At 73.9% G+C, this 95,190-nt stretch carries 85 protein-coding genes, 1 pseudogene and 2 riboswitches (1 of these 88 only partly in view); of the genes and pseudogenes, 47 read left to right on the top strand and 39 right to left on the bottom strand.

From position 1 onward, the window contains the following. Positions 1 to 102: 102 nt before the first annotated feature. Positions 103 to 1,227, top strand: coding sequence for a galactokinase (gene galK / locus AB0C76_RS12940; RefSeq protein WP_359963802.1), 1,125 nt, complete (start codon positions 103 to 105; stop codon positions 1,225 to 1,227). A gap of 68 nt (positions 1,228 to 1,295) precedes the next feature. Here the strand turns inward: galK and AB0C76_RS12935 are convergent, their stop codons facing one another. After that, positions 1,296 to 2,030, bottom strand: coding sequence for an NAD(P)-binding domain-containing protein (locus AB0C76_RS12935; protein WP_359963800.1), 735 nt, complete (start codon positions 2,028 to 2,030; stop codon positions 1,296 to 1,298). Between the two features lie 457 nt (positions 2,031 to 2,487). Here AB0C76_RS12935 and AB0C76_RS12930 point away from each other — a divergent pair, with 457 nt between their 5' ends. The 3 genes from AB0C76_RS12930 to AB0C76_RS12920 all read left to right on the top strand — a co-directional run bounded on the left by AB0C76_RS12930 (position 2,488) and on the right by AB0C76_RS12920 (position 7,084). Beyond that, entirely contained in the window at positions 2,488 to 2,877 is a 390-nt protein-coding gene (locus tag AB0C76_RS12930; RefSeq protein ID WP_359963798.1) for a hypothetical protein, read from the top strand. Continuing rightward, positions 2,843 to 5,647, top strand: a complete 2,805-nt coding sequence (locus tag AB0C76_RS12925) for a transporter substrate-binding domain-containing protein (RefSeq protein WP_359963796.1) — start codon at positions 2,843 to 2,845, stop codon at positions 5,645 to 5,647. Before AB0C76_RS12930 ends, AB0C76_RS12925 begins: the two co-directional genes overlap by 35 nt. Before the next feature lie 66 nt (positions 5,648 to 5,713). Beyond that, positions 5,714 to 7,084, top strand: a complete 1,371-nt coding sequence (locus tag AB0C76_RS12920) for a cytochrome P450 (protein WP_359963794.1) — start codon at positions 5,714 to 5,716, stop codon at positions 7,082 to 7,084. Here AB0C76_RS12920 and AB0C76_RS12915 read toward each other — a convergent pair. Further along, positions 7,047 to 7,460 (bottom strand): Fur family transcriptional regulator, encoded by a 414-nt coding sequence (locus tag AB0C76_RS12915; RefSeq protein WP_359963792.1) that lies wholly within the window; start codon positions 7,458 to 7,460, stop codon positions 7,047 to 7,049. The genes AB0C76_RS12920 and AB0C76_RS12915 overlap by 38 nt on opposite strands. 204 nt (positions 7,461 to 7,664) lie before the next feature. Between AB0C76_RS12915 and katG the strand changes: the two genes are divergently transcribed. Next, complete coding sequence (gene katG, locus AB0C76_RS12910) at positions 7,665 to 9,896, top strand: catalase/peroxidase HPI (RefSeq protein WP_359963790.1); 2,232 nt, start codon at positions 7,665 to 7,667, stop codon at positions 9,894 to 9,896. Positions 9,897 to 9,942: 46 nt separating this feature from the next. Here katG and AB0C76_RS12905 read toward each other — a convergent pair whose 3' ends face one another. The 3 genes from AB0C76_RS12905 to AB0C76_RS12895 form a co-directional block, all read right to left on the bottom strand. Further along, positions 9,943 to 10,626 (bottom strand): response regulator transcription factor, encoded by a 684-nt coding sequence (locus tag AB0C76_RS12905; RefSeq protein WP_359963788.1) that lies wholly within the window; start codon positions 10,624 to 10,626, stop codon positions 9,943 to 9,945. Next, on the bottom strand, positions 10,623 to 11,843 hold the full coding sequence (locus AB0C76_RS12900; protein WP_359963786.1) for a histidine kinase: 1,221 nt from the start codon (positions 11,841 to 11,843) through the stop codon (positions 10,623 to 10,625). Before AB0C76_RS12900 ends, AB0C76_RS12905 begins: the two co-directional genes overlap by 4 nt. A 176-nt stretch (positions 11,844 to 12,019) precedes the next feature. Then, positions 12,020 to 12,520, bottom strand: a complete 501-nt coding sequence (locus AB0C76_RS12895; RefSeq protein WP_359963784.1) for a hypothetical protein — start codon at positions 12,518 to 12,520, stop codon at positions 12,020 to 12,022. A 381-nt stretch (positions 12,521 to 12,901) separates the two neighbouring features. Here AB0C76_RS12895 and AB0C76_RS12890 point away from each other — a divergent pair, with 381 nt between their 5' ends. Continuing rightward, positions 12,902 to 13,081 (top strand): hypothetical protein, encoded by a 180-nt coding sequence (locus tag AB0C76_RS12890; RefSeq protein WP_359963782.1) that lies wholly within the window; start codon positions 12,902 to 12,904, stop codon positions 13,079 to 13,081. A 409-nt stretch (positions 13,082 to 13,490) separates the two neighbouring features. After that, the gene (locus AB0C76_RS12885; protein ID WP_359963780.1) at positions 13,491 to 16,673 is read left to right on the top strand and encodes a type 2 lanthipeptide synthetase LanM family protein; all 3,183 of its coding nucleotides are present in this window, start codon (positions 13,491 to 13,493) and stop codon (positions 16,671 to 16,673) included. Between the two features lie 38 nt (positions 16,674 to 16,711). Here AB0C76_RS12885 and AB0C76_RS12880 read toward each other — a convergent pair whose 3' ends face one another. Further along, positions 16,712 to 17,917: a serine hydrolase domain-containing protein gene (locus tag AB0C76_RS12880; protein ID WP_359963778.1), complete on the bottom strand. Its 1,206-nt coding sequence runs from the start codon at positions 17,915 to 17,917 to the stop codon at positions 16,712 to 16,714. A 221-nt stretch (positions 17,918 to 18,138) separates the two neighbouring features. On the opposite strand from AB0C76_RS12880, the gene AB0C76_RS12875 reads away from it, so the two are divergent. The 3 genes from AB0C76_RS12875 to AB0C76_RS12865 all read left to right on the top strand — a co-directional run bounded on the left by AB0C76_RS12875 (position 18,139) and on the right by AB0C76_RS12865 (position 20,250). Then, positions 18,139 to 18,849, top strand: a complete 711-nt coding sequence (locus AB0C76_RS12875; protein WP_359963776.1) for a helix-turn-helix domain-containing protein — start codon at positions 18,139 to 18,141, stop codon at positions 18,847 to 18,849. Between the two features lie 14 nt (positions 18,850 to 18,863). Then, the gene (locus tag AB0C76_RS12870; RefSeq protein WP_359963774.1) at positions 18,864 to 19,310 is read left to right on the top strand and encodes a DUF5990 family protein; all 447 of its coding nucleotides are present in this window, start codon (positions 18,864 to 18,866) and stop codon (positions 19,308 to 19,310) included. 337 nt (positions 19,311 to 19,647) lie between these two features. Continuing rightward, positions 19,648 to 20,250 (top strand): superoxide dismutase, encoded by a 603-nt coding sequence (locus tag AB0C76_RS12865; protein ID WP_359963772.1) that lies wholly within the window; start codon positions 19,648 to 19,650, stop codon positions 20,248 to 20,250. A 155-nt stretch (positions 20,251 to 20,405) separates the two neighbouring features. Here the strand turns inward: AB0C76_RS12865 and meaB are convergent, their stop codons facing one another. The 3 genes from meaB to AB0C76_RS12850 are packed head-to-tail and all read right to left on the bottom strand — an operon-like array spanning position 20,406 to position 25,509. Beyond that, a complete protein-coding gene (gene meaB / locus AB0C76_RS12860) occupies positions 20,406 to 21,398 on the bottom strand; it encodes a methylmalonyl Co-A mutase-associated GTPase MeaB (RefSeq protein ID WP_359963770.1) in 993 nt (330 codons plus the stop codon). Between the two features lie 14 nt (positions 21,399 to 21,412). Then, entirely contained in the window at positions 21,413 to 23,617 is a 2,205-nt protein-coding gene (gene scpA / locus AB0C76_RS12855; protein ID WP_359963768.1) for a methylmalonyl-CoA mutase, read from the bottom strand. Then, the gene (locus tag AB0C76_RS12850) at positions 23,617 to 25,509 is read right to left on the bottom strand and encodes a methylmalonyl-CoA mutase subunit beta (protein ID WP_359963766.1); all 1,893 of its coding nucleotides are present in this window, start codon (positions 25,507 to 25,509) and stop codon (positions 23,617 to 23,619) included. Before AB0C76_RS12850 ends, scpA begins: the two co-directional genes overlap by 1 nt. A gap of 343 nt (positions 25,510 to 25,852) precedes the next feature. On the opposite strand from AB0C76_RS12850, the gene AB0C76_RS12845 reads away from it, so the two are divergent. Beyond that, positions 25,853 to 26,950 carry an NlpC/P60 family protein gene (locus tag AB0C76_RS12845; RefSeq protein ID WP_359963764.1) on the top strand — a complete coding sequence of 366 codons (1,098 nt, stop codon included), beginning with the start codon at positions 25,853 to 25,855 and terminating at the stop codon, positions 26,948 to 26,950. A 114-nt stretch (positions 26,951 to 27,064) separates the two neighbouring features. Here the strand turns inward: AB0C76_RS12845 and AB0C76_RS12840 are convergent, their stop codons facing one another. The 3 genes from AB0C76_RS12840 to AB0C76_RS12830 form a co-directional block, all read right to left on the bottom strand. After that, positions 27,065 to 28,174 carry a hypothetical protein gene (locus AB0C76_RS12840; protein WP_359963762.1) on the bottom strand — a complete coding sequence of 370 codons (1,110 nt, stop codon included), beginning with the start codon at positions 28,172 to 28,174 and terminating at the stop codon, positions 27,065 to 27,067. Between the two features lie 111 nt (positions 28,175 to 28,285). Continuing rightward, complete coding sequence (locus AB0C76_RS12835) at positions 28,286 to 29,173, bottom strand: M56 family metallopeptidase (RefSeq protein ID WP_359963760.1); 888 nt, start codon at positions 29,171 to 29,173, stop codon at positions 28,286 to 28,288. Continuing rightward, on the bottom strand, positions 29,170 to 29,541 hold the full coding sequence (locus AB0C76_RS12830) for a BlaI/MecI/CopY family transcriptional regulator (protein ID WP_359963824.1): 372 nt from the start codon (positions 29,539 to 29,541) through the stop codon (positions 29,170 to 29,172). Before AB0C76_RS12830 ends, AB0C76_RS12835 begins: the two co-directional genes overlap by 4 nt. 174 nt (positions 29,542 to 29,715) lie before the next feature. Continuing rightward, a riboswitch (M-box (ykoK) riboswitch) is annotated at positions 29,716 to 29,902 on the top strand. A gap of 374 nt (positions 29,903 to 30,276) precedes the next feature. Between AB0C76_RS12830 and AB0C76_RS12825 the strand changes: the two genes are divergently transcribed. The 3 genes from AB0C76_RS12825 (at position 30,277) to AB0C76_RS12815 (ending at position 33,487) form a co-directional block, all read left to right on the top strand. Further along, complete coding sequence (locus AB0C76_RS12825; RefSeq protein ID WP_359963759.1) at positions 30,277 to 31,923, top strand: NRAMP family divalent metal transporter; 1,647 nt, start codon at positions 30,277 to 30,279, stop codon at positions 31,921 to 31,923. 109 nt (positions 31,924 to 32,032) lie between these two features. Next, positions 32,033 to 32,767: an MgtC/SapB family protein gene (locus AB0C76_RS12820; protein ID WP_359963757.1), complete on the top strand. Its 735-nt coding sequence runs from the start codon at positions 32,033 to 32,035 to the stop codon at positions 32,765 to 32,767. Between the two features lie 48 nt (positions 32,768 to 32,815). Continuing rightward, positions 32,816 to 33,487 carry a YoaK family protein gene (locus AB0C76_RS12815; RefSeq protein ID WP_359963755.1) on the top strand — a complete coding sequence of 224 codons (672 nt, stop codon included), beginning with the start codon at positions 32,816 to 32,818 and terminating at the stop codon, positions 33,485 to 33,487. Positions 33,488 to 33,499: 12 nt separating this feature from the next. Here AB0C76_RS12815 and AB0C76_RS12810 read toward each other — a convergent pair whose 3' ends face one another. Both AB0C76_RS12810 and AB0C76_RS12805 read right to left on the bottom strand, forming a co-directional pair. Further along, complete coding sequence (locus tag AB0C76_RS12810) at positions 33,500 to 34,045, bottom strand: hypothetical protein (protein ID WP_359963753.1); 546 nt, start codon at positions 34,043 to 34,045, stop codon at positions 33,500 to 33,502. A 59-nt stretch (positions 34,046 to 34,104) separates the two neighbouring features. Continuing rightward, positions 34,105 to 34,761: a hypothetical protein gene (locus AB0C76_RS12805; RefSeq protein ID WP_359963751.1), complete on the bottom strand. Its 657-nt coding sequence runs from the start codon at positions 34,759 to 34,761 to the stop codon at positions 34,105 to 34,107. A 429-nt stretch (positions 34,762 to 35,190) separates the two neighbouring features. Here AB0C76_RS12805 and AB0C76_RS12800 point away from each other — a divergent pair, with 429 nt between their 5' ends. The 3 genes from AB0C76_RS12800 to AB0C76_RS12790 are packed head-to-tail and all read left to right on the top strand — an operon-like array spanning position 35,191 to position 38,671. After that, positions 35,191 to 35,715: a PadR family transcriptional regulator gene (locus AB0C76_RS12800; protein WP_359963749.1), complete on the top strand. Its 525-nt coding sequence runs from the start codon at positions 35,191 to 35,193 to the stop codon at positions 35,713 to 35,715. Next, positions 35,712 to 36,434: an ABC transporter ATP-binding protein gene (locus AB0C76_RS12795; protein ID WP_359963747.1), complete on the top strand. Its 723-nt coding sequence runs from the start codon at positions 35,712 to 35,714 to the stop codon at positions 36,432 to 36,434. The genes AB0C76_RS12800 and AB0C76_RS12795 overlap by 4 nt, the downstream gene beginning before the upstream one ends. Then, a complete protein-coding gene (locus tag AB0C76_RS12790; protein ID WP_359963745.1) occupies positions 36,431 to 38,671 on the top strand; it encodes an FtsX-like permease family protein in 2,241 nt (746 codons plus the stop codon). Before AB0C76_RS12795 ends, AB0C76_RS12790 begins: the two co-directional genes overlap by 4 nt. 65 nt (positions 38,672 to 38,736) lie before the next feature. On the opposite strand, the gene AB0C76_RS12785 is transcribed toward AB0C76_RS12790, so the two are convergent. After that, complete coding sequence (locus AB0C76_RS12785; protein ID WP_359963744.1) at positions 38,737 to 39,225, bottom strand: NUDIX domain-containing protein; 489 nt, start codon at positions 39,223 to 39,225, stop codon at positions 38,737 to 38,739. A gap of 20 nt (positions 39,226 to 39,245) precedes the next feature. Beyond that, complete coding sequence (locus AB0C76_RS12780; RefSeq protein WP_359963823.1) at positions 39,246 to 40,730, bottom strand: SDR family NAD(P)-dependent oxidoreductase; 1,485 nt, start codon at positions 40,728 to 40,730, stop codon at positions 39,246 to 39,248. Between the two features lie 329 nt (positions 40,731 to 41,059). Here AB0C76_RS12780 and AB0C76_RS12775 point away from each other — a divergent pair, with 329 nt between their 5' ends. Beyond that, the gene (locus tag AB0C76_RS12775; RefSeq protein WP_359963742.1) at positions 41,060 to 42,499 is read left to right on the top strand and encodes a GuaB1 family IMP dehydrogenase-related protein; all 1,440 of its coding nucleotides are present in this window, start codon (positions 41,060 to 41,062) and stop codon (positions 42,497 to 42,499) included. On the opposite strand, the gene AB0C76_RS12770 is transcribed toward AB0C76_RS12775, so the two are convergent. The 3 genes from AB0C76_RS12770 to AB0C76_RS12760 form a co-directional block, all read right to left on the bottom strand. Then, a complete protein-coding gene (locus tag AB0C76_RS12770; protein WP_359963740.1) occupies positions 42,460 to 43,269 on the bottom strand; it encodes a DUF5995 family protein in 810 nt (269 codons plus the stop codon). The two genes, AB0C76_RS12775 and AB0C76_RS12770, sit on opposite strands and share 40 nt — an antisense overlap. Positions 43,270 to 43,500: 231 nt before the next feature. Beyond that, the gene (locus AB0C76_RS12765; protein ID WP_359963738.1) at positions 43,501 to 43,890 is read right to left on the bottom strand and encodes a DUF3224 domain-containing protein; all 390 of its coding nucleotides are present in this window, start codon (positions 43,888 to 43,890) and stop codon (positions 43,501 to 43,503) included. A 106-nt stretch (positions 43,891 to 43,996) separates the two neighbouring features. Then, positions 43,997 to 45,037 (bottom strand): PP2C family protein-serine/threonine phosphatase, encoded by a 1,041-nt coding sequence (locus AB0C76_RS12760; protein WP_359963736.1) that lies wholly within the window; start codon positions 45,035 to 45,037, stop codon positions 43,997 to 43,999. Positions 45,038 to 45,233: 196 nt separating this feature from the next. Here AB0C76_RS12760 and AB0C76_RS12755 point away from each other — a divergent pair, with 196 nt between their 5' ends. From AB0C76_RS12755 to AB0C76_RS12745, 3 genes are all read left to right on the top strand, one after another. Then, positions 45,234 to 46,190 carry an RluA family pseudouridine synthase gene (locus AB0C76_RS12755; protein WP_359963734.1) on the top strand — a complete coding sequence of 319 codons (957 nt, stop codon included), beginning with the start codon at positions 45,234 to 45,236 and terminating at the stop codon, positions 46,188 to 46,190. Between the two features lie 94 nt (positions 46,191 to 46,284). Next, positions 46,285 to 47,073 (top strand): SDR family NAD(P)-dependent oxidoreductase, encoded by a 789-nt coding sequence (locus AB0C76_RS12750; RefSeq protein ID WP_359963732.1) that lies wholly within the window; start codon positions 46,285 to 46,287, stop codon positions 47,071 to 47,073. Further along, on the top strand, positions 47,070 to 48,137 hold the full coding sequence (locus tag AB0C76_RS12745; protein WP_359963730.1) for an S-adenosylmethionine:tRNA ribosyltransferase-isomerase: 1,068 nt from the start codon (positions 47,070 to 47,072) through the stop codon (positions 48,135 to 48,137). The genes AB0C76_RS12750 and AB0C76_RS12745 overlap by 4 nt, the downstream gene beginning before the upstream one ends. Positions 48,138 to 48,170: 33 nt before the next feature. On the opposite strand, the gene AB0C76_RS12740 is transcribed toward AB0C76_RS12745, so the two are convergent. Both AB0C76_RS12740 and AB0C76_RS12735 read right to left on the bottom strand, forming a co-directional pair. Then, positions 48,171 to 48,578: a nuclear transport factor 2 family protein gene (locus AB0C76_RS12740; RefSeq protein WP_359963728.1), complete on the bottom strand. Its 408-nt coding sequence runs from the start codon at positions 48,576 to 48,578 to the stop codon at positions 48,171 to 48,173. 132 nt (positions 48,579 to 48,710) lie between these two features. Continuing rightward, a complete protein-coding gene (locus tag AB0C76_RS12735; RefSeq protein WP_359963726.1) occupies positions 48,711 to 52,394 on the bottom strand; it encodes a SpoIIE family protein phosphatase in 3,684 nt (1,227 codons plus the stop codon). 271 nt (positions 52,395 to 52,665) lie between these two features. Here AB0C76_RS12735 and AB0C76_RS12730 point away from each other — a divergent pair, with 271 nt between their 5' ends. Next, positions 52,666 to 53,196 (top strand): hypothetical protein, encoded by a 531-nt coding sequence (locus AB0C76_RS12730; RefSeq protein ID WP_359963724.1) that lies wholly within the window; start codon positions 52,666 to 52,668, stop codon positions 53,194 to 53,196. Between the two features lie 79 nt (positions 53,197 to 53,275). Then, positions 53,276 to 53,896: pseudogene (locus AB0C76_RS12725) on the top strand (IS5 family transposase); the annotation flags it as partial. 657 nt (positions 53,897 to 54,553) lie between these two features. On the opposite strand, the gene AB0C76_RS12720 reads toward AB0C76_RS12725, so the two are convergent. Next, complete coding sequence (locus AB0C76_RS12720; RefSeq protein WP_359963723.1) at positions 54,554 to 56,014, bottom strand: MFS transporter; 1,461 nt, start codon at positions 56,012 to 56,014, stop codon at positions 54,554 to 54,556. A gap of 125 nt (positions 56,015 to 56,139) precedes the next feature. Between AB0C76_RS12720 and AB0C76_RS12715 the strand changes: the two genes are divergently transcribed. Together AB0C76_RS12715 and AB0C76_RS12710 are read left to right on the top strand one after the other, a co-directional pair. Next, positions 56,140 to 56,691, top strand: a complete 552-nt coding sequence (locus tag AB0C76_RS12715; protein ID WP_359963721.1) for a helix-turn-helix domain-containing protein — start codon at positions 56,140 to 56,142, stop codon at positions 56,689 to 56,691. A gap of 233 nt (positions 56,692 to 56,924) precedes the next feature. Continuing rightward, positions 56,925 to 57,524 carry a MepB family protein gene (locus AB0C76_RS12710; RefSeq protein ID WP_359963719.1) on the top strand — a complete coding sequence of 200 codons (600 nt, stop codon included), beginning with the start codon at positions 56,925 to 56,927 and terminating at the stop codon, positions 57,522 to 57,524. Between the two features lie 168 nt (positions 57,525 to 57,692). Here AB0C76_RS12710 and AB0C76_RS12705 read toward each other — a convergent pair whose 3' ends face one another. The 6 genes from AB0C76_RS12705 to AB0C76_RS12680 form a co-directional block, all read right to left on the bottom strand. After that, positions 57,693 to 58,907, bottom strand: coding sequence for an alpha/beta hydrolase (locus AB0C76_RS12705; protein WP_359963718.1), 1,215 nt, complete (start codon positions 58,905 to 58,907; stop codon positions 57,693 to 57,695). A gap of 128 nt (positions 58,908 to 59,035) precedes the next feature. Then, a complete protein-coding gene (locus AB0C76_RS12700; RefSeq protein ID WP_359963716.1) occupies positions 59,036 to 60,220 on the bottom strand; it encodes a thiolase family protein in 1,185 nt (394 codons plus the stop codon). Between the two features lie 208 nt (positions 60,221 to 60,428). Further along, positions 60,429 to 61,481, bottom strand: a complete 1,053-nt coding sequence (locus AB0C76_RS12695) for a serine hydrolase domain-containing protein (RefSeq protein WP_359963714.1) — start codon at positions 61,479 to 61,481, stop codon at positions 60,429 to 60,431. Between the two features lie 227 nt (positions 61,482 to 61,708). Continuing rightward, on the bottom strand, positions 61,709 to 62,578 hold the full coding sequence (locus AB0C76_RS12690; RefSeq protein WP_359963822.1) for a glycoside hydrolase family 19 protein: 870 nt from the start codon (positions 62,576 to 62,578) through the stop codon (positions 61,709 to 61,711). A gap of 158 nt (positions 62,579 to 62,736) precedes the next feature. Then, positions 62,737 to 63,150, bottom strand: a complete 414-nt coding sequence (locus AB0C76_RS12685) for an HIT family protein (RefSeq protein WP_359963712.1) — start codon at positions 63,148 to 63,150, stop codon at positions 62,737 to 62,739. Positions 63,151 to 63,259: 109 nt separating this feature from the next. Then, entirely contained in the window at positions 63,260 to 63,955 is a 696-nt protein-coding gene (locus AB0C76_RS12680; RefSeq protein WP_359963710.1) for an MSMEG_1061 family FMN-dependent PPOX-type flavoprotein, read from the bottom strand. 128 nt (positions 63,956 to 64,083) lie between these two features. Here AB0C76_RS12680 and AB0C76_RS12675 point away from each other — a divergent pair, with 128 nt between their 5' ends. Then, entirely contained in the window at positions 64,084 to 64,398 is a 315-nt protein-coding gene (locus tag AB0C76_RS12675) for an antibiotic biosynthesis monooxygenase family protein (RefSeq protein ID WP_359963708.1), read from the top strand. Between the two features lie 109 nt (positions 64,399 to 64,507). Here the strand turns inward: AB0C76_RS12675 and AB0C76_RS12670 are convergent, their stop codons facing one another. Beyond that, entirely contained in the window at positions 64,508 to 64,753 is a 246-nt protein-coding gene (locus AB0C76_RS12670; RefSeq protein WP_359963706.1) for an SCO4226 family nickel-binding protein, read from the bottom strand. 239 nt (positions 64,754 to 64,992) lie between these two features. After that, positions 64,993 to 65,120: riboswitch (FMN riboswitch) on the top strand. Between the two features lie 210 nt (positions 65,121 to 65,330). On the opposite strand from AB0C76_RS12670, the gene AB0C76_RS12665 reads away from it, so the two are divergent. The 10 genes from AB0C76_RS12665 (at position 65,331) to AB0C76_RS12620 (ending at position 74,215) form a co-directional block, all read left to right on the top strand. Further along, on the top strand, positions 65,331 to 66,062 hold the full coding sequence (locus AB0C76_RS12665; RefSeq protein WP_359963704.1) for a riboflavin synthase: 732 nt from the start codon (positions 65,331 to 65,333) through the stop codon (positions 66,060 to 66,062). A gap of 56 nt (positions 66,063 to 66,118) precedes the next feature. After that, positions 66,119 to 66,706: a nicotinamide mononucleotide transporter family protein gene (locus AB0C76_RS12660; protein ID WP_359963820.1), complete on the top strand. Its 588-nt coding sequence runs from the start codon at positions 66,119 to 66,121 to the stop codon at positions 66,704 to 66,706. After that, positions 66,703 to 67,986: a bifunctional 3,4-dihydroxy-2-butanone-4-phosphate synthase/GTP cyclohydrolase II gene (locus AB0C76_RS12655; protein ID WP_359963702.1), complete on the top strand. Its 1,284-nt coding sequence runs from the start codon at positions 66,703 to 66,705 to the stop codon at positions 67,984 to 67,986. The genes AB0C76_RS12660 and AB0C76_RS12655 overlap by 4 nt, the downstream gene beginning before the upstream one ends. Positions 67,987 to 68,066: 80 nt before the next feature. Next, positions 68,067 to 68,540 carry a 6,7-dimethyl-8-ribityllumazine synthase gene (gene ribH, locus AB0C76_RS12650; RefSeq protein WP_359963700.1) on the top strand — a complete coding sequence of 158 codons (474 nt, stop codon included), beginning with the start codon at positions 68,067 to 68,069 and terminating at the stop codon, positions 68,538 to 68,540. 136 nt (positions 68,541 to 68,676) lie between these two features. Further along, positions 68,677 to 68,949 (top strand): phosphoribosyl-ATP diphosphatase, encoded by a 273-nt coding sequence (locus AB0C76_RS12645; RefSeq protein ID WP_097238956.1) that lies wholly within the window; start codon positions 68,677 to 68,679, stop codon positions 68,947 to 68,949. 50 nt (positions 68,950 to 68,999) lie between these two features. Beyond that, positions 69,000 to 69,848, top strand: a complete 849-nt coding sequence (hisG, locus tag AB0C76_RS12640; RefSeq protein ID WP_359963698.1) for an ATP phosphoribosyltransferase — start codon at positions 69,000 to 69,002, stop codon at positions 69,846 to 69,848. Positions 69,849 to 70,024: 176 nt separating this feature from the next. Further along, complete coding sequence (locus AB0C76_RS12635; RefSeq protein WP_359963696.1) at positions 70,025 to 70,465, top strand: PH domain-containing protein; 441 nt, start codon at positions 70,025 to 70,027, stop codon at positions 70,463 to 70,465. 202 nt (positions 70,466 to 70,667) lie between these two features. Further along, positions 70,668 to 72,008, top strand: a complete 1,341-nt coding sequence (locus tag AB0C76_RS12630; RefSeq protein ID WP_359963694.1) for a hemolysin family protein — start codon at positions 70,668 to 70,670, stop codon at positions 72,006 to 72,008. Continuing rightward, positions 72,005 to 73,051 (top strand): hemolysin family protein, encoded by a 1,047-nt coding sequence (locus AB0C76_RS12625; protein ID WP_359963692.1) that lies wholly within the window; start codon positions 72,005 to 72,007, stop codon positions 73,049 to 73,051. The genes AB0C76_RS12630 and AB0C76_RS12625 overlap by 4 nt, the downstream gene beginning before the upstream one ends. 141 nt (positions 73,052 to 73,192) lie before the next feature. Continuing rightward, a complete protein-coding gene (locus AB0C76_RS12620; protein ID WP_359963690.1) occupies positions 73,193 to 74,215 on the top strand; it encodes an NAD-dependent epimerase/dehydratase family protein in 1,023 nt (340 codons plus the stop codon). Between the two features lie 3 nt (positions 74,216 to 74,218). On the opposite strand, the gene AB0C76_RS12615 is transcribed toward AB0C76_RS12620, so the two are convergent. Both AB0C76_RS12615 and AB0C76_RS12610 read right to left on the bottom strand, forming a co-directional pair. Continuing rightward, positions 74,219 to 76,234, bottom strand: a complete 2,016-nt coding sequence (locus tag AB0C76_RS12615) for an AAA family ATPase (protein ID WP_359963818.1) — start codon at positions 76,232 to 76,234, stop codon at positions 74,219 to 74,221. Positions 76,235 to 76,633: 399 nt separating this feature from the next. Continuing rightward, positions 76,634 to 77,245, bottom strand: a complete 612-nt coding sequence (locus AB0C76_RS12610; RefSeq protein ID WP_359963816.1) for a hypothetical protein — start codon at positions 77,243 to 77,245, stop codon at positions 76,634 to 76,636. Between the two features lie 249 nt (positions 77,246 to 77,494). Between AB0C76_RS12610 and AB0C76_RS12605 the strand changes: the two genes are divergently transcribed. After that, a complete protein-coding gene (locus AB0C76_RS12605) occupies positions 77,495 to 78,658 on the top strand; it encodes an acyl-CoA dehydrogenase family protein (RefSeq protein ID WP_359963688.1) in 1,164 nt (387 codons plus the stop codon). A gap of 146 nt (positions 78,659 to 78,804) precedes the next feature. Here AB0C76_RS12605 and AB0C76_RS12600 read toward each other — a convergent pair whose 3' ends face one another. Next, positions 78,805 to 79,260: a hypothetical protein gene (locus AB0C76_RS12600; RefSeq protein ID WP_359963686.1), complete on the bottom strand. Its 456-nt coding sequence runs from the start codon at positions 79,258 to 79,260 to the stop codon at positions 78,805 to 78,807. A 229-nt stretch (positions 79,261 to 79,489) separates the two neighbouring features. On the opposite strand from AB0C76_RS12600, the gene AB0C76_RS12595 reads away from it, so the two are divergent. The 4 genes from AB0C76_RS12595 to fxsA all read left to right on the top strand — a co-directional run bounded on the left by AB0C76_RS12595 (position 79,490) and on the right by fxsA (position 84,085). Further along, the gene (locus AB0C76_RS12595) at positions 79,490 to 79,930 is read left to right on the top strand and encodes an Lrp/AsnC family transcriptional regulator (protein WP_329929553.1); all 441 of its coding nucleotides are present in this window, start codon (positions 79,490 to 79,492) and stop codon (positions 79,928 to 79,930) included. A 63-nt stretch (positions 79,931 to 79,993) separates the two neighbouring features. Then, a complete protein-coding gene (locus AB0C76_RS12590; RefSeq protein WP_359963684.1) occupies positions 79,994 to 81,607 on the top strand; it encodes an amidohydrolase in 1,614 nt (537 codons plus the stop codon). A 202-nt stretch (positions 81,608 to 81,809) separates the two neighbouring features. Beyond that, a complete protein-coding gene (gene lnt, locus AB0C76_RS12585; protein WP_359963814.1) occupies positions 81,810 to 83,450 on the top strand; it encodes an apolipoprotein N-acyltransferase in 1,641 nt (546 codons plus the stop codon). Positions 83,451 to 83,506: 56 nt separating this feature from the next. Further along, positions 83,507 to 84,085 (top strand): FxsA family membrane protein, encoded by a 579-nt coding sequence (gene fxsA, locus AB0C76_RS12580; protein WP_359963682.1) that lies wholly within the window; start codon positions 83,507 to 83,509, stop codon positions 84,083 to 84,085. 158 nt (positions 84,086 to 84,243) lie between these two features. Here fxsA and AB0C76_RS12575 read toward each other — a convergent pair whose 3' ends face one another. The 3 genes from AB0C76_RS12575 to AB0C76_RS12565 all read right to left on the bottom strand — a co-directional run bounded on the left by AB0C76_RS12575 (position 84,244) and on the right by AB0C76_RS12565 (position 86,822). Continuing rightward, entirely contained in the window at positions 84,244 to 84,618 is a 375-nt protein-coding gene (locus AB0C76_RS12575; RefSeq protein ID WP_329929550.1) for an RNA polymerase-binding protein RbpA, read from the bottom strand. A gap of 276 nt (positions 84,619 to 84,894) precedes the next feature. After that, a complete protein-coding gene (locus tag AB0C76_RS12570) occupies positions 84,895 to 86,511 on the bottom strand; it encodes a hypothetical protein (RefSeq protein ID WP_359963680.1) in 1,617 nt (538 codons plus the stop codon). 116 nt (positions 86,512 to 86,627) lie between these two features. After that, the gene (locus AB0C76_RS12565) at positions 86,628 to 86,822 is read right to left on the bottom strand and encodes a hypothetical protein (protein ID WP_359963678.1); all 195 of its coding nucleotides are present in this window, start codon (positions 86,820 to 86,822) and stop codon (positions 86,628 to 86,630) included. Between the two features lie 411 nt (positions 86,823 to 87,233). Between AB0C76_RS12565 and AB0C76_RS12560 the strand changes: the two genes are divergently transcribed. The 4 genes from AB0C76_RS12560 (at position 87,234) to AB0C76_RS12545 (ending at position 89,950) form a co-directional block, all read left to right on the top strand. Continuing rightward, complete coding sequence (locus AB0C76_RS12560) at positions 87,234 to 87,650, top strand: ankyrin repeat domain-containing protein (RefSeq protein ID WP_359963676.1); 417 nt, start codon at positions 87,234 to 87,236, stop codon at positions 87,648 to 87,650. A 24-nt stretch (positions 87,651 to 87,674) separates the two neighbouring features. Then, positions 87,675 to 88,193: a GNAT family N-acetyltransferase gene (locus AB0C76_RS12555; protein WP_359963674.1), complete on the top strand. Its 519-nt coding sequence runs from the start codon at positions 87,675 to 87,677 to the stop codon at positions 88,191 to 88,193. Between the two features lie 60 nt (positions 88,194 to 88,253). Continuing rightward, positions 88,254 to 89,327, top strand: coding sequence for a serine hydrolase domain-containing protein (locus AB0C76_RS12550; RefSeq protein WP_359963672.1), 1,074 nt, complete (start codon positions 88,254 to 88,256; stop codon positions 89,325 to 89,327). A gap of 119 nt (positions 89,328 to 89,446) precedes the next feature. After that, on the top strand, positions 89,447 to 89,950 hold the full coding sequence (locus AB0C76_RS12545) for an NUDIX hydrolase (protein WP_359963670.1): 504 nt from the start codon (positions 89,447 to 89,449) through the stop codon (positions 89,948 to 89,950). An 18-nt stretch (positions 89,951 to 89,968) separates the two neighbouring features. Here AB0C76_RS12545 and AB0C76_RS12540 read toward each other — a convergent pair whose 3' ends face one another. From AB0C76_RS12540 to AB0C76_RS12530, 3 genes are all read right to left on the bottom strand, one after another. Next, the gene (locus AB0C76_RS12540; protein WP_359963668.1) at positions 89,969 to 90,622 is read right to left on the bottom strand and encodes a vitamin K epoxide reductase family protein; all 654 of its coding nucleotides are present in this window, start codon (positions 90,620 to 90,622) and stop codon (positions 89,969 to 89,971) included. Positions 90,623 to 90,689: 67 nt separating this feature from the next. Continuing rightward, a complete protein-coding gene (locus tag AB0C76_RS12535) occupies positions 90,690 to 91,499 on the bottom strand; it encodes a thioredoxin domain-containing protein (protein WP_359963666.1) in 810 nt (269 codons plus the stop codon). A 181-nt stretch (positions 91,500 to 91,680) separates the two neighbouring features. Next, entirely contained in the window at positions 91,681 to 92,352 is a 672-nt protein-coding gene (locus tag AB0C76_RS12530; protein WP_359963664.1) for a hypothetical protein, read from the bottom strand. Between the two features lie 236 nt (positions 92,353 to 92,588). On the opposite strand from AB0C76_RS12530, the gene AB0C76_RS12525 reads away from it, so the two are divergent. Then, complete coding sequence (locus AB0C76_RS12525) at positions 92,589 to 93,476, top strand: CHAD domain-containing protein (RefSeq protein ID WP_359963662.1); 888 nt, start codon at positions 92,589 to 92,591, stop codon at positions 93,474 to 93,476. Positions 93,477 to 93,507: 31 nt separating this feature from the next. Here AB0C76_RS12525 and AB0C76_RS12520 read toward each other — a convergent pair whose 3' ends face one another. Next, entirely contained in the window at positions 93,508 to 94,248 is a 741-nt protein-coding gene (locus tag AB0C76_RS12520; RefSeq protein WP_359963812.1) for a uracil-DNA glycosylase, read from the bottom strand. A 227-nt stretch (positions 94,249 to 94,475) separates the two neighbouring features. Between AB0C76_RS12520 and AB0C76_RS12515 the strand changes: the two genes are divergently transcribed. Then, a protein-coding gene (locus tag AB0C76_RS12515) for a slipin family protein (RefSeq protein WP_359963660.1) crosses the window boundary here: on the top strand, positions 94,476 to 95,190 show its 5' portion. Its footprint extends 254 nt past the window's final position; 715 of the gene's 969 nt are visible here — the first part of the coding sequence; it begins with the start codon at positions 94,476 to 94,478; its stop codon lies off the right edge, out of view.

Raw genomic sequence — 95,190 nt, 5'->3', positions numbered from 1 at the left:
CGACAAGCTCAAGTACCTGGCCGGCGTCGAATCCGGCATGGACGCCTTCGTCAACGACGTCAGCCCCGAACACGCGGCCCACCGGCTGCGGGAGGTCGCCCGATGAACACCTTCTCCGAGCTCTACGGACACGCGCCCGAGGGGGAGTGGGCCGCCCCCGGGCGGGTCAACCTGATCGGCGAGCACACCGACTACAACCTCGGCTTCGTCCTGCCGATCGCCCTGCCGCAGACCGTCCGCGCCCAGGCCCGGCGGCGCGACGACGGGCTGCTGCGCCTGCACTCCACCAAGGGCGGCGGTGCCGAGGTGGCGGTCGCGGACCTCACCCCCGGCAGCGTCACCGGGTGGGCGGGCTACCCGGCGGCGGTGGTGTGGGCGCTGCGCGAGGCCGGGCACGACGTCGGCGGGGCGGAGCTGTCCCTGGGCAGCGACGTGCCGACGGGCGCCGGGCTGTCGTCCTCGGCGGCGCTGGAGTGCGCGGTGGCCATCGCCTACAACGACCTGTACGGACTGGGCCTTTCGGCGCCCGAGCTCGCGTTGGTCGCGCAGCGGGCGGAGAACGCCTACGTCGGCGTGCCGTGCGGGATCATGGACCAGATGGCCTCGATGTGCTGCCGCGCGGGCGCGGCCCTGCACCTGGACAGCCGGGACCTCGCGATGCGCCAGGTGCCGGTGGACCTGGCCGGTGCGGGCCTCGCGCTGCTCGTCCTCGACACGAGGGTCAAGCACGACCTCGGGGACGGCGCGTACGCCGGCCTGCGGGCCGGCTGCGAGCGCGCGGCGCGGCTGCTCGACCTGCCCGCCCTGCGCGAGCTCGGGCCCGCAGACCTGGCGTCCGCGCTGCCCCGGCTCCCGGAGGAACTGCGGCCGCTGGTGCGGCACGTGGTCACCGAGAACGAGCGCGTGGTCGAGGCCGTCGCGCACCTGGAGGCGGGCGCGCTCGCGGCGCTGGGCCCGGTGCTCACTGCCGGGCACGCCTCGCTGCGGGACGACTACCGGGTCTCCTGCCCCGAGACCGACCTCGCCGTCGACACGGCCGTCGCGGCCGGGGCCCACGGCGCGCGGATGACGGGCGGCGGCTTCGGCGGCTCCGTGATCGCCCTCGTGGATGCGGAGGCGGCCGAGGCCGTGGCGGCCGATGTCACCGCCGCGTTCCTGGCCAAGGGCTTCACCGCCCCGCGCACCCTGACCGCGACCCCGGCCGAGGGCGCCCGCCGTACCGCCTGACCGTGCCACCCGGCTGCCGGCGGGGCACCCATCCGGAGCGTCCCGCCGGCAGCCTCCCGTCGTACGCCTCAGGCCCTGTGCGCCTCCGGACGCTCCGGCGAGGCCTCGGCGAGCGCCTGCGTCACGGCCTCGACGCCCGCGCGCAGGCCGTAGACCGGGGTGCCGGGCTGCTGGCGCCAGGACTCGTCGAGGCCGCCGGCGTCCACCGTGTCGAAGCCGATCTCGTCGATGAGCGCCCGGACCTTGCGCTTGGCGTCCTCGTCGTCCGAGGCGACCGGCACGGCGAGGCGCTCCGGATCCCCCTGGGGGCGGGGCCGCTCGACCAGGTCCTGGGCGTAGGTGCCGTTGAACGCCTTGACGACCGGGTGGCCGAGGTGCCGCTCCGTCCAGCGGCTCTCGGTCAGGCCGCCCTCGATCTCGGCGATCAGGCCGTCGCGCTCCTTCGGGTAGTAGTTGCCGGTGTCGATGACGGCGAAGCCCTCGGCGGCCCCGTCGAGCAGGCCGGCGGGCAGGTCCGGCACGTTCTTCAGCGGCACCGTGACCACGACGACGTCGGCGCCGCGCGCCGCCTCGGCGGCCGGCACCGCCCGCGCCCCCGTCTCCGCGACCAGGTCGGCCAGCGACTCGGGCCCGCGCGAGTTGGCGACGGAGACGTCGTGGCCGAGAGCGGTGAAGCGCCTCGTCAGGTTGCCGCCGATGTTCCCCGCGCCGATGATGCCGATCTTCATGGTGGGACCCCTTCGCAAGAGTTTCCGTACGCTCGACATGGCCCAACCACCCCGCGGCGCCGCCGATTCCCACACTCCAGGGTGATCTCGCAGGATCAGGGTTGACGTATGCCGGGTGACGGAGCGTCGGACACCCGCGGGGTGGGCGCGCGGACGGCACGGGCGCGGGCACGGTGACAGGCGCACGACCGGGATCGCGCCCCGCCGACCGGACCCGTCCTGATCGCCGGCGGCAGTCAGACGGCGGCAGTGGCAGCGGTGGTGGCAGAGGTGGCACGAGCGGCATCGGCGGCGACCGGTCACGCTGGGCGTTCGTCACTCCGCGTGGCGGTCGCGCTGGGTGTCCACCGGGCGAATGCCGCTACCGGAGAGCCCCGATTTCGGCCCGGTACCGGTCGCGCTGAGTATCCGTCGCCTTGAGTGCTGCTCACCCTACGAATCGATCGTGCAAAAACGGTGACGGTGGGCCCGTTCCGGAAGATGATGGTGGGGAGGCAACCGGCCACAGGTCCTCGGGGAAGGAGCGTGCGCCATGACGACCTTCGACGGGCCCGCCGGGCTCCTGCTCCACGTCCGGCCGGACACCGGCCTCGATCCGGACGAGCTGACGGAGCTCACCGCCCGGCTCCGCACCGAACTGCTCGACGACCTCGACCTCACCGACGCCGAACCGGTCGAGGAGGAGTCCGCGCCCGAGGACGCCAAGGGCCTCGGGAGCCTGGCCGGCGTGCTGCTCGTGCACTTCGTGGACCTCGACATGCTGCGGGCCGTGGTGACCTCCGTCCGGAACTGGGTCGGACGGACCGGACACGTCGTCGAACTGAGCTACGGCGGCGACACGCTCAAGGTCACCGGGGCGACCGCCAAGCAGCAGGAGACGATGATCGATGACTGGCTCGCACGTCACGCGGCCGTCACCTGAGCTGCCCGACGAACTCCGCTTCGCGCTGGTGGTGGCCACCGCCCGGTACACCGACCCGGCGCTGCGCCAGCTCCGTGCCCCGGCCCGCGACGCCGACCAGCTGAGCGAGGTGCTCGCCGACCCGCGGATCGGCGGCTTCGCGGTGACCCGGGTGGTCGACCGGACCGCCCAGGAGATCCGCCTGGCCGCGGAGGAGTTCCTCACCGGCCGCGACCCGGAGGACCTGCTGCTCGTCTACCTCTCCTGCCACGGCCTCGTGGACGTCCGCCGCAAGCTGTACTTCGCCGCCACCGACACCGTGAAGACCCGGCTCGCCGCCACCGGGGTGGAGTCGCAGTGGCTGCTCGACCTGATGGAGGACTGCCGGGCCAGACGGCTGGTGGTGATCCTCGACTGCTGCTTCAGCGGCGCGTTCTCGCACGGGCTCAAGGGCGACGAGGACCTGGCGCTGGGCGAGCGCCTGCGCGGCCAGGGCCGCGGGCGGGTGGTGCTGACCGCCTCGCGCGGCAGCGAGTACTCCTGGGAGGGCGAGCCGCTGTCCGGGACGGAACCGCCCGGTTCGGTGTTCACCACCGCGATCGTCGACGGCATCCGCAGCGGCGCGGCCGACGAGGACCACGACGGCTACGTGTCGGTCGACGACGCCTACGCGTTCGCCTTCGACCGGATCCGGTCCGGTGGCGGTCAGCAGACCCCGCAACGGTGGCTCTACGGCGCCGAGGGGAAGATCCTGATCGCCCGCAGCCCGGCCGGCGTGGCCGTCGCCGCCGCGCCGCTGCCGGAGGCCCTGCGCAGCGGCCTGGACAGCCCGCACCCGGCCATCCGGCTCGGCGCGGTGACCGCGCTCGGCGAGTGGCTCGCCGGGCCCGACCCGGCGCGCGAGTTGACGGCCCGGCGGACGCTGAAGGAGGTCGCGGACGCCGACGTCCCTCTCGTGGCCTCGGCCGCGCGCGCACTGCTGGAGCAAGCCGGACCGAAGGCCGGGGAGCGGCCGACGCAGCCGTCGAAGGCAGGGGCCGGCGGGCCGGAGGTGCCGCCTTCCAGGGCCGGGTCCTCGAAGGCCAGGCCGGACGGGCCCGGGAGGCCGGCTTCCAGGCCCGAGCCCGGGGCGCCGACGTCGAAGGCGAAGCCCGGCGGGGCCCGGCCGTCGTCCCCGACGGTCGAGCGCACGCCCGGCGGGGCCCGGCTGTCGCCCCCGGGACTCCGGTGCGAGCCCGGGGGACGTCCGGAGCGGCCGTCGAGGGCCGAGCCCGCCGAGGTCCGGCCCGCCGTCCGGCCCGCCGAAGACCGCCCGTCGCGCCCGAAGCCGTCGGTCGGCCCCGTCGCATCCCCACAGGGCGCACCAGGAACGGAGCCCGTGCGGCCGGAATCCCGCCCCGAGCCGGCCGGGCGGCCCGCGGTGCAACCCGCCGTGCAGCCGGCCGCACGGGCTCGCCCGCCGGCGGCCCCGGCGGTCCCGGCCGCGCCCCGCCCGGATGTGCCCGCCCGTCGGACGGCGCCCCGGCCTCCCCCGGCCCTTGCGGTCCCGTCGCCGGAGGCATCCGCCCGTCGGACGGCCCCCCGGCCTCCCCCGGCCCTCGCGGTCCCGTCGCCGGAGGTGCGCGCGCGGGCCGTCCCGCCTCCGCCGCCGGTCCGGAACGTGGAGGAGTTCGGCTCGCTGGCGCAGGACCTCGTGTCCCCGCCGGCCGGTTCGTCCTCGCCGCCGTGGTCGTCACGGCCCCCCGGCTCGTCCTCGCCTCCCGGGCCACCTCCACCGAGCGGACCCGGAGCCCCGGGCGGACCCGGGGGCCCGCCAGGAGACGCCCCGCCCGGCCCCCGGATCCGTCTGTTCCCGCGCGGCCGCAAGGTCCGCGCCCTCCTCCTGGGAGCGCTCCTCCTGGTGCTGGCCGCCGTCGCCACTGTCGTGGTCACCTCGCGCCCCGGGCCGCCGGCCGCGCGGACGGCCGCGGGTGCGGCCCCGAACGCGGGGGCCGTCCCCGCCGTCTCGACGGATCCGGCGCTGGCCGCCCTGGTCCCGGCCGCCGTGCGGTCGAGCGGCAGGCTGGTCGTGGCCACCGACCCCGTCCACGCGCCCAACGAGTTCAAGGACGACCACGGCGTGATCGTCGGGATGGACGCCGACCTGGCGAAGGCGGTCGCCCGCAAGCTCGGACTGACCGCGGACCTCGAAGCGGTGAACTTCGACGGGATCGCCCACGGCGTCATGTCGGGCGCCTACCAGCTGGGCATGAGCTCCATCGACGACCGCAGGAAGCGCGAGGGGTACGTCGACATGGTCGACTACTTCACCGTCGGCACGGCCGTCGCGGTGCGGGCCGGGAACCCGGACCGGATCGACCCGAACGACCTCTGCGGCCGGTCGGTCGCGGTCAGGACCGGCAGCCCCCAGACCGGTGAGATCACCGGCACCCGCGATCCCGCCTGCGCCACCGCGGGCAAGCCGGGCATCCGCAACGGCGGCGACACGTACGGCGCGCAGAAGGACGCGACGGCCGCCGTGGTCTCCGGCCGGGACCAGGCCCTGCTGGGCCCGTCCGACGTCGTCGACTACGCGGTCAGCACGGGCGGCGGCCGGTTGACGAAGGTCGGCGCCGCCTACGACTCCGTTCCCTACGGCATCGCCGTCGGCCGGGGCAGCACGCTCACCCAGGCGGTCCGGGGCGCCGTTCAGGAGCTCATCGACGACGGCAACTACGGCCGAATCCTCACCAGTTGGGGTGTCCAGGCCGGAGCCGTGGGCAAGGCATCGGTCGACGGGGCCACCAGCTGACCCGATTCCTCCGCGGAGAGCCGGCCCCCTGGTGCGCGGCGGGCGACTGCCCTACCGTCGGTCGCCGTGACCCTCGACCAGGACCGCGCGAACCGGATCTTCCCGCCCGCCACCTACGCGGACGGCGTCCCGTACGACCTCTACCGCGAACTGCGGGCGGCCGGGCCGGTCCACCGGATCGAGGAGCCGCCCGTCGGCGACTGGCCCGCGGGGCCGGGCTACTGGGCGGTGCTGCGGCACGCGGACGTCAAGCACGTGCTCCGCAGCCCGGGGGACTTCTCCTCCCACCTCGGCGGCACCCAGATCCGCGACCCCGACACGCCCGCCGACCTCGCCTTCGCGCGCACGATGATGCTCAACCAGGACCCGCCGGACCACGCGCGCCTGCGCCGCATCGTCGCCGCCGCCTTCACCCCGCGCGCCCTGGCCGACCTGGCCACCGCCATCGAGGGGCGGGTGCTCGAACTCGTCGACGCCGTCCGGCCGGTGGGCGCCACCGACTTCGTCGGCCTGGCCGCCGACCTGCCGCTGTGGACGCTCGCCCGCGTGATGGGCGTCCCCGACCGGGACCGCCCTCTCCTGCTGGACTGGGCGAACCGGGTGATCGGCTACCAGGACACCGACTACGCCGCGTCCGCCACCGCCGACCCGGCCGGCCTGACCGCCCTCGGTCGCGCCGCCCTCGCCCACCGCCCGACCGCCGTCCCCGGCGGCCGTCCGCTCAACCCGCGCTCCCGCGCCGGCCTCGCCGATCTCTACGCCTACGCCCACGCCCTCGCCCGACGACCGGACGCGGACGGCCTGCTGGCCCGCACCCGGGAGGCGGGGCTGACGGTCGACGAGTTCGAGACGATGTTCTTCCTCTTCGCCGTGGCCGGCAACGAGACCGTCCGCAACGCCCTGCCCGGCGGGCTCCACGCCCTGCTCAGCCACCCCGACCAGTACCGACTGCTGTGCGAGAAGCCGGAGCTGACCGCGTCCGCGGTGGAGGAGATGCTGCGGTACTGGCCTCCCGTCGTGGAGTTCCGCCGCACCGCCACCCGGGACCTCGTCCTGGCGGGCCGACCCGTTCGGCGCGGCGACAAGGTCGTCGTCTACCACGCCTCCGCGAACCGCGACGAACGTGTCTTCCCCGACCCCGACCGCTTCGACATCACCCGCACCCCGAACGACCACGTGAGCTTCGGATACGGCCCCCACTTCTGTCTCGGTGCCCAACTCGCGCGCCTGCAGATGACGGTGATGGTCCGTCATGTCGTCACCACGCTCCCCGGCCTGGAGCTCGCGGCCCCCGACCGCGCGCCGCAGCGCCTCGTCTCCAACTTCCAGAACGGGCTCAAGTCCCTCCCGGTCAGGTGGCGCGCGGGCGGCGGCTCACGCCGGGTGAGCGGGGCGCGCGTCAGCGTGCGCACTCCGGGCAGAGCCCCCGGTAGGTGATCTCGGCGCCCGACACGGTGAAGCCGAAGCGCTGTTCGGACGGGAGGTCGGCGAGCGGGTCGCCGGCCGGGTGGACGTCGCGGATGGTGCCGCAGCCGGTGCAGACGAGGTGTTGGTGGGGGCGGTGGGCGTTGGGGTCGTAGCGCTTGGCGCGGCCGTCGGTGGCGACCTCGACCACCTCGCCGAGCGTGACGAGCTCGCCGAGGGTGTTGTAGACGGTGGCCCGGGAGATCTCCGGGAGCCGCTCCGCGGCGCGGGCGTGCACCTCGTCGGCGGTGAGGTGCACGTGGTCGCCGTCGAGGACCTCCGCCACGACGCGCCGCTGGGAGGTGAGGCGCCAGCCGCGCTCGCGCAGCCGTTCCAGGAGGTCGCTCATGTCGGTTCACCTATTCAGGTCAATGGGGAAACCCGGAGTTTATCAGCGGATATCAGGGTTATCTGGTATTGGACCCGATACTTCCCTGGTGTCCTTCTTGACTTGGATTGCGTCCATCGTAGGATCGGCTCCGGTATTAGCCTAGGCAGCAGCACACTAGGTAGCACAAGACACCGTGATCCGCCTTGTCAGGGAAGGATTCCCATGTCTGAGAACCACGATGCAACCGGAGTCGGAGCACAGGCGGAGGGCACGGGCGGCTGCCCGGTCGTCCACGGGCGCGCGGCGCACCCCACCCAGGGCGGCGGCAACCGCCAGTGGTGGCCCGACCGGCTGAACCTCAAGATCCTCGCCAAGAACCCCGCGGTGGCGAACCCGTTCGGCGCGGAGTTCGACTACGCGGCGGCCTTCGAATCCCTCGACCTCCCGGCCGTCAAGCGCGACATCGCGACGGTCCTCACCACGTCGCACGACTGGTGGCCCGCCGACTACGGCAACTACGGCCCGTTCATGATCCGCATGGCCTGGCACAGTGCGGGCACCTACCGCATCCGTGACGGACGCGGCGGCGCCGGCGGCGGCCAGCAGCGCTTCGCCCCGCTCAACAGCTGGCCGGACAACGCGAGCCTCGACAAGGCCCGCCGCCTGCTGTGGCCGGTGAAGAAGAAGTACGGCCGCAGCCTGTCCTGGGCCGACCTGATGGTCCTCGCCGGCAACGTCGCCCTGGAGACGATGGGCTTCGAGACCTTCGGCTTCGGCGGCGGCCGGGTCGACGAGTGGGAGCCGGACGAGGACGTCTACTGGGGCCCGGAGACCACCTGGCTCGGCGACGAGCGCTACACCGGCGACCGCGAGCTGGAGAACCCGCTCGCCGCGGTCCAGATGGGCCTGATCTACGTCAACCCCGAAGGCCCCAACGGCAATCCGGACCCGATCGCGGCCGCGCGCGACATCCGCGAGACCTTCTACCGGATGGCGATGAACGACGAGGAGACCGTCGCCCTCATCGCCGGCGGCCACACCTTCGGCAAGACCCACGGCGCCGGCCCGGCGGACAACGTCGGCCCCGACCCCGAGGCCGCCCCGATGGAGCAGCAGGGCCTCGGCTGGAAGAGCTCCTTCCGCACCGGCGTGGGCGGCGACGCGATCACCAGCGGCCTGGAGGGCGCCTGGACGCACACCCCCACCACCTGGGACAACTCCTTCTTCGAGACCCTCTTCGGCTACGAGTGGGAGCTCACCAAGAGCCCGGCCGGCGCCCACCAGTGGATCCCGAAGGACGGCGCCGGCGCCGACACCGTCCCCGACGCGCACGACCCGTCGAAGCGGCACGCCCCGGTCATGCTCACCACCGACCTGTCGCTGCGCATGGACCCGGTGTACGGGCCCATCTCCCGGCGCTTCAAGGACAACCCGGCGGAGTTCGCCGACGCGTTCGCCCGCGCCTGGTTCAAGCTCACCCACCGCGACATGGGCCCGGTCGTCCGCTACCTCGGCCCCGAGGTCCCGAGCGAGGAGCTGATCTGGCAGGACCCGCTGCCGGCGGCCACCGGCGAGCGGATCGACGCCGCCGACGTCGCCGCACTCAAGGAGCGCGTCCTCGCCACCGGCCTGTCCGTCTCCCAGCTGGTCTCCGCCGCGTGGGCCGCCGCGTCGTCCTTCCGCGGCAGCGACAAGCGCGGCGGCGCCAACGGCGGCCGGATCCGCCTCCAGCCGCAGGCCGGCTGGGAGGTCAACGACCCGGACGAGCTCGCGATCGTGCTGCGCGCCCTCGAAGGCGTCCAGCGGGACTTCAACGCCCAGGCCGGCGCCAAGCACGTCTCGCTGGCCGACCTGGTCGTGCTGGCCGGCGGCGCGGCCGTCGAGAAGGCGGCGAAGGACGCGGGCGTCGCGGTCGAGGTGCCGTTCGCGGCCGGGCGCGTGGACGCCTCGCAGGAGCAGACCGACGTCGAGTCGTTCGCGGCGCTGGAGCCCTCGGCCGACGGCTTCCGCAACTACGCGGGCAAGGGCCAGCGGCTGGCCGCCGAGTACCTGCTGCTCGACCGGGCCAACCTGCTGACGCTGAGCGCCCCCGAGATGACCGTCCTCGTCGGCGGCCTGCGCGTGCTCGGGGCGAACCACGGCAAGTCCTCGCACGGTGTGTTCACCGACACGCCGGGCGTGTTGACGAACGACTTCTTCGTCAACCTGCTCGACCTCGACACCACGTGGAAGGCCGTCTCCGAGGACGAGACCACGTTCGAGGGCCGCGACTCCTCCGGCGCCGTCAAGTGGACCGGCACCCGCGCCGACCTCGTGTTCGGCGCGAACTCCGAGCTGCGCGCCGTCGCGGAGGTCTACGCGAGCGACGACGCCAAGGAGAAGTTCGTCCGGGACTTCGTCGCGGCCTGGGTCAAGGTCATGAACCTCGACCGGTTCGACCTCGCCAAGGCGTGACCCCCCGGCTCGGGGCCGGACCCGGGGCCCGTCCGTGCGGACGGGCCTACGCCGGGCCCGGCCCCGAGCCGACGCTGACCAGCCCCGTCTCGTACGCGGCCACCACCACCTGGGCCCGGTCCCGCAGGCCGAGCTTGCCGAGGATCCGGGCCACGTGCGTCTTGACCGTCGCCTCGGACAGGCCGAACTGCGCGGCGAGTTCGGCGTTGCTGAGCCCCCGCGCGAGCAGGGTCATGACCTGCAGTTCGCGCGGGGTGAGCGCGGCCAGCTCGCGGTGCGGCGCGGCGGGGGCATCCGGGCGCGCGAAGCGCTCGACGAGCCGGCGGGTGATCGCCGGGGCGAGCAGGGCGTCGCCGGAGCGCACCAGCCGGACGGCGGCGGCCAGGTGCTCGGGGGTGACGTCCTTGAGCAGGAAGCCGCTCGCGCCGGCGGCCATCGCGGCGTAGACGTACTGGTCGAGGTCGAAGGTGGTCAGCATGATCACCCGCGGCGCCTCCTGCGCCGTGTCGGCGACGATCCGCCGGGTGGCCTCCAGGCCGTCCAGGACGGGCATCCGGATGTCCATCAGCACGACGTCCGGTCTGGTCCGGCGCACCGCGGCCACCGCCTGCTCGCCGTCGTCGGCCTCGGCCACCACCTCGATCCCCTCGGACTCCAGGATCAGCCGGAAGCCGGTGCGCACCAGCGCCTGGTCGTCGGCGACCACCACGCGCAGCGGGTCGGTGCTCATGAACTCTCCAAGGGGATCAGGGCCTTGACGCGGTAGCCGCCGCGCGGCCGGGTGCCGGTGTGCAGGGTGCCGCCGTAGACGGCGAGGCGCTCGCGCAGGCCGATCAGGCCGCGGCCGTTGCCGGTGGCGGCGGCGCCGGTGGGGCGGCCGCCGGTGTCGGTGACCTCGACGGCCAGGTGGTCGGGGGCGTACTCGACGGTGACCTCGGCGGCGGCGCCGCCCGCGTGCTTGACGGTGTTGGTGAGCGCCTCCTGGACGACCCGGTAGGCGGCCAGTTCGACCCCGGGCGGTACGGCGCGGCGCTCGCCGGAGACGGTCAGCCCGACCGTCAGCCCGGCCTGCCGGACGCCCTCGACCAACGCGTCCAGTCGACCCAGGCCGGGCTGCGGGCTGAGGTCGGCGGTGGCGGCCGGGTCGTCGCCGGTGCCCGCGTCGATCGTCAGCAGACCCATGACGTGCCGCAGTTCGGTCATCGCCGCGCGCCCGCCGGTCTCCACGGCGGCCATCGCCTCGCGGGCCTTGTCCGGCGCGGTGTCGAGGATCTTGCGGGCGGCGCCGGCCTGGATCGTCATCATGCTCACGTTGTGCGTCACGACGTCGTGCAACTCCCGTGCGATGCGGGCCCGTTCGTGCTCGACCGCGCGCTGGAGCGCGGCCAGCTGCTCGCGTTCGAGGGCGGAGAGCCGCTGGTGTCCCTCGGCCGTCCGGCGGCGCCACATGCGCAGTTCGTAGGCGACCGCGAACACCGGCACGAGGAGCAGCACGGCGACCACGCCGTTGGGGAAGTGCGGTAGCTTGGCCTCGGCGAAGAGGACCACGAGCGCGGTGGTGGCGGCGGGGAGGCTCGCCAGGACGGCGGCCCGGCGGCGCCCGTAGGCGGCCGCGCTGTAGGCGGCGATGACGACGGCGACGCCCGCCGAGTAGGCGATGTCCTCGGACTGGTGACGGACGAGCAGGGCGAGCGCCAGCACCGTCCACAGCACGGCCAGCGGGTACCGGCGGCGCAGCGCGAGCGGCAGCGGCACGACCGGCACCATCAGGAGCAGCGCCGAGCGCGGCTCCTGGACGATGAGGACGTAGTGCGTGCCGAGGAAGGCCAGGAACAGGGCCAGTGCGACGTCGAACGCCCGGCCGCGCCGGGACGGCAGGGGTGGCGGCGGTCCGGCGCTCGCGCGGACGGCCGTGCGCAGCCGGTCCGGGGTCAGGGCTTCGATCACCGGCACATTGTGGCGGCCGGGCGCCCGGCTGGACAGCCCCGCGTCCGGCGGAGTGCCCTACCCCCGTCGACTACGTCGCAAGGATGACGACGCGCGTCGTACCTCCGCGGGCGTCACCAAGGCACTCGGCGTGACCCCGGCGCGGACCGGGAGTCCGGCGCGGACCGGGAGCCCGGTCAGTCCCGGCCGGGCCCCTCGGCCTTCCGCTCGGCCGCCCTGACCTGCTCCTCGAACGCGTGGGCGTCGATCCGCTCCACCGCGGCGCCGTGCTTCGCGGCCAACTCGTCCGCCGGGCCGGGCGACGCCTCCCGCACGTCCACCACGAGCATCGCACCGCCGTCCGGCACCCGCGGCGACAGCACGATCAGCCCGGCGCCGCCCTCCGTCGCCTGGTGCTCCTCGGCTGCGTTGCCGAGCGCCGCGCCCGCCGCGAAGCCCAGCAGTACCCCGATCGGCCCGCCGAGCAGGCCCACCAGCCCGCCCAGCACGCCGGAGCCGACGGTCGCCACGCCCGCGCCGCGCACGTAGCCGTCCCGCACCTCCAGCAGGCCGTCGGCGCTGCGCTCCAGCGCGGCCACCTGCCGCAGGCCGGGCAGGTGCTGCGCCTCGTCGTAGGCGGCCCGCCAGTCGGTGGCGTCCGGGAAGGTCAGCAGGACGACGTTGTGTTGCTCGCTCATGGTGCTCCGATCGGTCCACGGGTCCCGGGCTCCATCGTCACCCTGGGTGCTCGGCCCTGCCACAGCAGCGACGGCCCGCCGGGCTCCCCGGGGGCGGCGGCCCCGAAACGCGGGGTCCGGTTTGTGTGGCCTTCGCCGTCCCGGTTTTGGCCAGGTGTGGGGCGGCCGTCGGGCCGGGCGGGGGAGCGGTGGGCGCGGCGGCCGGCGGAGGGACCGGGCGTGGCCTGGGGGTACGGGGGCGGGGCGCGGGGCCTGACCTTATTTCGATCGTGGCCGGAATTGCGTCGGGTGGGGCGCACGCCCCTGGTGTGGCGGGTGAGGCGCTGTCAGGATCCGGACCCGGCACGCCCGTGCCAGACCCCATCGCTTGGAGGAGGCAACATGCTGCCCACGGCTGAGCAGGTTCGCGCGCTCAAGGACGAGGACTTCCGGCTCACCCTCGGCCAGGGCCACCAGGTCCACCCGGCCGGCGAGCTCACGGACGAGCTGTACGTGACCGCCGCGGTGCAGAACAGCACCTGCGGCGGCTGGTCGAGCTGCGGCCGCGTCTGCAGCTTCTGAGTCCTCCGGGGGCCGTGAGGCCCCCGGAGCCGGCGGCCCCCGGATCCCACGGCTCTCCCGAGCCCACGGCTCCCGGGGTCGCGGCCGGCGCGGATCCCGGCCGCACCGCCGGGATCCGCGCCGCGTCCGCGCCGCCGACCGGCGGTACGACCGTGGCCGGCCCACGGCACCGGGCACCCCACGGCCCTGGTGCTCCCCGGCCCGCGGGCGGGAGGTACGGCTGCACTGCGACTCACCACCCCTGAGCGCGTCGAGTTGCCCAAGCAGGCGCAGCCGGTGACCGGTCCGCCGGGTGGCGCCCCGACCCCACGCCGGGGCGCCACCACCGCTCGGGCCCGAGGGGCCGGTGCGGCGGGACAGCGATAGACGGCAAGAGACAGCAAGAGACAGCGAAAGGCGACCCCGACCCGTGGTTGACGCGACCGAACTCCTGCGGGCCGCCGCCCGCGCCGTCCCGCTGAACGCCCGCGGTCCGGTGCCCGGCACCGCGAGGGCCGCGGGCACCGAGACGGCGGGGCTCGCCGAACGGACCGAACGCGCCACGCGGAAGCTGGACCGCTGGCGTGCCCAGGCGCCGTTCGACCGGGACGGCTGGTTCGAGCGCCGCCTCGCCGCCGACGGCCTCGACCCGGACGCCCTGCACGCCCTGCTCGCCGAGCACCCGGACGCCCTCGCGGACCGCCTCGGACACCTCCCGTGGGCCGAGCGCCTCGCCGCCGCCTTCGCGACGCCCGCCACCCTCGACGTCCCCGAGGACCACGCCTTCGCCCGGCTCGTCACGCCCCTGCTGGCCGACGCCCGCGACCGCCTGTGCACCGGCCTCGCCGACCTGGACGCCCCCGCCCTCGGCACCCCCGAGGAGCTGACCGCCCTCGCCCTCCCCGCGCTCACCGCCGCCGTCCACGGCATGGCCGTCCGCACCGTCATCACCGAGCTCCACGTCGCCCGCCTCACGGGCGAGTTGACCGGTGCCACCCCGGAGGAGCGCTACCGCGACTTCCTCGACCGGCTCACCCGGCCCGGGCGCGCCCTGCGCCTGCTCGCCGAACACCCCGTCCTGGCCCACCGGTTGACGATGGCCGCCGAGCAGTGGACCGCCACCGGCCGCACGCTGTTGCGCCGCCTCGCCGCCGACCTGCCCGCGATCTCCGCCACCTTCGCCGAGGGCCGCCCGCTCGGCCGCCTCACCGAACTCGCCACCGGCCTCGGCGATCCGCACCGCGGCGGCGCCACCGTGAGCTCCCTGCGCTTCGAGCACGGCACCCGGATCGTCTACAAGCCCCGCCCGCTCGGCGCCGAGAGCCACTTCCAGCAGGTCCTGCGGTGGCTCAACCCCCGGCTCCGGCTGCCCCTGCACGACCTCGCCCACCTGGCCCGCGACGGCTACGGCTGGGTCGCCCATGTCACGGCCGAACCGGTGCGCGACAACACCGAGTTGAGCGCCTTCTACCATCGCGCCGGCACGCTCGCCGCCCTCATGTACGTCCTCGACGCCGTCGACTGCCACGCGCAGAACCTGCTGGCCGTCCGCGACCAGCCCGTGCTCATCGACCTGGAGGCCCTGCTCCACCCCGACCTGCACGAGCCGGCCAAGGACCTCTCCGAGTCCGAGCGACTCGCCCGCCACCACGCCCGCCACTCGGTGCTGCGCTCGGGCCTGCTGCCCGAACGCATGTGGGACGAGGGCAACGGCGGCACCGACCTCTCGGCCCTCGGCTGGGACCCCTCGACCCTCCCGCCCCGTGCGGCACCCGTCCTCGTCGGCGAGGGCACGGACGAACTGCGACTCGAATACCGGCGGTTGCCGATCGAAGCCCCCGGTAGCCGGCCCGTCCCGGCCGACCGGCCACTGCGACTCGCCGACCACCTCGGCGAACTGGAGGCCGGCTTCACCGAGGCCTACCGGATCCTCGCCGCCGAAAAGAAACAACTCCGCAAGCTGATAGGCGCGTTCGCCGGCGACGAGACCCGCATGCTGCGCCGCGACACCTTCGAGTACCGCAGCCTCCTCAACACCGCCTGCCACCCCGACCTCCTGCGCGACGCCCTCGACCAGGACCGCCACCTCGACCGGCTCTGGGCCCTCGCCGCCTGGGAGGAGCACGCGCTCGCCTTCGTCGAGCACGAGCGAGCGGACCTGTGGCGCGGCGACGTGCCCGTGTTCACCATCCGCCCGGACGGCGTCGACGCCCGCTCCTCGACCGGCGCGGTGCTCCGGGGGGTCGCTGACCGGCCCGCGCTCGACCTCGCCCTCGCGAAGGCGGACGGGCTCGGCGAGGAGGACCTCGAGCGCCAACTCCAGCTCCTCCGGCTGTCCGTGACGACGGCCGACGGTGCCCGCGAACCGCGCCGAACGACGACGACCGCACCCCTCGCCGCAGCGGCCGGGACGAACGGCGACCTCACCGCCCGTGCCCTCGCCAAGGCCGTCGAAGCCGGCGAGCAGTTGCTCCGCGAGGCCCACCGGGGCAGCGCCGACCTCGCCTGGACCGGCCCCAACTGGACCCCGCCCGGCCGCTGGGCGCCCGCCGAGCTCGGCCCCGACCTCTACAGCGGCACGGCCGGCATCGCCCTCTTCCTCCACCAGCTCGCCACCGTCACCGGGGACCGCTCCCACCGCGAGGCGGCCCGGGCGGCCGAACGCACGCTCCGCCGCCAGGTCCGCCGCCGCGCCGACCGCCTCGGCGGCGGCCTCGCCGGTACCGGCGGCGTGCTGTACGCCCTCGCGCACCTCGCCGCCGACCACCCGGACGACGAACTCGACACCCTGGCCGGGCAGGTGACCGGCCGCATCGTGGCCACCGCTGCCGGGGACGTCCAGCACGACCTCCTGGCGGGCAACGCCGGCACCATCGGCGGCCTCCTGGCCTGGGGCTCCGTCCGCCCAGGCCCGGCCGTGACCGCCGCCCTCGCCGCCTGTGCCGCACGCCTCGCGGAGACCGCGTCCCCGCACCCGGAGGGCGGCGTCGGCTGGCTCCCCGCCTCCCTCGCGGGCGCGGCCGCCCGTCCGCTCGCGGGGTTCGCCCACGGCGCGTCCGGCATCGCGTGGGCACTGGCGAAGGCGGGCCACCGATTGGGCGACGACCGGCTGTCCCGACTCGCCCTCGCCGCAGTGGACTACGAGCGCACCCTGTTCGACCCGGCCGCCGCCAACTGGCGCGACGTCCGCGAGGACGGCGGTCCCGATGCCCCGTCCTTCCCGGTCCTCTGGTGCCACGGCGCCTCCGGCATCGCCCTCGCCCGGATCGAGCTCGCCGAACTCCTGCCGGAGGGAGCCGAGTTGCTGGCGAAGGAGCGCGACACGGCCCTCGACACCGTGCTGCGCGAGGGCTTCGGCCTCAACGCGTCCCTGTGCCACGGGGACCTCGGCAACGTGGAGCCCCTCCACTTGGCGGGACGCCCCTGGCACGGCGCGGCCCGTGCCGCCCTGGACGCCCTCGACGCCCGGGGCTGGACCTGCGGCCTGCCGCACGGCATCCACAGCCCGTCCCTCATGGTCGGCCTGGCCGGCATCGGCCACGGCCTCCTGCGCCTGGCCGCACCCGCCCGAGTACCGTCCCTGCCGGCCCTCCAGCCGCCGACGGCGCGCTGACCCCACCCCCCCGCAACCGCCCGCGCGTGGCGGCCGGTTCAGGTCGCCGAGCCGCCGGGGCAGAACTCCGCCTCCAGCTCGTCGGTGAACACGCCGATCGGCCAGGCGCCGCTCTTCCAGGCCCCGTCCGTCCAGTCGCCGTTGACGTTGGTGGAGAGCAGGTGGCGGCCGTCCCGGCTGCCGTAGGTGTAGGTCCACGAGCCGTTGATGGCGCCGCCCATGCCCCACACCGTGGTGCAGGACAGCTCGATCGAGCTCACGCCCAGGCCGTACGTCGTGTTCTCGATCCACGCCTTCGGCGGCGTCGGGATCATCGTGAACATCTCGCGCTGTTGGGCGGCCGGCAGCAGGCGGCCGCCCAGCAGCGCGGCGAAGAAGGTGTCGAGGTCGCCGACGGTGGAGATCATGTCGCCGGAGGCCCAGCCCCAGGACGGGCTCAGCTCGGTGACGTCGTGGACGGGGGCGTCGGGATGGGGGTCGCCCAGGCGCGTGTAGCCGCGCCCGTGCGGCCCGTGGACGGTGATGTCGGACGGGTCGGGCGTGTAGGTGCTCCCGAGGCCGAGCGGTGCGCTGATCCGCCGCTCGATCTGTTCGGCGAGCGAGGTGCCGGTGGCGCGTTCGACGATCAGCCCGGCGAGGACGTAGTTGGTGTCCGAGTACGTCCAGCCGGCGCCGGGGGCGAAGTCGGGCCGGTGGCGCATGGCGATCCCGACGAGCTGTGCGGGGGTGTAGTCGTCGAAGCGGTGCTGGAGGAAGGCGGGGCCGCCCGCCTTCCGCCGGACGTCCTCGTCCATCACGTAGTTGAAGACGCCGCTGGTGTGGTCGAGCAGCTGGCGCACGGTGATCCGGTCGGGCTGGTAGCCGGGCCCGTCGACGAGGCCGGGGAGCCAGCGGCCGACGCTGTCGTCGAGGCTCAGCCGGCCCTCGGCGGCGAGCTGGAGGACGACGGTGGCGACGAAGGTCTTGGTGGTGCTGCCGATCCGGAACCGGTCCTGCGGGTGGCGCGCCCGTCCGGTGGCGGTGTCGGCGACGCCCGCGTCGCCGTACCAGCGGCGGCGGCCGTCCCTGACCTCGGCGACCGCGCCGGGCAGGCCGCCCTCGGCCACGGCCCGGTCCAGCACCCTCTGCACGCCGTCGTGGCCGCCCGCCACGGCGGGCTCGGCGAGGGCCGGCGTGGCGGCGGTGGCCGAGAGCAGGACTCCGGCGAGCGCTGCGCCGACGGTGGTGCGGATGGTGGTCCTCATGGTGCGTTCCCCCTGGCAGTGGTTGCGGTTGCGAGGAAGAAACTACGGCGTGCTTTCCATATGAATCAATGTCAACTCCTGTTGCTATATGAATCATTGCAGCTCATAGCGGCGATATCCTTGCAATGACCCTGTCAGTGATTGCAAGAGCCTGTGGTCTCATTGCAACAAGCCCGGCGCCCCGCGCATACTGGTCGCGCCATGCGAGGAGACGAGGACGGATGCCCGGAGCTCGACTGACCCAGCAGGACCGCCGCCGGATCGCCACCGGCCTGGCCGAGGGGCTCGGCTACGGCGAGATCGCCCGCGACCTCGGCCGCCCGACGTCCACCGTGACCCGCGAGATCGCCCGCAACGGCGGCCCCTGCGGCTACCGTGCCGAGCGCGCCCACCGGGCCACCGTCCAGCGCTCCCGCCGCACCCGCCCGGCTCCGCCGCCGGGTACCCGCTCGGCCGTCGTCGTCCGGCAGGCGGCCGGGCGCGACCCGGTCGCCGTGCGCGAGTTCGCCGAGCGGATGGCCGAGTTGCTGGTGCACGTCGGCATGCCCCGGATGGTGGCCCGGGTGCTCACCTGCCTCTACGTCACCGACGACGGCAGCCTCACCGCGGGCGACCTCGCCGACCGGCTCCGGGTCAGCCCGGCCTCCGTCTCCAAGGCGACCGCCTACCTGGAGGGCCAGGCGCTGGTCCGCCGCGAGCGCGACGAGCACCGGCGCCGCACGCGGTACGTCATCGACGGCGACATCTGGTACCGCGCGCTGCTGGCCAGCGCCGAGCGCAACGCGATGCTCGCCGGGGTCGCCCGCGAGGGCGCCGAACTGCTCGGCCCCGCCACCCCGGCCGGCGCCCGAATGGACGGCGCCGCCGCGCTCCTCGACCGGATCGGCCAGGACATCGTGCGGGCCGTCCGGCAGTGGCGGGAGGCACCGTGACGGAGGGCGGGCGCATGCAGCTGAGGATCGAGGCCACCGACCTGCCCGGCCGCGCGTGCGGCGCAGCCCCCGGTTTCCCGGGCTACCGCGACATCCACGTCGCCGTCCAGCGCCGCGCCGATCCGGGCGGGTTGCTGGACCCGCAGCCCGGCGACGCACCGCGCGCGGAGTGGACGCTGGGGTGCGTGGCGAGGCCGACCCCCGCCGGTACGGACATCACCGGCCGGTACGTCCAGGGCGGCCCGGGCGGGCGCTTCGTCTACCTCAACTGGCTGAGCGGCCCGGAGTCCACGATGTTCCGCCGCGCGAAGATCTTCCTGGACGCGATTGCCCCGGAGGTCGTCGAAGCCGCCGTCGGCACCGGCCTGTTGGTGGCCCGTCTGGGCCTCACGGACGCCAAGGGCCACCCGCTGTGCGCCGCCGTGCGCCCACCGCTGGTCACCTGGACGGCAGGGGGCTGAGCGCGGCGTACCCCAGCGGTGCCGAGGGGTCGATCGACACGTCGGCAGGAGCCCGGAGGGTGCCGGAGAGGCCGGGTCCGGTGGTGACCGCGACGGCGCCACCGCCTGCCCGAGCAGCAGGCCGTCACGGACCGGCCCGGCGCCCGTCTCGTCGCACGATGACTCGATCCCGAGCGCGATCGTCACAGTCCCCCACCTGCCTGACCCATGACACGTGCCGGGCCCATTGTGTCCGACGTAATGTCGGGAATAAGCAGGAGCCCATTGGTCGCTCCTGCAACTGATACGCAATAGTGTTGTCCCGGCACGATCGCCGACTTCGTGAAAGAAGGACCCGTTGGGCACCTACTCGCTTCCCGACCTGCCGTACGACTACTCCGCGCTGGAGCGGGCCATGTCGGCCGAGATCCTGGAGCTGCACCACTCCAAGCACCACGCCGCGTACGTGAAGGGCGCGAACGACACCCTGGAGCAGCTGGCCGAGGCGCGCGACAAGGAGCAGTTCGGCGGCCTGGTCGGCCTGCAGAAGACCTTCGCCTTCCACCTGTCCGGCCACGTCCTGCACTCGCTGTTCTGGCAGAACCTGTCCCCGGAGGGCGGCGACCGCCCCGAGGGCGAGCTGGCCGACGCGATCACCGAGCACTTCGGCGGCTTCGAGGCCTTCAAGAAGCAGCTGACGAACGCCACCACGGGCGTGCAGGGCTCGGGTTGGGGCATCCTCTCGTGGGAGCCGCTGGGCAAGCGCCTGATCGTCGAGCAGGTCTACGACCACCACGGCAACGTCGGCCAGGGCACCACCCCGCTGCTGGCCTTCGACGCCTGGGAGCACGCCTACTACCTGCAGTACCGCAACGTGCGCCCCGACTACGTGACCCGCCTGTGGGACGTCGTCAACTGGCAGGACGTCTCGACCCGCTTCGCCGCCGTCAAGTCCGCCTGACGGAGCTCCACCCGGCGGCCCCGGGCCCGCTCGCGCGGCCCGGGGCCGTCCCCTGGTCGGCCGGTCTGCACCCCGTCCCGAGGGCGACGACGCCTGTACCGACCTCCTCGTCCAGGCCGAGTACGAGCGCCGGCCGCCCTGACCACGCCCGGAATCTAGGCCGGGCCGAAGAAGGCTTCCAGGATCCGCTGCGCCGCCAGGCCCGCCGGCAGCGAGCCGGCGCGGACCTGGGACTCCAAGTCCCCTGCGACGCGCCGCACTTCTTCGTGCTCGTGCAGCCGGGCGTAGAGCTGGTCGTGGACCATCGTCCAGGTCCACTCGACCTGCTGGTCGCGGCGCTTCGCGGCCAGCGCGCCGGTCGCGTCCAGCACCTTGCGGTGCTGCTGCAGGCGCTCCCACAGCACGTCGAGGCCCAGGCCCTCCCGGCCGCTGCACGTCAGTACCGGCGGCGTCCACGCCGCCTCCGGTGCCTGCAACAGCCGCAGGGCGCCCGCGAGTTCGCGGGCCGCACCCTTGGCGTCCGTCTCGTGGGGGCCGTCCGCCTTGTTGACGGCGATGACGTCCGCCAGTTCCAGGACGCCCTTCTTGATGCCCTGGAGCTGGTCACCGGTGCGGGCCAGGCTGAGCAGCAGGAAGGTGTCGACCATCCCGGCCACCGCCGTCTCGGACTGACCGACGCCCACCGTCTCCACGAGCACGACGTCGTACCCGGCCGCCTCCATGACCACCATCGACTCCCGGGTGGCCTTGGCGACGCCGCCGAGCGTCCCCGAGGTGGGGGAGGGGCGGACGAAGGCGGCGGGATCCACCGCCAGGCGCTCCATCCTGGTCTTGTCGCCCAGGATGGAGCCGCCAGTCCGGCTGGACGTCGGGTCGACGGCGAGCACCGCGACCCGGTGGCCCGCCGCCGTCAGCATCGTGCCGAACGAGTCGATGAAGGTCGACTTGCCGACACCGGGCACGCCGGTGATGCCGACCCGGACCGCGCCGCCCGCGTGCGGGAGCAGCCGCTGGAGCAGCTGCTGGGCGAGCGCGCGGTGGTCGGGCCGGGTCGATTCGACGAGCGTGACGGCCCGCGCGATCCACGCGCGCGAGCCGTCGAGGACGCCCGTGACGTAGCTGTCGAGGTCGATCGTCCGCGGAGGCATGGAGGGTCAGCGGCTCACAGCTCGTGGCCGAGGTCGGCCGCCAGGGACTTCAGGAGGTCGTACGCCGCGTCCGGGATGACGGTGCCGGGCGGGAAGACCGCCGCCGCGCCGGCCTCGTACAGGGCGTCGAAGTCCTGCGGCGGGATGACGCCGCCGACGACGATGGTGATGTCCTCCCGCCCGGCCTCGGCGAGTTCGGCGCGCAGCGCGGGCACCAGGGTGAGGTGTCCGGCGGCGAGCGACGACACGCCGACGATGTGGACATCGGCCTCGACGGCCTGGCGGGCGACCTCGGCCGGGGTCTGGAACAGCGGGCCGACGTCGACGGTGAAGCCGAGGTCGGCGAAGGCGGTGGCGATGACCTTCTGGCCGCGGTCGTGGCCGTCCTGGCCCATCTTGGCGACGAGGATGCGCGGGCGGCGGCCCTCGGCCTCCTCGAAGCGCTCGACGAGGTCCCGGGCGCGCTGGAGGGGGGCCGACGGGCCCGCTTCGTCTCGGTACACACCGGAGATGGTACGGATCTGGCCGGAGTGGCGGCCGTACACCTTCTCCAGGGCGTCGGAGATCTCGCCGACGGTGGCCTTGGCGCGGGCCGCGTTGACGGCGAGGTGCAGCAGGTTGCCGTCGAGGGAGCCGCCGCGCTGGGGGCCGGCCTCGGCGGCGCGGGTCAGCGCGTGCAGCGCGTCGCGGCAGGCGGTCTCGTCGCGCTCCTCGCGCAGGCGGCGCAGCTTCTCGATCTGGCGGGCGCGGACCGAGGAGTTGTCGACCTTGAGCACCTCGATCTGCTCGTCGCTCTCCACCCGGTACTTGTTGACGCCGATGACCGGCTGGCGGCCGGAGTCGATGCGCGCCTGGGTACGGGCGGCGGCCTCCTCGACGCGCAGCTTGGGGATGCCCGCGTCGATGGCCTTGGCCATGCCGCCGGCGGCCTCGACCTCCTGGATGTGCTGCCAGGCGCGGACGGCGAGGTCGTGGGTGAGCTTCTCGACGTAGGCGGAGCCGCCCCAGGGGTCGATGACGCGGCAGGTGCCGGACTCCTGCTGGAGCAGCAGCTGGGTGTTGCGGGCGATGCGGGCCGAGAAGTCGGTGGGCAGCGCGAGCGCCTCGTCGAGGGCGTTGGTGTGCAGCGACTGGGTGTGGCCCTGGGTGGCGGCCATCGCCTCGACGCACGTGCGGGTGACGTTGTTGAACACGTCCTGCGCGGTGAGGGACCAGCCGGAGGTCTGCGAATGGGTGCGCAGCGACAGCGACTTGGCGTTCTTCGGGTCGAACTGCTTGACCAGCTTGGCCCACAGGAGGCGGGCCGCGCGCAGCTTGGCGACCTCCATGAAGAAGTTCATGCCGATCGCCCAGAAGAAGGACAGCCGCGGTGCGAAGGCGTCGACGTCCAGGCCCACGTCGAGACCCGCGCGCAGGTACTCGACGCCGTCGGCGAGGGTGTAGGCGAGCTCCAGGTCGGCGGTGGCCCCGGCCTCCTGGATGTGGTAGCCGGAGATGGAGATCGAGTTGTACCTGGGCATCTTCTGCGAGGTGTACGCGAAGATGTCCGAGATGATCCGCATCGAGGGCTGCGGCGGGTAGATGTAGGTGTTGCGGACCATGAACTCCTTGAGGATGTCGTTCTGGATGGTCCCCGCCAGCTTCTCCGGCGGCACCCCCTGCTCCTCGGCCGCGACGATGTAGAGCGCGAGCACCGGCAGCACGGCGCCGTTCATGGTCATCGACACCGACATCTTGTCCAGCGGGATGCCGTCGAACAGCTGGCGCATGTCGTAGATGGAGTCGATGGCGACGCCCGCCATGCCGACGTCGCCGGTGACGCGCGGGTGGTCGCTGTCGTAGCCGCGGTGGGTCGGCAGGTCGAAGGCGACCGAGAGGCCCTTCTGGCCGGCCGCGAGGTTGCGGCGGTAGAAGGCGTTGGACTCCTCGGCGGTGGAGAAGCCCGCGTACTGGCGGACGGTCCACGGCTGGTTGACGTACATGGTCGGGTAGGGCCCGCGCAGGTACGGGGCGATGCCCGGGTAGGTGTCGAGGAAGTCCAGCCCGGCGAGGTCGTCGGCGGTGTACAGCGGCTTGACGCCGATGCCCTCGGGGGTGTCCCAGACGAGCTCGTCGACGTCCTTGCCGGTGGTCCGCCGCCAGGCGGAGCGCCACTGCTCGGGGGTGACGTCGCGGGCGGCGTCGCCGTCCAGCCCGATTCCGGTGAAGTCGGGGATCATCACGCCACCTTGTCCTCGTCGGCGCTGCCCGCACCGGTGATCTGGTCCAGCAGGGAGGTGAGGACGGCGACCGCGTCCCCGCCCGCGTGGATGAACGCGTCCACCCCGGCGGGTGCTTCGGCGAGCCGTCCGGCGAGCAGCACGCGCCGGGCGCCGGCCTCCTTGAGGGCGCCGGCGACGGCCGCGGCGTGCTCGCCGTACAGGGCGTCGCTGGAGCAGAGGCAGGCGACGGTGGCACCGGAGGCCCGGAAGGCCTCGGCGAACGCGGCCGGGTCGGCGGACTCCAGGGAGACGGTCGCGATCCCGCCCGCCTGGAACAGGTTGGCGGCGAAGGTGGTGCGCGCGGTGTGCGCGGCGGCGGTGCCGATCGACGCCAGGAACAGCTTCGGCCGCTCGCCGGTGGCCGCGCGGAAGGCGTCCGAGCGGTCCCGCAGGGCCTCGTACGCCTCGGCGCGCCGTACCTGCGGCAGCCCGCCGCCGGGCGCGGCCGGGGCCGGCTCGCGGACCAGCGGCTGTTCCTCCAGGTGCGGGAACTCGCTGACGCCGGTGACGGGTTCGCGCCGCTTGGCGAGCTTCGCGGAGCGCTCGGCCCAGGTCGCGGCGATCCGCTCGCCGACCAGGCCGGACTCCAGTGCGGCCCGCTGGCCGCCGGTCCGCTCGATCTCCTGGAACCAGGCCCAGGCGGCGTGCGCGAGCTCCTCGCTCAGCTGCTCGACGTACCAGGAGCCGCCGGCCGGGTCGATCACCCGGGCCAGGTGGGACTCCTCCAGCAGGATCGACTGGGTGTTGCGGGCGATCCGGCGGGCGAACGCGTCGGGCAGGCCGAGCGCGGTGTCGAAGGGCAGCACGGTGACGGCGTCGGCGCCGCCCACCCCGGCGGCGAGGCAGGCGACGGTGGTGCGCAGCATGTTCACCCACGGGTCGCGCGCGGTCATCATGACCCGGGACGTGACGGCGTGCTGGCGCTGCGCGGAGGCCTCGGCGGACGCGCCGGACACCTCGGCGACGCGGGCCCAGAGGCGGCGCGCGGCACGGAACTTGGCGATCGTCAGGAACTGGTCGCCGTCGGCCGCGTAGCGGAACTCCAGCTGGCCGAGCGCGGCGTCCACCGGGAGCCCGGCGGTGGTGAGGGCGCGCAGGTAGGCGACGCCGGTGGCGAGCGAGCAGCCCAGCTCCTGCGCGGGAGAGGCGCCGGCCTCGTGGTAGGGCAGGGCGTCGACGGTGAGGGCGCGGACGCGGGGGTAGTCGGCGGCGCAGCGGGCGGCGAGCGCGGCGGCGTCGGCGAGCAGGGCGTCGGTGCGGGTGGTGTCGCCGGTTCTGGCCTGGAGGCCGAGCGGGTCGGCGCCGAGGTTGCCGGCGGCGGCAGCGGGGGAGACCTCGCGCTCTTCGTACAGCTTGAACAACTGCTCGGCGGCGTCGGCGAATTCGGCGCCGGCGTCGAGGGCGACGGCGGCCAGGTCCAGGTAGACGCCGGTCAGCGCCTCGGGCAGCGCGGCGATCGGCAGGCCGTCCCCGCCGAGCTCCAGCCAGAGCGAGCCGACGCCGTTCTCCAGGTCCGCGAGGACCGCCTCGTTGGTCCGGCGCCGGTCCGGGTCGGCGTGCCGCTGGCGGACGTCCCACCCGGCGACGGCCGAACCCTGCGGGCGGCCGCCGCGCACGAACGGCGCGAAGCCGGGGTAACCGGCCTCGGCACCGGTGTTCTCGGCGGTGTACAGGGGGCGGGCGCTCAGGCCGTCCTGGAGGGTGGTGGCGAGCGCCTGTTCGGCGGCGGGGCCGTCCCCGGGCTGCGCTCCGGACTTGCGCAGCACGCCCTCGACGAGCCGCTGCCACTGCTCACGGTGCGCTGCCGGGAACTCGGCGGCGAGGGGGAGCCCTTCGGGCGGGACCTTCATGACCGCAGGTTAGCGCCCGTTCGCGTGAGCACAGGAGGGCCGGTCGGTGTGACCTTTCCCTCGATTTGGCGAGACTTCAGCACTCCGGGTGACGGCGGGTGCCAGCCCGGGCGTCGAGGGGTCGGGCGGTCGGGCGGACGGCTGAACGAAAGCGGCGGCCCCGGTCGTTCCAAGGAAGAGAAGTGGCAACGGGATTGTGGAACCTCGGCTCCCATCTATTAAGTTACTTCGAAGAAGGCGGGTGAGACTGACATCCCCCGTGCGATCTCACCCGCCTTCGCTCCGCCGTGCCCTGTTCCCCCTCGCTCCGCCCTGCCTCCGTACCCCGAAGGAGCCCACCGCCATGGGAAAGCGCCGCAAGCCCAGCCCCCCGAGCCGGGCCCGCCTCGCCGTCCTCACCACGGCCGTGGCCGGCGGCGCGGTGCTCGCCGCCGGGACCGCCCACGCCGAGCCGACGCCCACGCTCGCCTCCGTCAAGGAGCAGGTGGACAAGCTCAACGACGAGGCCGAGCAGTCCATCGAGCGCTACAACGGCTTCCAGGCCAAGCAGCAGTCGCTCCAGGCGGACGCGACCCGGATCCAGGACAAGGTCGCCCGCGGCCAGGAGGCGATGAACGAGCTGCGCACCCGGCTCGGCGCGGTGGCGGGGGAGCAGTACCGCACCAACGGCATCGACCCGGGCATCCAGCTGATGCTCGACTCCGACCCGGCCGGCTACCTGGAGCGCGCCGCCGCGCAGAACCAGGTCGTCGAGGGCCAGACCGCGCTGCTCAAGCAGGCCCGCGACGAGCAGCGCCGGCTCGACCAGGACCGCGCCGAGGCCGCCGCCATGCTCACCCAGCTCGACAGCGTGGGCGCGTCGCTGGGCGAGGAGAAGAAGCAGGTCCAGAGCCGGCTCGCGCAGGCCCAGGCGCTGCTCAACAAGCTGAGCGCCGCCGACCGGGCGAGGATCAACGCCCAGGAGTCCGCGGAGAAGGCGAAGGCCGCCGCCCAGCAGGCCGCCGCGGCCGACCGGGCCTCCCGCTCGGCCGACCGTCCCGCCGCCGGGCCCGGCGCGGACGCCACCCTGCCGAGCCCGAGCCCGAGCGGGAGCGGCCGCGTCGCCGACATCATCAAATTCGCCACCGCCCAGCTCGGCAAGCCCTACGAATGGGGCTCCACCGGACCGAACACCTGGGACTGCTCCGGCCTGACCGGCGCCGCCTACCGCGCGGCCGGCGTCAAGCTCCCCCGGATGTCGCAGGACCAGTGGAACGCCGGCACGCGCATCGCCCGCGGCGACCTCCAGCCCGGCGACCTCGTCTTCTTCTACGGCGACATCCACCACGTCGGCATCTACATAGGCGACGGCAAGATGATCCACTCCCCGCGCACCGGCAAGAACGTGGAGGTCCTCCCGATCTCCGTCATGCCGTACATGGGCGCCGTCCGCCCGGCCTGACGGGCGCCGCCCCGGACCTGGCGGCGGGGGCGGGCCGAGCCGGCCGGCGGCAGGTCGGCCGCCGGAGCCGGGCCCGGCCGTTCCCGACGGAACGACCGGGCCCGCCCCTTCGGGTCAGTTGGCGATGATCTGGAGCGTCCCGTCGCTCCCGATGCTGCCGGTCACGTAGAGGGTGTGGCCGTCGGGGCCGACCGCGAGGCCGTCGAGCTGGTCCTCGTCGGGGGAGATGGTCTCGGCCGCGACCGCGCTGCCGGAGGCGGTGTCGACGGAGAGCACCGACGGGCCGGCGCTGTAGTCGTTCTTCTCCACGTAGAGGCGGGTGCCGTCCGGGCTGACCTGCGGGGCGCGCAGGTCGGCGAAACCGCTGACCAGGGTGAGGTGCCGGGTGACGGTGTCGCCGGCCGGGTCGATCACGTCGGCCTGGCCGCCCTTGTAGCCGGAGGCCACCGCGAACAGGCGGGTGCCGTCCGGGCTGAAGACGGGGTAGTAGTCGAGCGCCCCGGCGGTGCCGCTGACGGTCCCGACCAGGGTGGGCGTGGCGCCCGCCGTGCCGACGTGGAAGACGCCGGCGTCGCCGCCGACGTACAGGTCGTGCCCGCCCGGCCGGAACGCGGCGGTGCCGGTGAAGCCGGTGGGCACCTGCACGGAACCGGTGAAGGCATGCTGGGCGGTGGAGAACGCGACCACCCGGCCCTGACCGTACTGGCGGTAGGCGGTGGGCCCGTTCTGGACGACGTAGGCGGTGGCGCCGTCGGGGCTCACGGTGAGGCCGGTGAGCGTGCCCGGGTTCCAGCCGGCCTGGCGCGGCTGGTCGGGCAGCGCGGTGGTGGTGAGCACGGTCAGCGTGGCGGTGTCGAGCACTGTGAGCTGCTGCCCGTTCGCGACGTACAGGCGGGTGCCGTCCGGGGAGAGCCCGGCGACCAGGCCGAGCTGGGTGGCGCCGAGGGTGGCCTGCCGGGTGACGGCGTCGCTCCGGGTGTCGACCGCCTTGACCTGGACGGCGTTGCCCGTCCCGGTCACCACGACGTACGCCGTGGTGCCGTCGGGGCTGACGAGCGGCTGGGCCTGGTTGTGGCCGACGGTGATGATGCCCTCGGTGCCGGAGACCGGGGCGGCGGCCTGGGCGGCGGTGCCGGTGAGTGCCAGGACGGCGGCGGCAGCAGCGGCCACGGCGGTCGTGCGGGTGTACCTGCTGATCGAACTCTTCGAAGTCTTCGCGGTCATCTCGGTTGTCGATCCCCCTTTGGCGCACCGCACGGTGCGGTGCCGGGGCAGGTTAACCGATCTTCCTGGGAGTCTGATGGACGGTCAGTGGACGGAGGGCGACGCCCGGGCTCACGGATGCGGCGCACAGGCCAACAGGTAGGGGAGCAGCGGGACCGCCACCACCCCGGCCCACCACGCCGCTCGGCGCGGGCGCCGGCCGCCCCCGGGGCGCGCCAGCCGCCGCACCCGGGTGAGCACCCCGGTGGCCGCGACCCCGAGGGAGCCGCCCGGCGGCGCCGGGGAGGTGGCCAGGGCGCAGAGCGCGGAGGCGAGTTCGGTGCGCGACACCCGGGCGAGCGCCGCGTCGTCGGCCGCCATCTCCAGCAGCAGCGCCACCTCCGCCCGTCCCAGGCGGGCCAGCGGCAGGCGGCCGAGGAGGAGCGCGAAGGCGTCGGCCGGCAGCCGGAGCAGGTGGTGCCGCCCGCGGATGTGCTCGCGTTCGTGCGCGACGGCGGCGGCGAGCTGGCGCTCGTCGAGGAGTTCCAGGGCGCCGCGCGAGACCACGACCCGGCTGCGGCGGCCGGGCAGGCAGTAGACGGCCGGGTGGGCGTGCTCCAGCACCAGCGCGTTCCAGCGCCGGTCGCGCACCGCGACGAGGTCCAGCACCTTCCGGTGCCGCCGGCGAGCCCGTCCGGCCCGCGCGCCGACGGCGGCCACCACCGCGGCGAGCCCTGCGGCCCCGGCGGCGAGCAGCCACCAGTCGTGGGTGTGCGGGGCCAGCGGCGGGGCCGGTTCGGCGTGCGGGAGGAGCCCGAGCAGTCCGGCGGGCTCGTGGGCGAAGGGTTCGACGGCGTGGTGGGCGGCGAGCAGCAGCGCGACTGCGAACGAGGCCATCAGTGCCAGCCACAGGGCGGTGCCCGCCACCGGGTGCGCCTGGAGCCGGGCCGAGCCGGCCAGCCGGCGCGGCAGTGCGAGACCGGTCGCGGCCAGGTAGAGGCCGAGCAGCGCGAGGGTCACCGCTCGTCGTCCCGGGCCTTCACCTGCTCCAGTGCGGCCAGCAGCGCGGAGGCCTCGTCGCCGGTCATGGCGTCGACGAAGTGCAGCAGCGCGCCGGTGCGGTCGTGGGTGGTCTCCAGCGCCTGGTGCATGAGCCGGGCGGTGTACGCCTCGCGCGTGCAGGTCGGCTCGTACACCCAGGCGCGGCCGACCTTGTCCCGGCGCAGCCAGCCCTTGGTGTGGAGGATGTCGGCCACCGTGGTCACGGTGGTGTAGGCGACCGGCCGCTGCTGCTGGAGGTCGTCGACCACCTCGCGCACCGTGGCCGGCCGGCCCCAGGACCAGAGCCGGTCCATGATCTCGGCCTCAAGGTCGCCGAACCCGCGCAGCACCGCCCGTTTCCCCTTCCTCGCCGCCGCCGTCTGGAACGGCGCCCATGGTACGGCGTTCGACGTCGCCGACGTCCTGCGTCCTCCTGCGTCAAAGTTCTACAAAGGTGTCGAAGGAAACCGGAAAAGTGGCCCACGGCGATCCGCACGGGGGTATGCTCTTCGAGGTTTGAAGAGGCACCTCGTTCGGTGAGGCGTCTTCACGGACACAGGCCACTGACCCGACGACGTCGAGAGACGCCCAGGTTCAGGACAGATCTTCCCGAGTTAAGGGTTGATCCCAAGTGGCTTCCCCGCAGCGCCCGTTGCGGCCGGGGATTACGCCGTGAAGTGCCAAAGCTCTGACGAGTTGGGGTGTACCGGTCGACGGGACCGGTCCGCTCCTTGCCGTGTCGCGATGCGGCGCACAGTCGGTGCGCCCCCCGGCCGGGAGGAGGCGAGAAACATGGACTGCAGTAGTCCGGGCCACAGTCGCCCCTGCCCCCGCATGCTCTCGTACACCTCCGGCACGCGGTAACAACCTTTCCTGCGAACGCTCCGTCAGGCGCTCCGTGGTGCGCTCAACCATGCCCTGACGCAAGCGACTTGACGCACCGTCATGTCAGCGCGACGCCCGAGACCGGCCTTGTCCCGGCTCGCGCCGCCGTGCGGCCCGGTGTCGCGCGTCCGCAGGGGGGATTACTGCTGCGTGCCCCCTGACGGCCCCCTCAAGGCAGGGGGCGGGGAGGACCCACCATGGCGAACGCCATGCTCGACCCGAAGGTTCCCGCCGCTCGCAGCGCGGTGCTGGACGACGCGCACATCGGTGACATCAAGGGTGCCCTCGGCACCATCAGGCTGGACGACGACGCGCCCCGCCGGGGCCTCTCGGTGCGGCTGAAGACGCTGCTGGCGATCATCGGCCCGGGCCTGATCGTCATGGTCGGCGACAACGACGCCGGCGCCTTCTCCACCTACGGCCAGGCCGGCCAGAACTACGGCACCCAGCTGCTGTGGACCCTGCTGATGCTGGTCCCCGTGCTGTACGTCAACCAGGAGATGGTGCTGCGCCTCGGCGCCGTCACCGGCGTCGGCCACGCGCGGCTGATCCTGGAGCGCTTCGGCAGGTTCTGGGGCGCGTTCAGCGTCATCGACCTCTTCCTGCTCAACGCCCTGACCCTGGTGACCGAGTTCATCGGCGTCACCCTCGCGGCCGGCTACCTCGGCCTGCCGAAGGCCGCCTCGGTGGTCCTGGCCGCCGCGATCATCATCGCCTCGGCGTTCACCGGCTCCTTCCAGCGCTTCGAGCGGGTCGCCGTCACGCTGTGCGCCGGCTCGCTGCTGCTGGTGCCGATCTACTTCATGGTCCACCCGAAGACCTCGCAGATGGCCCACGACTTCGTGGTGCCGAGCATGCCGGGCGGTTCGGGCCGGCTCGCGGCGGTCATGCTGGTGATCATCTCCATCGTCGGCACCACCGTCGCCCCCTGGCAGCTGTTCTTCCAGCAGTCGTACGTCATCGACAAGCGCATCACCCCGCGTTTCATGAGGTACGAGAAGGTCGACCTGTGGATCGGGATCGCCGTGGTCATCGTCGGCGCCGCCGCGATGATGGGCCTCACCGCCGCCGCGTTCGCGGGTACCGACGGCTTCGGCCAGTTCTCCGACGCGGCCGCCGTCGCCAGGGGCATCGAGGACAAGGCCGGCCGCCTGGCCGGTGTGCTGTTCGCCGTCGCCCTGCTGGACGCCTCGATCATCGGCGCCTTCGCGGTCTCGCTCTCCACCGCCTACGCCGTCGGCGACGTCTTCGGCATCAAGCACTCGCTGCACCGCGGCGTGAAGGGTGCCAAGGGCTTCTACGGGATCTACGCCGGCCTGGTCGTGGTCGCCGCGGCGATCACGCTGCTGTCCACCGAGTACACCCAGGGCCTGATGACGCAGTTCGTCCAGGTGCTCGCCGGCGTGCTGCTGCCCTCCGCGACCGTCTTCCTGCTGCTGCTCTGCAACGACAAGGCCGTCCTCGGCCCGTGGGTCAACGGCCCGAAGACGAACGCCTTCACCTCGGCCGTGGTCGGCGTGCTGGTCATGCTGTCGCTCATCCTGACCGCCGCCGTCGTCTGGCCGGACATCAGCTCGGACGCGATCCTGTGGATCATGGCCGGCTGCGGCGTGGCGGGCGTGCTGGTCGCCGGGTACTTCTTCACCTTCGGCCGCAGCGGCACCAAGGAGGACCCGATCGACCGCACCGGGCGCGGGAACTGGCGGATGCCCCCGCTGGAGTCCCTGGAGAAGCCGGTCATGTCCACCGCCCGCAAGGTCGGCATGGGCGCCCTGCGTGCCTACCTGCTGATCGCGATGATCATGGTCATCATCAAGGTCGTCCAGACCGCCCTGGGGCACTGAGCCGCCGGAAGCCCACCGAACGGACGGGGGCGGGCTGAGGTCCCGCCACCCGTCCGTTCCGTTCCTCCCCCTCCCGTCCGCCCGCAGTCTCTCCGTAGGAGGTGCCGCCGTGCACACCCTGACCACCGCCGAGTTCCTGGTCCGGCTGGCCACCGGCGTCGCCTGCGGCGCCCTGATCGGCGTCGAACGCCAGTGGCGCGCCCGGATGGCCGGCCTGCGCACCAACGCCCTGGTCGCCGCCGGCGCCACCCTGTTCGTCCTCTACAGCGAGGCCGTCGGCGACACGGGCAGCCCCACCCGGGTCGCCTCGTACGTCGTCTCCGGCATCGGCTTCCTCGGCGGTGGCGTCATCCTGCGCGACGGCGCCGGCGTCCGCGGCCTCAACACCGCCGCCACGCTGTGGTGTTCGGCCGCCGTCGGGGTGCTCGCCGCGTCCGGCAAGCTCCGACTCGCCGTCCTCGGCACCCTCGCCGTGCTCGCCGTGCACCTGGTGCTGCGCCCGGCCGGGCGGCTGCTCGACCGCGCCCCGCAGGCCGGCAGCGACCCGGACTCCACCAACCGCGCGACCGTCCACCTGGAGTGCGACCGCAAGTCCGAGGCGCACATCCGGGCCCTGCTGCTCCAGTCCCTCGCCGCCTCCGGGCTCACCCCGACCGGCCTGCGCGCCCGCCGCGCCGACACCGGCGAGGCCACCAGCCTGCGCGCGACCGTCGCCGTCCCCGGCCAGGTCGCCCCCGCGCTGGAGCAGGTCGTCACCCGGCTCTCCCTCGAACCGGGCGTTCGCGACCTCCACTGGCGCGTCGAGGACGAATCGGACGACCCCGGCGCCCCGGCGCTCGCGTGAGGGAGTAGAACGGAAGGACCGTCAGACCGCCCACCACCAGGAGGCCCGATGCTCACGCCCGACCCCAGGCACGGGCCGCTCGTGCCGCTGCTGCTGGTGCTCACCGTCGTCACCGGCGTGGTAGACGCGGTCAGCTACCTCGCGCTCGGGCACGTCTTCGTCGCCAACATGACCGGCAACGTGGTGTTCCTCGGCTTCGCCCTGGCGGGCGCGGCCAACCTCTCCGCGACCGCCTCGCTGGCCGCCCTCGCGGCCTTCCTCGCCGGCGCCCTGGCCGGCGGGCACCTCGCCGGACGCCTGCCCGAGCACCGGGGACGGCTGCTACGGGCGGCGGTCGTGGCCCAGGCGGCGCTCGTCGTCGCGAGCACCGTCCTGGCGGTGGCGGCCGGGCACACCGCCGGCCCGGTCCGCTACGCGCTGATCGGGCTGCTCGCCCTGGCGATGGGCGGCCAGAACGCGGTGGTGCGCTCGCTGAAGGTGCCCGACCTGACGACGACGGTGCTGACCATGACGATCACCGCCCTCGCCGCCGACCGCTCCGGCCCCCGCCGGCTGGCCTCCGCGGTCTGGATGCTCGCCGGGGCCCTGCTGGGCGCCCTGCTCGTCCTCCACGCGAACGTCCCGACGGCGCTGGCCCTGGCCTCGGCCCTCCTGATCGCCGTCGCGGCCGTCCTCCACCGCCCCTCCCGCACCACCCCGCCCTGGGCGGCGCGGCCCTGACCGGGGCGTGTCTCAGGGGTGGTAGATCTCCTTCATCGCCGTGATCTTCCCCTGCTCGTTGCGGTGGACCGCGAAGTAGGGCGTGCTGGCCAGCTTGTACGTGGCCAGCTCGGCCGGCGTGATGGTGCGCTCCTTCGTGCCCTTGCCGGTGAACTCGACCACCTGCACCACCGCGTTCCTCGTCAGCTGATAGCCCGTGGCGTCGCCGGTGGGCGTGTACTCGACGAGCTCCTCGTTCTCCGCCTGGTAGCCGCAGCTCACCGGTGTCAGGTTCACCTTGGTCACCCCGCCCGTGGTGGTCGCGGAGTCGAACTTGACGAAGTCCGGCCGGGCCGGGTCGGGGTGACAGGGCTTGAGCGCGGCCGAGGCGGTCGGTGCGGGCGTGGCGGGTGCCGCGCTCGCCGTGGGGGCGGGTGCGGGTGCTCCGGAGGCGGCCGTGGTGGGCGCCGGCGGGGCGGCCGCGGGCGCGGGGTCCGGGTCGTCCGGCCCGCAGCCGGTGACGAGTGCGGCCAGGCCGAGCGCGAGCGCGGCGGCCAGAGCGGTGCGACGGTTGTTCATGTGCGGTCCCCCGGGTGCGGTTGGCTGACGGGGGAGACGCGGATCGGCCCCGGTCGGTTTCAGTCGTCCTGCCGGTGGCCCGCGCGGCCGCTCCAGAGGGGTTCGAGCCGGGCCCAGGAGCGCGTCCAGGACTCGTCGGACCGCCGTTCGAGGGCACGGAGCCGGAGCCGGAGCCCGACGACGACGAGCGCCACGAGGGCGAGCAGGGTGCCGGCGCCGATGCAGGCGGCGGAGACGGCGACGGCGGCACGGTCGAGCGGGGGAGCGGCGACGGCGCCGCCGGGGTCGACCCAGATGCGGACGGTGCTGCCGACGGCCGCCGTCCGGGGCGCCTGGACGGTGCCGGTGTGCGGCTGCCCGTCGGGGTACGTCCAGCCGGCCTCGGCCTCGACGCGGCTGTCGTACCCGCCGCCGGCGAACCGGCCGCCGGAGGAGCCGTGTTGGGGCGGCCCGAGCACGACGGCGTCGACCTGGTGGAACCGGCCGTGGTCGGCGGAGGCCTGGGATGCGGCGGAGCGGTAGCTGGCGAGGGCGCCGGCGGTGGCGAGGGCGAGGGAGAGCAGCAGTCCCAGGGCGGCGACGGTCCAGGCGCGGGCGCGGGAGCGGTCCACGGACCGGGCGAGCGGTTCGCGCCGTCCGCCGAGGGCCCGTCGCAGCTGGCGGCCGATCCGCCGCGGGAGCGACGCGGGCCGGGCCGGGCGGGGGCTGCTGGACACGATGACGGCTCCTCAGAAGCGGTGGGGCTGTGTGGTGGTGAGCGGCGTTCCGTTACCCAATGTCCACCCCGTGCCCGCCCGGGCACAAGTGCCGTGCGGGTTCGCACGAACGCGGCGCGTGACGGCCGGGCACCGGTGGCGGTGGAGGTGGCGGCGGCCGCGACGGCCGGAACCGGGTGACCGGAACGGGACGTTCGGCCCTCGGCAGGGCGGTGCGGGCGGGGCAGGCTTGGTTCCGGTCGCGCCTCCCGTGCCTGGGCGCGGCCGGCCCGGTTCGCGTGGGGGCGTCGGGCCGTGGTGTGCGGCAGGGGGCGGGTGTGGGGCCCGCCCCCTGCCCGCCGTGTCCGGGGTTCTGACGTCGCGCCAGGTCACCGGCTTGTTCTCGCCGGATATACACTCAGAGTATACGCGTGGGGTATGGTCCTCCCCATGAGTGTTCCCTTGACCCTGCTCGGGCTCCTGGAACGGGAGCCGAGCCACGGCTACGACCTCAAGCGCGACTACGACGCCCTGTTCGGCCGCGGCAAGCCCCTCCCGTACGGCCAGGTCTACGCGACGCTCGGCCGCCTCGCCCGCGACGGCAAGGTGGTCGCCGGCGAGGCGGAGCCCGGTGACGGACCCGAGCGCAAGCGCTACGTGATCACCGAGACCGGCGCTACGGAGTTCGAGACCTGGCTGACCGAACCCGTCGCGCCCGAACCCAACCTGCAGAGCACCCTGTTCACCAAGGTCGTGCTCGCCCTGATGCTCGGCCGCGACGCCCAGGACTACCTGGACACCCAGCGCGCCGCCCACCTGCGCCGGATGCGCGAGCTCACCGACCTGCGCCGCACCGGCCCCCTGGTGGACGCCCTGCTCGCCGACCACGGCCTGTTCCACCTGGAGGCGGACCTGCGCTGGATCGACCTCACCGCCGCCCGCCTGGGCGCCCTCGCCGCGGAGGTGCGGCGATGACCGCCGTGATCGAGGCCCGCGACATAGCCCTGTCCTTCGGGGAGACGCCCGCGCTGCGCGGGGCCAGTCTCTCGGTCGAGGCCGGCGAGGTGCTGGCCGTCATGGGCCCGAGCGGTTCGGGCAAGTCGACGTTATTGCACTGCCTGGCCGGCATCCTGGTGCCCGACGCCGGAGAGGTGCACTTCGACGGACAGCGGATCGACACCATGGCCGAGGCCCAGCGCAGCGCGCTGCGCCGGGACCGCTTCGGCTTCGTGTTCCAGTTCGGCCAGCTGGTGCCGGAGTTGACGGCCGAGGAGAACGTCGCCCTGCCGCTGCTGCTGAACGGCGTGCGCCGCGCCGCCGCGCTGGCCGACGCCCGGCCGTGGTTCGCCCGGCTCGGCCTGGACGGCCTGGAGAAGCGCCGCTCCGGTGAGCTGTCGGGCGGTCAGGCGCAGCGCGTCGCCCTGGCCCGCGGTCTGGTGGCCCGCCCGCAGGTGCTGTTCGCCGACGAGCCGACCGGCGCCCTGGACTCGCTGACCGGCGAGCAGGTGATGGACCTGATGGTCGTCTCGGCCCGCGAGCAGGGCACGACCGTCGTCCTGGTCACCCACGAGCCCCGTGTCGCCGCCTACGCCGACCGCGAGGCGATCGTGCGCGACGGCTCGGCCCGGGTGCTCCCGGCGGGACCGTCGGCGGGGCAGGCGGCCCGGCCGTCGACGGGACCGGTGGCGCCGTGATCGCCTTCTCGCTCCGCCTGGCCGTCAGCGGCGGCCGGGAGGCGCTGGCCCGGCTGGCGATGATCGCGGCGGCCGTCGCGATCGGCGTCGGCCTGCTGCTCTCCACGCTCGCGAGCGTCAACGCGATCGGCCGGGCCAACGAGCGCCAGCTGTGGATGAATTCGGGCACCAGGAGCCGTGCCGAGGCGCCGGCCGCCGTCGACCCGCTCTGGTGGTACGCGCACGGCGACTTCTACGACGGCAAGGAGGTCTTCGAGGTCGAGGTCGCCCCGACCGGGCCCGCCTCGCCCGTCCCGCCGGGTCTGACCGGACTCCCGGCCCCCGGCGAGTACTTCGCCTCGCCCGCGCTGGAGAAGCTGCTGCGCGACGTCCCGGCCGTCCAGCTGGGCGACCGCTTCCCCGGCCGGCTGGCCGGCACCCTGGGCGACGCGGCGCTGCCCTCCCCGGACAGCCTGACGGTCGTCATCGGCCGCACGGCGGACCAGGTCAAGGCGGGGCCGCGGGCCCGGCAGATCACGACGATCGCCACCACCCTGCCCGCCGACTGCGACAACGACTGCTTCGGCCACGGCGTGCGCGGCGACGCGATGACGCTCATCCTCACCGTGGTGGCCGGCGCGCTGATCTTCCCGGTGCTGATCTTCATCGGCACCGCGACCCGGCTGTCCGCCGCCACCCGCGAGCAGCGCTTCGCCGCGATGCGGCTGGTGGGCGCGACTCCCCGGCAGGTCTCGGTGATCTCGGCGGTCGAGTCCACGGTCGCGTCGGTGGCCGGGACGGCGCTCGGCTTCGCGCTCTACGCGGCGCTGCGCCCGCTGGTGGCCGACGTCCCGTTCACCGGGAGCCGGTTCTTCACCTCCGACCTGACCCTGACCGCCCCGCAGGTGCTCGGTGCCGTGGTGGGCGTGCCCGTGGCGGCGGCGCTCGCCGCCCGGTTCGCGCTGCGGCGGGTCACGATCTCGCCGCTGGGCGTCTCCCGCCGGGTGACGCCGAAGCCGCCGCGCGCCTGGCGGGTGGTCCCGCTGCTGGCCGGGCTCGGCGAGCTCGGCTACTTCGTCGACCACCGCCCGCCGACCACCAACGGTCAGTCGGCGGCGTACCTGACCGGCTTCCTGCTGGTGATGCTCGGCCTCGTGGTCGCCGGTCCGTGGCTGACGATGGTCGGTGCCCGGGCGGTGGCCCGGCGGACCAGCCGGCCGGCCTCGCTCATCGCGGTGCGCCGCCTCGCGGACGATCCGAAGGCCGGGTTCCGCGCGGTGGCGGGCCTGGTGCTGGCGCTGTTCGTGGTCACCTCGACGGTGAGCGTCATCGGCACGATCAACGCCAACCGCGGTGCGCTGAGCGGCGATCCCGAGGTCCGCAAGGCCGTCGTCCACGCCCCGTCGTTCGACCTGTTCCGCTCGGACGTGATGGGCGCCGTGCCCGACTCCCTGCTCGCCGCCGCGCGCGCCGTGCCGGGCTTCCGCGGCCTGGCGCTGGCCCACGACAACCCGGCCGGGTTCGGCCGGGAGTACCACGGCTCCCAGCCCGTGCCCGCGCCCGCGCTGGTGCTCTGCTCGGAGCTGGCGCAGGTCCCGGTGATCGGTCACTGCGCGCCGGGCGCGGCCGTCGCCCTCGTCCCGCTCTGGCAGTTCGTCGATCTGCGGGAGGCGAGCTCCCAGGAGTGGCCCGCGGCTCCGGTCTCCGCGCAGGACGCCGCCGCGCTGCCGGTGCGCATGGTCTACACGACCACCGACGGCTCGTCGGCGGCCATGGAACAGCTGCGGACGCTCTTCACCAGGGCCTACCCGACGTACGAGGCGCGGATGGCCGTCGACTGGGGCACCGTGTCGCAGAAGCAGCTCCAGGGCTGGCGCCAGCTCGCGAACGTCGTCCTGCTGACCACCCTGCCGATCGCCGGGTGCAGCCTCGCGGTGAGCGTGGTCGCCGGACTCTCCGACCGCAGGCGGCCGTTCGCCATCCTGCGGCTGACCGGGGCGCCGCTGCGGTTGCTGCAACGGGTGATCGGGCTGGAGAGCGCGCTGCCGCTGCTGGTGGTCGCGGCGGTCTCGATCGGGACGGGCTTCGCGGCGGCGGCGATGTTCCTCAAGTCGCAGATGGAGTACGACCTGGTGTCGCCGGGCGCGCTCTACTGCGGGCTCACGGGCTTCGGCCTGCTCGCCTCGCTCGGCATCATCGCCTCGACGCTGCCGCTGCTGAGGCGGATCACCGGGCCGGAGGCGGCGCGCAACGGCTGACCGGCGGCCGGTTGTTCGGTGTCCCGGGGCGGCAGGGGAGCCCCGGGACACCGGCGCGTTCGGGCTCAGCCGATCCGGTAGCCGTGCGTGCCGGGGCGGCGCACCCCGTCCATGCCCGGCAGCCACGCGCCGAGGACGAGGGCGGACGGGTAGAACATGGGCTCCGGCAGGGCGTCCACCGGGAAGCGCTCCCAGCCCGCGCACGCGTGCGGCTCGGTGACCAGCGCCTCGGCGAGGCTCGGCGGTGCCAGCACGGCGGCGGTCAGCCGGGGCCGGCCGAGCTCGTGATCGAGCAGCACGGCCAGCACCCGCATCCCGTCGGCCGGCAGCACGATGCCGGTCTCCTCGGCGAGTTCGCGCGCCGCCGCCTGCTCGAAGGACTCGCCCGGGGCCTCCACCTTCCCGCCCGGCAGGCTCCAGGTGGGCGGCTCCCCGGCGGTCGTGCGGCGCCCGAGCAGCACCCGGCCGTCCCCGGTGGGCACGATCACGCCGGCGCCGAGCATCGGCGCGACCGCCGGGGCGGGCACCGTCGGTGCGGTTGCTGAGGAGGTCAACTCGCGGTCTCCTTCGGGGGTTACCAGTTGGCGCGCTCGTAGTCCTTGAGGAAGCAGCCGTACAGGTCCTCGCCCTGCTCGCCGCGCACGATCGGGTCGTAGACCCGGGCCGCGCCGTCGACCAGGTCGAGCGGGGCGTGGAAGCCCTCGTCCGCCAGGCGCATCTTGTCCGGGTGCGGGCGCTCGTCGGTGATCCAGCCGGTGTCGACGGCGGTCATCAGGATGCCGTCGCTCTGGAACATCTCCTGCGCGCTCGTGCGGGTCAGCATGTTGAGCGCGGCCTTCGCCATGTTGGTGTGCGGGTGGCCGGCGCCCTTGTAACCGCGGGAGAAGACGCCCTCCATCGCGGACACGTTCACCACGTACTTGCGGCGCGACGCGGACGCGGCCATCGCCGGGCGTAGCCGGCTGATCAGGATGAACGGCGCGGTGGAGTTGCAGAGCTGCACCTCCAGCAGCTCCATCGGGCCGACCTCCGAGACGGTCTGCACCCAGCTGTTGGTGTCCGCGAGGTCGGGCACCAGGCCGCCGGCGTCGATCGCGGTGCCGGCCTCGATCCGGGCGGGCGTCGCCGAGCCGGTGACGAGCGCGAGCGAGGTGACGTCCTCGGCGGCCAGCCGCTGTTCGGCACCGCTCCCCTGGTGGGGGAGCGCGGGCAGGTCGACGCTGCCGCTGCCGAAGCGGCCGATCGTGGTCGCCTGGGGGAGCTCGCCGGCCGGCAGCGGCGCGGACTCGGCGGCGACCAGCTCGCGGTAGGACTCCGGCGGGCGGCGCACGGTCTGCGCGGCGTTGTTGATCAGGATGTCCAGCGGGCCGTCGGCGGCGACCTCGTCGGCCAGCGCCATGACCTGGGCCGGGTCGCGCAGGTCGATCCCGACGATCTTGAGGCGGTGGATCCACTGGTCGCTGTCGGGCATCGCCTTGAAGCGGCGGATCGCGTCGTTGGGGAAGCGGGTGGTGATCGTGGTGTGGGCGCCGTCGCGCAGCAGCATCAGCGCGATGTACATGCCGATCTTGGCCCGGCCGCCGGTGAGCAGCGCGCGCTTGCCGGTGAGATCGGCGCGGGCGTCCCGACGGGCCCGGTTGAGCGTCGCGCAGGGCTGGCACAGGTTGTGGTAGAAGGCGTCGACCTCGACGTACCGCTTCTTGCAGGTGTAGCAGGAGCGGGGCCGCTCCAGGATGCCCGCGATCTCGGTCGTGGTGACGGTGGTGAGGCCGAACGCGCCGGCCGTCTCGTCGTCGATCCGGGTGGGCGCGCCGGTGGCGGTGCGGGCGGTGACCGCGCGGTCGTTGGCGGTCTTGCGGGCCCGGGTCTCCTGGCGGCGGCGCTGCTTGAGCGTGCGGAATATGCCGCCGACGGCCTGGCGGACGGTGATCGCGTCCGGGTGGTCGACGTGCAGCTCGTCCAGCTCCGCGATCACCTCGAGACAGAGCCTCAGGCGTTCGGGGTCGAGGCCGGGACCGTAGTCGGTCTCCTCTCCGGTCTCCTCCCCGGTGTCCTTCACCAGGCCCTCTTCGAGGTGCTGTGCCGCTACTTGCTGATCGATGCCCACGCCCGCTGCCGTTTCCCGTTTCGCCTCGCCGTTACCGCGTGAATGCTACGGGAGTCGCCCCGGCCGGGGCGAAAAGTCGATCGTTTGGATGATCATCCAAGTCTACGCGCGAAGCTTTGATCTTGGTTTGTGCACAGCGCCAGCAATCGTCCCCGAACTGGCTTTTGTCCCGACCCTCCCGGAGAATCGAATGTTGGGTGCCGGGCGCCCGAGTGCGCCCCGGCGGCACCGCCGCAACCGCACCCGAGGTGTACCTTCTCCCAGCCAGAGAGCCCCATTTCATGCGCTTCCTGAACGACCTCAAGCCCTCGTACGACCTGACGTACGACGACGTCTTCATGGTCCCCAGCCGTTCCGCCGTGGGCTCCCGGCAGGCAGTCGACCTCTCCTCGAACGACGGGACCGGCACCACCATCCCGCTGGTCGTCGCCAACATGACCGCCATCGCGGGCCGCCGGATGGCCGAGACCGTCGCCCGCCGCGGCGGCCTGGTCGCCATCCCCCAGGACATCCCCACCGAGGTCATCGCCGAGGTCATCGCCTGGGTCAAGCGCCGCCACCTGGTGTTCGACACCCCGATCACCCTCGCCCCCGGCGCCACCGTCGCCGAGGCCCTGTCGCTGCTGCCCAAGCGCGCGCACGGCGCCCTCGTGGTCGTCGAGGACGGCAAGCCCGTGGGTGTCGTCACCGACTCCGACTGCCAGGGCGTCGACCGCTTCACCAGCCTCGCCGACATCATGTCCCGCGACCTGCTGCTCCTCGACGAGGACGTCGACCCGCGCGCCGCCTTCGAGAAGCTCTCCGAGGCCCACCGCAAGCTCGCCCCGGTCGTCGACGCCGAGGGCCGCCTCGTCGGCATCCTCACCCGCAAGGGCGCGCTGCGCGCCACCCTGTACACCCCGGCCGTCGACGCCGCCGGCAAGCTGCGGATCGCCGCCACCGTCGGCATCAACGGTGACGTGGCCGGCAAGGCCAAGGCCCTCATCGAGGCCGGCGCCGACGTGCTGGTCGTCGACACCGCACACGGCCACCAGGAGAGCATGATCAGCGCCCTGCGCGCCGTGCGCGGCCTGGACCCGCAGATCCCGATCGTGGCCGGCAACGTCGTCTCCGCCGCGGGCGTGCGCGACCTCGTCGAGGCGGGCGCCGACATCCTCAAGGTCGGTGTCGGCCCGGGCGCCATGTGCACCACCCGCATGATGACCGGCGTCGGCCGCCCGCAGTTCTCCGCCGTCCTGGAGTGCGCCGCCGAGGCGCGCCGGCACGGCAAGCACGTGTGGGCCGACGGCGGCGTCCGCCACCCGCGCGACGTCGCCATGGCGCTGGCCGCCGGCGCCTCCAACGTGATGATCGGCTCCTGGTTCGCCGGTACCTACGAGTCCCCGGGCGACCTCCAGACCTCCGCCGACGGCCGCCAGTACAAGGAGAGCTTCGGCATGGCCTCGGCCCGCGCCGTGAGCAACCGCACCGCCCAGGACTCCACCTACGACCGTGCCCGCAAGGCGCTGTTCGAGGAGGGCATCTCGCACTCCCGGATGTTCATCGACCCGGCCCGCCCGGGCGTCGAGGACCTGATCGACTCGATCGTGGCCGGCGTGCGCAGCTCCTGCACCTACGCGGGTGCCAACACGCTGGAGGAGTTCCACGAGAAGGCGATCGTCGGCGTCCAGAGCGCGGCCGGCTACGCCGAGGGCAAGCCGCTGCACTCCAGCTGGGCCTGATCCGCACGGGCGGAGCGCCCGCCCGCCCCGGTGCTGTCGGCGGTGCTTGCGTCGACGTGTCCGACCACCGGCCGGTTCCGCGCTTCGGGGAGCCGGCCGGCGGCCGTTCCGGTGGCCGGGTCGTCGTCCAGGCCGTCGTCGAGGCCTTCGTCGAGGCCTTCGTGCAGGCCGTGGTGGAGCCCGAGCGGCAGCAGGAGCGCGCGGCCGAGCAGCCCGACCGAGCCGTCCAGCGCGGCGGCGAAGGCGTGCGCGGCGCACGGCACCCGGCGCAGCTCCCACAACGCCCGCACCGCCGACCAGGCCGCCTCGCGGGCGGCGTCCACCGACCAGGCGCCCAGCAGGTGCGCGAGCGGTGCGGCCGGCTCCGGCAGCCCGTGCGCGCCCAGCAGCTGCTCCCGGACGGCGGCCTCCACCTCGGCGAGCACCCCGTTGACCCGGTGGTAGTCGTCCTCGACGTCCTCCGGTCCGCAACCGAGCCGCCCGCACGTGTCCAGGACGGCCAGCGGGAGGTCGTGCTGGATGTGGGCGTTCATCCCGGCCAGGGCGAACTGCAGCGGGTGCACTCCGGCGTGGGCGCGCAGCTCGAACAGTGGCCGCCAGCAGGCGGGCGGCTCCCGCCCGGCGGCGTCGGCCGCCACCGCGAGCAGGTATCGCCCCGCGAACACCACGTCCAGCTCGGCCACAGCCGCCGGATCGGCGAAGTACGGACCGCCGAGCCGCTCCCGGACGGCCTCCGTGACGGTGAGGTAGGCCCGGTTGAACACCGCCACCCCGTCCTCCGGCGGCAGCCCCCGCCCCGAGCGCTCGCAGACGGGCGACCACCCCGTCGACGGTGCCGTCCGTCGCTCCGCCGCCCGCCGCCGTGCCGTTCGCTCCTGTGCTCGCCGCCGCACCGGGCATGCGCCACCCTCCGATGTCGATCGTGCACTGATCGCATCATCGTGGCAGTGCTCCCGGCCGCCCGGAGCGCGCGGCGCGCAGCCGACCGGGGGACAGCGGCGTCAGCCCAGCTCGTACTCCAGGACGTAGGTGTGCGCGCCGTCCTCGCCGACGGTCAGGTGGAACTCCCCGGTGAGCCCGGCCAACTCGCCCGAGCCGGAGCCCGGGACGACGCGTATCGTCACACCGGTGGTGTCCCAGGCGGCGTGCTGGAGCACGAACGAGCCCTTCCGCCCGTCCAGTTCACCCGTCACGTGCTCCACCGCGACGTACGAGGCCGGCGCGCCCGCGGCGTCCCCCACGGACGTCATCCGCACCTCGCTCGTGCCGGTGATCCCGCCCGTGAACGTCTTGGCGATCCGGATCCGGCCGAACGCCGCACCCGCCCGCTCCTCCGTCTCGACCGGCTCGAAGGCGGTCAGCTCGAACGCCCCGCTCGCCCTGTGCCCCATGGCCCGCTCCCCTCGACGAACGTCTCCGCGACCGACACCCCGCCGACCGCGATCAGAGCCTTGCACACGGCACTGACAATCGCGCCCCGCGCGATGAATTCCCTGGTCAGCGCTCCGCGCGCTGCTCCCAGCGGACAGCGAGCAGCGCCGCGTCGTCCGCGAGCCCGGCCGGTCCCACCCAGTCGTCGACGTCCGCCAGCACGCCGTCCAGCAGGTCCGCCGGCTGCCCCGCGTGCACGCCGGGCACCCGTTCCGCCAGCGGGTAGAACACTCCGTCGGCATTCCGGGCCTCCGAGACCCCGTCGGTGTACAGGAGCAGCAGATCGCCCGGTCGCGGCGCGAAGCGCCCCACCGGGTACCGGCCGCCGGTCAGCCCGAGCAGTCCCAGCGGCGGCGCCGCCTCCTCCGGCTCCAGCTCGCTCACCACGCCCGCGCGGCGCAGCAGGGGGTGCGGATGGCCGCAGTTCACGACAGTCACCGGCTCCCGGCCGGTCGGCACGCTCAGCAGCAGCGCGGTCGCGAACCGTCCGTCGCCCGGCCGCGCGGCGAGCGCCGCGTCCAGGCGCTCCGCGAGCCGCCCGAGGTCGGGCTCGGTCCGCGCGCCCTCCCGGAACACCCCCAGCACGTCCGCCGCCGTCTCCACCGACGGCAGCCCGTGCCCCTGGACGTCCCCGAGCAGGATCCGCACCCCGAACCTGGTGTCGAGGACGGCGTACAGGTCCCCGCCGATCCGCGCCTCGGCCGCCGCCGCCACGTACCGCACGGCCAGCCGCAGCCGGCCGATCCGCTCCGGCGGCGGCCGCAGCAGAGCCCGCTGCGCCGCCTCGGCCACCGTGCGGACCTGGAACAGCTCCCGCTCGCGCGCCGCCACGAGCAGCACGTTGGCGGCGCTGGCCAGCGTCGCGGCGAGGACGGTCACCAGCACGCTGATCCGGACGGCCGTCGGCAGCCGCTCGTTGGCGGTCTCCAGCGCGCCCACCGCCAGCAGTGCCGCCGCACCGACCAGGAGCGGCACCCGCGCCTTCCTGGTGGTGGCCCCGGCCAGCACCGGAGCGACCGCGAGCAGTGGCGAGAGCGTCGTGCCGGGCCCGCTCACCAGGTCGGCCACGATGGTCCCGGCCAGCAGCAGGAACGCGCCGTACAGCAACCCCCGTGTCCGCCGCGGCAAGTGCAACGGCGGCAAGTCCCCCGGCTCGTCCTCCTCCTCGATCACCCCTCCACTTTCCCCGCGCCCCCGAAACCCGGCACCTCGACCCGCCGTGCGCCACCCGCGCGGACAGGGGACTCCGGCTGCGCCCCCGTCGGCCGGGCCGTCAGCCGCCCGACTAGGCTGGGGGACCGAGATGAGACGCAAGAGCCGCCGCCCGGCCTCCCCCCTCCCGCAGCGCAACGGTGTGGACCCCGTGCACCTGCGGCTGCCGATCGAGGGGCCCTGGGAGACCGTCCGGGCGTACCTCGTCGAGCGGCTCGCCGCCGTCGGCGCGGCGCGCGTCGACGCCGCGCTGCACGGACGGGAGATCGTGGGCGAGGACGGGCCGGTCGCGCCGGACGAGCCGTTCCGGCCCGGTGGACACCTGTGGTTCTACCGGGACCTCCCCGACGAGGTCCGGGTGCCGTTCGAGCTCGCCGTCGTGCACCGCGACGAGCACCTGGTCGTCGTCGACAAGCCGCACTTCCTGGCCACCACCCCGCGTGGCAAGCACGTCGTCGAGACGGCCCTGTCGCGGCTGCGGCACGGCCTCGACCTGCCCGCGCTCAGCCCCGCGCACCGGCTCGACCGCCTCACCGCCGGGCTCGCCCTGTTCGTCGTGCGGCCCGAGGAGCGCGGCGCGTACCAGACGCTCTTCCGCGACCGGCTGGTCCGCAAGGAGTACGAGGCCGTCGCGCATTTCGACCCCGGGCTGGACCTGCCGCGTACCGTCCGCAGCCACATCGTGAAGGAGCGCGGGGTGATCGCGGCCCGGGAGCTCGACGCCCCGCCGAACAGCGAGAGCCGGATCGACCTGCTGGAGCGGCGCGACGGGCTCGGCCGCTACCGGCTCCGGCCGCTCAGCGGGCGCACGCACCAGCTGCGGCTGCACATGTCCGGCCTCGGCGTGCCGATCCTGGGCGACCCGGTGTACCCGGTGGTGCTGCCCGAACCGGCCGCGGACGACTTCCGTCGGCCGCTCCAACTGCTCGCCTCCGTCGTGGAGTTCACCGATCCCGTGACCGGTCGCGAGCACCGCTTCGAGAGCCGGCGCACCCTGGCCGCCTGGACCGACCCGGAGAGCTGGGCGGCCGGGGCCGAGGGCTCCTGACGGTCTAACCCCAGCGCCCTAGGACCATCGGACGACCGGGTCCCGGTCCCGGTGGCCGATCCGGGGCCCGGACGCCCGGGGCGATCGTGGGGGCATGAACGCAGCACAGCGCACCGCGCCCACCACTCCCACCACTCCCGCCCGCGTCGCCGTCGTCACCGGGGCCTCCCGGGGGCTCGGCCTGGCCCTCGCCGAGGCGCTCGCCGCCGACGGGTGGCAGCTGGTGATCACCGCCCGCGGCGCCGCAGGGCTCGCCGCCGCCGAGGCCCGGCTGGGCGCCGTCACCAGGGTCGTCGCGCTGCCCGGCACGCTCGTGGACGACGACCACCGCACCCGCCTCGCCGAGGCCGCCGCCGGGCTCGGCGGCGCGAGCCTCCTGGTCAACAACGCCGGGACCCTCAACGGCACGGACGACGTCCGCGCCGAACCGCTGCCCCGGCTCGCCGACGCGCCGCTGCCCGAACTCCTGGAGACGTTCGAGGTCAACGCCCTCGCCCCGATCGCGCTCACCCAGCTCGTCCTGCCGCAGCTGCGCGCCCACGGCGGCGCGGTGCTGAACATCAGCTCCGACGCGGCCGTCGTGCCGTACGTCGGCTGGGGCGGCTACGGTGCGAGCAAGGCGGCGCTCGACCTCGCCACCGCCGTACTCGCCCGGGAGGAGCCGGAGTTGCGCGTCTGGGCGGTCGATCCCGGCAGCATGCGGACCTCGATGCTGCAGGCCGCGAGCCCCGGCGAGGACATCTCCGGCGAGCCGCTGCCGGAGGAGGTCGCCCCCGTCCTGCTCGGCCTGCTCAGGGACGGCGCGCCGTCCGGCCGGTACCGGGCGGCGGACCTCGCGGCGGACCGGGCGGCGGACCTCGCAGCGGTCCGAGGTGGGCGATGACCGTCCTCACGGAGCTCGGCCCCGGCTTCACCGTCCCGCCGGAACTCTCCGCCCCCGCACCGGCGGAGGCCCGCGGCCGGGCGCGCGACGGCGTCCGGATGCTGGTCGGCCGGCGCGAGCGCGACACCGCGGAGCACCACCGCTTCACCGACCTGCCCGAAGTGCTGCGCCCCGGCGACCTGCTGGTGGTCAACAACTCCGCGACGATCCCGGCGGCGCTGCCCGGCCGGCTGCCCGACGGAACGCCGGTCGCGCTGCACCTGTCCTCGGCCCAGCCGGACCGACGCGGGGCGTTCCTGGTGGAGTTGCGCCGCGTCGTGCCCGGGAGGGCCGCGGAGTACTACCCGCCCGAGGGCAGTCCGGCCCGCCCGGGGCTGCGGGTCGGCCTGCCGGCCGGCGGTGCCGCCGAGTTGACCACGCCGTTCACCGCCCGCCTCTGGTACGCCGAACTCGACCTCCCCGCAGCGCTGTTGCCGTACCTGTCGCGCCACGGCCGGGCGATCCGGTACGGCTACGTGGACCGCGACTGGCCGATGGAGGCCTACCGGACGGCGTTCGCCACCATCCCCGGCAGCAGTGAAATGCCCAGCGCCGCACGCCCGTTCACGGCGGAGGTGGTCGCCCGTCTGGCCGGCCGCGGGGTGCTGCTCGCGCCGATCACCCTGCACACCGGCGTCGCGTCCCCGGAGGCGCACGAGGCGCCGTACGCGGAGCGGTTCCACGTTCCGGCGGCGACCGCCCGCCTGGTGGGCCACGTCCGGGCGGGCGGCGGCCGGGTGATCGCCGTCGGCACCACCGCGGTGCGGGCGCTGGAGTCCGCCGCCGGCTCGGACGGGGCGGTCCACGAGGCCGACGGCTGGACGGAGTTGGTGATCACCCCGGAGCGCGGGGTCCGTGCGGTCGACGGCCTCCTGACCGGCTGGCACGAGCCGCGAGCCTCCCACCTCAACCTGCTGGCCGCCGTCGCCGGCCTTCCGCTCCTGGCCCGCTGCTACCGCGAGGCCGTCCGGAACCGGTACCTCTGGCACGAGTTCGGTGACGTCAACCTCCTCCTGCCGGACTGAGAGTCGCTCCGTTCCGGCGATCCTGACGAACGGTCAGGCGAAGAGCGTCCGCGCGACGTGGTCGGTGTCGAGGTACTCGCGGACGGCGGTGATCAGTCCGTTCTCGACGGTGAACACGGCCGCGCAGTGGTTCTCGTACGCGCTGCCGTTCGCGGCCGTCCCCTTGGCGGTCCACTCGGCGACGGCCTTCGGGCCGTCCGCGAGGACCTGGGTGAGCGTCACCTCCAGTGGGGCGTCGGGGGCGAACAGGGTGCGCACTCCGCCGAGGAAGTCGCCGAGGATGGCGTCCTTGCCGCGCCAGACCCGCGACAGGGGCAGGGTGCCCGGGTACTCCCAGGTGGCGTCGTCGGCGAAGCAGGCGACGGCGGTGTCGAGGTCGCCCCCGGCGATCGCGGTGACGTAGGCGGTGACGACGGTGCGGGCGTCGAGCTGCTGGTTCACGGTGGCTCCTCTGCTGTCCTCCGGTGGGGCTGTCCCGCCGTGCCACCAGACAACCGCGCCGGCATCGCGCCGGGCCAACAACCGCGGTGCGGGGCCGACAACCGACCATTGTCGTCGCAGGCCGCACGCGGTTCAGGAGGTGCTCGTCGTGCCGGGCGGCAGCTCCAGCTCGAACCAGACCACCTTGCCGTCCCTGGTCCGCCGGGTGCCCCAGCGGTGGGCGAGTTCGTTGACGAGGTGCATGCCGCGCCCGCCCTCGTCTTCGGACCTGGCGTGCCGCATGCGCGGGGCCTCGCCCTCCCGGTCGGCGACCTCGACGGTGAGCATCCGGTTGCAGAACAGCCGCAGCTGGGTGGGGGATCCGGCGTGGATGAGGGCGTTGGTGATGAGTTCGCTGGTGAGCAGCTCGGCCCAGTCGGCGAGGGCGTCGAGCCCCCAGCCGGCGAGCGTCGTGCGGGTGAAGCGGCGGGAGTGCGCGACCATCGCGCGGTCGCCGGTGAGCGGCAGGGTCGCGATCCGGTCCGCGCCGACCGGGCGGACCTGGGCCATGATGACGGCGATGTCGTCCTCGGCGGTGCGGCCGGTGAGTTCGGCGAGGACGGCGTCGCAGGTCCGCTCCAGGGAGCGGCGCCGGTCGGCGATCGTGTGGCAGAGCAGTTGGATGCCCTCGTCGATGTCGTGGCCGCGGCGCTCGACGAGTCCGTCGGTGTAGAGCGCGAGGATGGCCTCCTCGGGGAGGGTGAACTCGACGTTCTCGAACGGGACTCCGCCGACGCCGAGCGGTGCGCCGGGCGGCAGGTCGACCGTCCGGGCCCGCCCGCCGCGGTCGGCGACGACCGGTGGCAGGTGCCCGGCACAGGCGGCGGTGCAGTGGCGGTCGACGGGGTCGTAGACGACGCACACGCAGGTCGCGAACTGCCCGTCCCCGAGCGCGGTGGTGGCCTCGTCGAGCCGGTGCAGGACGCGTGCCGGGTCGAGGTCCAGGGTGATCAACGTGCGTGCGACGGTGCGTAGTTGGCCCATGGTGGCGGCGGCCCGGATGCCGTGCCCCATGACGTCGCCGACGATCAGCGCGACCCGCCCGGAGGGCAGCGGCACGACGTCGAACCAGTCGCCGCCGACCTCGCTGACGACGCTGCTCGGCAGGTAGCGGTAGGCGATGTCCAGGCCGAGGGTGCGGTGGATCTCCTGGGGCAGCAGGCTGCGCTGGAGGGTGAGCGCGGTGTCCCGCTCGCGCCGGTAGAGCCGTCCGTTGTCGATCGCGAGGGCGGTCCGGGCGGCGAGCTCCTCGGCGAGCGACTGGTCGGCCGACCCGAACGGCACCGGGTTGGCGGTGCGGATGAACTCCGCTCCGCCGAGCACGAGTCCGCGCGCCACCAGCGGCACCATCAGGTACGAGTGAACCCCCGCCGCCAGCCCGGGCTCCACCCGGTCGGGCGAGGCGACGATCCGGCGCAGATCGTCCTCGGCGACCTCGGAGACGAGGATCGAGCGCCCGCTGCGCAGGCTCTCGGCGTACAGCGCGGCGGACTGCGACGTCTCGCCGATGGAGTCGGCCGCGCCGGTCATGGTCCCGGACGGGGCGGCCTCGCCGACCGCGACCGCCCGCATCAGCACCGATCCGTCCGTGGGGACGGGCCCGGGCTCCTCGCCGCTGAGCACCGCGTCGCGCAGGTCGACGGTGACGAAGTCGGCGAAGCGCGGGATCACGACCTCCACCAACTCCCGTGCGGTGCGGTGCAGGTCGAGCGTGGTGCCGATCCGGGTGCTGGCCTCGTTGAGCAGCGACAGCCGTTGCTGCGCGGCCCACGCCTCGTCGAGCGCGCGCTGGCGGGCCGCGGCGGCGTCGCGCTCGCGGGTGAACAGCAGCGCGTTGTCGATGGACACGGCCGCCCGCACCGCCAACTCCCCGGCCAGCGCCAGGTCGTCGTCCTCGTAGGGGCGCTCGACGAGGGTGCGGTAGAAACCCGCGACGCCGACCGGAGTGCCGCGCGCGATCAGCGGGACGACCATGAACGAACGGACGTTCTGCTCGCGCACCGCCGCCGTGCGCACCGGGTCGTCGGCGAACCAGGCCAGCCCCTCCGCGTCCATCCGCGGCACCAGCACGGGCTTGCGGTTCGCCAGCGACCAGGCGTACGGCGAGCTGGGCCGGAAACGCTGCACGCCGCCGGTCCGGTCGATCGGGCGCAGGGTGGAGCCGTGCACGGAGTGGAAGGCCATCCGGCGCAGGAGTGCGGAGCCGTCCGGGGAGGGGCGGGCCTCGCGCTCGCCGCGGACGAGGTCGTCCAGCACCTCGACGACCACCGTGTCGGCCAGCCTGGGTGTCGCTACTTCGGCCAACTCCTGTGCGGTGCGGTCGATTTCGAGCGTGGTGCCGATCCGGGCGGACGCCACGTTGACCAGCGCCAGACGCTCCTGCGCGGCCTTCGCCTCCCGCAGTGCCTGCTGGCGGGCGAGGACGGTCTGGTGCTGGCGCAGGTACAGCCGGGCGTTGTCGATCGCGACGGCGGCGCGCGAGGCCAGCTCGTCACCCAGCGTGATGTCCGCCTCGGCGAAGGACTCCCGGGCGCCGCGCCGCGAGTACACGATCATGCCGAGCGTCGTGCCGCGCGCCACGAGCGGGGTGATCCGCACCGAGCGCGGGCGTTCGCCGAGCGCGGCCTGGCGGCGGCTCTCGGTGATGCCCTCGCTGAGCAGCGGCAGCTCCCAGGAGGGCACGACGACCGTCCGGCCGGTGGCGAGCGCCCGCGCGTACGGGGAGTCGGGCGGGAGCTCGTACACCGTGTCGACGGGCAGCGCCTCCGCCGGGTACAGCGGATCGGTGGACGCGAGGGCCAGGCGGCGCACCAGCAGCGGGACGAGCCGGTCGGTCGGCTCGACGTTGCGTCCGGCGACCAGTGCCTCCAGGGCGAACACGCCGCTGATGTCGGCCACCCTCGGAACCATCGCGTCGGCCAGCTCGCGGGCGGTCTGCCGCAGGTCGAGCGTGGTGCCGATGGAGGCCGTCGCGTCGACGAGCAGGGCCAGCCGCTCCTGCGCGCGGGCCGCGCGGGCGTCGGCGTGGAACTGCTTGCTGATGTCGATGACCGTCGAACTGACCCCGAGCACCCGCCCGCCCGGCTCCTCCAGCCGGAAGTACGACGCGGACCAGGCGTGGTCGTGCTGCGGATCGCCCGGGGTGCGGCCGTGCGAGCGCGTGTCCACGACCGGCGTGCCCGTCTCCAGCACCCGGCGCATCAGCGCCTCCGCCTCGGCGCCGTTGATCCCGGGCAACAGCTCGGTCAGCCGGCGGCCGACGTGCGCCCCGACGGGCAGACCGTTGACCCTGGCCAGCGCCTCGTTGAGGCGGACGAACCGCAGATCGGCGTCGAAGACGCCCATGCCGACCGGGGACTGCGAGAAGAACCCGTCCAGGACCGCCAGGTCCGCCTGGATCCGGCGCAGCGTCGTGACGTCGGAGGCGACGGCCAGCACCAGCGGGCGCCCGCCGGGGCCGGCGATGGGATGGGTGCGGAACTCCAGGTTCACGGGATGCCCGTCCCGGTGCCGCACCGGGAACACCCCGGACCACGGCCGCCCGTCCAGGATCTGCTGGAACAGCTCCAGCACCTCGGGCCGCTTCTCGTCCGAGGTCAGCAACTGCGCGGCCTTCGCACCGACCGCCTCGGCGGCGGTGTAACCGAGCAGTGCCTCGGCGTCGCTGCTCCAGTGCAGGATCCGCCCGTCGGCCTCGATCAGCGCCGTCGCGATCGGGACCATCAGCAGGGCGTCCTGCCGCGGCTCCCCCGTGCGCGGCTCGTTCTCGTTCACCATGGCCAGAGAACCGTCCGGAGATCGCTTCCACCAGCCCTGCCATCTTCGCACGCGGCCCCCGGGGCCCGCTCACCGTGAGATCGGCAGCCGAGGTACCCCACCAGAACCCCGGCCTCCGGACCACGGCTCACCCGATGGGCCGGACCCACCCGCACCCCGGTCGTGATCCGGGCACAGGAAGTCGGTGCGACCGACTTCCCACGCGGCCGGCCCAGCCACCGAACGTCGATCCCGCGGACTCCTCACAACTCTCCGCGCACAGGAGTTCCACGTGACCGACTTCCTGTGCTGGCGCCGGCTGCTTCCTGCCGCAGGGTGCTGGTCATCGCTCGGCGGACCTGGCGTGCGGGCCGCGCCCGGCTTGGGCGGTGGCCCCGGCCGACGTCCCGCGTGGCTTGCCCGGCCACGGGAGGTCGATCCCGCCGACCTCCTGCGCGCCCGCTGCGCGGAAGTCGCCCTGGCCGGCTTCCTGCGTGACCTGCTCGTGCACGGGATCCGATCTCGCGGACTTGCGCTCTGGGTTTTCACGACTCCGCGCACACGAGAGCAGGTCGGTGTCGCGGGCTTGCTGTTCCGGCCCCCGACTTCTCCCGCCCACCAGCGACGGGAAGTCGACCGCGTCGACTTTCGACGCTGGCGGCTGCTCGCGTCTTTCGGTGCCGCTTGGCCGCGGGCCGCAGGCCTGCCCGACGCCGAGGCACTGGAAGTCGGGCAGGTCGACCTTTTCGGTCCGTTCTTCCCGATGCGATTCGGGTGCGGAAGGCCGCCCCGCTCGGTTTCGTGCTCCGGTTTGGGCGGGTGAGGGCGCCAGAAGTCGGGTGGGCCGACTTTCGGCGCGGGCGCGGGATGGGGGAGCCTGGCGCGATGTCCCGGCCGAGACCGTGGGCTTCTCCGGAGTGACGGCCGGCCTGGCTCCGGCTGCGGGACTGGACCGAGGCCGGCGTCTGGCCCCGTCTGCACGCCGCCTTGCTGGCCGAACTACGCCGCGCTGACCTGCTGGACCTGGACGACTGCGCGGTGGACGGGTCGCATGTCCGGGCCCTGAAAGGGGGGGATCACGTTGGCCCCTCGCCCGTCGACCGCGCCCGCCCTGGCTCCAAACACCATCTGATCGTCGACCGCCACGGCACCCCGCTCGCCGCCACGCTCACCGGCGGGAACCGACAGGACCTCACCCAGTTGCTGCCGCTGCTGGACGCAGTCCCAGCGATTTGCGGCCTGCGAGGACGCCCCCGCCGCAGCCTCGGCGCCTGTACGCCGATCGGGGCCACGACTTCGACGAGTACCGCCGCCTGCTGTGGAAGCGCGGCATCAAGCCGATGATCGCCCGGCGCGGCGTCGCACACGGGTCCGGACCGGGCAAGGTCCGCTGGGTCGTCGAGCGCGCCTTCGCCTGGCTCCACCGGTTCAAACGCCTCCGCATCCGCTACGAACGCCGAGCCGACCTCCACCAAGGGCTGCTCGAACTCGCCTGCAGCATCATCTGCTTGCGTCGACTCCGCAAAGGTCTCCCTGAAGCGATCAGCCCGGCCGTACCGAACTCGCGAGGAGCCCCAGAACAGAGAACTCGGCGGCCAGGAACTCAGCCTCGGCCGGCGTGACCCGCAGGCCCGGGCCAAGTAGGTCGCGCAGCATTCCGGCGGTCTCGGCGACCGTCCCACCGTAGGTCCGGCGGAGGATACGAAGGACATGGACCCGGGCGGGTTGCTCGGCGACAACCCTCAGCACAGCACCTCCCGTGGCCTGCAGGACAGCATCCCGCAGCCATGCCGGCCCTATTCCCTCAGAGTCCTCGTCCGGGCACTCGGAGCAAACCCGGCTGTCACTCCAGTAGAACCGCCCGTCCCGGACGACCTGCTCGGGCACGCTCGCGGAGGGGCGTCCGCAGTACCGGCAACAGCCTGGATCGACCCTACTCATGCCGGGTACCCGTAGGCGTGACGGCGCAGGGCCTGGGGAGAGTCGGGTCCAACGTCACGACTGTCGCGTCAAGACCTGGGTTTACGGTCACCGCCGCAGTCTGACGGACCAGCCCAGGCAGTCGCCACCCGTTTGCCGAGGCTGCCGATCAGCTCGACATTCTGAAACGATCAGTTATTGCTCCGGTTGGGGGCCGGCGGGAGCGCTGGGAGTCGGGTGGGGCGACTTTCCGGGTGCCCTCAACCGGTCGAGACTCGCTCCCGTGTCGGGGCCACCGCCTCCTCCGCGGCCCCCGTCCTGCGGGATTCGGCGGCGCGGGAGGCGAGGGCCAGCAAGGCTCCGGCGAAGCACAGTGCGGCCGCCACCACGACGGCTCGGTCGGTGCCCGCCGCCAGGGCGCGGGCTGCCGCCTCGTGGCCCGGGGCGGTCGGGTGGGCGGAGGCGGCCACGGCCACCGTGACCGCCACGCCCAGGGCCGAACCCACGTACCGGGATGTGTTGTTGGCGCCGGAGCCCATGGCCGCCCGGTGGGCCGGGACGCTGCTCACCGCGAGCCGGGCGAGGGCGGCGTTCAGCACGCCGCTGCCGACGCCCGCGACCGCGAGCCCGGGTGCCAGCCGCACCCAGGTGGAGTCCGGGCCCAGCCCGTACAGGCCGGCCTCGCCGATGCCGCAGATCAGCAGCCCGACCGCGACCTGCGTGGTCGCCGCGAGGTGGGCCGCGAGCCGTCGGGCCTGGAGGGCGGCGAGGACCGAGAGGCCCGACCAGATGGCCAGCACCCCGCCGACCGCCAGTCCGGAGAGCCCGAGGACGCCCTGGAGCAGGGTGGGCAGGTAGCTCATGAAGCCGACCATCGACAGCCCGGTGAACATCGCTCCGCCGGTGGCCGCGATGAAGCCGGGGCTGCGGAACAGTGAGAGGTCCAGCATCGGCTCCCGGACCTTGGCCTCCACCAGGGAGAACAGTGCGAGCAGCAGCACCCCGAGCGCGAGCAGCACCAGGACCGTGGGTCGACCCCAGCCCGTGCGGCCCTCGGCCAGTCCGGCGATCAGGAAGGTCGTTCCGGCGGCGAGCGTGAGGACGCCCCAGGGGTCGAGCGGGCGGGGCCGGTCGGCCCGTGACTCGGTGAGGACGGCCGAGGCGAGGGACGCGAGCGCCCCGGACACGACGGCGAGCCCGCCGCCGACCGCCCGCCACCCGGCCCACTGCGCGACCAGCGCGCCGTAGACCGGGCCGATCGCGATGCCCAGGCCGACCGCCGCGCCCCACACGCCGAGCGCCCTGATCCGGGCCGGTCCGGCCGGGAACGCGTGGCTGATCAGCCCGAGCGCGGGCGCCAGGATCGCCGCCGAACCGGCGCCGAGCAGCACCCGGGCGGTGAGGTAGGTGGCGCCGCCGGGAGCGAGGGCGGCGAGTGCCTCGGAGGCGGCGAACAGCAGCACGCCGAAGGTGAAGACGCGCTTGCGGCCGTGGTCGTCGGCCGCGCTGCCGGCGGTGAGCAGGAGGGCCGAGATGCCGACCAGGGTGCCGGTGAGGATCCAGGTGCGGCCGGTGGCCCCGAGGTGGGCCGCCTCGGCGGTGGCGGCGAGCGAGGCGGTGGGCGCGGTGTAGGCGACGGTGACCAACGCGGTGGCGACCGCGGTGGTGAACAGGGTGGCGCCGGGCCGGGCGGGCACGGAGCCGGTCGGTGCGGGGGACATCGGTGTTCCCTCCGGGAGCGGCAGTGGTCCGGTGAGTCTGATGAATGAACCTGCTTTCGGGCGGCACGCTACCACCAAGAGTCTGTTGATTGAACCCACTGGGCGCCTGGACTACGCTGACCGCCATGGCGCTCGGAACCGACTACGAACTGCAGGACTGCGCACTCGCCCGCGCTCTGGAGGTGGTCGGCGAGCGCTGGAGCCTCCTGATCGTGCGCGACGCCTTCTACGGCGTGCAGCGCTTCAACGACTTCCTCACCCACCTCGGCATCCCGCGGGCCGTCCTCACCGCCCGCCTCAACGCGCTGGTCGCCGCCGGCGTCCTGCGCAAGGAGCCGTACCAGTACGCGCCGCTGCGCCACGGTTACCTGCTCACCGAGGCCGGACTCGAACTGTGGGCGCCGCTCTACCTGTTGAGCCGCTGGGGCGGCCGGCACGCCACCCCGGACGGTCCGCGCCACCTCTTCGCGCACGCCGCCTGCGGCACGGACCTCGACCGCGCGGGCGCGTGCCCGCGGTGCGGTCGGTTCGTCCCGCCCGGCGAGGTCGTGATCCGGCCCAACCCCGGTCGCGGGGGCGCCCCGCGCACCGACCCGGTCTCGCTCGCGCTGGCCGGACCGCACCGGCTGCTCGAACCGCTCGCCTCGGCCGCCCCCTCGACGAGTCACTCCGCATGATCACTGGTCGTGGGCGGTCGGGGACCGTGGTCCGTGTCCGTCGCCAGTAGCCGGAGCACCTGCGTGACCAGCAGCAGTGCGGCCCTCGGCCGCCTCCAGGTTGCTCGTCGCACAACGATCTCGGGTGCCCTGCCCGCGTTCCCGGACATGCCGTCAGCGTTCCGGTCACTTCGACGAGAGCGATGCCCCCGGCCAAGCCGACGGCGTCAAACCACCCGTGACAGAGTGGGCACATGACCACGGACCGCGAGAACTCAGCCGATCTCCGCCCGGAACCCTGGCTGGGCACCGCCCCGGCTCATGGAGATCTCGTCGCGGCGAAGGCGCTCGTCTACGACCGCTGCGGATTCGCCTGCTCGCAGCCAGTCCCCGAAGCCGAGAGTGCCGAGTACGCTGCCTGCGAGTTCACCCTCGACGGCCTCGTCGTCCGGTTTCGCGCCGCCAAGACGACCCCCACCAAGGCCGGCCAGTTCGTCACTGTCTGGAAGAGGTCCCCGGCCGGGCCCATCCAGCCCTTCGATGCCGCGGACCCCGTCGACCTCTTCGTCATCAGCACCCGCGACGATCGGAACTTCGGCCAGTTCGTCTTTCCCGTCGAGGCGCTCCGCCGGCACGGCGTCGTGTCGACAAACGGTTCAGGTGGGAAACGAGCCTTTCGCATCTACCCGCCCTGGGTGAACCCCGGCAATCGCCAGGCCGGCACTACGCAGGCGTGGCAGGCGGGCTTCTTCCTGCACCTGCACCGGGACGGGCCCGTCGACCTGGCCCGCGCCCAAGAGCTCTACCACCCGCAGGACAGTGCTGGCATCGGCCGGCCGTCACGCCACCACTGACGCCTACGGCCACCGATCATTCGCAAGGGACTCGTCCGGCTCGCCGGCCGTTCCCGGGCCCGGCCGCCTCCTGGCCCGCCCGCCTCCTGGCCCGACCGCCCGGGCGCGGGAACGCCGACGAGGCCGCCGGCGCCATGCCGACGGCCTCGCGACGCTCGCGGCCAACACCTACGGGTGGAAGCCGACTTCAGGGTTCTCCGCCGTGGGCCCGTCGAGGATCGGCTGGTCGACGCCCTTCAGCTGCAGGTCGAAGAAGGCTGCCACGTACTCGCGCGTGAGCGAGAGCGCGCGCTGGGCGGGGATCGTCCGGCCGGCGTCGGGGAGGCCGAGTGCGTCGAGGAACAGCGGGAAGTCGGTGAACGAGGGGTGGTTGGTGCCCGCGACGGTCAGCCAGCGCTTCCAGCCGTCGAGGTTGGGCCAGCTCTCGGTCCAGCTGGTGTCCTCCTCGCCGTCCGGCAGGGGGTGGCCGATCATCATGAACGGCTTGCCGCCGATGCCGGAGGCGGGCACGGTGACGTCCATGCTGCCGTCCAGGTCCACGCCGGCCTGGATCCGGTCGTCGGTGAGCAGGGCCGGGACGGTCGCCGCACCACCGGCGGAGTGGCCGGCCATGCCGATGTGGTCGGGGTCGATCATGCGTGAGTAGCGCCAGGCCGGGTGGGGGTGGGCGGTCAGCTGGTCGAGGACGAAGGAGGTGTCCTTGGCCCGGCTGCGGTCCAGGCCCGCCCAGGCGTCCGGGGTCCTCAGCCGGCCGCACATGATGCAGGGGAGCGTCTGCCCGTCGGGGAAGGTCGTCCCGGTGTTCTCGTAGGTGTGGTCGATCAGGGCGACGACGTAGCCGCGGCTGGACAGGTCCTCGGCGAGGCTGGTCAGCGAGGTGCGCGGCATGGTGAAGCCGGGCGAGAGGAGGACCAGCGGGTACCGGCCGGGCGCTGGGCGGGCGTCGGACTCGGCCCAGGTCCGGGTGGCGGTGATCGCCTCGGTCGGGATGGTGTTGCCCGGCAGCTTCGCGTCCAGCAGCATCCGCGCGGCCTCCGGCGTCATGTACGGGGCCGGGCCGCCGGCGCCCGCCTTGGCGGGGTAGTACATCGACACCATCAGCTGGCGCGGACCCGACGACGGCACCCACGGGTCGGGCCGGTTCTGGTCGACGAGGTGCAGGATCTCCCGCCCGACCGCGTAGGGCCCGGTCGGGCGCGGGAGTTCGACGTGGACCGCGGCCGGCGCGGTGGCCTGGGTGCCCGGGGTGCCCGGGGTGCCGGGAGAGGCGGCCGCGGCGGCCGGGGGCGGGGCAGCGGCCAGCGCGGGTGCGGCGACGACGACGGACAGCGGCAGGGCGAGCAGCAGGGCCGCCGCCGCGGCAGTGCGACGAATTCCGGTCATGCGAGGACCGTATGTGCCACACACCGGAGTTGACGTCGCCTCAGCGATGTAGGGATTCCGCCGGAGGGTACGACGACCGTCGACACACGGCCCCTACGGGCACCCCTAGGGGTGCACCGGCCCCGCCGTCAGGCGACCGACTCCAGGATCGTCGCGTTCGCCAGGCCGCCCGCCTCGCACATCGTCTGCAGCGCGTACCGTGCGCCGCGCCGGCGCATCTCGTGGACAAGCGTGGTCATCAGGCGGGTGCCGCTCGCGCCCAGTGGGTGGCCGAGGGCGATCGCGCCGCCGTTGACGTTGAGCCGGGCCGGGTCGGCGCCGGTCTCCCGGAGCCAGGCCAGGACGACGCTCGCGAAGGCCTCGTTCACCTCGAACAGGTCGATGTCGGCGAGCGAGAGCCCGGAGCGGCGCAGCACCTTGTCGGTGGCGGGCAGCACGCCGGTGAGCATCAGCAGCGGGTCCGAGCCGGTGACCGCGAAGGAGTGCAGCCGAGCCAGCGGGCGCAGGCCGAGCCGGGCGGCGGTCTCGCTGCTCGTGATCAGGACCGCGGAGGCGCCGTCGTTGATCGGGCTGCTGTTACCCGCTGTCACCGACCACGAGATCTGCGGGAAGCGCTCTGCGTAGCCCGGGTCCTCGAAGGCCGGGCGGAGTCCGGCGAGCACCTCGGGCGTGGTGCCCGGCCGCACCGACTCGTCCTTGGTCACGAGCCCGTTCGGCGTGGGGACCGGCGCGAGTTCGGCCGCGAACAGGCCGTCCGCGTGGGCCCGTGCCGCCTTCGCGTGCGAGCCGGCGGCGAAGGCGTCCATCTCCTCGCGCGAGATCGACCACTTCGCGGCGATCAGCTCGGCGCTGACGCCCTGCGGGACCAGCCCGCCCGGGTAGCGGGCGGCGACGGACGCGCCGAACGGATCGGCGCCGGGCGGCACGTTGGACCACATCGGCACGCGGCTCATCGACTCGATCCCGCAGGCGACCACGATGTCGTAGGAGCCCGCGATCACGCCCTGCGCGGCGAAGTGCACCGCCTGCTGGGAGGAACCGCACTGCCGGTCGACCGTGGTCGCCGGGACGGAGTCCGGGAACCCGGCCGCGAGCCACGCGTAGCGGGTGGTGTTCATCGCCTGCTCGGCGACCTGGTCGACGCAGCCGCCGATCACGTCGTCCACCAGGGCGGGGTCGATGCCGCTGCGCCCGATCAGGGCCTGGAGCGTGTGCGCGAGCAGCTCGACCGGGTGGACGCCGGCCAGCGAGCCTCCCGGCTTGCCCTTGCCGACGGGGGTGCGGACGGCTTCGACGATCACGGCGTCAGGCATGACGGCCGCCCTTCTTGGGTGATGTGGCGCCAGAGGATGGTTGGAAAAGCGAACTCACTATAGGTCGAGTGAGTTCGATAATCCAACCCTCTGGGCGCGTCTCGTCGGCCAGGGGCTGCCTCCGTCCTTGTCGCACCTCCTCGATGAACTCCGCCGCCATCCGGGCCGGCCGCACCACCGCCGCTCCGCTTCCGGCTCCCCGCGCCGACTACGCCGCCGCCCCGAACTCGTTCTGCAGCCGCCGCAGCAGCGCCGTCCCCGCCGAATCGGCCGACCGCCCGCTGTTGACCAGGACGACCACCCCCACCTGCTTCTCCGGATCGAAGGCGACGAAGGAGCGGAACCCACCCGTGCCGCCGTTGTGCCAGATCTGGAGGTGGCCGCCCTGCTGGGTGTGCAGGCGGTGGCCGAGCCACCCCAGGTGCATCCAGGCGAACGGGTTGACGCGGTGCCGCACCTCCCTGGTGAGCGTGATCGCGGGCGCCAGCGGCCCGTCCGGCTCACGGCCGGCGGCCAGCTGGGCCCGCAGGAGTATCGAGAGGTCGGCGGCGGTCGAGCGGAGCGCCCCCATGCCTCCCAGATCGGCGAGGTCCCAGTACGGCACCGGCCGTGCGGCCGCCGAGTGCCCCCGGGCGAGCCGGTCGGACCGCTCCTCGCCGGGCGTCACGACGGTGTCCCCGAGCCCGAGCGGCGCGCAGACCTCCCGGCGCACCAGCTCCTCGTAGCCGACCCCGGCCCGCTCGGCCAGCGCGAGACCGAGCAGCCCGGCGCCGAGGTTGGAGTAGCGGAAGCTGCGCCCGGGCGCCGCCCGCAGCTTGGTGCGGCCGAGCCCGGCGAGGACGCGCTCCGCCGTGCAGTGCGCGTACGGATCGGACCGGCGCGAGGTGAACAGACTGGCCACCAGGACGCCCCGGGGCAGGCGGGGGAGCCCCGAGGTGTGCGTGGCGAGGTCCTTCAGGGTGATCTCCCGCCCGCCCCGGACGGGGAGCGCGGTGCCGCCGGGGAGCAGTGCGGCGACCGGCTCCTCCAGCGTGGTGGAGCCGGCGAGCACCAGTCGGGCGAGCGCGAGCGAGGTGAACACCTTGGTGACGGAACCGATTTCGAACAGCGTGCGCGGTCCGGGCGCGCCGCCGCCCGGACCGGTGCGCCCGGCTCCGTGGATCTCCACGGAGCCGCCGGCCAGCCCGGCGACCACCGCGCCGACGTGCTGGCCCGCGAGCCGGTCGGCGGTCCGTTGGACGATGCAGGCGAGTTCGTTCATGACTGTGAGCCTAGGTCCGCCCACCTGCCGGTTCGTCAGCCCTCATGGTGATCTGCGCCGCCTCCTCGTGCGCCCGGAGGAGTACGTCCCGTTGCGCTCGGCGGAGTACGGGCTGAGCGCGGGATGAGCACGGGCGAAGCGCGGGCGGGGCGCGTCCGCATCCGCACGTGCTCCCGGGCCCGGCGGGGCGGTCGGTCCGGGTGGGGCGGCCGGTTCCCGCGGGTGCGTCAGCAGGTCAGGTTCGACCCCGGATCCACGCCGAGAAGCCGCGCGAAGCCCTGGTAGAGGCTGACCCGGTGCTGCATCTGCGCCGGGTTGTTGCCGTTGCACTCCAGCGTGCCGTTGATGCTGCGGATCGTCTCGCCGAAGCCGGCGCCGTTGACCATCGCGTCGTGCGCGGTCATGGTGCCCGGCCCGTTCTGGGTGTTCCAGTACCAGAGGCCGGTCTTCCAGGCGACGGCCGGATCGGTCTCCACCAGGCGCGGGTCGTCCAGCAGGTCGATGCCCAGCGAGTCCCCGGCGGCCTTGTAGTTGAAGTTCCAGCTGAGCTGGATCGGTCCGCGACCGTAGTACGCGGCCTGCCCGGCCGGGCACCCGTACGGCTGCGAAGCGTCGCAGTAGTGCGGGTAGTTGGCGGTGTTCTGCTCGACGACGTAGACCAGTCCGCCGGTCTCGTGACTGACGTCGGCGAGGAACGCCGCGGCCTCCTGCCGGCGGACGGTGTCGCTGCCGGTGGTGGTGAAGCCGGGGTAGGCGGGGAGCGCGTCGAGGAGGCCCTGGTAGGTGTAGAAGGGGTTCCGGTTCGGGAACATCTGCTCGAACTGGGCCTGGCTGACCGGGAATCCGCCCGGACCGGGCTGGGTGGGGGTCGGCGACGGGTCCCCGGAGCCGCCGCAGGGGCCCCGGTCGGACCAGACGCCGGAACCGCCGGTGCTGGGCGGCTCGTTCTGCGTCCACCACTTGGCGCTCCAGTTGTGGCCGCCGTACGAGACGGCGGCTCCTCCGGTGTACACGGCCGAGGAGCTCCACGGCGTGCCGCAGGTGGCGGCGCCGGCGCCGGCCGGGAAGAGCAGGAGGACGGCGAGCGCCGTCGCCATGGCGGAGAGCAGCGCGCATGCGCGTTTGACTGACACGTCATCACCCTCGGTGCAGTGGGGGAGTTGTGGGGGTGATGACGACTGAACCGCTATGGTCTATACCTGTCAAGGGGTTTGGTCAAAGGCGCTTACGAAGTCCGAGAGGGCCCCGCCCCGCCCTATCGCGTCAGTGCGGCCCGCAGCCGCGCCGCGACCTCGGCCGCCGCCGCCTCGTCCGGGTACGTCCCGCGCGGCCAGAAGAAGCCACGCAGCCCGTCCTTCGGATTGCGCGGCACCACGTGGACGTGCAGGTGCGGCACCGACTGGCTGATGCGGTTGTTCGCCGCGACGAAGCTCCCGGCCGCGCCCAGCCCGCGCTCCATCGCGGCGGCCACCCGCTGGACCTGCAGGAAGAACGGCCCCACGTCGGCCGCCGGTAGGTCGGCGAGGGTGCGGTGGTGGGTGCGCGGGACGACGAGGACGTGCCCGGGGAAGAGCGGTCGGCGGTCCAGGAAGGCCACCGCCGCCCCGTCGTCCAGCACCCGGTGCGCGGGCTCGGTGCCGGCGACGACCGCACAGAAGACGCAGTCCATCCGCCCATTCAAGCCGCCTCCCGGGACCCGGGCACCTCCACCGCGCGAACGGCCGCGGACGGCCGCAGGCTGCTGCGGACCGGACACGGCCAGGCAGGCCCCGGGGCCCCTACTCGTACCGGTACAGCAGCGCGTCCCGCTCGTCCTGCTCGATCATCTCGATGGTCAGCGCGTCGTCCCGCAGGTGCGAGAGCGTGACCGCCGCCGAGCTCGGCTGCGCGTCCTTGGCGAGCCAGTTCTCCGGCTTCCACGCCGAGCCCCGCAGGAACGACTTGGGGCAGTGCGCGTACACCTCTTCGACGCCCACCACGATCGCGCTGCGCGGCGGCTTGCCGACGGCCGTCAGCTGGCGCAGCAGCTCCGGGTCGGTGGACACGCAGGCCCGACCGTTGACGCGCAGGGTGGTGTCCCGTCCGGGGACGACGAAGAGCAGCCCGACCCGGCCGTTCTCCAGGATGTTGTGCAGGGTGTCCAAGCGCTTGTTGCCGGTGGCGTCCGGTATGGCCAGCGTGTACTCGTCGAGCACCGAGACGAGCCCGGCCGGCCCGCCGCGGGGCGAGACGTCGCAGCGGCCCTCGGCGTCGGAGCTGGCCACGAAGACCATCGACGAGCAGGCGATCAGCTGCCGCGCGACCTCGTGCAGCCGGTTCACCTGCTTCCGGCGCGCCCGTTCGCCCGGCTGTTCGTAGACCTCGCGCAGCTGCTCGGGGGTGCGCAGGGAACCGGCGTCGAGCGCGGCGAAGAGGCCGTGCGGCCCGTCCTGCACGGCGGTTGACGGAAGGGAAGTTTCCGATGTGCTGGTCATACCGGCGAATCTAGCCGAGCAGGTCAAGACACCTGCCGGGGAGAATCCGCTCCCACCCCTCCTCACCAGCGCTTTTCTGCCGATTCCGCTGATAATGGGGCCAAGGACTTCCGCGGGAGGTGGTGGTCGTGATCGTCAGGATCTGGGCCGGGCAGGTCATGGCCGGGCGCGTCGAGGAATTCTGCACGCTGCTCACGACGAAGGTGATCCCGCAGCTCGGCAGCATCGACGGCTGCCTGGGCGGCGAGCTGCTGCGCTCGGTGACCGACGACGGGCACCAGGTGCTCGTGGTCAGCCGGTGGCGCGACGAGGAGGCCCTGCGCGGGTACGCCGGGCCGATGTGGCGGATCCGGCCGGTCTGGTCCGAGGGGGAGCTGAGCTACCTCGCGCACCCGCCCGTGGTCAGCCACTTCATGCCGATCGCCGCACCGGCCACGCTCTGAGGCGCGCCGGGCGCCGAGGCCCGTCGCGCTTTGAAGCCCGGCGATGGAGCGCGCCGCGCTCCGGGGCCCGCACGCTCCGAAGCCCGGCGCGCTCCGAGGCCCGGCGACTTCAGATGTGCAGCGGCACCGGGTGGATCTCGTCCGCCGGGTGGCCCGTGCGCGTGTGGACGCGCTGCACGGCCTCCTTGGACGGCGCGTCGGAGAGGCAGTAGACCGTGCCCGATTCGGGGTCGGCCCACGCCTGCTCGAACCGCACGCCCTCGTCGCCCTGGGCCGCCAGGTCGGCGTCGTGGGCCGCCTTGAGCTGGTCGCCGGTGATCCCGGCCATCCCGTGGTGGACGTCCATGAACTTCATCGTTCTCGCCTCCACAGCTCCGTACCCCGGAGCCTTCTCACCTTCCGTGCACACCCCCGTCATCACCAGCCTGCGCCCCCATCCCGCCGACCACCACCGCGCGGCCGCGCGCCCACGGTCGCCCCGCGACCGCGAGCACGCCGCGCATTCCCCGCCCCCACGTGAAACAGCCCACAGCGAAAGCCTCTCGCTGGCCTTGCACGCGCCGTGGCACAATGACCGCAACAGCAGTGACGTTCAGCGCACTCCGGGGTCGGTGAAAATCCGAACCGGCGGTTACAGTCCGCGACCCGTCCGCAGCCAGCGGCCGGTTGACCAGGTGAAATTCCTGGACCGACGGTTAAAGTCCGGATGGGAGGCGTGCGCGGGCGGACGAAGAGCAGTACCCGTGGCCCCCCGGTGGTCCGCGGGAAGGTGGACGGCGGGAGCGCACGCGCTTCCGTGCCGGGCGAGCGATCTCCCGGCTGCCGCGGTACCCCGGAGACGGGCGTGCCATCGGCCCCGTGCACCGGTGCCCGTCCGTGTCATCTCCCCCTGCCGCCCCGGAGTCCGCGCCCCAAGCGCGAGGAGAACCCGGGTGTTCACCGGCATCATCGAAGAGCTCGGCGAGGTCGTGTCGATCGAGGAGATCGGCGACTCCTCGCGAATCCGCCTGCGCGGCCCGGTGGTCTGTTCCGGTGCGCGTCACGGCGACTCGATCGCGGTCAACGGCGTGTGCCTGACGGTGGTCGACACCCCCGAGCAACTGGCGGCCGGCACCGGAGAGTTCAGCGCCGACGTGATGGCGGAGACGCTGCACCGCTCCAGCCTGGGCGAGCTCGCACCGGGCTCGCCGGTCAACCTGGAGCGCGCCATGGCGCTCGGCGACCGGCTCGGCGGACACCTCGTCCAGGGGCACGTCGACGCGACCGGCAGGCTGCTGGCCCGCGAGCCCGGCGAGCGCGACGCGGCCGGTGAACTCCGCTGGGAGGTCCTGCGGTTCAGCCTCCCGGAGACCATCTCCCGCTACCTGGTGGAGAAGGGCTCGATCACCGTCGACGGCGTGAGCCTCACCGTGGTCGAGGCCGCCCGCGACAGCTTCACCGTCAGCCTGATCCCCGCCACCCTCGCGCTGACCACGCTCGGCGCGAAGAGCGTCGGCGCGAGCGTCAACCTGGAGGTGGACGTTCTCGCCAAGTACGTGGAGCGGCTGCTGGAGTCCCGCACCCTGCCGAACCTTCCCGACCTTCCCAACCTGCCGAACCTGCCCGACCCGCAGGTCCTGAACGACCTCGACACCGCGAACAAGACCACGGGGGAATCCAAGTGAGCTGGCTGAGCACCGAAGCCTTCACCGTCCTCGGCGAGCACGTGAAGTGGGCCGACATGATCGGCAACGTGTTCGGCCTGACCGGACTCGCGCTCGGCTGGCGCCGCTCGGTGTGGAGCTGGCCGGTCCAGCTGCTCTCCGGTGCCGTGCTGATCGCCGCCTACCTGGGCGGTCACGTCCCGGGCCTGATCGGCAAGCAGCTGATCGTCATCGTCACCGCCGCCTGGGGCTGGGCGCAGTGGCAGCGCGGCCGCCGGGACACCGGCACGATCGCCGTGCGCTTCGCCACCTGGCCCGAGCGCGCGGCCCTGGTGGCCGGCACCGCCGCCGGGACGGTCGCGCTGGGTCTGCTGTTCAAGGCCTACCCGACGCTCTCCTGGAGCCCCTGGTCGGACGCCTACATCTTCGTCGGCACGCTGGCCGCGATGGTCGCCCAGGCGCGCGGCTGGCTGGAGTTCTGGTTCGCCTGGATCGCCGTCGACGTGGTCGGCGTCCCGCTCGCCTTCAACAGCGGCTACACCTTCTCCGGCCTCACCTACTCGATCTACTTCGTCCTGGTGCTGCTCGGCCTGCGCGCGTGGTGGCTGAGCACCCGTGAGCAGCGCCCCCAGTCCGCCACCGTCCCGCAGGGAGTCACCGCATGAGCCGCCAGAGCAGCTTGACGTCCCGTCAGAACGACGGAGAAGCCGACGAGTTCGTCCTCGACCCGGTCGAGCGGGCGATCGCCGACATCGCCCTCGGCCGCGCCGTGATCGTGGTCGACGACGAGGACCGCGAGAACGAGGGCGACATCGTCTTCGCCGCCTCCGCCGCGACGCCCGAGCTGATGGCCTTCACCATCCGCTACAGCTCCGGCGTGATCTGCGCCCCGATGACCGGCGACGAGCTCGACCGGCTCAAGCTGCCGCCGATGACGCAGGTCAACGAGGACCGCAAGGGCACCGCGTACGCCGTCTCGGTGGACGCCCGCGAAGGGGTCGACACCGGCATCTCCGCCGCCGACCGCGCCCGCACCGTCCGCCTGCTGTCCTCGGCCGGCACCGAGCCCGGCGACCTCACCCGCCCCGGCCACGTCTTCCCGCTGCGCGCGGTCGAGGGCGGCGTGCTGGTCCGCCCCGGCCACACCGAGGCCGCGGTCGACCTGGCCCGGCTCGCCGGGCTGGCGCCGGCCGGCGCGATCGCCGAGGTGGTCAACGACGACGGCACCATGGCCCGCCTGCCCGAACTGGTCGCCTTCGCCCGCGAGCACGGCCTCGCGATCATCTCCATCGAGGACCTGATCGCCTACCGCCGCCGCACCGAGCTGCACGTCGACCGTGCCGCGACCACCGCGCTGCCCACCGTCCACGGCGAGTTCACCGCCGTCGGCTACAAGGGCACCATCGACGGCGTCGAGCACATCGCCCTGGTCGCCGGCGGACTCGGCCCGGACGGGAGGCTGCCGGAGGGCGAGGACGTGCTGGTGCGCGTCCACTCCGAGTGCCTCACCGGCGACGTCTTCGGCTCGCTGCGCTGCGACTGCGGCCCGCAGCTGGAGGCCTCGCTGCGCCGGATCGCCGAGGCCGGCCGCGGCGTCGTCCTCTACCTGCGCGGTCACGAGGGCCGGGGGATCGGCCTGGCCCACAAGCTGCGCGCCTACGAGCTCCAGGAGCAGGGGCGGGACACCGTCGACGCCAACCTCGACCTCGGTCTGCCGGCCGACGCCCGCGACTACAGCATCGGCGCCCAGATGCTCGTCGACCTCGGCGTGCGCTCGCTGACGCTGCTCACCAACAACCCCGAGAAGCTCACCGCGCTCACGGAGCACGGCCTCAAGGTCAAGGGGCGCGAATCGGTCGAGGTCGCGCCGGGCGAGCACAACCTGCACTACCTGCGCACCAAGCGCGACCGGATGGGCCACGACCTGCCGGGCCTCGGCTCCTGACCGCGCCCGCACCCGCCGGGCCGCAAGGCCGGGACGACCATGACGACCAGCACGACCGAGACGAACAGGAAGTAGCGAACATGAGCGGCCACGGAGCCCCCGAGCTGACCATCGACGGCGCCGCCGACCTCAAGGTCGCGGTCGTCGCCGCCCAGTGGCACGACCAGGTGATGAACGGCCTCCTGGACGGCGCCCACCGGGCGCTCAAGGAGCTGGGCGTCACCGAGCCGACCGTGCTGCGCGTGCCCGGCACCTTCGAGCTGCCGGTGGCCGCCAAGCGCCTCGCCGACCGCGGCTACGACGCCGTGATCGCCCTCGGCGTCGTCATCCGCGGCGGCACCCCGCACTTCGACTACGTCTGCCAGGCGGCCACCGCCGGCCTCACCCAGGTCAGCGTGGACACCGGCGTCCCGGTCGGCTTCGGCGTGCTGACCTGCGACAACGACGAGCAGGCGCTCGACCGCGCCGGCCTTCCCGGCTCCGCCGAGGACAAGGGCCACGAGGCGGTCACGGCCGCCGTCGCCACCGCGGTGACGCTGCGCGACCTCGCCTGAGCGCGCGCGTCACCGATCGCGCCGCCCCGGCGCCGCCACGCGCGCACGGTCCCGGACCGTGGACGTCCAATGGACTGTCCACGGTCCGGGACCGTTTACCGTCGGTGCGCCCGCACGCCGTAAGGTGAGTCCCATCATGGCTTCGAAGACATTCGAGGAGCTCTTCGCCGAGCTCCAGCAGAAGGCCGCCACCGGCGACCCCTCGTCCTCCCGCACCGCGCAGCTCGTCCAGCAGGGCGTCCATGCGATCGGCAAGAAGGTCGTCGAGGAGGCCGCCGAGGTCTGGATGGCCGCCGAGTTCCAGTCGGACGAGCAGACGGCCGAGGAGATCTCGCAACTCCTCTACCACCTTCAGGTGATGATGATCGCCCGTGGCCTGACGCTCGACGACGTCTACAAATACCTCTGACAGACCGCTTCCACCAGCACCCCTCCCAACAGGTAAGGAACCGACCTCCCATGCTGCGCATCGCCGTCCCCAACAAGGGTTCTCTCTCGGGTCCCGCGGCGGAGATGCTCCATGAGGCCGGCTACCGCCAGCGGAAGGACCCCAAGGAGCTCGTTCTCGTCGACCCGAACAACGAGGTCGAGTTCTTCTTCCTCCGCCCGCGCGACATCGCCGTCTACGTCGGCTCCGGCCGCCTGGACGTCGGCATCACCGGCCGCGACCTGCTGCTGGACTCGCACTCCAACGCCGAGGAGGTCCTCGCGCTCGGCTTCGCCGGGTCGACCTTCCGCTTCGCGCGTCCCGAGGGCGTCCCGGTCGAGGACGTGAAGGGCCTGGAGGGCCTGCGCATCGCGACCTCCTACACGGGTCTGGTCGAGCAGCACCTCGCCGACCACGGCGTGAAGGCGACGGTCACCAAGCTGGACGGTGCGGTGGAGACCGCGGTGCAGCTGGGCGTCGCCGACGTGATCGCCGACGTCGTGGAGACCGGCACCAGCCTGCGCAACGCGGGCCTGGAGGTGTTCGGCGAGCCGATCCTGATCTCCGACGCCGTCGTGATCCGGCCGAAGGGCGCCGGCGAGGACCCGGCGGTGGAGCAGTTCCTGCGCCGCCTCCAGGGCGTGCTGGTGGCCCGCCGCTACGTGCTGATGGACTACGACATCCGCGCGGAGAACGTGAGCGCCGCCGTGGCCCTCACCCCGGGCCTGGAGTCGCCGACCGTCTCCCCGCTGCACACCGAGGGCTGGGTGGCCGTCCGCGCGATGGTGCTCCGCAAGGAGGCCCAGCGGATCATGGACGACCTGTGGGGCATCGGTGCCCGGGCGATCCTGGTCACCAACATCCACGCCTGCCGCCTCTGACCTCGTGTTCCGCGGGCCTCCGGTCCGCGCGCAGGTAAACAAGGGTTGAATGGGGCGGGGACGCCGACCGGCGTCCCCGCCCTCGCGCTGTCCGCCGCCGAAGCCCGCTCCGCCGCCGGACCGCGCCGTGCGCCACCGAACCACCCCAGACCGAACCACCCCCACCGGAGACCCACGTGTCCACGTCCGTCGAGTACCCCGTCACCTGGGCCCCGCGCCGCACCCGTGCCGTGCTGCTGCCGGTCTGCGCGCTGCTGGTGGTGCTGTTCGCCGGGATGGCGCTCGTGCTCCCGGAGACCTGGCAGCTCAACGACCGGATCATGATGCTGTGCAGCGGCGTCGCGTTCGCGTGCGTCGGCCTGATGCTGGCCCGCCCGCGGGTGACGGCGGACGCGGAGGGCGTGACGGTGGTCAACTTCGTGCGCAGCCGCCGGCTGGCCTGGGCCGAGATCGTCCGGGTCAACTTCCGCCAGGGCGACCCGTGGGCCACGCTCGACCTGTCCGACGGCACCTCGCTGGCCGCCGTCGGCATCCAGTCCGGCGTCGGCAAGGCCCAGGCGATCGCCAACGCCCGCGCGCTGCGCGACCTCGTCGAGCACCACGCGCACGCCGCCTGAACCGGGCCCGAACGCTCCTCCCGACATCGAACCGCGGTCGAATAACGGTCGAAACGGCTATGGTCTACGCTGGTAAAAGTGGGGCAAAGTTGCCGCCCCGCCCGTAACGACCTGAGGAGTGACACTCTCCCTCGATGGACGATCCGTCCGGTAGTAGTACCTGCGCCGCCTCACTTCCAACCCCCGGAAGGCAGGCGGCACTGTGATCACCGCCTGGCTGCTGTTGTTCGCGGCCGCCCTGCTCATCCTCGCCAACGGCCTCTTCGTGGCCGCCGAGTTCGCCTTCGTGACCGTCGAGCGCGGGGCGGTGGAGCGCGCCGCCCAGGCCGGGGACGCCAGGTCCCGCCGGGTCGCGCGGGCCCTGCGACACCTCTCCTTCGAGCTCTCCGGCGCCCAGCTGGGCATCACCGTCACCTCGCTGGTGGTCGGCATGCTCGCCGAGCCGGCGCTGTCGACCCTGCTGAGCCCGGTGTTCGATGTCCTCGGTCTGCCCGACGCCGCCGCCCACGGCACCGCCGTGATCCTCGGCATGCTGCTGGCGACCGTGCTGCAGATGGTGATCGGCGAGCTGGTCCCGAAGAACTGGGCCATCTCCCGACCGCTCCAGGTGGCCCGCGCGGTGGCCGCGCCGCACATGGCGTTCTCACGCGTGTGCCGTCCCCTGATCAGCTTCCTCAACGGGGCCGCCGACCGCACGGTCCGTGCCCTCGGCGTCGAGCCGCAGGAGGAGCTGGCACACGCCCGCACCCCGGCCGAACTGGTCTCGCTGGCCCGGCACTCGGCCAGGGCCGGCGCGATAGACGAGGAGTCGGCGACGCTGTTCGTCCGCACCCTCGGCCTCGGCGAGCTCACCGCGGAGTCGGTGATGACGCCGCGCGTGGACGTCGCCGCGCTGCAGCGCGACGCGACCGCCTCCGACGTGGTCAACCTCACCCGGGCGACCGGCCTGTCCCGCTTCCCGGTCTACACCGACAGCCTGGACGAGGTCACCGGCATCGTCACGCTCAAGGACGCGCTGGCCGTCCCGGCCGTCCACCGCGGTCGGACCCGGGTCGCCGAGCTGGCCTCGCCGCCGCTCCTGGTGCCCGAGACGCTGCCCGCCGAGCGCCTGCTCGACCAGCTGCGCCGGCTCCAGCCGATGGCGATCGTGGTCGACGAGTACGGCGGCACCGCCGGCGTCGTCACGGTCGAGGACATCGTCGAGGAGATCGTCGGCGAGGTGCAGGACGAGCACGACCCGGCCGACACCCCCGAACTGGTCCCGCTGCCGCCCGTCGACGGCCGGCCGGTCTGGGAGGCCGACGGCCGCGCCCGGACCGACCAGCTGGAGGCCATCGGTCTGCACGCCCCGGACGGCCCGTACGAGACGCTGGCCGGCCTGGTCGCGGACCTGCTCGGCAAGCTGCCCGAGCCGGGCGAGCAGGCCCACCTGCCGGGCTGGCTGCTGACCGTGGAGGCGGTCGACCGGCACCGCACCAGCAAGGTCCGGGTGGAGCGCAGCACCGCGCACCCGGAGTCCGACGACGAGGACGGGACCCGATGACCGAGCTCCAACTGGCCGTCGCCCTCCTGCTCCTGCTCGGCAACGCGTTCTTCGTCGGAGCCGAGTTCGCGGTGATCTCGGTGCGCCGCAGCCAGATCGAACCGCTCGCCGAGGCGGGCCACAAGCGCGCCCGCACCGTGCTGCACGCGCTGTCGAACGTCTCCGCGATGCTCGCCGCCGCCCAACTGGGCATCACCGTCTGCTCGCTGGGCCTCGGCGCGCTCGCCGAGCCGACGATCGCGAGCCTGCTGGAGGGCCCGTTCCACGCGATCGGGATCCCGTCCGGCCTGATGCACCCGCTGTCGTACGGGATCTCGCTGGCCGTCGTGGTCTTCCTGCACATGGTGATGGGCGAGATGGTGCCGAAGAACATCGCCCTGGCCGGGCCCGAGAAGGCCGCGCTGTGGCTCGGCCCGCCGCTGGACCGGCTGGCCCGCTGGCTGGCCCCGGTGATCGGCTTCCTGAACGCCTTCGCCAACGCCGTGCTGAAGCTGTTCCGGGTCGAGCCCAAGGACGAGGTCGAGTCGGTGTTCACCACCGAGCAGCTGATGTACCTGCTGATCGACTCCCGGGACGCGGGGCTCCTCGACGAGGAGCGCCAGGAGCGCCTGGAGGACGCGCTGGAGATGGGCCACCGCCCGGTCACCGACGTCCTGCTCAGGCCCGAGCAACTGGTCACCGTGGACACCAAGGTGACCGCCGCGGAGGTCGAGGAGCTGGCGCTGCGCACCGGCTTCTCGCGCTTCCCGGTCACCGACGGGGACCCGGCCGGCCACGGCTACCTGGGCTACCTGCACCTCAAGGACATCCTCGACGTCGAGGACCCGTCGCTGCCCGTCCCGGCCCGCCTGTGGCGGCCCATCACGGTGCTGCGCGGCGGTCTCCCGCTGGACGACGCGCTCGGTGCGATGCGCCGGGCGGCCTGCCACCTGGCGGCCGTCCTCGACCAGGACGGGCGCACGCTCGGCGTGGTCATGCTGGAGGACGTCCTGGAGGAGCTGGTCGGCGAGATGCACGACCCGGACCACCGCTCCGCGGCGTAACGTTTCGCCGCGTTCTGCCGGGTTCCGCCGCCGCCGACGGTCGCTTCGCCACCTCCTTCACCGGCGTTTCCGCTCCCGGCGATTCTGCCGAGAGCAGGCAGCCGTTCCCATGCCGGCCACCCGCGGGGCAGGGTGGTCGGCATGAGGCTTCTCCTGCTGGGTGGAACGAAGTTCGTCGGACGCGCCGTCGCCGAGGAGGCGGTGGCACGGGGCTGGGAGGTGACGGCCCTCAACCGCGGCACGCAGCCCGCGCCCGAGGGCGTGACGGTGCTGCGGGGTGACCGCACCGCCGAGGGCGGGCTCGACGCCCTGGCGGCGGGGGAGTGGGACTCGGTGGTGGACACCTGGTCCTGGGCCCCGGCGGCGGTCCGGGCCAGTGCCCGGCTGCTCAAGGACCGGGTCGGGCACTACGCGTACGTGTCCAGCTGCTCGGTGTACGACTACCCGAAGCCGGCCGCGGCCGACGAGTCCGCGGCGGTCGTCGAGGCCGCGCCGGACGCCGCGGGCGAGGTGCCGTACGCCGAGGCCAAGCGCGGCGCCGAACTCGCCCTGGAGGAAGAGTTCGGCGGGAGCGCGGTGTACGCCCGCGCCGGGCTGATCCTCGGCCCGTACGAGAACATCGGCCGGTTGCCGTACTGGCTCAACCGGATCGCCAGGGGCGGCCCGGTGCTCGCCCCCGGCCCGCGCGAGCTGCCGCTGCAGTACATCGACGTCCGGGACCTCGCCGCCTGGATGCTGGACGCCACCGCGGCGCGCCTCGGCGGCGCCTACAACCTGGTGAGCCCGCGCGGGCACGCGACCATCGGGGCGGTCCTGGAGGAGTGCGTCCGCGCCACCGGCTCGGACGCCGACCTGCGCTGGACGGACCCGGAGCGGATCGTGGCGGCCGGCGTCGCACCGTGGACGGAACTGCCGATCTGGGTGCCGCCGGGCGACCTGCACGACTACCTGCACGACGCGAACGTCGACCGCGCGGTGGCCGACGGCCTGCGCTGCCGACCGGTGGCCGAGACCGTCCGGGACACCTGGGCGTGGCTGGAACCGATCGGCGGCAGCGCGCCGCAGCGTACCGACCGGCCCTTCGTGTGGCTCGACGCCGCGCGCGAGGCCGAGCTGCTCGGGAGCCCCGGGAGCCCCGGGAGCCCCGGGAACCTCGGGAGCTGAGCCTCAGCTCCGGCCGTCGATCAGCTCCCCGTACGCCTGGACGAGGTCCGGCAGCCGCAGCGTCGCCAGGTCCTCCCGGCCCGGCGGCTCGCGCAGCAGCGAGAGCCGCAGGTCCCGGTAGGCGCAGGACTTCTCGTACAGGGTGCGGATGAACCGGCCGTTGCCCAGGTCGTCGATCCAGCCCTCGCGCACCACGTGGGTGCAGATGCTGGCCAGCTCCTCGGCCGCGTCCTCGTCCCAGCCGTCGCCGTCCCGGCCGGCCAGCGCCGCGCCGATCGCGGTCAGCTCGCCGGGGCGGTAGCTGGGGAAGTCGACCCGGGTGGTGAAGCGGGAGTTGAGGCCGGGGTTGGTGGCGAGCAGCCGGTTCATGCCCTCGGGGTAGCCGGCCAGGATCACCACCAGCCGGTCGCGGTTGTCCTCGGCGCGCTTGAGGAGCACCTGGAGCGCCTCGTCGCCGTACGCGTCACCCTTGGTGTAGCCGGAGTTGGAGAGGCTGTACGCCTCGTCGATGAAGAGCACGCCGTCCAGCGCGGAGTCGATCAGCTCGTTCGCCTTGACGGCGGTCTGGCCGAGGAACTCGCCGACCAGGTCGGCCCGTTGCGCCTCGACCAGGTGGTCCCCGGAGAGCAGGCCGAGGGCATGGAAGACCCGCCCGAGGATCCGGGCGACGGTGGTCTTGCCGGTGCCGGAGGGGCCGGAGAAGACGAAGTGCCGCTTGGGCGGCTGGACCGGCAGGCCCTGCTCGGCGCGGAGCCCGGCCATCCGCAACTGCGCCGACAGCGCCCGCACTTGGCGCTTGACCGGTTCCAGGCCCACCATCATGGCCAGTTCGGCCAGGGCGGCATCCAACTCGCGCTCGCTGCCTGCCTGTCGGGATCCTGCCGACGGGGCGACCCGGGGCAGCGCCTCGCCGCGGAGCGGCAGCGGCACGACGGGCACGACGGGTCCGGCCGATCCCGAGCGCTCGCCGGCGGCCTGCGGTGGGGCGTCCGGCGGAGCGGCCTCCTCGGCGTACCCGCCGCCGCTCGGGTAGCCGGGCTCCTGGCCGTACGCGTCCTGGTACTCGACGTCCTCGGGAGAAAGGCCGTCCGGAGAAAGGCCGTCGGGGGAGAGGTCGTTCGGAGTGAGCCCGTTCGGCGAAAGTCCGTTCGAAGGGAGCCTGTTGGGAGAGAGCTCGTCCGGCGTGAACAGCCCCGGTGACTGCACACCGGGCAGGAAGCCGTCCGGTGCCAGCTCCTCCGGCTGGACGTCGTCCATGTACGCCTCCTCCGCCCCGCCCGGGCGTCCGCCCTCCAGCAGCCCGTCCGCGAGCGCGTCCTCCGCCGAGATCGCGGCCAGCCGGGCGGCGGTGTCCATGAACGCCGGATCGGCCCGGTGCACCGCCCGGTACAGCGGCAGCGCCGCCGCGCTGCGCCCGGCCCCCTCGTACGCCCGCCCCAGCCAGTACCGCAGCTCCTTGCGCTGCGGCTGCTCGGAGCGGCAGCGGGCCAGCGAGGCGGCCAGCGGGGCCTGGGCCTGGGCGCACATGTCCAGCCGGACCCGCGCCATGCCGGCGAACAGCCCGGCCTCGATGCCGAGCATCGGGTCGTCGAGCAGCCGGTCGGTGTCGCGGATCAGCTGCTCCCAGTCCTTGAGCAGGTAGGAGCGGCAGGCGTACAGGAACTGGGCGGACGGGTCCTCGCTGGGCGCCGGGCACTGCTCCAGCGCGCGGTCGAGCTCGGCGAGGTGTCTGCCGTCCAGCCAGTGCGAGGCGTGCGCGAGCGCGAGGTCGCGCGCGTCCTCCAGGACAGGCTGCACCCACCAGCCCAGCCAGTACCAGGAACTGAGCGGCCGGCGGTGGATCCGGCGCTGCTCGCCGAAGCGCTTCTGGTGGCGGTACATCGCGAGCAGGGCGGCCGGGGTGTCGCTGCGCAGGGCGTGCAGGCCGAGCCACGCGTCGGCCATGCCCGGGTCGAGCCGGACGGCCGCGCGGAACTCCTCCTCGGCGCGCGCGTACGCGCCCGCCGTGTAGGCGTCCATGGCACGCAGCCAGGCCCGGTCGGCGAGCCGGTCCGGGCCGCCCGGGTTGCTGTCGGAACTGTCCACCGTCGTCACTCACGCCCCCCGCGGTGTGGCCCGGGGCTCGGCTCGCAGGCCGCGTGCGCGGAGCCGGCCGGTGCTCGCAAGCCCCCGGGGCGCCGATGCGCCTGGTGCAAATCGTACCGGGGCCACGCTGATCCGGAAGGGTGCCGCGCTGGTTCAAATGCGATCGTGCGCGCGGTTGTTGAGCACGTCGGGCGGCGGGGGAGCGCATTTCACGACGGGCGCGGACGGCACCCCCGGCTCACGGGGGAACAAGCCGGGGATGCCGGGTCCACGGTGGCCGGAGGCTTTCGTTCCGGCGCCTGGGGAGAACTTAGGACGCGGTGACTGCGCAGGTCAAGAGCTTGTTGAAGGTTCACCCGCGGTGCCCGGCGAGATCCGTCCGGTCACGCCGTCGACGCGGGTGCCGGCGTGCGGGCGGCTCGGGTCGGCGGCGAAATGCGCCGATTCGGCGCGTGCCCAGCCCGCCCAGAATTCGGCCAGTTCCGGCCCGTCCCGTTCCTCGCCGCGGCGTCGGGCGGTGGCGGCGTCCAGGTCCATCCAGATGATCCGCGCCAGCCACGGCCGCACCTCCCGCCGCCCGGCCCCGACGCCCTCCACCAGCACCACCGGCGCCACCGGCACCGCGGCCGTGCCGGCGAACCGCCGCAGGGTCCAGTCGTACACCTCGTACGCGGTGTCCCGCCCCGCAGCCAGCGGCTCCAGCACCTGCTCGCGCAGCCGCCCGGCCCAGCCGAACGGCTCGGCGTGGGTGGCGAGATCGTCGAGGTGGACCACCGGGGCCCCGCCCAGCGCCCCGGCCAGTCGCCCGGCGAAGGTCGTCTTACCCGAGCCCGCGTGCCCGTCCACCGCGACCAGCCGCACCGGCCCGCAGGACGGCGGCAGCGCCCGCAGCGCGGCGGCGAGGGTGCCGAGAGCGTCCGGTGCGCCGTGATCGGGCGTCGCGATCAGGCCGGCACGGGGATTCGGGGTATCGGAAGCAGCCACATCGTCAACCCTACGGTGCCGTACCCGGCCACTCCGGACAGTTCATATGTGCAGGTCGTGACGTGGGCGCGGCTTTCGGGCATACTCACTTCGCCACGCCTGTGAACGGCCGTTCACCGCAACCCGGTGCCGGTCGGGCCGACCTGCCACACCCGCGCCGGACCTGCCGAACCAGGATTCCGGCACCCGACCGAGGAGGCGACCGCCGCCATGACCACCTCCCCTGCGAAGCCCGTGGACCGCCAGCTGCCCACCGAGGAGGCCCACGAGCTGCTGAGCCTCACCCGGGAGCTGGTCCAGCGCGAGCTCAAGCCGCGCGCGGCGGAGGACGAGGCCGCCGACCGCTTCCCGCGCGACGTCTTCCGCACGCTCGGCGAGGCCGGCCTGCTCTCCCTGCCCTACGACGAGAAGTACGGCGGCGGCGAGCAGCCCTACGAGGTCTACCTCCAGGTCCTGGAGGAGCTGTCGGCCGGCTGGCTGGCCGTCGGCCTCGGCGTGAGCGTGCACACGCTGTCCTGCCACGCGCTCGCCACCTTCGGCACCGAGGAGCAGCGCGCCGCCTGGCTGCCCGGCATGCTCTCTGGCGAGCAGCTCGGCGCCTACTGCCTCTCCGAGCCGCAGTCCGGCTCGGACGCCGCCGCGCTGCGCACCCGCGCCGAGCTGGACGGCGACGAGTACGTCGTCAACGGCACCAAGGCATGGATCACCCACGGCGGGCGGGCGGACTTCTACAGCGCCCTGGTGCGCACCGGCGCGGACGGCCCGAAGGGCATCAGCTGCCTGCTCGTCCCCGGCGACCAGCCCGGCCTGTCGTTCGCCGCGCCGGAGCACAAGATGGGCATGCGCTCATCGCCGACGGCGCAGGTGCACTTCGACGGCGCCCGCGTCCCGCGCGAGCGGCTGGTCGGCGAGGAGGGACAGGGCTTCCAGATCGCCCTCGCCGCCCTCGACTCCGGCCGCCTCGGCATCGCGGCGTGCGCGATCGGCGTCGCCCAGGCCGCGCTCGACCTCGCGGTCGAGTACGCCGGCACCCGCCGCCAGTTCGGCCGCCCGATCGCCGAGTTCCAGGGCCTGTCGTTCATGCTCGCCGACATGGCCACCCAGATCGAGGCCGGCCGGGCGCTGTACCTGACCGCCGCGCGGCTGCGCGACGCGGGCCGTCCGTTCTCCAAGGAGGCGGCGATGGCCAAGCTCTTCTGCACCGACACCGTGATGCGGGTGACCACGGACGCCGTCCAGGTGCTCGGCGGCTACGGCTACACGCAGGACTTCCCGGCCGAGCGGTACATGCGCGAGGCGAAGGTGCTGCAGATCGTCGAGGGCACCAACCAGATCCAGCGGCTCGTGATCGGCCGCCACCTCACCCGGGGCTGACGCGCCCCGGCGAGGGGCCGACGCGCCCCTCGCCCGGGGCCCACGGCCCCCGACACGGCCTCCGGCCGTCGCTCCAGGGTGCGGAGCGACGGCCGGAGGGTCGCTTTCCCCCGATTGCGGTTTGACGTCCCGTCAACCGGCGCGCGTCAGCGGCGGATCAGCCGGCGCCGCTGCTCGGGGATGGTCGGCGTGACGGCGGTGACGCGCACCGGGCGGTGCGCCACCGCGTGCGAGAACGGCTGGGTGCGCCAGTCCAGGCCGCTCGGCAGCTTGAACAGCGCCTCGAAGCCGGCCGGGCCGTCGCCGTCCGAGGCCTCCACCTCGGCGAGGTCGTCGGTCGGGGCGCCCGAGCCCGGGCAGATCGCGGGGGCGAAGGGGTTCCACGCGGTCGGCAGCAGGGCGTGCAGCGGCAGCCGCTCCTCGTCCGCGACGAGGGCGATCGGGCGTCGGCACTCGGGGCAGTGGACCCGGAAGATCTCCCAGGACTCGCCGTCGCCCGGGTCGGCGCTCGGCGTGGGGAGGTTCCCGACCGCGATGTCGTCGCGGCCGGCCGTATCGTCGGTCTCGTCGGAGCCCAGGGCACGCTGGTCGGTAGCAGGCATGAGGATCCCCCTCGGATCGGGCCCGGCGTGGTCGCCCGGGGCCACAACCAGCACTTCCCTCCCGCGCGGATACATAATCCTGCGGTCCGGCGCACCGTGATGCACCGGGTGTGTCCTTGGCCACATTCGCCCGGCATGTGCCCGCCTGGCACCCCGGCCCGCCCCTGGTGACACCGTGTGCGCCCATCGGGGCGCCCCGCGCGCCCCCGAGCGGGTAGGTTTGCGCACTGTGGAGGATCTCGACCAACGCATCGTCCAGCTGCTCCTAGAGGACGGCCGGATGAGCTACACGGACCTGGGCAAGGCCACCGGCCTGTCCACCTCGGCGGTGCACCAGCGCGTGCGCCGCCTCGAACAGCGCGGGGTGATCCGCGGCTACACCGCGATCATCGACCCCGACGCCGTCGACCTGGCGCTGACCGCGTTCATCTCGGTCAAGCCCTTCGACCCCAGCGCGCCCGACGACACCCCCGAACGCCTGGCCGGCCTGCCCGAGATCGAGGCCTGCCACAGCGTCGCCGGCGACGAGAACTACATCCTCAAGGTTCGCGTCGGCGCGCCCGGTGACCTGGAGGACCTGCTCGCCCGCATCCGCAGCGCAGCCGGCGTCTCGACCCGCACCACCGTCGTGCTGTCCACCCCCTACGAGGCGCGCCCCCCGAAGATCTGAGCACCGGCCCAGGGGCCCTCCTGCCCGTCAGCGGGCAAGGAGGGAGGGTGCAGACTTGGGCGCATGACCGAACGCACCTCCCGGACCGTCCTGCTGCGCGGCGGCGCCGTCTACAGCCCCGCCGACCCCTTCGCCACCGCGATGCTCGTGGAGGGTGAGCACGTCGCCTGGGTCGGCAGTGACGGTGCCGCCGAGGCGTACGCGGGGGTGGCCGACGAGATCGTCGACCTCGACGGCGCCCTGGTCACCCCGGCGTTCGTCGACGCCCACGTGCACGCGACCTCCACCGGACTGGCGCTCACCGGCCTCGACCTCACCGGCAGTCCGTCCCTCGCCGCCGCCCTGGCGGCCCTCACCGCCTTCGTCGACGCCCAGGAGACGGCCGGCGGCGTGCTCATCGGCCACGGCTGGGACGAGACCGGCTGGCCCGAGGGCCGCCCGCCCACGCTCGCCGAACTCGACGCCGCCGCACGGGGCACCGCCGTCTACCTCTCCCGCACCGACGTCCACTCCGCCCTCGCCAGCACCGCGCTGCGCACCCTCACCGAGGGCCTCGCCGACCTGCCCGGCCACTGTGCCGAGGGCCCCCTCACCAAGGACGCCCACCACGCCGTCCGGCAGACCGCGCTCGCCCGCCTGACCCCCGAGCAGCGCCGCCGCGCCCAGCGCGCGACCCTCGCCCGCGCCGCCGAACTCGGCATCGGCGCCCTGCACGAGTGCGCCGGACCGGAGATCTCCTCCGAGGCCGACCTGGCCGCCCTGCTGGCCCTGGCCGCTGAGGGCGAGGGCCCCGAAGTCTTCGGCTACTGGGGAGAGTTGGGCGGCGTCGAGACGGCCCGCCGGCTCGGTGCGGTCGGCGCCGGCGGAGACCTCTTCGTCGACGGCGCGCTCGGCTCGCACACCGCCTGCCTGCACGCCGCCTACGCCGACGCCGACCACACCGGAACCGCCTACCTGACCGCCGACCAGATCGCCGACCACGTGGCCGCGTGCACCGAGGCCGGGCTCCAGGCCGGCTTCCATGCCATCGGCGACGCCGCCGTCGGCGCCGTCATCGACGGCGTCCGGGCGGCCGGCGAGCGGGTCGGCGCCGCGCGCGTCAAGGCCCTGCGCCACCGCGTCGAGCACGCCGAGGCGCTGGACGACGAATCCGTCGCGGCCTTCGCCGAACTCGGCCTCACGGCCTCCGTCCAGCCGGCCTTCGACGCCGCGTGGGGAGGCCCGGAGGGCATGTACGTCCAGCGCCTCGGCGCCGAACGGGCCGCCGCGCTCAACCCGTTCGCCGCCCTGCTGCGCGCCGGCGTCCCGCTCGCGTTCGGCTCCGACGCCCCGGTGACCCCGCTCGACCCGTGGGGGACGGTCCGGGCCGCGGCCTTCCACCGGACGCCGGAGCACCGGATCTCCGTCCGCGCCGCGTTCACCGCCCACACCCGCGGGGGCTGGCGCGCGATCGGCCGCGACCAGGACGGCGTCCTCGTCCCGGGCGCCGTCGCCAGCTACGCCATCTGGGCCGCCGGTGACCTGGTCGTCCAGGCCCCCGACTCCCGCGTCGCCGGCTGGTCCACCGACCCGCGCTCCGGCACCCCGGGCCTGCCGGACCTCACCCCCGGCCACCCGCTGCCGACCTGCCTGCGCACCGTCGTGCGCGGCCGGACGGTCCACGCGGCCGCCGAGTAACGCCCCCCGCTGCTCGCCCGGCCCGCCCCGGGCGAGCAGCACCCCGGCGCCGTACGAGGTCGCTGCCCGCACCCGCTCGGAGCCGCTCGTCCCGGACACCCGCCGCACAACTCCCCCTCGCCTCCCGGTCACCGTCCGTTCCGGGGTACCTTCTTCGGACAGCGTCCGAACAACAAGCCAGAGAGATGGTGCGCCGGTGACCATGTCCGTCACCCGGGAGCGGTCCGCTGCCGCACCCGAGCCGCCGGCCCCCGAAGCACGGCCCGGCCGGCTCGCCCGGGCCATCGCCAAGGTCCGCGCCGGTCTGCCCCGGACCGGCCTCTCGGCGCTGGCCGGCCTGCTGCTGGCCCTCGCCTTCCCGCCGTACGACCTGTGGCCGCTGTCGCTGCTGGGCGTCGCGGCGCTCTCGCTGCTCACCCGGGGCCGCACGCTCCGCCAGGCGGCCTGGACCGGCTTCGCGTTCGGCTTCCCGTTCTTCCTGATGCTGCTCAGCTGGCTGCGCGTGGTCGGCTGGGACGCGACGGTCGGCCTGTCGGTCGTCGAGGCGCTGTTCATGCTGCTCCTCGGTGTCGCCCTCGCCCTCACCTCCCGGCTGCCCGCGTGGCCGCTGTGGGCCGCGTGCCTGTGGGTCACCCAGGAGTGGGCGCGCGACCGGCTGCCGCTCGGTGGCTTCCCCTGGGGCCGGCTGGCCTTCGCCAACACGGCGACCCCGTACACCCCGCTGGCCGCGATCGGCGGCGCCCCGCTGGTGACCTTCGCGGTCGCCCTCTCCGGCGCCCTGCTGGCCTGGGCGGCGCTGCGCCTGCGCGGCCCGCGCCGTGCCCCGCGCGTGGCCGCCCTGGCCGGACTCGGTGCCGTGGCGGCGCTGCTGGCCGGCTACCTCGTCCCGGTGCCGACCAAGGCCGACGACACCGTGAAGGTCGCGATCGTCCAGGGCAACGTGCCCAACCCCGGCATGGACTTCCTCGGCCGCCCGATGATGGTCCTCAACAACCACGCCTCGGCGACCGAGCGGCTGGCCGCCGACATCAGGGCCGGCAAGGTCGAGCGCCCCGACGTCGTGATCTGGCCGGAGAACTCCTCCGACCTGGACCCCTTCAGCGACCCGCTCGCCTACGAGCGCATCAACGGGGCCGTGAAGGCCGTCGGCGTGCCCACCCTGGTCGGCACCCTGGTGGACGGCCCGGACGACCAGCACGTCCAGAACGAGGGCATCGTCTGGGACCCGAAGACCGGCCCCGGCGCCTCCTACACCAAGCAGCACCCCGTCCCGTTCGGCGAGTACGTGCCGTTCCGCGCCCAGCTGATGAAGGTGATCACCCGTCTCCAGCGGGTCGCCCGCGACTTCTGGCCCGGCGACCACAACGGCGTCATGCAGGTGGGCCCGGCCCGGATCGGCGACGTGATCTGCTTCGAGGTCGCCTACGACGAGATCGTCCGCGACACCGTCGACAGCGGCGCCCGCGTCCTGGTCGTGCAGACCAACAACGCCACCTACGCGAAGACCGGCCAGCCCGAGCAGCAGCTCGCGATGTCCCGGCTGCGCGCGGTCGAGCACGGCCGGGCCGTGCTGATCGCCGCCACCAGCGGCATCAGCGCGGTGATCGCCCCGGACGGCACGGTGGAGCAGCGCACCCAGGAGCTGACGCCGGCCGAGCTGTCCGCCACCGTCCCGCTGCGCGACGGCACCACGGTCGCCGACCGGATCGGCCCCGCCCCGGAGTGGGCGCTCGCCCTCGGCGGCCTGCTGGCCTGCGGCGCGGGCCTGCTGGTCACCGTCCGCCGCCGCCGGTCCGCCGGAACACCGGCCGCCGGGGAATCGTTGGACCAGGTGGTGCCGTAGCCGGCCCGGACCTCCCGTGCGGCGTGCAGAGCACCGCCTTGGAGTGGATCCGTACCGTGACCCAGCAAGCTGCCCCCACCCGTCCGGCCCCGCGCGGAAAGCTCCGCCGTGTGCTGCCGCTGCTGATCACCGCCTGGCTGGTGCTGGAGATCTGGCTGCTGGTCCAGGTGGGTTCGTGGCTGGGCGGCTTCGCCGTCCTGCTGCTGCTCATCGCCGGCGCCGTGATCGGCGGCTCGCTCATCAAACGGGCCGGGCTGAAGGCGCTGTCCGCGGCGATCGAGCAGAGCAAGGACCCGAAGTCGCAGCAGCCCCAGACCGGCACCAGCATGACGGTCCTGGCCGGTCTGCTGCTGATCGTCCCCGGCTTCCTGTCGGACCTCGTCGCGCTCACCCTGCTGTTCCCGCCGACGCGCGCGCTCTGGCGGGCGGCCGGCCGCCGACTGGCGGACAAGGCGCTGCGCAGCACCTCCGCCGTGGGCGCGGACGCGTTCGCGGACGCGGTGCGGCTGCAGGAGCAGATGCGCATCCACCGCCCGGACGGCAAGGTCATCCAGGGCGAGGTGGTGGATCCGGAGGCCGGCCCGCGCGGCCCGCAGGGCCCGGACACCACCTACCGCCCGCCGATCACCGGCTGACCGCCCCGACGCCCCGGCCGGGCCCGTCCGCGGGCCCGGCCACCCTTGCGTCCGGGCCGTCCCGTCCGGATCCGGACACGCGAAGATCCGGACACGCGAAAGGGACCCTGGATCCCAGGGTCCCTTTTCGCGTCCTCCCGCCGGGGCGGGAGAGAGGGTCAGGCGCTCTTGCGGGTGTCGCGCGGGTGCACCGCGAGGTTCATCCCGCCGGAGCGGAGCACCGCCAGCCGCTCGGCCAGCACCTCCTCCAGCTCCTCGCGCGTACGGCGCTCCATCAGCATGTCCCAATGGGTGCGCGTCGGCTTGGTCTTCTTCTCCTCCGGCTCGTCGCCGTCGAGAAGCGTCGCCTCCTGGCCACAGAAGCGGCATTCCCAGGTCTGGGGGATCTCCGCCTCGACCGAGAAAGGAACCTCGAATCGGTGTCCGTTCTGACATGCGTACTCGACGGTCTGGCGGGGAGCCAGATCGATACCACGGTCGGTCTCGTAGCTAGTGGCCCCGAGTCGCGTGCCGCGGAGAGCTCGCTCGCTCATGAATCGTGCCTCCCGGGCTTATGGCCCACAGGACTAGTGGTCGCTGTTCTTCGTCGTTCGGTCAACGCTCGGCTTCCGACGAAGATTCCCGTCCCGGGACATGCGTCGTCTGTCGTGCCGCCCCTGTTTGTACCCACCGGCGCCCGATTTGTCACATCTGGCCGGTGATATCACCCCAGGTGTCACCTATTTCACAGCTGGTGATCGTGCGGCCTTTCAGTCACGAGCGTACCGGGACGGGATTCGGAAGCCGTCGGCGCCCCCGGTTCCTTGCGGTCAGGAGATCGGACGGGAACGGATCATCGGCTCGCCCTTGCCGAGGTCGACGGGCCCGGCGGCGGGCGCCGGCTCGGCGGGGCGGAGCAGCGGGGGCTGCTCGGGGCGCGGCGGCGCGTCCGCCGCGGCCTCGGTGCGGGTGTCGCGGTGCGGCAGCAGGGCGATCACGGCGTCCCGCAGGGCGGCCGGGGCCTCGTCGTCCAGCGGGTCGACGGTGGCGGGCACCTGGAGCCGGACCGGGGCGCCGTTGCCGATGCGTGCGTAGCCGCGGCCGATCGGGGCGTGCGCGGCGGGCACGATGTCGAGCGGGGCGCCGAGCGCGACGCGGCCCTCCTCGGGACCGGCCGGGCCGAGCAGGACCCGGGCCCTGGTGGTGGTCCGGACGGTGGGGGTGATCCGGTCCCGGGCCTCGACGTCGTCGGCGATCACGACGGTGACGCGGGCGGCGCGGCCGTGCCGCAGCGGGAGTTCCAGCAGGTCCTGCGGGTCGGGGCGGCCCTCGGCGTGGGCGAGCTCGCTGAGCTCGGTCGGGTGGTCGAGCAGCAGCCACAGCGGCCGGGTGACGTCCTCCGGCGGGGCGCTGCCGGTGTGCCGGGCGGCGTTGAGCGCGGCGAGCCGCCGGTCGGTCTCCTGGGCGGCCCACTCCAGGGCGGCGAGCGCGCCGTGCAGGCTGGTCTCGACGGTGTGCACGCCGGGCCGGTTGACCAGGCACGCGTGCTCGCCGGTGCCGGCGCCGTCGATCACCACGAGGTCGGCGTACGGGAGGGCCTGGAGCGCGATCGAGCGGACCAGGCTGGAGGTGCCGTACCCGGCGACACCGAGCACGAGCAGGTGGGGTTCGCCCGAGCGCGGCCCGGTGCGCCAGATCACCGGCGGCTGCTGCGTCACGGCGCCGCCCTGGCCGACCGGGATGGTGCGGGCGGTGCCGTCCTCGTCGGTGAAGCCGAGCACGATCTCGCCCGGGGCGGCCACGAAGCGCTGGGCGACGATGTCGGTGGGCAGCGGGCTCATCGCGGAGATCCGCAGCTTGTTGGACTCCTCGTCCCAGTCGAAGCGGTACTCGCGGGCCCGCCCGGCCTTGCCCTGGACGACCTGCTCGATCCGGGCCCGGGCGGCCGGCTCGGTGTCGGTGAAGTACGCCGGATAGGTGAGCTCCAGGCGGGAGAGCCGGCCCTCGCCGTCGAACTCCCAGGAGTCGAAGGCGCTCTTGTAGCTCCCCTCGAAGCGGTACAGCGGGTTGGCGTCCTCGGGGCCGCAGAAGTAGGGCGTCAGCGCGGAGTAGAGCGCCGCGAGCTTGACGTCGGCGACGTCGGGCGCGGGCGGGGCGGGCGGCGCCTTGGGGGCCCGTCCGGCCCACGCGGCGCTGGCCATGAGTGCGATCAGGGCGAACAGCAGGCCGTGCGGCAGCAGGTAGATGCCCACGAGCATCGCGGCGGACAGGAACAGCGTCGGGCCGCGGCGCTCCTTGGGGGTGGCCTGCCAGCGGCCCTTGGCCCAGCCGGCGTGGTGGCGCAGGCCGCGGCCGATGACGGTGAGCGGGGCGAACATGTCGGAGGCGTGGTCCCCGGCGGTCCGGGCGATCTCACGGCCCTTGCCGAGGTGGCGGTGGAGCGACATTCCTTGACTCCCCGGGCGGTCGGGACGGGTGGGGGGTGAAGCGGGGACGGCTCGTGGTACGACGGGGCCCGGGGCGGTGGGATCCGCGCCCGGGCCCGTGCGGGGGAGTGGCGGCGCTAGAACTTCAGGCCGCCGAGCAGGCTGGCGAGGCTCGCGCCGCCCGCGGTGATGCTGGGTGCGATCGAGGAGCCGGCGACGTAGAAGCCGAAGAGCGCGCAGACGATCGCGTGGGAGACCTTTAGTCCGTCCCGGCGGAAGAACAGAAAGGCGATGGTGCCGAACAGGACGATGCCGGAAATCGAGAGGATCACGTTCTGCTCCTCGGGGAGGGGGACAGGGACAGTGTCACTGAAAGTGCCCCAATCGTGACAAAAAGTAATAGATGATGGAACGGTGCAAATGGGTGGTTTCACCGCTCAATACCGCCGTGGGGCCCGGGCGGAGGTATGCGAACCGGCCCGGGTCGGGGCCGTGCGACGCTCTGTTGCGGTGCGGCGAGGCATTCCCGGCGGGTGGGCGGGAAGTTTCCCGGGGGTTCCGGAAGTTCGCTCGAACGGCTGCGCAACCGAACCGTCGGCGAGTCGTGTCCGGTGGGGCCCGCATCCGCCATCCGGACGCGTGCTGGCCCGGGCCTGCGCCCGACGGCTACGGTGCGGTACGCGCAGCCGGCACCGCCACCGAGCACGAACCGACCGCGAACCGACCACGAGAGGCCGCCCGCCATGACCGACGCCGCCAGCCCGCAGCCCGCCGACGCCCCCGACGCCGAGGTGATCGCGCTCGCGGGGAAGCTCTTCGACGCCGCCCGGGCCGGGGACACCGACGCCCTGACCGCCGCCGTCGACGCGGGCGTCTCCGCGAACCTGACCAACGGCAGCGGCGACACGCTGCTCATGCTCGCCGCCTACCACGCCCACGCCGGCACGGTCGCCGCCCTGGTCGAGCGCGGCGCCGACCCGAACCGCGCCAACGACAAGGGCCAGACCCCGCTCGCGGGCGCCGTCTTCAAGGGCGCGGTGGACGTCGTCGACGCCCTGCTGGCCGCCGGCGCCGACCCGAAGGCCGGGTTCCCGTCCGCCGTCGACGCCGCCGCGATGTTCGGCAAGACGGACCTCCTCGCCCGGTTCGAGGGCCGCTGAGCCGAGGTCGTAGTCTTTTCAACCATGGACAGCAGTGCGACCAAGGACGCCGGCACCGTCGAGTACCGCGTCACCGGCTACGGCCACCCCGACGCCCAGGCCCTGTCGGCCGAGGTGCAGCAGGAGTACGTCCGCCGCTACGGCGACCCGGACGAGACCGTGCTGCACCCCGACGACTTCGAGGCGCCGGCCGGACTGTTCCTGATCGCCTACCTGGACGGCCGGCCGGTCGCCTGCGGCGGGTGGCGGGCCAAGCAGGCCGGCCCGCACGGGCTGCGCGACGGCGACGCCGAGCTGAAGCGGATGTTCGTCGTCCCGGACGCCCGCGGGCGCGGCCTCGCCAGGGGCGTGCTGCGCCGCCTGGAGCAGACCGCCGCCGAGGCCGGCCGCACGCGCTTCGTCCTGGAGACCGGCACCGAGCAGCCCGAGGCCGTCGCGCTGTACCACTCCGAGGGGTACGGGGCGATAGAGAAGTTCGGGATCTACCGCGAGCACCCGCAGAGCATCTGCCTCGGCAAGGAGTTCACCTCCGCGTCCGACTGACGGACCGTCCGCCGGGTAGGCTCCGGGCGAGACCGGTCCGGGGCACGTTCAGGGGGACGGATGAGTCACCAACCGCCGGCGCCCGACCGGCTCCCCGTGCTGGCCGCGCCCGGCGGGGAGCTGGACCGGCTGGTCCGCACGGGCGCGCGCGGAGTCGGGGCGGGGGCGGTCTGGGCCGTCGGCGACGCCGCCGGAACGGTCGGGCGGGGCGCCCACGGACCGCTCGGGCAGGGCCCGTACGCGCGGCTCTCGCCCGGACCGGACACCCGCTACGACCTCGCGAGCCTCACCAAGGTCGTCGCGCTCTGGCCGTGCGCCGGGGCGCTGTGGCAGGCCGGCCGCCTCCCGCTCGACGAACCCCTCGGGCGCTACTGGCCGGACGCCGCCGGGCAGCCGGCTGGCCAGGTGACCGCCCGTCAACTTCTCGCCCACACCGCCGGATTGCTGCCGCGGACGAACTTCGAGCGGCTCTACGGGCGCGACCGCGCGGCGATCCGCTCCGGCGTCATCGCCGCTCCGCTGCACCGCGCGCCCGGTACCGCCGTCGAGTACACCGACCGCGCCGCCGTGCTCCTCGGCCACCTCGTCGAACACCTCGGCGGTGCCCCGCTCGACGAGCTCGCCGACCGCCGGGCCTGGCGGCCGCTGGGCATGGCCGACACCCGCTACGGACCCCTCGGCCCCGGTGACACCGCCCACACCGCCCCCACCGAGTACGACGAAACCCTCGGCGCCCACCTGCGCGGTGTCGTCCACGACCCGTCCGCCCGCCTCCTCGGCGGCGTCTCCGGCAACGCGGGCGCCTTCTCGACCGCCCGCGACCTCGGCCGCTTCCTCGCCGCCCTGCTCGATCCGCCGCCCGGACTCTCCTGGGGCGAACCGTGGATCGCCGAGTCCCTGCGCGAACAGACCGGCGGGCTCGCCCCCGCCCGCGGCCTCTCCTGGCTCTGCGCCCCCGGCACCGACCCGGCGGACGGCACCTTCGTCCACTACGGGTTCACCGGCACCGGCATCTGGATCTCCCGCCGGCTCGGCCGTTGGGCGCTGCTGCTCACCAACAAGGTCCACTACGACCGCGAGGCCCAGCCGCTCACCGACCTGCGCAACGCCTTCCGGCGGGCCGTCTTCGGCTAGCGCCGCGCCACCGGGCCCCGCGCCACCCGATCGGGTGGATCTCGCACGAACCACCGTTCCCGGTGCGGAACCTGCGGCAGAGTGGGCCACGACGGACGGGTGGTGGCGGAGGAGTCGCGATGACGGAGACCTGGCAGCTGTCGGAGGGGGAGTGGCTGGCGCGGATGGTGCGCGCGTACGTCGGCTGCAGCGTCCTGCTCACCGACGGCATCGGCAACGTCCTCCTCCTGAAGCCGATCTACCGCGCCCACTGGTTGTTCCCCGGCGGCGGAATGGACCCCGGCGAGGGTCCGGCCGAGTGCGCCGCCCGCGAACTGCGCGAGGAGACGGGGCTCGTGCTCGACCACGAACTTCGACTGGTCGTCGTCGAGTGGCGCGACCCGATCCCCAAGCAGCGCGAACACGCCCACCCCGCCGTCCAGTTCATGTTCGACGGCGGGGTGCTCGACGCCGCCGCCGAAATCCACTGCCAGGCCGAGGAGATCGCCGAGTACGGCTTCTTCACCCCGGCCCGGGCGGCCACGCTGCTCCACCCGAACGCGGCGCGGCGGCTCACCCGGGCCCTGGACGCCAGGCGCGGCGGGCTCACCGCGCTGCTCCACTCGACGGGCTACCTGGGCTGAACTCCGCCCGGCCGCCCGTCAGACGAGCGTGCTCCAGTAGTACCAGAACCGGTTGAGGATCAGCAGCGCGATCACCGCCGCCCACAGCGCCGGCAGCGCCCAGTGGTAGCGCGCCGCCTCCCGCACGACCGTCCGCAGCCGCGGGCCCGCCGGGATCACGCCCGAGCGCAGGTTGTGCAGCGTCGTGTACCAGAACAGCGCCACGACCGTCGCCCACACCACCATGCAGTACGGGCACAGCGCGCCGATCTCGTACAGCGCCTGGTCGATCAGCCAGTGCACGAAGACCACGCCCAGGAACGTCCCCGCCTGGAGGCCCAGCCAGAACCACCGGCGGTACGCGGCACCGGCCAGCAGTCCCGCGCCGATCGCCGCCAGCGCGCCGAAGGCGGCCAGCCCGATCAGCGGGTTCGGGAAGCCGAACACCCCCGCCTGCTCGGTGCGCATCACCGAACCGCAGCTGATCACCGGGTTGATGTTGCAGGTCGGGACGTACGACGGGTTCTCCAGGATGCGGAGCTTGTCGAAGGTCAGGACGGCGGAGGCCGCCAGCCCGATCAGCCCGCCGAGGAGCAGGAGCAGCGAAAACGCCCGGCCGGCGCCGATCGGGGCGCCCTCCGGGGCGGGGCCGGCGGCGGGGCGGGGCACGTGCACGGAGGTAGAGGCGGTCATGGCAGCACACTCCGGTGGCTGGGAGGGGGCCGGCCCGGCCGGGATTCGGCCGGGCCGGTGGAGCTCGCTACAGGCCGGCGGCCTGCTTGACCTGCGCCGTGAACTGGTCCGGAGTGGCAGGGTTCTGGCCCGAGAACAGCGTGACCGGCTTGCCGTCGACCTTCACCGTCGGCGTGCCCTGCACCCCGCTGTCGTTGAACGCGTTCGCGACCTTCGCCGCCCACGGCGCGTAGGTGCCGTCCTGGACGGCCTTGACGAAGGCGTCGGTCTTCAGGCCCGGCACCTGGTCGGCCAGCTCCAGGATCTTGTTGGTGTCGCCGAAGCCGTCGGTGCGCTCGTCGGGCTGGTTCTTGTAGAGCACGTCGTGGAAGGCCTTGAACTTGTCCACGCCCTCGTTCAGCGCGGCGCCGGCGGCGGCCAGCGCGGTGCGCGAGCCCTTGCCGCCGAGGGCCTTGTCCAGGAACGAGGCCAGGTGGAACTCGACCTTGATCTGGCCGTCCGCGGTGAGCTGCTTGACCGTCTCGCCGTTGGCCGCCTCGAAGTGCTTGCACACCGGGCAGCGGAAGTCCTCGTAGACCTCCATCGTGTGCGGGGCGTCGGCCTTGCCGTAGGTGATCACGGTGCCGTCCTGGCCGGAGGCGTTCGCGGGGACGACCAGCGGTGCCGAGGAGCCGGACCCGGCGGCCGTCTCCTTGTCCTTCTTGGCCGAGCTCACCGCGATCGCCCCGCCGCCCGCGATGGCGAGGACGACGACGGCCGCGACGCCGATGACGATGCGCTGACGGCGCTTGGCGGCCGCCTGCTCGCGGCGCTGCGCCTCCTGGATCCGCTCGCGGGCGCTGATGCGCTGGGACTGCTTGCTGTTGGCCTGAGCCATGGGGGTCAACTCCTGTACGCGGCGCGCGGGTGCGCGCGGGATGCCTCGCTCGGGGTGCGCCTCGGAAGGGCATGCCTCGGACGGGCGTGCCTCGGACGGGCGTGCCTCGTCGGGGCGTGCCGAGGGGCGGGGTGGGTGAACGCGGGAGTCGTGCGCCGGGCCCGTGGCCGTGGGAACGGTGTCAGCAGGCCGGCGCGAAGGCCGGCGGGCCGCGCCGGGGCGCGGGGCAAAGGACGACGTCCTCGCGGCGGGGACGCTCGTGGTCGGACACCGGCAGCGGCACCCGCAGCACCGGGCGCACCGGGGCCGGGACCAGCAGCAGGAGCAGTGCCCGCAGCGGCGCGGCCACCGACTGGCGCAGGGCGCGCAGCGCCCGGGCCAGCCCGGACAGGGCGGCATCGCCCAGCCGCAGCCAGGCGGCGGCGGCCACCGCGACCATCAGGTGCACCAGCAGGACCAGGAGCTGGGTCGCGGCGGGCGCGAACGGTCCGTCGTGCCCGAGCGGCCCGGACAGCAACGAGCCGTCCACCGAACCGCCCCCGCACACCAGCAGGTTCATGCCGCGCGCGGGCACGTGCTCGCTCAGGATCGGGCCACAGCCGGTCTGACCGAGGTTGAACGTCGTGTTGAGCAGCAGCTCCACCGGCACCATCACGGCGGAGATGTGCAGCAGCCGCCGCTCCCCGCCGGCCAGCGCGGCCGACACCAGGAAGACGACGGCGGTCGCGGCGGCCACCAGTGTGAGCGGCAGCGGGCGACCCGTGATGACCACCTGGCCCAGCGCGGACAGCGGCACGGCGAGCGCGGTGAACACCGCGGCCCGCAGGGCCCTGGTCGCACGGGTGGACGTCATCACGTCCGGGAGTATGTCACGACCCTTACATCCGGCACGAGGGTGCGGGGCGGAACGGTGCCCTTGGGTGGGGGTGGCGGGTCGTCAGCGGCCCTCCGCCGGCCGATCGCCGGTCCGGTCGCTCGCGGTGTACGGACGGTGGACGCCCGGTGGACAACGGGGGCCGGCGGACTAGCCTGGAAGGCGTTTCGCCGTTCCCTGGAGGGGCGGCGACCCCGACGAGGGGGTGAACGCCCATGGCCCGGCCCGACGCCACGGTCGGACAGGTGCTGCTCGCCCGCATCGAGGCCCAGGCCGCCGTGCTCGCGGGACTCGACGACGCGGTCCGCGTGGACGAGCCGGACGCGGTCCACCGGATGCGGGTCGCCTGCCGGCGCCTGCGCAGCGCACTGCGGACGTACCGGCGCCTCTTCGCGGCCGGCGCCACGGACGAGCTCGTGGCCGAGCTGAGGTGGCTGGCCGCCGCCCTCGGCCGCGCGCGCGACCGCGAGGTCCTGGCCGAACGGCTCGCGGCCCGCGCCCGGGAGCTGCCCGCCGAGTGCGGCCCCGAGCGGGTGGCCGCGGAACTCGAACGGTGGGGCGGGGCCGAGTACCGCCGGGTCCGGCCCGAAGTGCTGGCCGCCCTCGACAGCCCCCGCCGCCGCGCCCTCGCCGCCGGACTGGCCGGCCTGCTGGCCGCCCCGCCGCTGCGCCGCCGGGCCCGCCGCCCGGCCGTGCCCGAGCTGTCGCGCATCGTCGCCAGGGAGCAGCGGCGCACCGGCCACCGGGTGCGGGCCGCCCTGGCCGCCGGGCCCGAGGACCGCGACCACGCCCTGCACGAGGCCCGCAAGGCCGCCAAGCGCGCCCGCTACGCCGGTGAGAGCGCCGCGCCGGCGGTGGGCAGGGCGGCGGACCGGTACGTCGAGCGGATGAAGGCCGTGCAGGAGGTGCTGGGCGAACACCAGGACGCGGTCGTGGCGGCCGCCGCCCTGGCCGCCCTGGGCGACCAGGCCACGACGAGCGGCGAGGCGTTCGCGTACGGGGTGCTGTACGGCGGGCAGCTGGCAGCGGCGGAGGCGGCCCGCGACCGCCTCCCGGCGGTGTGGGCCCGGGCGTCGCGGCGCAAGCTGGTGCGCTTCGGCTAGTCCGGCGGCTCGGGCGGCTCGGCGGGGTCGGTCAGGGTGGTGGGGCGCTGCGACCGGGCGGCCTCCCGGGCCCGTTCGGGTCGAGGCCGGCGGTGCGGGCGGCGGTGCGGAGCAGGCCGTGGAGCATCTCGGTCGTGAGGCGGCCGGTGTTCGTGTTGCGCGGGCTCACGTGGTAGCAGCCGTAGAGGTGGAGCGGCGGGCCGCCGTCGGTGGCGGGCAGGGTGACGTGGGCGGCGTGGCCGAACGCGGGGCGTGGCCGCGGGACCTCCCAGCCGGCGGCGGCCACGGCCGGGAGCAGGGCCTGCCAGGCGAAGCCGCCCAGGGCGACGACCGTCCGCACGGTGGGGCGCAGGAGCTGCAGTTCCCGGGTGATCCAGGGGCGGCAGGTGTCGCGCTCGGCGGTGGTCGGCTTGTTGTCGGGCGGGGCGCAGCGCACCGGGTCGGTGACGCGGACGCCGCGCAGCTCCAGGCCGTCGCCGTGGCGGACGGATTCCGGGCGGTTGGCGAGTCCGAGCTCGTACAGGGCCGTGTAGAGGATGTCGCCGGAGGGGTCGCCGGTGAAGATGCGGCCGGTGCGGTTGGCGCCGTGGGCGGCGGGGGCGAGGCCGACGAGGACGAGCGGGGCGTCGGGCGGGCCGAAGCCGGGGATCGGGCGGGCCCAGTAGTCCCAGTCCTGGTAGGCGCGGCGCTTGGTGCGGGCGGTCTCCTCGCGCCACTCGACCAGGCGCGGGCAGGCACGGCAGCCGGTGACGACGCGGTCCAGGTCGGCCATTGCGGCGGCGCGGGCGGCGGCCTGTGCGGGGTGGCGCGGGTGGCCGGGGTCGTCGGCGGGGGACGGCGGCATGGCGACGATCCTAGTGCCGCGGCACCAGGGGGGCGCCGGAGGTCCGGTCTCCGGCGGTGGCCGGGCAGGCGTAGCGTTGAATCATCTGCTCCGGCGGCCCCCGGTCGGTTCGGGTCGGCGACGGCCGGGACTGGCTGGTGCGCGAGGAGGCCGCGATGATCGTCGATGCGGTGCTGGGGACGATCGGGGGGCTGGTGGGACTGGGGGTGATCTGGGCGTGCCTGAGCGTCAGGGTGGTCCAGCAGTTCCAGAAGGGCGTGGTGTTCCGCTTCGGCAAGGTGCGCGACGAGGTGCGCCGGCCGGGGCTGGTCGCGCTGATGCCGATCGCGGACAAGCTGCGCAAGGTCAACGTCCAGATCGTGACGATGCCGATCCCGGCGCAGGAGGGCATCACCCGTGACAACGTGACCGTGCGGGTGGACGCGGTGGTCTACTTCCGCGTCGAGGACCCGGTCAAGGCGACCGTCAACGTGCAGGACTACAACTTCGCGATCTCCCAGGTCGCGCAGACCTCGCTGCGGTCGATCATCGGCAAGAGCGAACTGGACGACCTGCTGGCCAACCGCGAACCGATCAACCAGGGCCTGGAGTTGATGATCGACAGTCCGGCGCTGGGCTGGGGCGTCCAGATCGACCGGGTGGAGATCAAGGACGTCGCCCTGCCGGAGTCGATGAAGCGCTCGATCGCCCGGCAGGCGGAGGCCGAGCGCGAGCGGCGGGCGCGGATCATCACCGCGGACGGCGAGTACCAGGCGTCGGAGCGGCTGTCGGAGGCGGCCAGGGTGATGAGCAAGACTCCGTCGGCGCTGCAGCTCAGGCTTCTGCAGACCGTGGTGGAGGTGGCGGCGGAGAAGAACTCCACTCTGGTTC

Origin of the sequence: Kitasatospora sp. NPDC048722 (assembly GCF_040650235.1) — a bacterium.
Taxonomy (GTDB): Bacteria; Actinomycetota; Actinomycetes; order Streptomycetales; family Streptomycetaceae; genus Kitasatospora.
The sequence above is the reverse complement of the archived record's forward strand: the minus strand, read 5'-3'. Positions and strand labels throughout refer to the sequence as shown.

Coding starts and splice junctions, on each gene's coding strand:
- galK (WP_359963802.1), top strand. CDS start 103: ATGAACACCTTCTCCGAGCTCTACGGACACGCGCCCGAGGGGGAGTGG.
- AB0C76_RS12930 (WP_359963798.1), top strand. CDS start 2,488: ATGACGACCTTCGACGGGCCCGCCGGGCTCCTGCTCCACGTCCGGCCG.
- AB0C76_RS12925 (WP_359963796.1), top strand. CDS start 2,843: ATGACTGGCTCGCACGTCACGCGGCCGTCACCTGAGCTGCCCGACGAA.
- AB0C76_RS12915 (WP_359963792.1), bottom strand. CDS start 7,460: ATGAGCGACCTCCTGGAACGGCTGCGCGAGCGCGGCTGGCGCCTCACC.
- katG (WP_359963790.1), top strand. CDS start 7,665: ATGTCTGAGAACCACGATGCAACCGGAGTCGGAGCACAGGCGGAGGGC.
- AB0C76_RS12905 (WP_359963788.1), bottom strand. CDS start 10,626: ATGAGCACCGACCCGCTGCGCGTGGTGGTCGCCGACGACCAGGCGCTG.
- AB0C76_RS12895 (WP_359963784.1), bottom strand. CDS start 12,520: ATGAGCGAGCAACACAACGTCGTCCTGCTGACCTTCCCGGACGCCACC.
- AB0C76_RS12890 (WP_359963782.1), top strand. CDS start 12,902: ATGCTGCCCACGGCTGAGCAGGTTCGCGCGCTCAAGGACGAGGACTTC.
- AB0C76_RS12880 (WP_359963778.1), bottom strand. CDS start 17,917: ATGAGGACCACCATCCGCACCACCGTCGGCGCAGCGCTCGCCGGAGTC.
- AB0C76_RS12875 (WP_359963776.1), top strand. CDS start 18,139: ATGCCCGGAGCTCGACTGACCCAGCAGGACCGCCGCCGGATCGCCACC.
- AB0C76_RS12870 (WP_359963774.1), top strand. CDS start 18,864: ATGCAGCTGAGGATCGAGGCCACCGACCTGCCCGGCCGCGCGTGCGGC.
- meaB (WP_359963770.1), bottom strand. CDS start 21,398: ATGCCTCCGCGGACGATCGACCTCGACAGCTACGTCACGGGCGTCCTC.
- scpA (WP_359963768.1), bottom strand. CDS start 23,617: ATGATCCCCGACTTCACCGGAATCGGGCTGGACGGCGACGCCGCCCGC.
- AB0C76_RS12850 (WP_359963766.1), bottom strand. CDS start 25,509: ATGAAGGTCCCGCCCGAAGGGCTCCCCCTCGCCGCCGAGTTCCCGGCA.
- AB0C76_RS12845 (WP_359963764.1), top strand. CDS start 25,853: ATGGGAAAGCGCCGCAAGCCCAGCCCCCCGAGCCGGGCCCGCCTCGCC.
- AB0C76_RS12840 (WP_359963762.1), bottom strand. CDS start 28,174: ATGACCGCGAAGACTTCGAAGAGTTCGATCAGCAGGTACACCCGCACG.
- AB0C76_RS12825 (WP_359963759.1), top strand. CDS start 30,277: ATGGCGAACGCCATGCTCGACCCGAAGGTTCCCGCCGCTCGCAGCGCG.
- AB0C76_RS12815 (WP_359963755.1), top strand. CDS start 32,816: ATGCTCACGCCCGACCCCAGGCACGGGCCGCTCGTGCCGCTGCTGCTG.
- AB0C76_RS12810 (WP_359963753.1), bottom strand. CDS start 34,045: ATGAACAACCGTCGCACCGCTCTGGCCGCCGCGCTCGCGCTCGGCCTG.
- AB0C76_RS12800 (WP_359963749.1), top strand. CDS start 35,191: ATGAGTGTTCCCTTGACCCTGCTCGGGCTCCTGGAACGGGAGCCGAGC.
- AB0C76_RS12795 (WP_359963747.1), top strand. CDS start 35,712: ATGACCGCCGTGATCGAGGCCCGCGACATAGCCCTGTCCTTCGGGGAG.
- AB0C76_RS12775 (WP_359963742.1), top strand. CDS start 41,060: ATGCGCTTCCTGAACGACCTCAAGCCCTCGTACGACCTGACGTACGAC.
- AB0C76_RS12765 (WP_359963738.1), bottom strand. CDS start 43,890: ATGGGGCACAGGGCGAGCGGGGCGTTCGAGCTGACCGCCTTCGAGCCG.
- AB0C76_RS12755 (WP_359963734.1), top strand. CDS start 45,234: ATGAGACGCAAGAGCCGCCGCCCGGCCTCCCCCCTCCCGCAGCGCAAC.
- AB0C76_RS12750 (WP_359963732.1), top strand. CDS start 46,285: ATGAACGCAGCACAGCGCACCGCGCCCACCACTCCCACCACTCCCGCC.
- AB0C76_RS12745 (WP_359963730.1), top strand. CDS start 47,070: ATGACCGTCCTCACGGAGCTCGGCCCCGGCTTCACCGTCCCGCCGGAA.
- AB0C76_RS12735 (WP_359963726.1), bottom strand. CDS start 52,394: ATGGTGAACGAGAACGAGCCGCGCACGGGGGAGCCGCGGCAGGACGCC.
- AB0C76_RS12720 (WP_359963723.1), bottom strand. CDS start 56,014: ATGTCCCCCGCACCGACCGGCTCCGTGCCCGCCCGGCCCGGCGCCACC.
- AB0C76_RS12715 (WP_359963721.1), top strand. CDS start 56,140: ATGGCGCTCGGAACCGACTACGAACTGCAGGACTGCGCACTCGCCCGC.
- AB0C76_RS12710 (WP_359963719.1), top strand. CDS start 56,925: ATGACCACGGACCGCGAGAACTCAGCCGATCTCCGCCCGGAACCCTGG.
- AB0C76_RS12705 (WP_359963718.1), bottom strand. CDS start 58,907: ATGACCGGAATTCGTCGCACTGCCGCGGCGGCGGCCCTGCTGCTCGCC.
- AB0C76_RS12700 (WP_359963716.1), bottom strand. CDS start 60,220: ATGCCTGACGCCGTGATCGTCGAAGCCGTCCGCACCCCCGTCGGCAAG.
- AB0C76_RS12695 (WP_359963714.1), bottom strand. CDS start 61,481: ATGAACGAACTCGCCTGCATCGTCCAACGGACCGCCGACCGGCTCGCG.
- AB0C76_RS12690 (WP_359963822.1), bottom strand. CDS start 62,578: ATGGCGACGGCGCTCGCCGTCCTCCTGCTCTTCCCGGCCGGCGCCGGC.
- AB0C76_RS12685 (WP_359963712.1), bottom strand. CDS start 63,150: ATGGACTGCGTCTTCTGTGCGGTCGTCGCCGGCACCGAGCCCGCGCAC.
- AB0C76_RS12680 (WP_359963710.1), bottom strand. CDS start 63,955: ATGACCAGCACATCGGAAACTTCCCTTCCGTCAACCGCCGTGCAGGAC.
- AB0C76_RS12670 (WP_359963706.1), bottom strand. CDS start 64,753: ATGAAGTTCATGGACGTCCACCACGGGATGGCCGGGATCACCGGCGAC.
- AB0C76_RS12660 (WP_359963820.1), top strand. CDS start 66,119: ATGATCGGCAACGTGTTCGGCCTGACCGGACTCGCGCTCGGCTGGCGC.
- AB0C76_RS12655 (WP_359963702.1), top strand. CDS start 66,703: ATGAGCCGCCAGAGCAGCTTGACGTCCCGTCAGAACGACGGAGAAGCC.
- ribH (WP_359963700.1), top strand. CDS start 68,067: ATGAGCGGCCACGGAGCCCCCGAGCTGACCATCGACGGCGCCGCCGAC.
- AB0C76_RS12645 (WP_097238956.1), top strand. CDS start 68,677: ATGGCTTCGAAGACATTCGAGGAGCTCTTCGCCGAGCTCCAGCAGAAG.
- hisG (WP_359963698.1), top strand. CDS start 69,000: ATGCTGCGCATCGCCGTCCCCAACAAGGGTTCTCTCTCGGGTCCCGCG.
- AB0C76_RS12625 (WP_359963692.1), top strand. CDS start 72,005: ATGACCGAGCTCCAACTGGCCGTCGCCCTCCTGCTCCTGCTCGGCAAC.
- AB0C76_RS12620 (WP_359963690.1), top strand. CDS start 73,193: ATGAGGCTTCTCCTGCTGGGTGGAACGAAGTTCGTCGGACGCGCCGTC.
- AB0C76_RS12615 (WP_359963818.1), bottom strand. CDS start 76,234: ATGGACGCCTACACGGCGGGCGCGTACGCGCGCGCCGAGGAGGAGTTC.
- AB0C76_RS12605 (WP_359963688.1), top strand. CDS start 77,495: ATGACCACCTCCCCTGCGAAGCCCGTGGACCGCCAGCTGCCCACCGAG.
- AB0C76_RS12600 (WP_359963686.1), bottom strand. CDS start 79,260: ATGCCTGCTACCGACCAGCGTGCCCTGGGCTCCGACGAGACCGACGAT.
- AB0C76_RS12590 (WP_359963684.1), top strand. CDS start 79,994: ATGACCGAACGCACCTCCCGGACCGTCCTGCTGCGCGGCGGCGCCGTC.
- lnt (WP_359963814.1), top strand. CDS start 81,810: ATGTCCGTCACCCGGGAGCGGTCCGCTGCCGCACCCGAGCCGCCGGCC.
- AB0C76_RS12575 (WP_329929550.1), bottom strand. CDS start 84,618: ATGAGCGAGCGAGCTCTCCGCGGCACGCGACTCGGGGCCACTAGCTAC.
- AB0C76_RS12570 (WP_359963680.1), bottom strand. CDS start 86,511: ATGTCGCTCCACCGCCACCTCGGCAAGGGCCGTGAGATCGCCCGGACC.
- AB0C76_RS12560 (WP_359963676.1), top strand. CDS start 87,234: ATGACCGACGCCGCCAGCCCGCAGCCCGCCGACGCCCCCGACGCCGAG.
- AB0C76_RS12555 (WP_359963674.1), top strand. CDS start 87,675: ATGGACAGCAGTGCGACCAAGGACGCCGGCACCGTCGAGTACCGCGTC.
- AB0C76_RS12550 (WP_359963672.1), top strand. CDS start 88,254: ATGAGTCACCAACCGCCGGCGCCCGACCGGCTCCCCGTGCTGGCCGCG.
- AB0C76_RS12545 (WP_359963670.1), top strand. CDS start 89,447: ATGACGGAGACCTGGCAGCTGTCGGAGGGGGAGTGGCTGGCGCGGATG.
- AB0C76_RS12540 (WP_359963668.1), bottom strand. CDS start 90,622: ATGACCGCCTCTACCTCCGTGCACGTGCCCCGCCCCGCCGCCGGCCCC.
- AB0C76_RS12535 (WP_359963666.1), bottom strand. CDS start 91,499: ATGGCTCAGGCCAACAGCAAGCAGTCCCAGCGCATCAGCGCCCGCGAG.
- AB0C76_RS12530 (WP_359963664.1), bottom strand. CDS start 92,352: ATGACGTCCACCCGTGCGACCAGGGCCCTGCGGGCCGCGGTGTTCACC.
- AB0C76_RS12525 (WP_359963662.1), top strand. CDS start 92,589: ATGGCCCGGCCCGACGCCACGGTCGGACAGGTGCTGCTCGCCCGCATC.
- AB0C76_RS12520 (WP_359963812.1), bottom strand. CDS start 94,248: ATGGCCGACCTGGACCGCGTCGTCACCGGCTGCCGTGCCTGCCCGCGC.